The sequence below is a fragment of the Dactylosporangium sp. NPDC005555 genome (assembly GCF_040605635.1).
Taxonomy (GTDB): Bacteria; Actinomycetota; Actinomycetes; order Mycobacteriales; family Micromonosporaceae; genus Dactylosporangium.
This window is the reverse complement of record NZ_JBEXDG010000002.1, coordinates 172,408-275,785: the sequence shown is the minus strand read 5'-3', so window position 1 is coordinate 275,785 and position 103,378 is coordinate 172,408. Positions and strand designations below refer to the sequence as shown.

At 70.6% G+C, this 103,378-nt stretch carries 97 protein-coding genes, 3 tRNA genes and 4 pseudogenes (1 of these 104 cut by a window edge); 38 read left to right on the top strand and 66 right to left on the bottom strand.

Annotated features, from left to right (window positions below; translation table 11 throughout):
• Window positions 1-170: 170 nt before the first annotated feature.
• A complete protein-coding gene (locus ABZS58_RS03900) occupies window positions 171-1,241 on the top strand; it encodes an acyl-CoA dehydrogenase family protein (RefSeq protein WP_354777264.1) in 1,071 nt (356 codons plus the stop codon).
• Between the two features lie 3 nt (window positions 1,242-1,244).
• On the opposite strand, the gene ABZS58_RS03895 is transcribed toward ABZS58_RS03900, so the two are convergent.
• From ABZS58_RS03895 to ABZS58_RS03880, 4 genes and pseudogenes are all read right to left on the bottom strand, one after another.
• On the bottom strand, window positions 1,245-1,700 hold the full coding sequence (locus ABZS58_RS03895; RefSeq protein WP_354777262.1) for a MaoC family dehydratase: 456 nt from the start codon (window positions 1,698-1,700) through the stop codon (window positions 1,245-1,247).
• A 90-nt stretch (window positions 1,701-1,790) separates the two neighbouring features.
• Window positions 1,791-4,964, bottom strand: coding sequence for a S8 family serine peptidase (locus ABZS58_RS03890; RefSeq protein ID WP_354777260.1), 3,174 nt, complete (start codon window positions 4,962-4,964; stop codon window positions 1,791-1,793).
• A 955-nt stretch (window positions 4,965-5,919) separates the two neighbouring features.
• Window positions 5,920-6,570, bottom strand: a pseudogene (locus tag ABZS58_RS03885) (hypothetical protein); the annotation flags it as partial.
• 12 nt (window positions 6,571-6,582) lie between these two features.
• Window positions 6,583-6,756, bottom strand: coding sequence for a hypothetical protein (locus ABZS58_RS03880; RefSeq protein WP_354777258.1), 174 nt, complete (start codon window positions 6,754-6,756; stop codon window positions 6,583-6,585).
• Window positions 6,757-6,796: 40 nt separating this feature from the next.
• Between ABZS58_RS03880 and ABZS58_RS03875 the strand changes: the two genes are divergently transcribed.
• Window positions 6,797-7,489 (top strand): HAD family hydrolase, encoded by a 693-nt coding sequence (locus tag ABZS58_RS03875; RefSeq protein ID WP_354777256.1) that lies wholly within the window; start codon window positions 6,797-6,799, stop codon window positions 7,487-7,489.
• Here the strand turns inward: ABZS58_RS03875 and ABZS58_RS03870 are convergent.
• Window positions 7,486-8,757 (bottom strand): deoxyribodipyrimidine photo-lyase, encoded by a 1,272-nt coding sequence (locus tag ABZS58_RS03870; protein WP_354777254.1) that lies wholly within the window; start codon window positions 8,755-8,757, stop codon window positions 7,486-7,488. The two genes, ABZS58_RS03875 and ABZS58_RS03870, sit on opposite strands and share 4 nt — an antisense overlap.
• Window positions 8,758-8,897: 140 nt before the next feature.
• Window positions 8,898-9,797 (bottom strand): annotated as a pseudogene (locus ABZS58_RS03865) (phytoene/squalene synthase family protein); the annotation flags it as partial.
• A gap of 63 nt (window positions 9,798-9,860) precedes the next feature.
• On the opposite strand from ABZS58_RS03865, the gene crtI reads away from it, so the two are divergent.
• The 7 genes from crtI (at window position 9,861) to ABZS58_RS03830 (ending at window position 14,178) form a co-directional block, all read left to right on the top strand.
• On the top strand, window positions 9,861-11,357 hold the full coding sequence (crtI, locus tag ABZS58_RS03860) for a phytoene desaturase family protein (RefSeq protein WP_354777252.1): 1,497 nt from the start codon (window positions 9,861-9,863) through the stop codon (window positions 11,355-11,357).
• Window positions 11,354-11,884 (top strand): isopentenyl-diphosphate Delta-isomerase, encoded by a 531-nt coding sequence (gene idi / locus ABZS58_RS03855; protein ID WP_354777250.1) that lies wholly within the window; start codon window positions 11,354-11,356, stop codon window positions 11,882-11,884. The genes crtI and idi overlap by 4 nt, the downstream gene beginning before the upstream one ends.
• The gene (locus ABZS58_RS03850) at window positions 11,881-12,756 is read left to right on the top strand and encodes a MerR family transcriptional regulator (protein WP_354777248.1); all 876 of its coding nucleotides are present in this window, start codon (window positions 11,881-11,883) and stop codon (window positions 12,754-12,756) included. Before idi ends, ABZS58_RS03850 begins: the two co-directional genes overlap by 4 nt.
• 181 nt (window positions 12,757-12,937) lie before the next feature.
• Window positions 12,938-13,774 carry a polysaccharide deacetylase family protein gene (locus ABZS58_RS03845; RefSeq protein ID WP_354777246.1) on the top strand — a complete coding sequence of 279 codons (837 nt, stop codon included), beginning with the start codon at window positions 12,938-12,940 and terminating at the stop codon, window positions 13,772-13,774.
• A 132-nt stretch (window positions 13,775-13,906) separates the two neighbouring features.
• Window positions 13,907-13,979 (top strand) — tRNA-Glu (locus tag ABZS58_RS03840).
• A gap of 38 nt (window positions 13,980-14,017) precedes the next feature.
• Window positions 14,018-14,091: transfer RNA gene (locus ABZS58_RS03835), tRNA-Asp, on the top strand.
• Between the two features lie 13 nt (window positions 14,092-14,104).
• Window positions 14,105-14,178, top strand: a tRNA-Phe gene (locus tag ABZS58_RS03830).
• A 127-nt stretch (window positions 14,179-14,305) separates the two neighbouring features.
• Here ABZS58_RS03830 and ABZS58_RS03825 read toward each other — a convergent pair.
• Together ABZS58_RS03825 and ABZS58_RS03820 are read right to left on the bottom strand one after the other, a co-directional pair.
• Window positions 14,306-14,671: a hypothetical protein gene (locus ABZS58_RS03825; RefSeq protein WP_354777244.1), complete on the bottom strand. Its 366-nt coding sequence runs from the start codon at window positions 14,669-14,671 to the stop codon at window positions 14,306-14,308.
• A gap of 225 nt (window positions 14,672-14,896) precedes the next feature.
• Window positions 14,897-16,858: a cell wall-binding repeat-containing protein gene (locus ABZS58_RS03820; protein ID WP_354777242.1), complete on the bottom strand. Its 1,962-nt coding sequence runs from the start codon at window positions 16,856-16,858 to the stop codon at window positions 14,897-14,899.
• 325 nt (window positions 16,859-17,183) lie between these two features.
• Between ABZS58_RS03820 and ABZS58_RS03815 the strand changes: the two are divergent.
• The 4 genes and pseudogenes from ABZS58_RS03815 (at window position 17,184) to ABZS58_RS03800 (ending at window position 19,166) form a co-directional block, all read left to right on the top strand.
• Window positions 17,184-17,523, top strand: a pseudogene (locus ABZS58_RS03815) (type II toxin-antitoxin system RelE/ParE family toxin).
• Entirely contained in the window at window positions 17,520-17,837 is a 318-nt protein-coding gene (locus ABZS58_RS03810) for a helix-turn-helix transcriptional regulator (RefSeq protein ID WP_354777240.1), read from the top strand. Before ABZS58_RS03815 ends, ABZS58_RS03810 begins: the two are co-directional and overlap by 4 nt.
• 79 nt (window positions 17,838-17,916) lie before the next feature.
• Window positions 17,917-18,531, top strand: a complete 615-nt coding sequence (locus tag ABZS58_RS03805; RefSeq protein WP_354777238.1) for a hypothetical protein — start codon at window positions 17,917-17,919, stop codon at window positions 18,529-18,531.
• Window positions 18,532-19,028: 497 nt separating this feature from the next.
• Window positions 19,029-19,166 carry a hypothetical protein gene (locus ABZS58_RS03800; protein ID WP_354777236.1) on the top strand — a complete coding sequence of 46 codons (138 nt, stop codon included), beginning with the start codon at window positions 19,029-19,031 and terminating at the stop codon, window positions 19,164-19,166.
• 499 nt (window positions 19,167-19,665) lie between these two features.
• On the opposite strand, the gene ABZS58_RS03795 is transcribed toward ABZS58_RS03800, so the two are convergent.
• Together ABZS58_RS03795 and ABZS58_RS03790 are read right to left on the bottom strand one after the other, a co-directional pair.
• A complete protein-coding gene (locus tag ABZS58_RS03795) occupies window positions 19,666-20,058 on the bottom strand; it encodes a hypothetical protein (protein WP_354777234.1) in 393 nt (130 codons plus the stop codon).
• Window positions 20,059-20,106: 48 nt separating this feature from the next.
• Window positions 20,107-20,544, bottom strand: coding sequence for a hotdog fold thioesterase (locus ABZS58_RS03790; protein ID WP_354777232.1), 438 nt, complete (start codon window positions 20,542-20,544; stop codon window positions 20,107-20,109).
• A gap of 256 nt (window positions 20,545-20,800) precedes the next feature.
• On the opposite strand from ABZS58_RS03790, the gene ABZS58_RS03785 reads away from it, so the two are divergent.
• Both ABZS58_RS03785 and ABZS58_RS03780 read left to right on the top strand, forming a co-directional pair.
• Window positions 20,801-22,018 carry an ABC transporter substrate-binding protein gene (locus tag ABZS58_RS03785; RefSeq protein WP_354777230.1) on the top strand — a complete coding sequence of 406 codons (1,218 nt, stop codon included), beginning with the start codon at window positions 20,801-20,803 and terminating at the stop codon, window positions 22,016-22,018.
• Between the two features lie 32 nt (window positions 22,019-22,050).
• Window positions 22,051-22,299: a hypothetical protein gene (locus tag ABZS58_RS03780; RefSeq protein WP_033360579.1), complete on the top strand. Its 249-nt coding sequence runs from the start codon at window positions 22,051-22,053 to the stop codon at window positions 22,297-22,299.
• A 51-nt stretch (window positions 22,300-22,350) separates the two neighbouring features.
• Here ABZS58_RS03780 and ABZS58_RS03775 read toward each other — a convergent pair whose 3' ends face one another.
• From ABZS58_RS03775 to ABZS58_RS03765, 3 genes are all read right to left on the bottom strand, one after another.
• The gene (locus tag ABZS58_RS03775) at window positions 22,351-24,087 is read right to left on the bottom strand and encodes a hypothetical protein (RefSeq protein ID WP_354777228.1); all 1,737 of its coding nucleotides are present in this window, start codon (window positions 24,085-24,087) and stop codon (window positions 22,351-22,353) included.
• Window positions 24,088-24,695: 608 nt separating this feature from the next.
• Complete coding sequence (locus ABZS58_RS03770) at window positions 24,696-25,904, bottom strand: ABC transporter substrate-binding protein (protein WP_354777226.1); 1,209 nt, start codon at window positions 25,902-25,904, stop codon at window positions 24,696-24,698.
• 81 nt (window positions 25,905-25,985) lie between these two features.
• Entirely contained in the window at window positions 25,986-26,816 is an 831-nt protein-coding gene (locus ABZS58_RS03765; RefSeq protein WP_354777224.1) for an alpha/beta hydrolase, read from the bottom strand.
• A gap of 83 nt (window positions 26,817-26,899) precedes the next feature.
• Here ABZS58_RS03765 and ABZS58_RS03760 point away from each other — a divergent pair, with 83 nt between their 5' ends.
• Window positions 26,900-27,436: a bacterial proteasome activator family protein gene (locus tag ABZS58_RS03760; protein ID WP_354777222.1), complete on the top strand. Its 537-nt coding sequence runs from the start codon at window positions 26,900-26,902 to the stop codon at window positions 27,434-27,436.
• A gap of 170 nt (window positions 27,437-27,606) precedes the next feature.
• Here ABZS58_RS03760 and ABZS58_RS03755 read toward each other — a convergent pair whose 3' ends face one another.
• The 5 genes from ABZS58_RS03755 to ABZS58_RS03735 all read right to left on the bottom strand — a co-directional run bounded on the left by ABZS58_RS03755 (window position 27,607) and on the right by ABZS58_RS03735 (window position 31,131).
• Window positions 27,607-28,419 carry an HAD family hydrolase gene (locus ABZS58_RS03755; protein WP_354777220.1) on the bottom strand — a complete coding sequence of 271 codons (813 nt, stop codon included), beginning with the start codon at window positions 28,417-28,419 and terminating at the stop codon, window positions 27,607-27,609.
• Window positions 28,416-29,231: an HAD family hydrolase gene (locus ABZS58_RS03750; RefSeq protein WP_354777218.1), complete on the bottom strand. Its 816-nt coding sequence runs from the start codon at window positions 29,229-29,231 to the stop codon at window positions 28,416-28,418. Before ABZS58_RS03750 ends, ABZS58_RS03755 begins: the two co-directional genes overlap by 4 nt.
• A 108-nt stretch (window positions 29,232-29,339) precedes the next feature.
• Complete coding sequence (locus ABZS58_RS03745) at window positions 29,340-29,933, bottom strand: hypothetical protein (protein ID WP_354777216.1); 594 nt, start codon at window positions 29,931-29,933, stop codon at window positions 29,340-29,342.
• 15 nt (window positions 29,934-29,948) lie between these two features.
• A complete protein-coding gene (locus ABZS58_RS03740) occupies window positions 29,949-30,566 on the bottom strand; it encodes an NAD(P)-binding domain-containing protein (RefSeq protein WP_354777214.1) in 618 nt (205 codons plus the stop codon).
• The gene (locus ABZS58_RS03735) at window positions 30,559-31,131 is read right to left on the bottom strand and encodes a hypothetical protein (protein WP_354777212.1); all 573 of its coding nucleotides are present in this window, start codon (window positions 31,129-31,131) and stop codon (window positions 30,559-30,561) included. The genes ABZS58_RS03740 and ABZS58_RS03735 overlap by 8 nt, the downstream gene beginning before the upstream one ends.
• Between ABZS58_RS03735 and ABZS58_RS03730 the strand changes: the two genes are divergently transcribed.
• From ABZS58_RS03730 to ABZS58_RS03715, 4 genes are all read left to right on the top strand, one after another.
• Window positions 31,130-31,555: an OsmC family protein gene (locus tag ABZS58_RS03730; protein WP_354777210.1), complete on the top strand. Its 426-nt coding sequence runs from the start codon at window positions 31,130-31,132 to the stop codon at window positions 31,553-31,555. The two genes, ABZS58_RS03735 and ABZS58_RS03730, sit on opposite strands and share 2 nt — an antisense overlap.
• An 89-nt stretch (window positions 31,556-31,644) precedes the next feature.
• Window positions 31,645-31,992, top strand: coding sequence for a metallopeptidase family protein (locus ABZS58_RS03725; RefSeq protein WP_354777434.1), 348 nt, complete (start codon window positions 31,645-31,647; stop codon window positions 31,990-31,992).
• A gap of 11 nt (window positions 31,993-32,003) precedes the next feature.
• Window positions 32,004-32,735, top strand: coding sequence for an AIM24 family protein (locus ABZS58_RS03720; protein ID WP_354777208.1), 732 nt, complete (start codon window positions 32,004-32,006; stop codon window positions 32,733-32,735).
• Window positions 32,736-32,794: 59 nt separating this feature from the next.
• On the top strand, window positions 32,795-33,502 hold the full coding sequence (locus ABZS58_RS03715; RefSeq protein WP_354777206.1) for an AIM24 family protein: 708 nt from the start codon (window positions 32,795-32,797) through the stop codon (window positions 33,500-33,502).
• Between the two features lie 69 nt (window positions 33,503-33,571).
• Here the strand turns inward: ABZS58_RS03715 and pheA are convergent, their stop codons facing one another.
• From pheA to ABZS58_RS03690, 5 genes are all read right to left on the bottom strand, one after another.
• Entirely contained in the window at window positions 33,572-34,516 is a 945-nt protein-coding gene (gene pheA / locus ABZS58_RS03710) for a prephenate dehydratase (protein ID WP_354777204.1), read from the bottom strand.
• Between the two features lie 57 nt (window positions 34,517-34,573).
• Window positions 34,574-35,086 carry a hypothetical protein gene (locus ABZS58_RS03705; RefSeq protein ID WP_354777202.1) on the bottom strand — a complete coding sequence of 171 codons (513 nt, stop codon included), beginning with the start codon at window positions 35,084-35,086 and terminating at the stop codon, window positions 34,574-34,576.
• A gap of 33 nt (window positions 35,087-35,119) precedes the next feature.
• Entirely contained in the window at window positions 35,120-35,524 is a 405-nt protein-coding gene (locus ABZS58_RS03700) for an ACT domain-containing protein (protein ID WP_354777200.1), read from the bottom strand.
• 96 nt (window positions 35,525-35,620) lie between these two features.
• The gene (locus ABZS58_RS03695; protein WP_354777198.1) at window positions 35,621-36,076 is read right to left on the bottom strand and encodes a hypothetical protein; all 456 of its coding nucleotides are present in this window, start codon (window positions 36,074-36,076) and stop codon (window positions 35,621-35,623) included.
• Between the two features lie 133 nt (window positions 36,077-36,209).
• On the bottom strand, window positions 36,210-36,809 hold the full coding sequence (locus ABZS58_RS03690) for a nuclease-related domain-containing protein (protein WP_354777196.1): 600 nt from the start codon (window positions 36,807-36,809) through the stop codon (window positions 36,210-36,212).
• A 305-nt stretch (window positions 36,810-37,114) separates the two neighbouring features.
• On the opposite strand from ABZS58_RS03690, the gene ABZS58_RS03685 reads away from it, so the two are divergent.
• On the top strand, window positions 37,115-38,299 hold the full coding sequence (locus ABZS58_RS03685; protein WP_354777432.1) for an arginine deiminase: 1,185 nt from the start codon (window positions 37,115-37,117) through the stop codon (window positions 38,297-38,299).
• Between the two features lie 86 nt (window positions 38,300-38,385).
• Here ABZS58_RS03685 and ABZS58_RS03680 read toward each other — a convergent pair whose 3' ends face one another.
• From ABZS58_RS03680 to ABZS58_RS03570, 23 genes are all read right to left on the bottom strand, one after another.
• Complete coding sequence (locus ABZS58_RS03680) at window positions 38,386-39,276, bottom strand: DUF5926 family protein (RefSeq protein ID WP_354777194.1); 891 nt, start codon at window positions 39,274-39,276, stop codon at window positions 38,386-38,388.
• Window positions 39,277-39,605: 329 nt separating this feature from the next.
• The gene (locus ABZS58_RS03675; protein WP_354777192.1) at window positions 39,606-40,052 is read right to left on the bottom strand and encodes an ATP-binding protein; all 447 of its coding nucleotides are present in this window, start codon (window positions 40,050-40,052) and stop codon (window positions 39,606-39,608) included.
• On the bottom strand, window positions 40,033-41,523 hold the full coding sequence (locus tag ABZS58_RS03670) for an ATP-binding protein (protein ID WP_354777190.1): 1,491 nt from the start codon (window positions 41,521-41,523) through the stop codon (window positions 40,033-40,035). Before ABZS58_RS03670 ends, ABZS58_RS03675 begins: the two co-directional genes overlap by 20 nt.
• Before the next feature lie 127 nt (window positions 41,524-41,650).
• Complete coding sequence (locus ABZS58_RS03665) at window positions 41,651-42,460, bottom strand: glycerophosphodiester phosphodiesterase family protein (RefSeq protein ID WP_354777188.1); 810 nt, start codon at window positions 42,458-42,460, stop codon at window positions 41,651-41,653.
• A 10-nt stretch (window positions 42,461-42,470) separates the two neighbouring features.
• Window positions 42,471-42,809: a rhodanese-like domain-containing protein gene (locus ABZS58_RS03660; RefSeq protein ID WP_354777186.1), complete on the bottom strand. Its 339-nt coding sequence runs from the start codon at window positions 42,807-42,809 to the stop codon at window positions 42,471-42,473.
• Between the two features lie 20 nt (window positions 42,810-42,829).
• The gene (locus ABZS58_RS03655) at window positions 42,830-44,242 is read right to left on the bottom strand and encodes an LCP family protein (protein ID WP_354777185.1); all 1,413 of its coding nucleotides are present in this window, start codon (window positions 44,240-44,242) and stop codon (window positions 42,830-42,832) included.
• 243 nt (window positions 44,243-44,485) lie between these two features.
• On the bottom strand, window positions 44,486-45,745 hold the full coding sequence (locus ABZS58_RS03650) for an LCP family protein (protein WP_354777183.1): 1,260 nt from the start codon (window positions 45,743-45,745) through the stop codon (window positions 44,486-44,488).
• A gap of 71 nt (window positions 45,746-45,816) precedes the next feature.
• Window positions 45,817-46,788, bottom strand: coding sequence for an NAD-dependent epimerase/dehydratase family protein (locus tag ABZS58_RS03645; protein ID WP_354777181.1), 972 nt, complete (start codon window positions 46,786-46,788; stop codon window positions 45,817-45,819).
• A gap of 68 nt (window positions 46,789-46,856) precedes the next feature.
• Entirely contained in the window at window positions 46,857-48,620 is a 1,764-nt protein-coding gene (locus ABZS58_RS03640; RefSeq protein WP_354777179.1) for a cation acetate symporter, read from the bottom strand.
• Window positions 48,617-48,964, bottom strand: a complete 348-nt coding sequence (locus tag ABZS58_RS03635; protein WP_354777177.1) for a DUF485 domain-containing protein — start codon at window positions 48,962-48,964, stop codon at window positions 48,617-48,619. The genes ABZS58_RS03640 and ABZS58_RS03635 overlap by 4 nt, the downstream gene beginning before the upstream one ends.
• 152 nt (window positions 48,965-49,116) lie before the next feature.
• Complete coding sequence (locus ABZS58_RS03630; RefSeq protein WP_354777430.1) at window positions 49,117-49,635, bottom strand: flavin reductase family protein; 519 nt, start codon at window positions 49,633-49,635, stop codon at window positions 49,117-49,119.
• 38 nt (window positions 49,636-49,673) lie between these two features.
• Complete coding sequence (locus ABZS58_RS03625) at window positions 49,674-51,512, bottom strand: ABC transporter permease (protein WP_354777175.1); 1,839 nt, start codon at window positions 51,510-51,512, stop codon at window positions 49,674-49,676.
• Entirely contained in the window at window positions 51,503-52,267 is a 765-nt protein-coding gene (locus ABZS58_RS03620) for an ABC transporter ATP-binding protein (RefSeq protein WP_354777173.1), read from the bottom strand. The genes ABZS58_RS03625 and ABZS58_RS03620 overlap by 10 nt, the downstream gene beginning before the upstream one ends.
• A gap of 50 nt (window positions 52,268-52,317) precedes the next feature.
• Window positions 52,318-54,015: a cation acetate symporter gene (locus tag ABZS58_RS03615; RefSeq protein WP_354777172.1), complete on the bottom strand. Its 1,698-nt coding sequence runs from the start codon at window positions 54,013-54,015 to the stop codon at window positions 52,318-52,320.
• Window positions 54,016-54,091: 76 nt separating this feature from the next.
• A complete protein-coding gene (locus ABZS58_RS03610) occupies window positions 54,092-54,478 on the bottom strand; it encodes a hypothetical protein (RefSeq protein WP_354777170.1) in 387 nt (128 codons plus the stop codon).
• A gap of 86 nt (window positions 54,479-54,564) precedes the next feature.
• A complete protein-coding gene (locus tag ABZS58_RS03605) occupies window positions 54,565-56,442 on the bottom strand; it encodes a DUF4153 domain-containing protein (RefSeq protein ID WP_354777168.1) in 1,878 nt (625 codons plus the stop codon).
• Between the two features lie 120 nt (window positions 56,443-56,562).
• Complete coding sequence (locus tag ABZS58_RS03600) at window positions 56,563-57,582, bottom strand: HAMP domain-containing sensor histidine kinase (protein ID WP_354777166.1); 1,020 nt, start codon at window positions 57,580-57,582, stop codon at window positions 56,563-56,565.
• Entirely contained in the window at window positions 57,579-58,283 is a 705-nt protein-coding gene (locus ABZS58_RS03595) for a response regulator transcription factor (RefSeq protein ID WP_354777164.1), read from the bottom strand. The genes ABZS58_RS03600 and ABZS58_RS03595 overlap by 4 nt, the downstream gene beginning before the upstream one ends.
• A gap of 63 nt (window positions 58,284-58,346) precedes the next feature.
• Window positions 58,347-59,156: a LytTR family DNA-binding domain-containing protein gene (locus ABZS58_RS03590; protein WP_354777162.1), complete on the bottom strand. Its 810-nt coding sequence runs from the start codon at window positions 59,154-59,156 to the stop codon at window positions 58,347-58,349.
• Window positions 59,153-60,340 carry a histidine kinase gene (locus ABZS58_RS03585; RefSeq protein ID WP_354777160.1) on the bottom strand — a complete coding sequence of 396 codons (1,188 nt, stop codon included), beginning with the start codon at window positions 60,338-60,340 and terminating at the stop codon, window positions 59,153-59,155. Before ABZS58_RS03585 ends, ABZS58_RS03590 begins: the two co-directional genes overlap by 4 nt.
• A gap of 203 nt (window positions 60,341-60,543) precedes the next feature.
• Complete coding sequence (locus tag ABZS58_RS03580; RefSeq protein ID WP_354777158.1) at window positions 60,544-62,055, bottom strand: sugar transferase; 1,512 nt, start codon at window positions 62,053-62,055, stop codon at window positions 60,544-60,546.
• Window positions 62,056-62,253: 198 nt separating this feature from the next.
• A complete protein-coding gene (locus tag ABZS58_RS03575; RefSeq protein WP_354777156.1) occupies window positions 62,254-63,672 on the bottom strand; it encodes a DUF2142 domain-containing protein in 1,419 nt (472 codons plus the stop codon).
• Between the two features lie 4 nt (window positions 63,673-63,676).
• Window positions 63,677-64,537, bottom strand: coding sequence for a DNA-formamidopyrimidine glycosylase family protein (locus ABZS58_RS03570; RefSeq protein ID WP_354777154.1), 861 nt, complete (start codon window positions 64,535-64,537; stop codon window positions 63,677-63,679).
• 34 nt (window positions 64,538-64,571) lie between these two features.
• Between ABZS58_RS03570 and ABZS58_RS03565 the strand changes: the two genes are divergently transcribed.
• Together ABZS58_RS03565 and ABZS58_RS03560 are read left to right on the top strand one after the other, a co-directional pair.
• Window positions 64,572-65,723 carry a glycosyltransferase family 4 protein gene (locus tag ABZS58_RS03565; RefSeq protein ID WP_354777152.1) on the top strand — a complete coding sequence of 384 codons (1,152 nt, stop codon included), beginning with the start codon at window positions 64,572-64,574 and terminating at the stop codon, window positions 65,721-65,723.
• A gap of 4 nt (window positions 65,724-65,727) precedes the next feature.
• Complete coding sequence (locus ABZS58_RS03560) at window positions 65,728-67,065, top strand: hypothetical protein (RefSeq protein WP_354777150.1); 1,338 nt, start codon at window positions 65,728-65,730, stop codon at window positions 67,063-67,065.
• Between the two features lie 3 nt (window positions 67,066-67,068).
• On the opposite strand, the gene ABZS58_RS03555 is transcribed toward ABZS58_RS03560, so the two are convergent.
• Together ABZS58_RS03555 and ABZS58_RS03550 are read right to left on the bottom strand one after the other, a co-directional pair.
• A complete protein-coding gene (locus tag ABZS58_RS03555; RefSeq protein WP_354777148.1) occupies window positions 67,069-68,379 on the bottom strand; it encodes a hypothetical protein in 1,311 nt (436 codons plus the stop codon).
• Between the two features lie 116 nt (window positions 68,380-68,495).
• The gene (locus ABZS58_RS03550; protein WP_354777146.1) at window positions 68,496-69,932 is read right to left on the bottom strand and encodes a GuaB1 family IMP dehydrogenase-related protein; all 1,437 of its coding nucleotides are present in this window, start codon (window positions 69,930-69,932) and stop codon (window positions 68,496-68,498) included.
• Between the two features lie 172 nt (window positions 69,933-70,104).
• Between ABZS58_RS03550 and ABZS58_RS03545 the strand changes: the two genes are divergently transcribed.
• Window positions 70,105-70,491, top strand: coding sequence for a CBS domain-containing protein (locus tag ABZS58_RS03545; RefSeq protein WP_354777144.1), 387 nt, complete (start codon window positions 70,105-70,107; stop codon window positions 70,489-70,491).
• Window positions 70,492-70,978: 487 nt separating this feature from the next.
• On the opposite strand, the gene ABZS58_RS03540 is transcribed toward ABZS58_RS03545, so the two are convergent.
• Entirely contained in the window at window positions 70,979-71,500 is a 522-nt protein-coding gene (locus tag ABZS58_RS03540) for a Uma2 family endonuclease (RefSeq protein WP_354777142.1), read from the bottom strand.
• A gap of 99 nt (window positions 71,501-71,599) precedes the next feature.
• Between ABZS58_RS03540 and ABZS58_RS03535 the strand changes: the two genes are divergently transcribed.
• Entirely contained in the window at window positions 71,600-72,691 is a 1,092-nt protein-coding gene (locus tag ABZS58_RS03535; RefSeq protein WP_354777141.1) for a PLP-dependent aminotransferase family protein, read from the top strand.
• Between the two features lie 242 nt (window positions 72,692-72,933).
• On the top strand, window positions 72,934-74,076 hold the full coding sequence (locus ABZS58_RS03530; protein ID WP_354777139.1) for a magnesium and cobalt transport protein CorA: 1,143 nt from the start codon (window positions 72,934-72,936) through the stop codon (window positions 74,074-74,076).
• Between the two features lie 61 nt (window positions 74,077-74,137).
• Here ABZS58_RS03530 and ABZS58_RS03525 read toward each other — a convergent pair whose 3' ends face one another.
• Window positions 74,138-74,782 (bottom strand): hypothetical protein, encoded by a 645-nt coding sequence (locus ABZS58_RS03525; RefSeq protein WP_354777137.1) that lies wholly within the window; start codon window positions 74,780-74,782, stop codon window positions 74,138-74,140.
• Window positions 74,783-74,942: 160 nt separating this feature from the next.
• Between ABZS58_RS03525 and ABZS58_RS03520 the strand changes: the two genes are divergently transcribed.
• Together ABZS58_RS03520 and ABZS58_RS03515 are read left to right on the top strand one after the other, a co-directional pair.
• Window positions 74,943-75,482 (top strand): peptidylprolyl isomerase, encoded by a 540-nt coding sequence (locus tag ABZS58_RS03520; RefSeq protein ID WP_354777135.1) that lies wholly within the window; start codon window positions 74,943-74,945, stop codon window positions 75,480-75,482.
• A gap of 20 nt (window positions 75,483-75,502) precedes the next feature.
• A complete protein-coding gene (locus ABZS58_RS03515; protein WP_354777133.1) occupies window positions 75,503-76,462 on the top strand; it encodes a rhomboid family intramembrane serine protease in 960 nt (319 codons plus the stop codon).
• An 11-nt stretch (window positions 76,463-76,473) separates the two neighbouring features.
• Here the strand turns inward: ABZS58_RS03515 and ABZS58_RS03510 are convergent, their stop codons facing one another.
• Window positions 76,474-77,088, bottom strand: a complete 615-nt coding sequence (locus tag ABZS58_RS03510; RefSeq protein WP_354777131.1) for a TetR/AcrR family transcriptional regulator — start codon at window positions 77,086-77,088, stop codon at window positions 76,474-76,476.
• A gap of 80 nt (window positions 77,089-77,168) precedes the next feature.
• Here ABZS58_RS03510 and ABZS58_RS03505 point away from each other — a divergent pair, with 80 nt between their 5' ends.
• Genes ABZS58_RS03505 through ABZS58_RS03495 form a run of 3 tightly spaced genes read left to right on the top strand, consistent with a single transcriptional unit; the run spans window position 77,169 to window position 80,430 of the window.
• Window positions 77,169-77,624, top strand: a complete 456-nt coding sequence (locus ABZS58_RS03505) for an SCP2 sterol-binding domain-containing protein (protein WP_354777129.1) — start codon at window positions 77,169-77,171, stop codon at window positions 77,622-77,624.
• A 10-nt stretch (window positions 77,625-77,634) separates the two neighbouring features.
• The gene (locus ABZS58_RS03500) at window positions 77,635-78,849 is read left to right on the top strand and encodes an acyl-CoA dehydrogenase family protein (RefSeq protein ID WP_354777127.1); all 1,215 of its coding nucleotides are present in this window, start codon (window positions 77,635-77,637) and stop codon (window positions 78,847-78,849) included.
• Window positions 78,850-78,876: 27 nt separating this feature from the next.
• Entirely contained in the window at window positions 78,877-80,430 is a 1,554-nt protein-coding gene (locus tag ABZS58_RS03495; RefSeq protein ID WP_354777125.1) for an AMP-binding protein, read from the top strand.
• Between the two features lie 110 nt (window positions 80,431-80,540).
• Here ABZS58_RS03495 and purD read toward each other — a convergent pair whose 3' ends face one another.
• Both purD and ABZS58_RS03485 read right to left on the bottom strand, forming a co-directional pair.
• Window positions 80,541-81,788 (bottom strand): phosphoribosylamine--glycine ligase, encoded by a 1,248-nt coding sequence (gene purD, locus ABZS58_RS03490; protein WP_354777123.1) that lies wholly within the window; start codon window positions 81,786-81,788, stop codon window positions 80,541-80,543.
• A gap of 8 nt (window positions 81,789-81,796) precedes the next feature.
• Window positions 81,797-83,083 carry an adenylosuccinate synthase gene (locus ABZS58_RS03485; RefSeq protein WP_354777121.1) on the bottom strand — a complete coding sequence of 429 codons (1,287 nt, stop codon included), beginning with the start codon at window positions 83,081-83,083 and terminating at the stop codon, window positions 81,797-81,799.
• A 68-nt stretch (window positions 83,084-83,151) separates the two neighbouring features.
• Here ABZS58_RS03485 and ABZS58_RS03480 point away from each other — a divergent pair, with 68 nt between their 5' ends.
• On the top strand, window positions 83,152-84,108 hold the full coding sequence (locus ABZS58_RS03480) for a diacylglycerol kinase family protein (protein WP_354777119.1): 957 nt from the start codon (window positions 83,152-83,154) through the stop codon (window positions 84,106-84,108).
• A 706-nt stretch (window positions 84,109-84,814) separates the two neighbouring features.
• A pseudogene (locus ABZS58_RS03475) lies at window positions 84,815-85,849 on the top strand (ParA family protein); the annotation flags it as partial.
• Window positions 85,850-85,870: 21 nt separating this feature from the next.
• On the opposite strand, the gene ABZS58_RS03470 reads toward ABZS58_RS03475, so the two are convergent.
• Window positions 85,871-86,287 carry a DUF3151 domain-containing protein gene (locus ABZS58_RS03470; protein ID WP_354777117.1) on the bottom strand — a complete coding sequence of 139 codons (417 nt, stop codon included), beginning with the start codon at window positions 86,285-86,287 and terminating at the stop codon, window positions 85,871-85,873.
• A 179-nt stretch (window positions 86,288-86,466) separates the two neighbouring features.
• On the opposite strand from ABZS58_RS03470, the gene ABZS58_RS03465 reads away from it, so the two are divergent.
• Entirely contained in the window at window positions 86,467-87,687 is a 1,221-nt protein-coding gene (locus tag ABZS58_RS03465; RefSeq protein WP_354777115.1) for a hypothetical protein, read from the top strand.
• 45 nt (window positions 87,688-87,732) lie between these two features.
• On the opposite strand, the gene fbaA is transcribed toward ABZS58_RS03465, so the two are convergent.
• The gene (gene fbaA / locus ABZS58_RS03460; RefSeq protein ID WP_354777113.1) at window positions 87,733-88,758 is read right to left on the bottom strand and encodes a class II fructose-bisphosphate aldolase; all 1,026 of its coding nucleotides are present in this window, start codon (window positions 88,756-88,758) and stop codon (window positions 87,733-87,735) included.
• Window positions 88,759-88,963: 205 nt separating this feature from the next.
• On the opposite strand from fbaA, the gene ABZS58_RS03455 reads away from it, so the two are divergent.
• Window positions 88,964-89,182 (top strand): hypothetical protein, encoded by a 219-nt coding sequence (locus ABZS58_RS03455; protein ID WP_354777111.1) that lies wholly within the window; start codon window positions 88,964-88,966, stop codon window positions 89,180-89,182.
• On the opposite strand, the gene ABZS58_RS03450 is transcribed toward ABZS58_RS03455, so the two are convergent.
• From ABZS58_RS03450 to amrS, 5 genes are all read right to left on the bottom strand, one after another.
• The gene (locus ABZS58_RS03450; RefSeq protein ID WP_354777109.1) at window positions 89,179-90,216 is read right to left on the bottom strand and encodes an LCP family protein; all 1,038 of its coding nucleotides are present in this window, start codon (window positions 90,214-90,216) and stop codon (window positions 89,179-89,181) included. The two genes, ABZS58_RS03455 and ABZS58_RS03450, sit on opposite strands and share 4 nt — an antisense overlap.
• Window positions 90,213-90,710 (bottom strand): SigE family RNA polymerase sigma factor, encoded by a 498-nt coding sequence (locus ABZS58_RS03445; RefSeq protein WP_354777107.1) that lies wholly within the window; start codon window positions 90,708-90,710, stop codon window positions 90,213-90,215. The genes ABZS58_RS03450 and ABZS58_RS03445 overlap by 4 nt, the downstream gene beginning before the upstream one ends.
• 58 nt (window positions 90,711-90,768) lie before the next feature.
• Window positions 90,769-91,686: a phytanoyl-CoA dioxygenase family protein gene (locus tag ABZS58_RS03440; protein ID WP_354777105.1), complete on the bottom strand. Its 918-nt coding sequence runs from the start codon at window positions 91,684-91,686 to the stop codon at window positions 90,769-90,771.
• Window positions 91,687-91,837: 151 nt separating this feature from the next.
• A complete protein-coding gene (gene amrB / locus ABZS58_RS03435) occupies window positions 91,838-92,617 on the bottom strand; it encodes an AmmeMemoRadiSam system protein B (protein ID WP_354777103.1) in 780 nt (259 codons plus the stop codon).
• On the bottom strand, window positions 92,614-93,678 hold the full coding sequence (gene amrS, locus ABZS58_RS03430) for an AmmeMemoRadiSam system radical SAM enzyme (RefSeq protein ID WP_354777101.1): 1,065 nt from the start codon (window positions 93,676-93,678) through the stop codon (window positions 92,614-92,616). Before amrS ends, amrB begins: the two co-directional genes overlap by 4 nt.
• A gap of 65 nt (window positions 93,679-93,743) precedes the next feature.
• On the opposite strand from amrS, the gene ABZS58_RS03425 reads away from it, so the two are divergent.
• The 3 genes from ABZS58_RS03425 to ABZS58_RS03415 are packed head-to-tail and all read left to right on the top strand — an operon-like array spanning window position 93,744 to window position 98,366.
• Window positions 93,744-95,099, top strand: a complete 1,356-nt coding sequence (locus ABZS58_RS03425; RefSeq protein ID WP_354777099.1) for a 3' terminal RNA ribose 2'-O-methyltransferase Hen1 — start codon at window positions 93,744-93,746, stop codon at window positions 95,097-95,099.
• Window positions 95,096-97,591 (top strand): polynucleotide kinase-phosphatase, encoded by a 2,496-nt coding sequence (locus ABZS58_RS03420; protein ID WP_354777097.1) that lies wholly within the window; start codon window positions 95,096-95,098, stop codon window positions 97,589-97,591. The genes ABZS58_RS03425 and ABZS58_RS03420 overlap by 4 nt, the downstream gene beginning before the upstream one ends.
• A gap of 25 nt (window positions 97,592-97,616) precedes the next feature.
• Entirely contained in the window at window positions 97,617-98,366 is a 750-nt protein-coding gene (locus ABZS58_RS03415; protein ID WP_354777096.1) for a VTT domain-containing protein, read from the top strand.
• A 3-nt stretch (window positions 98,367-98,369) separates the two neighbouring features.
• Here ABZS58_RS03415 and ABZS58_RS03410 read toward each other — a convergent pair whose 3' ends face one another.
• From ABZS58_RS03410 to ABZS58_RS03385, 6 genes are all read right to left on the bottom strand, one after another.
• Window positions 98,370-99,995, bottom strand: a complete 1,626-nt coding sequence (locus tag ABZS58_RS03410; RefSeq protein WP_354777094.1) for a VWA domain-containing protein — start codon at window positions 99,993-99,995, stop codon at window positions 98,370-98,372.
• A gap of 111 nt (window positions 99,996-100,106) precedes the next feature.
• Complete coding sequence (locus ABZS58_RS03405) at window positions 100,107-100,745, bottom strand: class II aldolase/adducin family protein (protein ID WP_354777092.1); 639 nt, start codon at window positions 100,743-100,745, stop codon at window positions 100,107-100,109.
• Between the two features lie 15 nt (window positions 100,746-100,760).
• Window positions 100,761-101,141 (bottom strand): metalloregulator ArsR/SmtB family transcription factor, encoded by a 381-nt coding sequence (locus ABZS58_RS03400; protein WP_203848243.1) that lies wholly within the window; start codon window positions 101,139-101,141, stop codon window positions 100,761-100,763.
• A 63-nt stretch (window positions 101,142-101,204) separates the two neighbouring features.
• Window positions 101,205-101,744, bottom strand: a complete 540-nt coding sequence (gene pyrE / locus ABZS58_RS03395; RefSeq protein WP_354777090.1) for an orotate phosphoribosyltransferase — start codon at window positions 101,742-101,744, stop codon at window positions 101,205-101,207.
• Window positions 101,745-102,085: 341 nt separating this feature from the next.
• On the bottom strand, window positions 102,086-102,874 hold the full coding sequence (locus ABZS58_RS03390; protein WP_354777088.1) for an SDR family NAD(P)-dependent oxidoreductase: 789 nt from the start codon (window positions 102,872-102,874) through the stop codon (window positions 102,086-102,088).
• A gap of 157 nt (window positions 102,875-103,031) precedes the next feature.
• Window positions 103,032-103,378, bottom strand: partial view of a hypothetical protein gene (locus ABZS58_RS03385; protein ID WP_354777087.1) — the 3' portion only. It continues 319 nt past the right edge of the window; only the last 347 of its 666 coding nucleotides appear in the window; its start codon lies beyond the right edge, outside the window — the gene reads right to left on this strand; the stop codon is at window positions 103,032-103,034.

Genomic DNA, 103,378 nt, shown 5'->3' with positions numbered 1-103,378 from the left:
TAGAGGACGCATGACCGGCCAGCGAAGCGGCTCGGGCCGGTCATCAGCAGGACAGCCATGGGGCAGGCGCCCGGAACGAAGTGAGGACGCATGACCGGCCAGCGAAGCGGCTCGGGCCGGTCATCAGCAGGACAGCCATGGGGCAGGCGCCCGGAACGGAGTGAGGACGCATGACCGATCTGCTGTACAGCGAGGTCGAGGAGGAGCTGCGCGCCAGCGTGCGCTCCCTGCTGGCCGACCGCGCCGGGTTCGAGACGGTCCTCGCCAGGATCGAGACGGCCGAGCCCGTCGACCTGAAGCTGTGGCGGGCCCTCGCCGTGGACCTCGGGGTGGCCGGCCTGCCGGTGCCCGAGGCGGACGGCGGCGCGGGCGCGTCGTGGCGGGAGACGGCCGTGGTGATGGAGGAGCTGGGTCGCTCGGTCGCGCCGGTGCCGTTCCTCGGCCACTCCGTCCTCGCGGTGGCGGCCCTGTCCGGGACCGGCGACCCGCTGCTGGACGCGGTGGCGGCCGGCAGCCGGACGGTGACCCTCGCGGTGCCGCTGTCCTCACGCGGCGCTCAACCGTGGACCGTCACCGCCGACGGCGACCGGCTCGACGGCACGGTGACCAGCGTGGTGGACGCCGGGGTCGCCGAGGTGCTGCTGGTGCCGACGGCCGCCGGCCTGTACGCGGTGGACGCGACCCACGCCGGACGGGTGCCGGTCGTCAGCTTCGACCTGACCCGGCCGCTCACCGACGTCACGCTCCGCACCGTGCGAGGGCGGCTGGTCAGCGCGGACGCCACCGCCGCCGTGGATCGGGCGCTGCTGGCCGGGGCGGCGCTGCTCGCCTCCGAGCAGCTCGGCGTCGCCGAGTGGTGCCTGACGACGACGGTCGACTACGTGAAGACGCGGCGGCAGTTCGCCCGCCAGGTCGGCTCGTACCAGGCGATCAAGCACCGGCTCGCGGACCTGTGGGTGAGCGTCACCCAGGCCCGCGCGGTGGCCCGCTACGCGGCGGACTGCCTCGCGACCGGCGACGCCGACCTGCCGGTCGCGGCGGCCCTGGCCCAGGCGTTCTGCTCCCCCGTGGCGGTCAAGGCCGCGGAGGAGTGCGTGCAGCTGCACGGCGGGATCGGCTTCACCTGGGAGCACCCGGCGCACCTGTATCTCAAGCGCGCCCGCTCCAACGCGGCGAGCCTCGGATCGGCCTCGGCCCACCGCGCGGCCCTCGCTGAACTGGTGGCCCTCCCCGCGGGCTGAGCGTTACAGGAGGAGCCGGGTCAGCGACTCGGCGACGCAGACCGGCTTCTCCTGGCCCTCGCGCTCCACCGTCACCTTGTTCTTCAGCTGCAGCCAGCCCTCGCCGATGTCGTCGGCGGTGAGCAGCTGCACGGTGGCCCGCACCTTCGACCCGACGGGCAGCGGCGCGGGGAAGCGCACCTTGTCCAGGCCGTAGTTGATGCCCATCCGGGAGCCCTCGACGCGGTACACGCCGGAAACCAGCACCGGGAGCAGCGACAGGCTCATGAAGCCGTGCGCGATGGTGGTGCCGAACGGTCCGGCCGCGGCCCTTTCGGCGTCGACGTGGATCCACTGGTGGTCGCCGGTCGCCTCGGCGAACAGGTTGATCTGTTCCTGGGTGATCTCCCGCCACTCGCTGTGGCCAAGGACCTCACCGACTGCCGCCAGCAGCTCTCCGGCATTTGCAAACGTCCGCATACCCCCGATCTTGCACAAACAGTGCAACATCCGTCAACGACCGGCGGCCGGCCCCGTGGATCGGGACCGGCCGCCGTTCGCGCGTCGTGCTTACGTGCCGATGCGGTTGAACTTCAGCGTCACACCGATGTCGGTGGAGACGACGGTCGTGCCCGGGACGGCCGGGGTGACCACCGAGGTGGTGACCTTGCCCGAACCTGGGAGCAGACCCTTCACCGTGACGGTGTAGGACGTCGACGCACCCGGCACCGGGTCGGTGCTGGTGACGTAGAGGTCCGTGGTCGGCAGCGTGTTCAGCGGCAGACCCTGGCCACCGGTGCCCGCCTCGTTCTCGGCGCCGACGATGAGGTTCTGCCCGGCGGGCAGGCTCGCGACGGTGCCGAAGTCGTAGGAGAACGCGATGTCCTGCGGGCCACCCGAGCCGAGCCAGACCTGGAACCGCCGGGTGTTGTTGGTGCCGAAGTCCCGCACCCGCCACTCGACGACCGTCCAGGTGCCGACGCCGTCGGTGAGGACGTTGATCAGGAGACCCTGAGCGCCCGTGCCGTCGAGGTCGGTCCAGAACGGCGCGAGCACGTTGTTCGGCTTCGCGGGGTTCGGGATCGGGCTGATGTCACAGCAGTTGTTGTTCTCGTTGCTGTCGTCGCTGCCCGGGTACAGGTAGCCGTTCGAGTCCACGGTGAGCGAGCTGTACTCGACACCGTTGTACTTGAACGACGGCACGTTGAACGTCGTCAGGTCCTCGTCGCCGACCGGGGTCACCAAAGTGCCCCCGAACAGGTCGAGCGGGATGTACCCGGCGATGGTGCCCGGGGCGATCGACGGCGTGCCCGCGATGGCACCGGCCAGCGGCGCGTTCTTCTTCTCCGCCTTGAACAGGTTGACCACCGTGGCACCGCTCGCGCCGACGATCGGCAGGTTGAGCGTGGGCGTGGTGACGAAGTCCGCCGTGGTGTCGTTGAAGGTGCCGTTGGTGGCCGTGACGGTGCAGGTGCTGTTCTGCAGCAGCGTCAGCGACGCCGGGCTGCAGGACTGGGTCACCTTGACGTCGCCCTGCTGCGGGATGAACGCGACCGGCAGGTGCAGCGCCGGCACGCTCGAGCTGACGGGCTTCAACCGGACCTCACCGAAGTACTGCGCCTTGGGGGCGCTGGACTTGATGGTGATGTTGATGGTCGCGGTCGCGCCCGCCGCCACGGTGAAGATGGCCGGCGAGGCCGTGATGGAGGAGCCGGCCGGCGAGGTGGTCTCGACGCGGTAGGTCTGCGTCTTGCCCGAGACGTTCTTCGCCGTGCGCACCGCGGTGAGCTTGCCCGGCATGACCGGGGCGTTCACCGAGGGCAGGTTGATCTGCACCGCGTTGACCGGGTCGTTGCCCAGCGCGTACAACCGGTCGGCCGTCTCGTCGAACGTGAGGCCGGGGTTGGCGGCGAGGTTGACCTGGACGCGACCGGCGCCGAGATCGAACGGGTCGGCAGGCGTCGTCCCGTTCTCCTTCTTCACGTTGGTCGTCGCGGTGGTCATCAGCGAGGACTTGATCTGACCCGGGGTGAAGTCCGGGTGCGCCGCCTTCTCCAGGATGGCCGAGCCGGCGATGTGCGGCGAGGACATCGAGGTGCCCGCGATGGCCATGAAGTACTGGCCGGGCGGGCCACCGGCGGCGTCGTCCGGGGTCGGCGTCTGGCCGGCCAGGATCTGCGCACCGGGTGCGGTGATGTCGGGCTTGATGAACTGGCCGCCGGGGCCGCGCGACGAGAAGCTCGTCATCACGTCGCCGGTGCCGATGACCTTCTCGCCCTGGGTGAACTTCGCCGTGATGCCCGGGTGGGCCGAGACGTAGTTCAGGAACGCCGTGCCGTCGGCCAGGTGCACCGTCGGCAGCCAGTGGTTGTCGCTCAGCGCGTCAGCCGCCGGGTTGTTGTACAGGATCATGCCAGCGGCACCACCCTGCTTGACGTTGAAGCCCTTCATGATGCGGCCGGGGCTGCGCTGGCACGCCACGATCTTGCCGATGAAGATGCCGGGCGCGGCCGGGGCCGTGCACGTCGGGTTGTTGTACGGCGGAGCCGACGCCAGCACGACGTTGGTCGGGGTGCTGATGCCCTGGGTGATCGAGATGCCCTTCAGGACCGTCTGGGTGCCGTCGGTGGAGCTGACGGTCAGCGTGGACTCGAAGGAGCGCTTCTGGGTCGAGGCGCCCACCGTGGTGACCCAGCCCGACAGGTGGTCGGCCGTGGACGCGCCCGGACCGGAGTTGCCGGCGGAGGCGGCCACGAAGACGCCGGCCTTGTAGGCGTCGAAGAACGCCAGCTCCACGATGTCGGTGTACGGGCTCGCGCCACCCGAGATCGAGAAGTTGATGACCTTGACGCCGTCCTTGATCGCCTGGGCGACCGCGGCGGCCGAGTCGGTGCCGTAGCAGCCGGTGGCGCCACAGACCTTGTACACCGAGACCCAGGCACCGGGCGCGACGCCGTTGATCGGCCCCCGCTCGACGCCGAGGACGTTCGCCGACGCGACCGGGTTACCGGCGGCGGTCGACGCGGTGTGGGTGCCGTGGCCGTCGGAGTCGCGGGCGGTGTACCCGTACAGCTCCATCGGCTGCAGCGCGTTGTAGGTGTCAAGGAAGCCCTTGCCACCGATGAGCTTGTTCTGGCAGACGAACGGGTCGGCCGCCGGGGTGAGCGGGTTGTCGCCGAAGTCGCAGGACCGCGGGGTCCCGTCGGCCTTCGCGGGCGGGGCACCGAGGTTGCCGTTGTCGGCGAACGACGGGTGCTCCGGCCACGCGCCACTGTCGAGCGAGCCGAAGATGACGCCCTTGCCGGCGTTCGGCTTGCCGCCGAGCGACGGGTAGACCTGGTCCGCGCCGATGAAGCTGGTACTGGAGTCGGTCTGCGGGGCCCGGGCCGCGTCGGACTGGACCGCGACGACGTTGTCGAGCGTCAGGATCGCGCCGATCTTGTTGGCCGGCACCGAGAGTGCGATACCGCCGTAGACCGTCCGCAGCTTCTGGCCGACCTTGGCGTCGGGGACCTGCTTCTGCAGCTGAGCGACGAACTTGTCCTCAATTGCCTTGATGCGGCTTTCGTAACGCTGTTCCGCATTACCGCCGGAAAGCGCTTTGCCGGTGACTGACGGGCTCGTCGCCTCATATCCGGCGATGCCGCCGGAGTATGTCGCGGTCGAGTCGTAGTCGAGCTTCACCGCGATCGGCAGCCGGGTGCTGTCGGTGCGGTTGAGCAGGGACGGGTCGGTCTTTGCCATGCGACTCGTGGGCGACTTCGCGGCCGAGCTCTGCTTGGCCAGCGAGGCACCCGGCACCGATGTCAAACTGCCACTCGGCACCGGCGCTGCCTGACTCGGGCTTGCCGAGACGATCACGAGCAGTGGCGGAACGAGTGCGGACGCCATTGCGGCGCGCACCCATGTCCGTCGGCTCATCATGCCCCCTCTCATGGACGGGCTGTGTCCGAAGGGTTTGTGACTGCTTCCCCCGTGGTGCTGCTCCGGCGTGGCCCACCCTCGGCCTACGCGCACGCCGTCGCCGCATATCCCGAATGCTCGATATACGCCGTCACAACATGCCAGTTTTCGACGTGGCGGAACAGGGGCAATCACTCCGCAGAAACCCGCCGAACAGGGGATGTAGGGCTATGTCGAGGGTTATAGGGGGCAGTCATTGCCGCATATCAACAAATTGCAATGTCCTAGTCATCCGTACTGAGGGGAAATACGCGCGGGCGGCGTTTTGTATTGGTTCCGCCTGAAACGACAAAACCCGCCCTTTCGGGCGGGTCGTCGGAACTGGCGCTCAGCCGTCGTCGCGGGGCGGCGGGTTGATGACCTGGGTCTGGTCGGGGTCTTTCGCAGGGGCCTTCGGCGGCTGGGAGACCGGCCGCTGCGTGGGCACCTGAACCTGCCCGCTCGGCGGGGCGGTCGGCACGGTCGGCACCACCATCGTGGGTCCGTCGACCGGTCCCGTGGGCTCGATCCGGGTCTGGGCCAGCTCCGCCTGCCGCGCCGCTTCCGCGCGCCGCGCCTCCTCGGCCTGCTCGGCGGCCTGCCTTTCGGCGGCCCGGCGGGCCGCTTCCGCCGCTGCCTCCGCCTGCCTGGCCGCTTCCGCCTGGCGGGCCGTTTCGGCCTCCGCGGCCCGGCGCGCCTCCACTTCCTCGCGGCGGGTCTGGGCGGCGGCCTTCACCCGCTCCGACACGGCCGGCGCCTCCTGCTCGACGCGGGTCAGCCAGCCCTCCCACCGCTGCTGCATCGGGCGGACCAGGCCGCCGCCGACGCCGACGATGAGGATCCCGGCGATCGTGGCGAGGACCGCGATCAGCACCGGCATGGTCACCGACGTGGCGATGCCGATCTGGTTCAGCGCCGCGATGACGCCCAGGCCCAGGACGAAGCAGTAGCCGACGTTGGCGAGGAGGCGTCCGTACGGCAGGCCGCCCAGCGCTCCGGTGACGATGTCGCGCAGCCCGCTGGCGAGCGCCGCCGCCACGACCACGATCACGATCGCGACCGCCGCCTTCGGCAGCCAGGACACCACGGTGTCGATGAGGTCCGAGACCGGGTTGGGCCCCCACACACCGAACGCGATCTGCAGTGTGAAGAGCAGGATCGCGTAGTAGACGAGTTTGGCGATCAGGTCGCCGGCGTCGAAGCTCGTGCGCGACAACGCCCGGCCGACGCCGCCACGGTCGACCAGCCGGTCGAAGCCGGCCTTGGCCAGCAGCTTGCGCACACCCGCCCGGGCCAGGAACGCGAGGCCCCAGCCGACGAGCAGGATGACGATGAACAGCAACAGTGACGGCACGAAGCGGACGACGTCGCCGAGGGCATCACGGACCATGCCGTGACGGGTGCCCATCCATCGGCGAAGCTAATCGTCCATGCCTGCCAGCCCCTTCGGGCTCTCCGCCTCACGGGCGTGCTCCGGCCCGCCCGCCAGCTGGTCGGCGAGGGTGACGCTGCAGTGCTCCACGGCGAAGTCACCGAGGTCGTCGACGTCGAACCCGGGGAACGGCTCCAGGGCACGTACCTGCTGCTCGGTCATAACTCCAGTGAAACCCCCCGTTGGTGGGTAGAACGGTCTCATGACCAAACCAGTGACCGGTGTGCTCTTTGATGTCGACGGGACCCTCATCGACAGTGTCTATCTGCATACGACGGCCTGGTGGCAGGCATTTCGGCAGTTCGGGCACGATGTGCCCGCGGCGCGGATCCACCGGGCGATCGGGATGGGGTCGGACAAGATCCTGGACCATCTGCTGGGGGCCGGTCACGACACGAGCGACGACGACGCCATGCGGGCCGCGCACGCCAGCCTGTACGCCGCCAACTGGACGTCGCTGCGCCGGCTGCCGGGGGCGCAACGGTTGCTGCGGACCTGCGCCGACCGGGGGCTGCGCAACGTGCTCGCCACGTCGGCGGCGAAGCCGGAGCTGGGGGCGCTGCTGCGGTGCCTGGACGCCGACTCGGTCATCGACACGGTGACCAGCGCCGGCGACGCCGGGGAGAGCAAGCCGGCGCCGGACATCGTCGAGGTGGCCCTGCGGCGCTCGAACCTGGACGCCGGGGAGGTCGTGTTCGTCGGCGACTCGGTCTGGGACGTGCAGGCGGCCGGTCGGCTGTCGATCCCGTGCATCGGCCTGACCTGCGGCGGGCTGAGCGCGGCCGAGCTGCTCGACCACGGCGCCGCGGCCGTCTACGCCGACCCGCAGGGCCTCCTCGAGAACCTCGACGAGGCCCTGACCACGGCGTTCCGGGTGGCGCTGACCAATGCCTAGAGCTTGAGGGGTGCGGGATAGCCGCGCGGAGGGCCGGGCAGGTTCCACGGCTCGTGGACGGCCTTGCCCGGGATGTCCGCCAGCTCCGGCACGTAGCGGCGCACGTAGTCGCCGGCGGGGTCGAAGCGGTGCGCCTGCCGGATCGGGTTGAACCGCCGGTAGGGCTTCGTGTCGTTGCCCGTGCCGGCGACCCACTGCCAGTTGCCGTAGTTGTTGGCGACGTCGCCGTCGAGCAGGAGGTCGAAGAAGTGGTCGCCGCCGGCCCGCCAGTCGACGCCCAGGTGCTTGGTCAGGTAGGACGCGGTGATCAGGCGGGCCCGGTTGTGCATCCAGCCCTCGGCGAGCAGCTGCCGCATGCCGGCGTCGACGATCGGGACGCCGGTGTGCCCCTCCCGCCACGCCTGCAGGGCGTCGGACTCGTCGCGCCAGCGGTCCTCCGCCGACGCCCGGTAGGCCTTGCGGCGCAGGTCGGGAAACGCGAACAGCACCTGGTGGTAGAAGTCGCGCCAGCACAGTTGCCGCAGAAACGGCCCGGCGCCGGGGCGGTCGTGGACGCGGGCCGCCACGTCACGCGGCGACAGGCAGCCGAAGTGCAGGAACGGGCTGATCCGGGACGTCCGGTCGGCCGCCATGGCGTCGTGGTCGTCGTCGTACCCCGAAAGGTTCGGCAGCCATCGCGTGAGCCGCTTGCGGGCCGCGGACTCGCCGCCGTCCTTCGCGTCGGGCCGGTCGCGGAACCAGGAGGCGGGCAGGTCGTCGGGGAGCCGGAGCGTGCGGGGCGCGCCTTCGACGTCGCGCCACTGGTGCGCCTGCCACGCCCGCCAGAACGGGGTGAAGACCTTGTAGTGCCCGCCACCGCCCCCGGGCCGGACCGCTCCGGGCGGCACGATCGTGACACCGGCGAACGTCTTCAGCGCGATCCGCTCCGCCGCGCAGGCCTCTTCCAGGCGGCGCTCCCGGTCGCGGGCGTAGCCGCTCACGTCGGCGGCGACACCGATGCCTTCCGCGCCTACGGCCTTCGCCACGCGTACCGACTCCGCGACCGGATCTCCGCGGAGCTCGACGAGATCGGCGCCGCGCTGCCGCAACGACGCTTTCAGGTCGGTGAGGCATTCGTCGAGGAACCCGCGCCGGTTGGCGCCCGCGGACAGTGACGGGTCGTGCACGAACAGCGGGACGACCCGCTCGGCGGCGCGGGCGGCCGCCGCGAGCGCCGGGTTGTCGTGCACCCGCAGGTCGCGGGTGAACAGGACGACCGCGACCTTCATGCGGCGGTGCCCCGCAGGTCCAGCACCGCCGGGACGGGCAGCTCGGCCACCGGCTCGCGGGGCAGCGGCACGGCGACATCGCGCTGGCTGCCGACGGCGGCGTCGCCCTGCGGGATCTCGTCGAACACGGCCGACGGCGTGCCCGGGATCGGCACGGGCGTGCCCGGCCGGGTCATCAGGCAGCGCAGCGCGACGGCGATCCGGCGCAGCTTCGGCACGGTGGCGCGGCCGGCGAAGACGTCGTGACCCTGCGCCTCGACCGCGTCGAGGATGCCACCGTACAGCCGGAAGGCGGCCCGCATGCACGCCTGCGAGCTGGGCACCAGCATCTGGATGCCCGGCGCGGCCGCGATGTAGTGGGCGCGGGCGCGCTGCACCTCGTACGTGATGAGGCTCTTGATCTTCTCGCTGCCGCGCCCCTCGCGGGCGGCCCTCTCCAGGTCCTCGCGGGTGACCCCGAACCGGCGCAGGTCCTCGGCCGGCAGATAGATCCGGCCGCGCTCCAGGTCCTCGGCCACGTCCCGGATGAAGTTGGTGAGCTGGAACGCGAGGCCGAGCTGGCGGGCCGGCTCGTAGGCGGCGGCGCGGTCGCTGGACTCGAGGATCGGCAGCATCATCGTGCCGATGACGGCCGCCGAGCCCTCCATGTAGCCGAGCAGGTCGTCGTAGGTCTCGTAGTCGGTGACGGTCAGGTCCATCGCCATGCTGTCGAGGAACTTGCGGAAGTCCTCCAGGTCGATGTCGAACACCTGGATGGTGTGCAGCACCGCGGGCAGCAGCGGGTCACCGGTCGGCGCGCCGCCGAGGCCCTTCACGAACTCGTGGCTCCAGGCGGCGAGCTCCTTGGACCGCTCCTGCGGGGTCAGCGCCTCGGTGCGGTCGACGATCTCGTCGGCGTAGCGGGTGAACCCGTAGAGCGCGTGGACGTGCCGGCGCTTCCAGGCGGGCAGCAGGCGGGTGGCCAGGTAGTACGTGCGGCCGTGGTGGCGGTGCAGCGCGCGGCACCGCTCATAGGCGCCGGTCAGGGACGCTGACTCCATGCTGACCTCCGAGTAATCGACGCACCAATCGACGCAATTTCGAGCCTACGCTACGCTTCCGTCATGCGGGTAGTGAAAGGACCGACCGATCGGGTGGTCGTCGTCGGTGCGGGGCTGGGCGGACTCGCCGCGGCGATCCGGCTCGCCGCCGCGGGGCGCGAGGTCACCGTCCTGGAGCGCGAGGACTACCCAGGCGGCAGGGCGGGGAAACTGGGCATCGACGGTTACGAGTTCGACACGGGTCCGACCGTGCTGACGATGCCGTCGCTGCTGGAGGACCTGGTCGGCACCGTCGGCGAGGACCTCGCGGACTGGCTGCCGATGACGCGGCTCGACCCGGCCTACCGGGCGCACTTCCCCGACGGCTCGACGCTCGACGTCATCGCCGACACCGCGCGGATGGCCGGCGAGGTCGCCAGGGTCTGCGGGTCCCGCGAGGCCGACGGCTACCTGCGCTTCGTGGACGACGCGCGGGAGCTGTGGCGGCTGGAGCGCGACGACTTCATCGACCGCAACCTCGACCGCCCGCAGGACCTCGTCACCGCCAACCTGTGGCGGCTGGTCGCGCGCGGCGGCTTCGGCCGGCTCCAGTCGAAGGTCGACAGCTATTTCAAGGACCCGCGGACCAGGCGGATCTTCTCCTTCCAGGCGATGTATGCGGGGGTCGCGCCGCACCAGGCCCTGGCCCTGTATGCGGTGATCGCCTATCTCGACTCCGTCGCGGGGGTCTACTTCCCCAAGGGCGGCATCCACGCGGTCTCGCGCGCCCTCGCCGACGTCGCGACCAAACATGGCGTGACCATCCACTACGGCACCACTGTCGCGTCGGTCTCCGTCGTCGCCGGCCGGGCCACCGGCGTGGTGTGCGCCGACGGCCGCCGCTTCTCCGCCGACACCGTCGTGCTCAATCCCGACCTGCCGGTGGCCTACCGGGACCTGCTGCCGCCCACCCGATGGCGCAACCCGTTGCTGGGCAGGCTGCGGTATTCGCCGTCGTGCGTGGTGCTGCACGTGGGGTCGCGGCAGTCGTACGGGGCGATCGCCCACCACAACATCCACTTCGGCCGGGCGTGGCGGGAGACCTTCGACGAGGTCATCAACCAGGGGCGGCTGATGAGCGACCCGTCCATCCTGGTCACCAACCCCACGCACACCGACCCGTCGCTCGCCCCGGACGGCCGGCAGACCTACTACGTGCTCGCACCGACGCCCAACCTCACCGCACCGCTGCTGGACTGGCGGGGGTCGCTCGCAGGGACGTACCGCAGCGAAATCATCGACACGCTCGAACAGCGCGGCTATGTCGGCTTCGGCGACGGCATCGAGGTGTCCCGCTTCATCACCCCGGCCGACTGGGCGGATCAGGGGATGGCGGCGGGGACGCCGTTCGCGTCCGCGCACACCCTGCGGCAGACCGGGCCCTTCCGACCTGGCAACCTCCACCCCACACTGTCCAATGTGGTCTTCGTCGGATCGGGGACCCAGCCGGGTGTCGGCGTGCCGATGGTCCTGATCTCGGGTCGGCTGGCGGCGGAACGTATTACGGGAGTGGTGTCTTGATTCGTGAATCTCATCTTGTCGAACTGGTCGACGCGTCCGGAGACGCGGTCGGTGCGGCCACCGTGGACGAGGCGCACCGGGAGCCTGGCCTTTTGCACCGTGCCTTTTCCGTGCTGCTCGTGGATGGCGACGGACGACTGCTGTTGCAGCAGCGGGCGGCCGTGAAAACCCGGTTCGCGCTGCGCTGGGCCAACTCGTGCTGCGGCCACCCCGCCCCCGGCGAGGCCGTCACCGCCGCCGCGACCCGGCGGCTGGCGGAGGAGCTGGGCGTCGCCACCGTGCCGTTGCGGGAGGTCGGCGTGTATGTCTATCAGGCCTCCGACCCGGACAGCGGGCGGGTCGAGCACGAATACGACCACGTCCTTGTCGGGTCCTACTCGGGCGCCTTCTCGGCCGACCCCTCGGAGGTCGCCGCGGTCGAGTGGGTCACGCCCGACAGCCTCGCGGCGCAGATGGCGCGCTTTCCCGACCTGTACGCACCCTGGCTGTCCGGGGTCGTGTCGGCCTGGCGGGGCTCCACGGCATGACGGCCGCGGCGGCGTATTCGGCGGGCGCGGTGGCCCGGCGGCTCGGCGTCGCCGTGACCACGCTGCGAACGTGGCACCAGCGGTACGGGATGGGACCGTCGCTGCACGAGCCCGGGCATCATCGCCGGTACACCGAGCAGGACATCGAACGCCTCGAGGTGATGCAGCGGCTCATCGTCCAGGGGGTGGCTCCGCACGAGGCCGCGCGGTGGGCGTTGCGCGCTCCGGCTTCTTCGTCCGGCTCCCCGCCCTCTGGCTCTGGTGACTTCGCCGCTGCCGCGCGTGGCCTGCACCGGGCCGCCCTGCGGCTCGACGCGCCGGCCGTCCGGCAGCGGGTCGCCGCGGCCGTCCACGACCTCGGCGTCGTCGTCGCCTGGGACCAGGTGCTCCGGCCGGTGCTCGCGGCCATCGGCGAGCGGCACTCGGTCACCGGCGCCCTTGTCGAGGTCGAGCACCTGGTTTCCGGGTGCGTCTCGGCCGTCTTCGGCGCGGTGCCGCGCCCCGACCCGACCGTCCCGGCGCGGATCCTCCTCGCCTGCGCCGACGAGGAGCAGCACAGCCTTCCCCTTGAGGCGCTCGGCGCGGGCCTCGCCGCCTCCGGTGTGGCGACCCGCATGCTCGGCGCCCGGGTCCCGCCGACGGCCCTCGCGACCGCCATCCGCCGGACCGGCCCGGCGGCCGTGCTGATCTGGTCGCAGCTGCGCACGACCGGCGACCCCGCGCAGCTCTCGGTGGTGCTCACCGCGCCGTGGCGGCCGCTCGTCGTCGCCGTCGGCGGTCCCGGCTGGGACCTCACGGACCTCCCGGAAGGGGTCTCGGCGCCGTCCTCGCTGACCGAGGCATTGGTGCTGCTCACCTCCGCGGTGGGTTGACTTTCACCTTCGTTCATCTGTGTAAAAGTGTCTTGTCGAGGTACTCCCGGGTTCGTGCCATGGGCTGAACGCGGGAGGTTGCCGGGTGCGTCTTGTCATTAGCGTGTGCTCACGCCACCGTGCTGACCACCGACCCCCGGAGCTGATGATGACCCGCACCCGTGTCGCCCTAGGAGCGCTGATGAGCGCCGTCGTCCTGACCCTTGCCGGCTGCGGCACCACAGGCGCCTCCACGGCGTCGTGGCACGGGGCTGCTTCGTCTGCCGCCTCGCCTGCTGCTTCCTCCGACGGCGGCGGACAGGCCCGGCCCATCTCCGACTCGACCGCCCAGGCGGCCACCGGCAAGCCTTCCGCCTCCGCTTCGGCCTCGCCCTCCACGTCGGCGTCTGCTGCTGCTTCTGCCCCCGCTTCCTCTGACGGCATCATGCGGCAGACCGGCGGTCCCGGGGTCGCGCTGACCTTCGACGACGGCCCTTCGGCCGACACCCCTCGCCTGCTCGCCATGCTGCGGGAGCACAACATCAAGGCCACGTTCTGCGTCGTCGGCGTCGCCGTCCAGGAGTTCCCGCAGTACCTGAAGGAGATCGTCAAGGACGGGCACACCCTGTGCAACCACACCTGGAAGCACGACGAGAAGCTCGGCAAGAAGTCCGCCGACACCATCCGCGCCGACCTCCAGCGCACCAACGACGAGATCCTGAAGGTCGTCCCCGGCGCGCAGATCAAGTACTTCCGCCACCCGGCCGGCAACTTCACCCCCACGGCGGTGAAGGTCGCGTCCGAGCTGGGCATGGTCTCGCTGGGCTGGACCGTCGACCCCTCCGACTGGAACGTCAAGAAGTGGTCGGGCGCCCAGATGACCCAGCACATCATCACCACCGTGAGGAACAACACGAAGCCCGGCGCCGTCATCCTGTCCCACGACGGCGGCGGCGACCGCAGCGCCACACTCGCCGCCTACAAGACCCTCCTGCCGGAGCTCAAGCAGCAATACTCCCTGGTCGCGCTGCCTGTCTGACCACCCGGCCACGCCACGATGGATACCCATTTGGTTTTCGCTGACGGGGTCACGTATGCTCTGAAAGCCTCCGGCGGGGCCGGATGGGAGCAACACCGCACAAGTCGTAGAGTATGCGATGATTGCGGGGCCGCCCTCATCGTCTAGCGGCCCAGGACGCCGCCCTTTCAAGGCGGTAGCACGGGTTCGAATCCCGTTGGGGGTACGAGTTAGGCCGGGTTCGCCCGGAGCACTGAAGAGCAAGGTCCTGTGGAGCAGTTGGAGTGCTCGCCGCCCTGTCAAGGCGGAGGTCGCGGGTTCAAGTCCCGTCAGGACCGCAAGGCCCATCTTGGGCAGGTAGCTCAGTCGGTACGAGCGTCCGCCTGAAAAGCGGAAGGTCGGCGGTTCGACCCCGCCCCTGCCCACAAAGCTCTTCGCCGGGCTTTACAGACCCCGACCAGCGGAAACGCAGGTCGGGGTCTTTGTTGTCCGCTATCTGCTGCGAAGATCATTATTCAGCAACGACTGGCTTCGGGCAGCGGACGGTCGACGTCACCAGATCAGGACACCTCCGCCGGCCTGACGGGCGCGACCCGCCGCCCCGACGAAGTTCCCCAGATACGCCTGGATGCGGTCCTCGTCGAAGCCTGAGGCCGCCGACAAGACGGCGAGGTTGGCCGTCAGCACCGCACACTCCTGGGCGAACGCCTCGACGTCGTCCGGCTGGACCCGAAGATCGCGCTCCGCAAGCTGCGGCAAGAACGTCGCGCCGAGGCCATGAGCGGCTTCGGAACCCCACAGAATCGTCCGGGCGACCTCCGGCCCGGCAGCTTCCGACACATCGTCGGGCACATCGGGGATCCGATAACCACCGGGCTTGTCGCTGTCGTAGATCCATATGTGGACGGAAAGGCTCACATCGCCAGTTGACCATAGGCCTGGATCACCTGGGTGCCAGGAGTGTGCCTGTATCAGGTCTGCCTCGTGTAGCAGCGGCCGCGCACGACTCACACATCGGCGAGCCATTCCGGACCCAACCCTTGCCCACAAAGCTCTTCGCCGGGCTTTACAGACCCCGACCAGCGGGCTTGTGTCCCCTGCCAGGCCCGCCGTGCGTTTCCGCACGGCGGGCCTGGCAGATTCCTACTTGCCGGCGGTCGCCTTGACCGTCCGCAGGCCGGGCACCTGGGCGGTGCGGCCCTCGGAGCTGCCCTTCGGGACGACTGTCTGGGCGCGCAGCGGGTTCTTGCCGCCGCCCGCGGAGATGGTCGGGGTCAGCGACGTGTAGTCGTACTGGCCCTGCACGCTGATCGCGTTGCCGAACGGAGCGATGAGCGCGTCGGGCATGACATCGTTCCCGCCCAGGATGACGCAGCCGAAGATGCTGCCGGCGCCCTCCGACAGGTAGTCACGGACCGGGCCGTACAGCTGGTCAGGGTCGGTGAGCAGCAACGGACCGTTGGCCGCGCCGATCATCGCACCGCCGGTGAGGGCGTCCTGCCAGTCCCGGTTGGTCGAGGTCGCCACGTTCGTCGGCGCCGCGAAGAAGAATTTCGCCACGTCGAGTGCGGTGTCCATCTCGTTGTCGCCGACGAGCGGGAAGTAGAACCACTGGTCGCCCCAGCTGTCGATCTGGCCGTCGTAGTACGCGTTGATGAGGGCGTCGTCGCCGGGGGAGCCGGCGGTCACGATCGCCGTGCCACCGTTGGCGTAGTCCGGGTTGAGGCCGTTGAGGTACTCCGCGGAGCTGGCCGGCATGCCCTCGCCGTCGGTGAGGACGATGACGGTGCCCGGGTACGCGCCCGCGGCAGCACCCGCGGCGAGTGCGTCGTAGTAGTTCGCGCCGGTCGTCACGATCGCGACCCCGGGCTTCGCGCCGCCGGTGATCTCGTTGTCGATCGCCAGTGCGGTCTCGTAGTGGGTGTCCCCGGCGAGCCGGTTCACCGTGTAGCCCAGGCTCGCCAACTGGTTCTGCATGCCCTGCGGCATGACGTCGGTGCCGCCGAGCAGGTGGATCGTGCCGGAGGTGCCCAGCACCCGCTTGATCTCCGCGAGGACCCGCAGTTCGACCGTGTCGTCGGGCGCGGTGATCAGCAGCGGCGCCGACTCCTTGGTCGCCAGCGCGGAGCCGACGAGCGCGTCGAGGTACGTGTCGCTGCGGGACAGCACCACGGCGCCGGCCGGGACGCGACCCTGCCCGTCGCCGCTGCTGCCGTGGTCGACGTAGTTCCACTGCGACGCCGCGATGGCGGTCTCGGTGCCGTCGTCACCCGAGACGCGCTGGATGACGTTGCGGCGCACGGACTGCCACGACGGGTTGGACCCGTTGCTCTTGACTGTGGTGACGGCCTTGGTGGCCACGTTCACGGTCTTGATGGCGCCCGCGGACAGGTAGGTCACCTTGGTGCCGTCCGGCGAGAACGCCGGGTGGACGCCGCCGTCGGTGGTCAGCTGGACCTTGTTGACACCGCTGATGTCGGCCGTCCAGAGGTTGTTGTCCTCTGCGACGTAGACGAACCTGTCGCCACCCGGCGCGAAGTCCGGGAAGACGCCCCTGTCGACCAGCTCGACCGGCGCGGCGGGGCTTGCGGGGTTGTACTTGTAGATCGACGTGAACCCGGTCGCCGACGAATGCCGCTGGAAGATGACGTCATTACGGTCGGAGACCGTGGGGTGGTCGTCCTCGAACGCGTTCGCCGGGTTCTCGCCGAGCGGCACCTCGTAGAAGGTGCCGTCACTGGACGTCGACCAGAGCTGGCCGGCGCGGCTGAAGTACACCCGCTGGCCGTATGCGCTCCAGTCCGGGTTGTTGGCCGCGCCGTCCTCTTGCCTGGTGAGGTGCAGCGCGGCGCCGCCGTTCTGCCGGACGGTCCGGACGGTCCCGTCCAGTGCCGTGTACGCGTAACGGCTGCCGTCCGGCGACCAGGCGCCAGCAGTGGTGGTGTTCGCGCCCGAGGCGATCTGGGTGACGCCGGTGCCGTCCTCGTTGGCCGTGAAGGTCCCGGCGCCCGTGGTGTAGGTGATCTTTCCGACCGCGCCCTGGTGCGACGCGTCGGCCGCTGTGGCGGACCCGGCGACGAGCGCGAGGGTTACGCCCCCGAGCACGAGCCGACGTGCATGAACACGTGACAAAGTGATCCTCCCCGTAAAGGATGCAAATGGACCCGTCCGCAGCCAGGTGGCAGATGCCATTGCGGAGAACAGCTTCGGAGCAGCGTCCGGCCGGGAGTCTAGTGACCAGGGTCATTCCCCGCTGACCCGTTCCACCCGGCCCTGCCCGGACCGTCCACAAAGGACGATGCAACGTCGACGCAGCCGCCGTGCACCGCGATCAGGCGGTACAGGCGGCCGACAGCACCGGACCCTTCGCCAGGCCGGTATAGCTTTCGCTATACTGCCTCCGTGACCACACCCGGAGTGGGGCATCTACATCGTCAACGAGGTCCGCACCTGGATCTTCTCTCTGGATCCAGGTGCCAAAAGCGCGGGTTGTGCAGGCGATCGACGCGCTGGCCGAAAGCGGACCGGGCCTCGGTCGGCCTCTCGTCGACACGATCACCCACTCGTCGCTGACGAACCTCAAAGAGCTCCGACCTGGCACCATGCGCATCCTCTTCGTCTTCGATCCGTGGCGATCCAGCATCCTGCTCGTCGCAGGCGACAAGGCAGGGCAATGGGAAGCCTGGTATCGCGAGGCGATACCACTGGCGGAGCAGCGTTACGCGATCTACCTGAAAGAACGGGCGCAGGAAGAGGGGGACCAGCGATGAGCAGCTACGTGCGCTGGAGCGACATCCGAGGCGAACTCGTGGAGCAGGCAGGCGGCGAGGAAGCCGTCGCGGCCGGCAAACAGGAACTGCTGGCCGAGGTCACCGGCCACCGACTCGCCGAAGCACGCCGCAGTCGCGGCCTGACACAGCGGCAGGTCGCCGACCGCATGGGCGTCACCAAAGGCCGGGTCTCCCAGATCGAGCAAGGCAAGGTCTCGGGTCAAGAGGTCCTCGCCCGCTACGCCATTGCTCTGGGTGGCCGCCTCCACCAAGCCATCTACTTCGACGACGGCGACATCACCGCGATCGCCTGATCGCATCGTGTCGTCACTGCCCGTAATGAAGTGACGACGATGCCGGGGAAGTGTCAGACCCTGGTCGTAGCGTGCGGGGATGAGCGAATTCGACTGGGACTTCGACGACCACCCGACCCACGGCACCGATGTGCGGCGCCGCCTGATGCTCGACCATCGCAGCTATGACGTGACCGCCTTCGACGACGGCTCCGGTGTCGTCGGTCTGCGGCTGGTCGGGTGGGACTCCGGCTATGTGTTCACCGAGCTGGTCGCCGAGCTGCCGACCGGCGACGCGAGCGATGTCGGGCAGTTGCTCGCGTCGGCGCTCGCCGGGTTCCGCGGCGGCGGTTCGCCACCAGGCCCACGTCCGCCGGGCGTCGGACGTTCGGACGGATGGCCACCCTATGGCCGGCACCCTCGCGACCCGCGTCCCACAGCGCCGAAGTCCGGCCGGCCGTGGGAGCCCGCGGACCTCGACCTGCTGATCCGCCGCTTCCGCGAGGGCGCCACCATCAAGACCCTGACCGTTGAGCTGGGACGGACGGACGGCGCGATCCGCCAGCGCCTGCAGACCCTCGGCGAGGCCCGCCCCACTCCGCTGCCGGATAGTCCATCGCCCACCGGTCCCATGCGTCAGGCTGCGCCCTGGGAGCCGGACCACCCGCCGGCAGTGGGTCCGGCGAAACCACCGGGGGCGGCAATGACGGACTGACCGGCCCACCGGCTGGTTCACCACTTCCTTCCCTGGTGAACCAGCCGAACGCCGCCTTCAGCGACCACCTTCGCCCGCCTGCCCGCAGCGCCCGCCGAGCCGCCCTCGCCGGCAGCGCGCCACGGCTGCCATGCACCCCGAGGTGAGCTTCTGGACCAAGGTCTGCCCCCGGACCGAGCTCAGCCCGCCGACCGCCGTCGGCGTGCGATTTGAGGCCAGCACGCGGGCTGCAGTAAACATGCGGGCTGCGATCGGCATGCGGGCCGAGGTCGCGGCCGGAGCCTCCATCGGCACCCGAGCCGACATCGGCATGCAGGCTGCCGTCGACATGCGAGCCAACATCGGCGCGGGAGCTGAGGTTGGCGCGAGGGCTGAGGTCGGCCCGGGAGCTGAGGTCGGCCCGGGAGCTGAGGCCGGCGCGGGGGCCGAGGTCGGCGCCGGAGGCGTGGAGGGTGAGGCCTGGCAGGCGTTGGGGCAGGCGGGCGTACGCGCGGAGGGTGCCCTCGGCGGCGCGCCGGAAGGCGCAGGGCATCGGCTGGTCGCAGGTGGCGCAGCGGGCGCTGGTGGCCGACTCGACGTGGACGGCGACAGTGCGGTTCGCGGCGGTGATCCTGTCCGCGGCGATCTGCGAGTAGTGCAGGGCGCTCACGTGAGGTGACCTCCCCACACGGCGTGTCCGGCGGTGAGCGCGCGGGCGTACCGCACCTCTTGGCACGGCCAGGCGGTGCCGCAGACGAGGCAGTGCGTGCGGGGCACATGCACCAGCAGAAGTCGGTCGTCACGGGCGGGGGCGAGACCACTCGACGACACGCCCAGATACGGCACGCCCAGGCCCGGCCACAGCCGCACGCCGGTGGCCGGACATGTGCTGTCGGGGCTGGGATCAGGGCGGGTGGTGGCGTCCGGAGACAGAGCATCACGTGGCATAAGGCGCGGCCCCTCGAGGAGATCGAGAAAGGGGGCGGGCGCCCGGGGTCGCCAAGGCCAGTTGGCTAGGCGAGCGCCCGCCCGTTCACCCGACCGCGCGGACCCCTCAGTCGACGCACGGTCAGGGGTTCGGGCGCTGCGACGCTCGGTAACGACGTATGCACAACTATGCTGCACTCACTGCGATTCTGCAAGTGCGAAATTGCACTAGGCAGCGCCGCGGCGGCGGAGCGTAGCGACGGCGGAGCCGGCGAGGGTCATCAGGCAGTCCGGCAGCTTGCCGTCGACGAGCGCGACCGTGAAGAGCGCCGTGCCACTGGGGATGTCCTCGTTGGCGTAGGCGCTGACGAAGCGGGCGACCCAGCGCTTGTCATAGTTGGCGTCGTCGATGTCTGGGAACTCCAGGCGCCATGGGCCGCGGGCGAGGTTCTCGCCGACCATTTCGGCGGCGAGGCGCCATGCGACGTCGTAGGCGGCGCTCATTCCGCGCCGGTCGACGACCGCGTCGAAGGTGTGGACCACACCTTCGCCGTCGCCCGCCAAGGCGGACTCCAGGACCATGGCGGCGTCCTGGTAGGTCTCGTCTCCGGCCTCATCCACGCCGACACCGTATGCGGCACAGTCAAGCCGTGGGCGCGGAACCGCCGACTACGACCCGCCTGACGAGCGGCGGAGTGCGCAGGTCAGCCGGGCGGTGCAGACGCGGTCGCCGGATTCGTCGGTGATGACGATCTCGTACGAGGCGATCATCCCGCCCAGGCGGAGGGGTGTGGCGACGCCGGTGATGACGCCGGCGCGGACGCCCTTGTGGTGGGTGGCGTTGACCTCGACGCCGACCGCGATGCCGTTGAACAGGCGTGCGGCGTGCAGCGCCGCGCCGATCGAGCCGAGGGTCTCGGCGAGGACCACCGAGGCGCCGCCGTGCAGGAGACCATAGGGCTGGGTGTTGCCGGCGACGGGCATGGTGGCGACGACCCGCTCCGGGGCGGCCTCCAGCAGGTTGATGCCCATCCGGTAGGCCAGAGCGCCCTGCATCGACATGCCGTCGGGCAGGACATCACTCTCGGTGACGCCAGTGTCCTCCATGCCGATAGAGATTACCGGGTGGTACGCCCGCGGCTGCCACCTCCCCACTTAAGTCCTCGGCCAGACCGCGCTATGGTGCGCACGGCACCTTTGGGGAGGAGAAACACTCATGCGCGCACGGTCGGCCAAAGCCATCGTGGGAGCAATCACCGCGATTGGTCTGTTGCTCACCGCGTCAGGCTGCGGTTCCACAGCGCAGAGTGACGGCGGCAGTAAGACAAAGAGTGAGCTTCGTTTCTATGGATCCGACGGCAACATGGCCAATTCGTTCGGCGAGGCGCTCAAGGATTCACCGGCGGTGCTCGCCGGAATGAAGGGCACGACCCCGCTGACGCCGCTGAGTGAGGACTTCAAGCGGCGGGTCAGGACCATCGACCCCAATCTCACGGACTTCAACTACGCGGGCGAGTCGTATGACGCCGTCGTCGTTGCCGCGCTGGCGGCGGAGGCCGGCAAGTCGGTCGAGTCCGCGTCGATCGCCAAGCACCTGATCAGCGTGACGACCGGTGAGAATACGTGCGACTCGATCTCCGCATGCCTGCTGGCCGCCAGGTCGGGCAAGGATTTCAAGTACCGCGGAATCTCACTGCGACGCAGCGGCTTCACCGACGTGGGCGAGCCTTCGTCCGCGACCTATGGCGTGCTCAACTTCGGGCGCAACAACACCATCGACGACGCGAAGACCGAGTTCGTCGGCGCCGGTGACGAGAAGACCGAGAACAAGGCCGCCGCACCATCCGCGAGCGCCGGCAACAAGGGCGGCGGGAAGGGGCCGGCGCTGAAGTTCGGCCTGCTGCTGCCGAAGACCGGCGCGCTGGCCTTCCAGGGGCCGCCGATGTTCGCCGCGGCCAAGCTGGCCATCAAGGAGATCAACGAGGCCGGTGGCGTGCTCGGCCAGCAGGTCGTGGTCGAGGAGGGCGACGACGGCACCAACCCCGACGTCGCCAAGGCGACCGCCGCGCGGTTCATCACCGGCGGCGCCCACGTGATCATCGGTGCGGGCGCGTCGGGTGTGAGCAAGGCCGTCATCCCGCAGGTCGTGCAGGCCGGCAGGGTCATGATCTCGCCGTCGGCGACGTCTGACGAGCTGACGAAGTTCGAGGACAAAGGCCTGTTCTTCCGCACGTCGCCGCCCGACGTGCTGCAGGCCAAGGCCATCGCCGACATCATCATGCGGGACGGGCACACCAAGATCGCGATCATCGCCCGCGACGACACCTATGGCAGCGGCCTGTCGACCGGGGTCCGCACCGACCTCATGGCCGCCGGGGTCAAGGAGTCCAACCTGCTGATCGCCAAGTACGAGGCGAAGGACAACTACGACCCGAAGGCCGACGCGGCGAAGCTCTTCACGCCGATCGCGAGCCAGATCAAGAGTTTCGAGCCGACCGCGATCCTGCTGGTGGGCTTCGACGAGTCGGCGCTGGTGATTAAAGCACTGGTCGCCGCGGGCATAAAGGCACCAGCGGCCTAGCTGATTCCGACCGACCGAGAGGATCCCCCAGCATGAGCGAGAACGAGATTGTCGAGACGCGTGGCGATCAGCGCATCGAGCTCCTCGTCGGCGACACGAACAACGACGGCAAGCCCGACCTCTGGGCGATCGACACCGACGGTGACGGCAAGGCCGACGTGTTCCAGTTCGACACCAACGGCGACGGCAAGGTCGACATCACGATGAGCGACATCGACGAGGACGGCACGCCCGAGCAGGTCGTCGACGGCGACGGCGGCCTCCCGCCGGCGACCGTCTGACTCCGCCTCAATAAGCAGGACCAAAGCGACAGCGCGGCGGAGGGGAAACCCTCAGCCGCGCTGTTGTGCTACGTAGTCCCGCCACTGCTGCTCGAGCTGGGCCACGCCGATGCCCAGCACCTCACGCGCCGCCGACTCGACCTCGGCCACGTTCTGGAACGCCTCGTAGAACTTGATCAGCTTGTCCTGCCCGAACTTCTCCGCGATCATCCGGTTCGCCAGCCAGCTGGCGATGTAGTTGCGCGGCTCGGAGTAGAACTGCTCGTCGGTTGGCAAGGTCGAGATGACGAGGTCGCCGAGCGCCTGCCGGATGCCGGCCGCGGGCACCCTGTCCTTCTTGTACGCGACGTACTCCGCGAACCCCTCCACGACCCACCGCGGCGTCCGCGCGGTCGTCACAGGACCCATGGCGGCGTGCGCGAACTCGTGCGTGAGGTCGTGCGCGAGCTCCTCGGTCTGCGCGGTCAGTTGCGTCGGGTTGAACACGACGCGCGTCGAGCTGTACGCCCGGGCCGAGTCCCAGTCGCCGACCTGGTTGTAATACGGCACCGCGATCGCCGCGACCTGCGCGATCCGCTCCTGCGACTCGGCGAAGTACGTGTCGAAGATCCGCTTGTCCTGCACGGCGGTGAAGAGGACCTTGCCGTCCCAGCCGGCCGGGCGCACCTCGATGACCTGCTTGAGGCTCGTCTCGGCCATCTGCAGCAGGTTGCGGCCCCGCTGGGCGTCGTCGGCGGAGACCACGGCGATGATGCGGTCGTTGCGCAGCACCGCGACCGGCCCGGTCGAGTCCCACGGCTGGCCGTTGACGCCGATCGGCAGGTCCTTGCCGGCCGCGTCGCCGACGATGAGCCACTTGCCGCCGGTCCACGCGACCACGGGCATCCACGGCGTGGCGACGGTCTTGCTGTCCACGCCCTCGACCCTGTGCCGGATGGTGACCGCCTCGACGTGCACGGCGGCGTGATACCGGTCGAACAGCTGCGTCGGCAGGAACTTCGCCAGCTGCCGGGCGGACAGCTTGGTCCGGTCGAAGCTGATGTCGGCGAACGGCATCTTGACCAGATTCTCGAACAGCTGCTTCTGCCGCTTCACGAACGCCGCGTCGCTCTGCTCGACGTCCGCCATCCAGGCGTCGAGATCCTTCTTCTTGACCGCCTGCGTGTGCCGCTCCAGGATCTCCTCGATCGCCTTCACACCGACGCCGGTGCGCATGTCGACCCACGTGGAGGAGACCAGGTCGGTCTCGCCGCCGCCGCCGCCCCCGCGCAGCGCCCAGGCGGCCGCAGCGGCCCCGCCGAGGGCGAGGACCATGCTCACCACCAGCAGCGTGGTGAGGACCGGCCAGAGGAAGCTGCGACGCGGTTGCGGCGGCAGCTGCGGCGCCCAACCATAGGCACCGGCTGGATACGTTTGCGGCAGCGGCTGATGTACCGGCGGCGCCTGGAACGGTCCAAAAAACCCCTGCTCCACCCGGCCTTGTGCCGGCACGTACTGCGGCGGGCCATATTGCTGCGGCGCGAACAGCTGCGTGCCCTCGGCCGGCATCCGCTGCTGCGGCACGAAATGCCCCGGCAGGCCCGGATTCGGCACGTACTGCTGCGGCACCCCACCCGCCGCCCCGGCTCCAGGCGCGGCAACCGGCGCAGCACCAGCGGTCGGCACGACACCGGACGGCGCCGTGACAGCGACCGGCGCGGCAGGACCGGGCTGCACGGCAACAGGCGGCGCGGCAGAGGCAGACGGCGCGGGGCCGACGACCGGCGCGGCGGCGGCAACCGGCGGCATGCCCGGAGCGGGCGGCGCGGCAAGGGCAGACTGCGCGAGGCCCGCGACCGGCGCGGTGGCAGGCGGCACGGCAACCGGCGGTGTGCCCGGAGCAGGCGGCGCGGCAGGGACAGGGACAGGGACAGACTGCGCGACAACAGGCGGCATGGCCAGCGCTGGCGGCGCGGCAGGAGCGAGCTGCGCGGCGGCAGGTGGCGTGGCCGGAGCGGGCGGCGCAGGAGGAGCGAGCTGCGCGGCGGCAGGCGGCGTGGCCGGAGCGAGCGGCGGGGCGGCGACCGGCGGCGCGGGGACGGCGGCCGGCGCGGGAACCGGGGGGGCGGTGGCTGCCGGAGGCGGGGCGGTGGTCGGTGCATCAGCGGCGGCCGCAACCGGAGCGGGCTGGTCGTGCAGGGTCTCGGCGCTGGGTGGGCCGGGCTGGGCCGGGACTGTCGGCGGGACGGTCACCACCGCTGCTTTCGAAGCAGCATCAGTCGAAGGGGCGGCGGGGGGCGCCGATGCGGCCGATTCGGGGTTGGTCACATTGCCTGCCGACGTCGAGGAACGGAATCACATCCTCCGCCAGGCCGGCGGTCCTTGTCGACCCCGGCCTGGTTGCGGCGTGGGAGCACCTAGCCCAGCGTCGTCAGCTCCGCCGTCAGGACGTTGGACAGGAGGGCACCGTCGAGGCGGACCTGGCGCAGATACCACCGCTGCAGCGGGGTCCTGTTCTGGCTGAACTGCCAGCCGCCGCGCGGGCTGTCGATCTGTCCCAGCTTGCCGATCGCGGCGTTGAGGGAGAACGAGTCCAGCGACGGCCGGCTCGCGTCGCCGATCGCCTTGTCGAGCACGGCGGCGGCGTCGTAGGAGGCCATCGCGTAGGTCGACGGGATCGAGCCGTAGGCCTTCTGGTAGTCGGCGATGAAGCGGCGGTTGGCCGCGTTGTCGAGGTCGGGCGAGTAGTTCATCGCGGTGTAGATGCCCTGCGCGTCGTTGCCCTGCTGCTTGAGGACATAGCCCTCGGTGAGGCTGCCGGGCGCGATGAGCTTGAAGCCGGCGGGGAACTTCGCGGCCTTGAACTGCTTGACGAAGTCGACCGCGGACGTGCCCGCGTAGAAGGCGAACATCGCCGTCGCGCCGGACTGCTTGACCTGCTGGAGGACCTGGGAGTAGTCCTTCTGCTGGAACTGCGTGAAGCGGATGCCGTTGCCGTTGACGTCGCCCTGGGCCGACTTGAAGGCCTCGAGGAACGCGTTGACCTCGTCGTCGTCGCCCGGGTAGTCGGCGGCGACGATGGCGAGCGAGCCGCCCGCGTTGTCGGCGGCCCACTTGCCCAGCGCCTGGCCGGGCTCATTGGCGACGAAGGACGTGCGCCAGATGTACTTGGCGCTCTGCAGCGCGACCGGCGACGCGTTGGACCCGACCAGCGGCACGGCTGCGGCCTCGATGGTGTCCTTGATCGCCAGCATCGTCGCGGCGGACGCCACGCCGGTCAGCGCGAGGACGCGGTCCTCCTTGGTCAGCTTCTCCGCGGCGGCCTTGCCGATGTCGGGCGTCTCGCCCTCGTCGACCTTGAGCAGCTGGACCTCGCGGTTGCCGAGCTTGTTGTCGTGCGTCTTGAGATACAGCTGGAAGCCGTTGTCCATCTCGTTGCCGAGGTCCTTGCGGCTCCCGGTCAGCGGCACGATCATGCCGATCTTGACCGGCGGCCCGGTCGGCAGCGAGACGTTGGTGTTGGAGCTGCTGCCACTGCTGCATGCGGAGAGTAACGGTGCGGCCGTGCCTGCAACGCCCGCGGCCGCGAAGAGTCGGAGCGCCTGGCGGCGGTTCAGGTGGGACACGTACTTTTCCTCCCCAGCACCCTGCGGCGGCGAGAAAACCTCGACACCCACGCTGCGTTCTACCGCCAACGCGGCAGACAGTCAATCGTCGGTGTCGGCCTCAGCCTGCGACTCACCGAGAGTCACCGTGCCGAACGCGGCGAGGACGGCGGGCCAGGCGGCCGACAGCGGATCGATCACAGCGAAGTGTTCCACACCTTCCAACTCCACCAGCGTGGTGTCGTCCCCGGCCCGGCGGGCCATGCGGCAGAACGCCCTGGACAGCTCGACGGGCACGATCGGGTCGTCGCTGCCGTGCACCACGACGGTGCGGACCTTCGACGGAAGGTTGCGCATCGGATCCGCCGCCGTGTACGCCTCGGGCACCTGGTCGGGCGGGCCGCCGAGCAGGTCGGCGACGGCACCGTCGTCGAGGTCGAGCTCGTGTGCGCGGGCCAGGTCGGCGACCGGGGCGAGGGCGACGACCCCGCCGACGGCGTCGGGGGCGACCGCGGCGTACCAGAGGGCGAGATGCCCACCGGCGGAGTGCCCGGCGAGGATCGGCCGGTCGATCGCGACGGGCCGCAGCCCGCGGTGCGCGATCTCCTTGGCGAGCAGGTCGGGCACCGCGACGGCGGCGGACGCCACGTCGGAGAACGTGCCGGGCCAGCCGCCGCCGGGCTGGCCGGTGCGGCGGAACTCGACCGTCGCGACGGCATAGCCCCGCTCGGCGAGGTCCGCGGCGAGCGGGGCGGTGTGCGCGCGGTCCCACTCGCTGCGCCAGAACCCACCGTGGATGAAGAGCACCAGTGGCGCGTCGGGCACGGCCGCGAGCCGGACGTCGGCCAGCTGGTCGGGGTGCTCGCCATACCGCAGCGTGAAGTCCGCGGGTCGGGCGGGTCGGCTGAGCACCTCGCGGGGATCACTCGTCACGGGGCGACGTTAGCGCGTCACGAAGCGTGGCAACAGGGCCCCTTTGTGGTAGGCCGGACGACGGGTAGGCAAGACTAGGAACCATGGCAGATGAGGCGCAGGACGAGTCGCGCACCGTGCTGGTGGTCGGACCCGACGGACGTCCGCTCGGCACCATGTCCAGTGACGAGGAGGGTGCGGAGGACCCGAGCAAGCTGATCGAGCAACCCGCCAAGGTCATGCGCATCGGCAGCATGATCAAGCAGCTGCTCGAGGAGGTTCGCGCCGCCCCGCTCGACGAGGCGGGGCGCAGCCGGCTCAAGGAGATCCACCGCCGCTCGATCCTGGAGCTGGAGGACGGTCTCGCCCCCGAGCTGCGCGACGAGCTGGAGCGGCTGTCCCTGCCGTTCGACGACGGCTCGACGCCGAGCGAGGCCGAGCTGCGCATCGCCCAGGCACAGCTGGTCGGGTGGCTCGAGGGCCTGTTCCACGGCATCCAGGCGGCGCTGGTCGCCCAGCAGATGGCCGCCCGCGTCCAGCTCGAGCAGATGCGCGGTCGCCCGGCGCTGACCGGCGGTCCCGGCGGCGCTCCCGGCCAGGGCCCCCAGCCGACGCCCACGGGCACCGGTCAATACCTGTAGCGCGGCGAAACAGGCGGCCACCCCGTCGTCCCGGCCTGTGCATCAAGGGCCGGGACGACGGGGTGGCCGCCCGTCGTCATGACGCGACGGAACAAAGGCACAACGGAACAAAGGCGCAACGGAACAAAGGCGCAACGGAGCAAGGACGCGATAGAACAAGGGCGCGACGGTCAGTGGCGGTAGAGGGTCTCCAGGTAGGCGGCGACCCCGTCGTCCTCGTTGGTCGCCGGGGTGACGTCGTGCGCGGCGGCCAGGACCGCCGGGTGGCCGTTCGCCATGGCGACACCGCGTCCCGCCCAGGTGAGCATGGCCAGGTCGTTGGGCATGTCACCGAACGCGACCACCTCCGGCGCGGTGACGGCGTGCTCGCGGGCGACCCTGGCGAGCGCCGTCGCCTTGGTGACGCCGACGGCGGAGACCTCCACCATGCCGCTGGAGGAGGAGTTCGTCGCCTCGGCCAGTCCGTCGAGGCACTTGCCGACCACGGCGGTGAACTCGTCGGACTGCTGGACCCCGGCCCTGACCAGGAGCTTCGCGGCGGGGCGGGTCAGCAGTTCCGCATACGACACGGGACCGACGGACCCGTGGTTGACCTCCCACGGCCCGACGGGGAACGCCTCCTCGTGCCGCATCTGCCGGCCACCGTCGCGTTCGACCGCGAAGACCACGCCGGGCACCGCGGCGCGGAGGCGCTCGCAGGCCTCGGCGAGCGCGGCCGGCTCGATCGGGGTGCTGTGGACGATCGTGTCGGTCCGCGGGTCGTAGGTCGCCGCCCCGTTCGCGCAGATGGCGATCGGTCGGACGGTCAGCTGCTCGTACACCGGATGCAGCCAGCGGATCGGCCGGCCGGTGACCAGCACGATCACGACCCCCGCGGCGTCGAGGCGCCGGAGCACCTCGACCGTGCGGGAGCTGACCGCGCGGTCCCGGCCGACGAGCGTGCCGTCGAGGTCCGTGGCCACCAGTCGCGGGGTCTGCGTCACAGCTTCAACATAGCTTCGAGGTAGGTCGCGACCCCGTCCTCGTCGTTGGTGAGCGTCGTCTCGTCGGCGAGGGCCTTCAGCGCGGGGTGGGCGTTGGCGACGGCGACCCTGCCGAAGCCGGCCCAGCGGAACATCGGCACGTCGTTGGGCATGTCGCCGAAGACGAGGACGTCACCGGGGTCGACGCCGAGCGCCGTGGCGACGAAGCGCAGGCCGGTGGCCTTGTCGACGCCGGGCGGGCAGATCTCGATGTAACCGAGGCCGGCCTGGGTGATCGTGGCCATGCTCGCCGGGATGACCCGCTCCGCGACGGCGAGGACCTCGTCGACGTCGCAGGTGGGGTGCCGGGCGAAGCCCTTGAGGACGGGGCCGGTGAGGCACTCGGCGCGCACCCGTGCCTCGACGACGTCGGGGTAGCGCCAGTGCGGATCGGCGTCGCCCCACAGCGGCGCCTCGTGGTGGTCGCCCGCCTCGATCAGCACCGAAAGGGTGCCGAGCTCCTGCTCGAGGCGGGCGAGGACGTCGGCGAGGGCGTCGCCGGCGAGGCGCTCGTCGCGCAGCAGGACGGGATGGTCGGTGTCCCGGATGTCGAGGACCCGGCTGCCGCCGCCCATGACGAGGAAGTCGGCGGCGGGGATGTCGTATCGGATGAGCTCGGTCAGCCGCGGGCCGCGGCCGGTGGCGCCCACGACGTGGATGCCGGCGGCCTTGACCCGCTCGAGGACGTCACGGGTGTAGGCGCTCACGGTGTCGTCACTGCGCACGAGCGTGCCGTCGAGGTCGGTCGCGATGAGTTTGGGCAAACTCCGCATTCGGTGCTCCTTCCGCGTCAGCGGGGGAGCAACCGTACCTCCGCCGCCCACCGAGGTCACACCATGCGAGTAAATCTCAACCGAACGTACGACGTCCTGATGAGGACTTCACTGCAGCGGGGTGACGGTGAGCTCCAGCGGCTCGGTGCCGTCGTGGGGCTCGTCCTTCGCCGCCCGCCGGGCGGGCAGCAGCAGCCCGCGCCCGCCGACGATCGCGCCGGCCGCCAGCATCGCGGTCGCCGCCACGGCGAGCGGATAGCCGGCACCGATGCGCACGGCCTCCTCCGCCAGCGTGTACGCGCCGTACGGACCACCCCCGAGGTGCTCGAGCACCCGCTGGAAGCCGATCAGGACCAGGGCGTTGCCGGCGAGCAGCGCCACGGCGGCGGCGCTCGCGGCCCGGCGGACCGCGCCCTGGGTCACCACGAGCACGCCGATGCCGACCAGGGCGAGCGCGAGCGTGCTGAGGTAGACCACGACGTGGCCGTTGTTGAGGCTGGCCAGATCGATGTCGACGCTGGAGGGCAGGCCACGGCTCTCGCCGGAGAGCTGATTGCTTTCCGCGGCGGCCGCCACGTCGATGGAGGCCCACGGCAGATACTGCGCGGCCGCGGCGAGCCCGAACCCGATGACGAACAGGGCGACCGCCACCGGGCCGGGACCACGCTCCTGCGCCACAGGAGCATCAACAGGCTCAGTCATGTTGCGCAGGGTAGCTCAGGAAACGATCCGCAGGTTGAACCGCAGATCGCCCTTGGCGCCCCACACCGCGAGCCACAGCGGCAGGTACTGCTCCATCGCGTGCGCCTTGTCGATCCCGCCGAGGTCCAGCAGGTCGCCCTCGGGCCAGCCGAACTTCGCCAGCACCCCCTTGACCAGTGCTTTCGCGTCCGCGTCGTCGCCGGCGACGAACATGGTGTGCGGCTGGGACAGCAGGTCGGGGCGGACCATGACGTCGGCGTTGACGGTATTGAGGGTCTTGACGACCTTCAGCGCCGGGAACGCCGCCTGGAGCCCGGCGGCGACCGGTCGCGCGGCGGCGGACGTCAGGTCGTTGGAGATGTCGGCGAGGACCTTGCCGGTGAGGTCACCGGCGGCGCGCAGCACGTCGAGCGACGCGTTGCCCGGCGTGGCGTTGAAGAGCAGTGAGCCGTGCGCGGCCGCGTCGGCGAAGGTGCCGGCCCGGCCGCCGGTCCGCTCGGCCCAGGCGACGGCCTTCGGGTTGGCGGCGTCCCGGGAGCCCATGACGACGTCGTACCCCACCTCGACCAGCCTGGTCGCGATCGCGTCGCCGACCATGCCGGTGCCGAGGACCCCCACATTGAGATCAGTCATGCTCGGCGGCAACACCCGCGGGGGCGGAAACATGCCTCGCCGCGCCGGCTTTTGCACGGCCGATCGCGATCAGGCCGCACGCGAAGCCGAGCAGCGGCATCGCCACCAGGGCCAGCCAGCTGCCCGCCGAAGTGCCGACCTCCGTGATCCGGCCGGGCCCGGCGAGCCGGCCGTCGAACGTAGTGATAAGACTCACTGCGACCGATGCGGTCACCAGCGACAGGATCGGGCCGGCGAGGCCCGCGAACTTGCGTCCCTGGTCGGCGCCCAGCACCGCCGCGCCGAGCACCGCGATCAGGATGAGCAGCAGGATCACGTACCAGAGCCCCATCTTGATGTTGAGGACGGTGATGCTGTCGAGGCGCTGCTGGGCTCTGCGCCCGGACCCGGTCACCACCAGCTGCTGCACCCACGGCACGAAGATCGAGGCAATGCCGGTGAGCAGGCCGATCACGGCCAGCAGGCCGCCGATCCGCACCAGTTTGCGTTGCATCAACGTGATCCCTCCCAAGAACTGCCGAGCTCGTCCCTGTGAGCACACGCAATGGGCTAGCGTCTGGTTCATGCCTACTCGCACTTCATCCGCCCGCTGGGAGGGCGACCTCAAGTCCGGCAGCGGCACCGTCTCGACCGGCTCGGGTTCCTTCCAGGGTTCCTACTCCTTCCCTTCGCGCTTCGAGAGCGGCGAGGGGACCAACCCCGAGGAGCTGGTGGCTGCGGCGCACGCGGCCTGCTACTCGATGGCGTTCTCCAACGGCCTGGCCAAGGCCGGCTTCACGCCCACGTCGGTGGAGACCTCCGCCGCCGTGCAGTTCGGCCCGGTCGACGGCGGCTTCGCCATCACCCGGATCGACCTGACCACCCGTGGCGACGTCCCCGGCATCGAAGCGGCCGAGTTCGACAAGATCGCCGCCGAGGCCAAGGCCGGCTGCCCGATCTCCAAGGCGCTCGCCGCCGTCGAGATCACACTCGACGCGAAGCTCGTCTGAGTCTCGTTTCGCCGCGCCGTTCCGACGCGCCGTCGATCTCAATCTCTTGAGAGGGTCCCCCGTTCTGGGGGACCCTCTTTGGCATGCCGGTGACAATGAGCAAGGAGCGCTTCGAGGAGCTCGTGGGCGACGCCCTCGACGAGGTCCCGGAGGAGCTGCTCGACCTCATGGACAACGTGGTGATCCTGGTCGTCGACGACCCGCCGCCCGGCGAGGCCGACCTGCTCGGGCTGTATGAGGGGTTCTCGCTGACGGAGCGCGGCTGGGACTACTCCGGCGTGCTGCCGGACCGGATCTCGATTTACCGCAACCCGATCCTCGCGATCTGTGACGATGAGGACGACGTCGTCGACGAGGTCGCGATCACCGTCGTGCATGAGATCGCCCACCACTTCGGGATCGACGACCAGCGCCTGCACGCGCTCGGCTGGGGCTAGGGGGTTTCCTGATGCGTAGTGCGCTGTTCGCCCAGGAGAACATGGAGAAGGAGTCGCAGCAGCCCGGTCTGCGGCTGCAGAACTCGAAGATGCTCAAGGCCGAGCTCAACGGCGAGATCATGGCCCGGACCGGCACGATGGTCGCCTACCAAGGACAGGTGGTGTTCCAGGCGCTCGGCTCCGGCGGGGTCGGCAAGTGGCTCAAGTCGAAGCTGACCGGCGAGGGTGTCCCGCTGATGAAGGTCTCCGGCCGGGGCGACGTGTTCTTCGCCGACCGCTCCTCCGACGTGCACCTCATCGATCTGGAGCAGGGCGACGCGATCTCCATCAACGGCGCGAACGTGCTCGCGTTCGACTCGTCGCTGCAGTACGACGTGAAAATGGTCCAAGGGGTCGGCGTGATGTCGTCGGCGGGCCTCTTCAACTGCGTGTTCACGGGTCAGGGCCGGCTCGCGATCACGACGAAGGGCACCCCCGTGGTGCTGACCGTCGACGCCCCGACGTATGTGGACCCGCAGGCGGCGATCTGCTGGTCGGCGGGCCTGCAGACCGGCTACCACCGCGCCGACCAGCTCGGCATCGGCACGCTGCTGGGCCGCGGCACCGGTGAGGCTTTCACGATGAGCTTCGCCGGGCAGGGCTTCGTGGTCGTCCAGCCGTCGGAGGAGCCGCCGCAGGGTCTCGCCGGTGGCCAGGGACAACAGCAGCAGGGCGGGGTCCTGGGCAACCTTCTGGGCGGTTGAGTCGCGCTTTGATAACGGGTCCTCCGTGCGACCTTGGAGGACCCGTTACGCTGCGCAGCGTGCGCGGTGACATCTTCAAGGCCGAGAACATGGCCCAGCCCCCAACCCAGGCAGGCATGAGCCTGCAGCACTCCAAGTGCGTCAAGTACGCCGTGAACGGTGAGATGATGGCCCGCCAGGGCGCCATGATCGCCTTCCGCGGCAACGTCCAGTTCGAGGTGAAGAGCCAGGGCGTCGGAAACTTCCTCAAGCGCGCGGTGACCGGTGAGGGCCTGTCCCTCATGGCCGTGCGCGGTCAGGGCGAGGTGTGGTTCGCCGACGCCGCATCCGACTGCCACATCCTGGAGATCGAGCCGAACGACGCGTTGTCGATCAACGGCAAGAACGTCCTCTGCTTCGACCCCTCGTTGCGGTACGACATCCAGATGGTGAAGGGCGCCGGCATGTTCGGCGGCGGCCTCTTCAACAGCGTCTTCACGGGTCAGGGCAGGCTCGCGATCATCACCGAGGGCGCCCCGATCATCATCCCGGTGTCCCCGCAGGCGCCGGTCCTGGTCGACACCGACGCGGTCGTCGGGTGGTCGAGCAGCCTGCAGACCAGCATCCAGAAGAACCAGAGCCTCAAGTCGATGCTGCGCGGCGGCTCGGGTGAGCTCTTCCAGCTGGTGCTGCAGGGGCAGGGTTTCGTCATCATCCAGCCCAGCGAGGGCAAGCCCGCCGCGGCGCAGTCCAGCAGCGGCGGCCTCCTCGGCAGCCTCGGCGGCTGACCGCCATCCACGGTCGGAGGGTGGGCCCCGCCCATCCTCCGACCTCAAGCCCGCTCAACTTGAGCAGGCTCAGGATCCGGCGCCGTTTCGCAGACTGGCCAGCCATCCCGCGGCATCGGTGAAGTCCTGATCCGAGAGGCCGGGGGCCCGCCGCGGCGGCGGGTCGGTGTGTGAGGCCCGCGGATAGGACCCGAGGAACCGCACGTCGGCGCAGATGCGGCGCAGCCCCTGCAACGCCTCCCCCATCGGCGGCTCGGCGACGTGACCAGCGCAGTCCAGGAAGAACACGTAACGGCCGAGGCGCTCGCCGGTCGGCCGGGACTCGATCCTGGTCAGGTTGATCCCGCGGACCGACAGCTCGGTCAGCACGGCCAGCAGCGCGCCGACCCGGTCGTGGGAGATGTAGACCGCGAGCGTGGTGAGGTCGTCGCCGGTCGGCGGCGGCGGCGGGCCGGGCCGCGACACCAGCGCGAAGCGGGTCATCGCCTCGGCGTTGTCGGCGATGTCCTTCGCCAGGACGTGCAGCTTGTAGCGGGTCGCGCCGATCGCGGCGCAGATCGCGGCGTCGAACTCGCCGGCGCCGGCGCCGATCGCGGCGGTCGCGTTGGACAGCACGTCGACGACGGTCGCCTGCGGCACATGGTCGCGCAGCCACTTGCGGCACTGCGCGCCGGCCTGCGGGTGGGCGGCGACCGACCGGACCGAGTCCAGCGGCCGGTCCCGCGCGGCGGCGAGGACGAACTGGACCGGCAGCACCACCTCGCGGGTGATGATCAGCGGCTCGCCGTTGGCCAGCTCGTCGAGCGTGACGCCGACCTGCCCGCCGATCGAGTTCTCCAGCGGGACGAGCGCGGCGTCGGCGTCACCGGCGCGCAGCGCGTCGAGGGCCTCCGGGACGCTGCGGGCCGGGGTCAGCACCCCGCGGTCGGCGGCCGGGACGGTCTTGAGCGCCTGCTCCGAGAACGTGCCCTCCGGCCCCAGGTAGACAAACCGCGTCGGCGGCACACCAGGCATGTGCCAAGCCTAGACGCCCGGCCCGGTGACCCCAGGCCCGGTGGCCGCAGCAGCCACTCAGCAGTCGGCGGTCCTGAGCAGCGCCAGCGGCGCGGTCGCCTTGACCTCGACGCTGCACGGGTCGGTGCCGGCGGTGACGATCGTCAGCGAGGCCGGTGCGCCCTTCGACATGATCTGCAGAGGCTCACTGTTGGTCACGGTGAGGATGGTGTACTGCCAGACCCCCGCACACAGCGGCCCGGTCTTCACGGTGAGGCCGGAGCCGGTGGGCAGGCCGGGTCGGGCCTTCCGGACCGCCGCGATGACCTGCTCGCCGGTCGGGCGGCCGTTGCACTGCGACACGTACGCGTCGGAGAACGGCAGCGTGCTCGGGCTCCGGCTGGCGCTCGGCGCGGCGGTGGTGCGGGCCGGCGGCACGTTGGGCGTGCCGACCGGCGTCGGGCTCAGGGTCCGCGCCGGCAGGGGCGACACCGTCGGCAGCAGCGGCCCTTCGTCGTCGTGCGAGCGGGTGCAGCCGGACAGCAGGCATCCAAGGCTGACGATCGCGAGCACAGCGGCCGCAGTGCGCATGCAGGACATCGTAGGACGCCAGTCCCCGAAGGTTCATACGGTGTCGGAGGCGGTGACCCGATGTCCGGCGGCGTTGAGGGCGGCCAGGGCCTCACCGAGCCGGACGGCCGGCACGAGGACGTAGTCGGTGTCGAAGGTGGAGAACGCGAAGATGTTGACCCGGGCGTCGGCGAGCGGGGTCACGATCGAGGCGAGGATGCCGGTGAGGGCGAGCTGGACCGGCCCGGCGACACGCAGGCAGCGCCACGGCGTCTCGACCGCGGCGCCGGCGGGCACCCGGTCGGCGGGGCACAGGATGGAGACCTCTTCGGGCGTCCACGTCACCGAGATGACGTCGGGGCCCGTCGCGGCGGCCTCGATGAGGCTCGCCGGGAGGGGCGATCCGGCCGGGAGCCGACCGATCGCATAGTCACCTGGCAACACCTCGAGGTCCAACATGACAACGAGCGTACGGTGCGAACGCGTTGCGTGGCGGGAGCCGTGAGCCAAGCCACGTGCGTCCCCCCGGTCGGGTGCCCCGCCGCACCGCCGCTTTCAGACCGTGCTGAAGAACGTCAATGAGCCGACGACCTGCCCGTCCTGCAGCAGCGGGGTCGCGATCGCGTCGAACGTGCGCGCCCCGGTCGCGCAGCGCACCCGCACCAGGCCGCGGGCGAGCCGCCCGGAGGACAGCGCGAGCAGCGGCGGCGTCTTGTTGATCTCGCTGGCGTCCAGCGCGCCACCGTCGCCGAAGTCGAGCAGCTGCAGGACGCCGTCGACCAGGGGACGGTCGATCGCGGACTCGGTGAGCCCGAGCAGGTCCTCGAACGACGCGGACACCGCGACGATGACCGCCTTGTCGTCGATCACCAGGCTCGGCTCCGCCGCGTCGGCGACCGTCGCCGCCCAGCGGTCGAGCGACGACTCCGTCGGCTCGGGCGGGAGGGCGAGATCCGGATCTGGCGAACGGGCAAGGTGTGGATCGGAGATGGACAGCTCGACATGCGCCACAGCGCCTCCTCAGGCACCGGTGCGACGGACGCGTCCGCGCAGCGAACTCATCATGGCATCATTGCGCGGGTTATCGGTGCACAGCGATTGCTCAATCCGGCGCTTCGTGTCGAGCGGCTCCACGCCGCAGAGGCTACTCCGCGTCACCCCGCTTGTCAGTGCCCACATGCTCCCCGTCCTTGTACCAGCGGTAGCTGTCCGCGAACGCGGCATAGGACTGCGAGGCCCACGTGGCCGGGTGCAGCGCGAGCGAGAACACCTTGTCGACGGTGTCCGCGGCGAGCCGCATCCCGCGGGCGTTCAGGACCCGGGGCAGCTCGTGATACGCGGTGACGAGGCAGCCCTTCGGCACCCCGTAGAAGCTGATCTTGCCGGTGCCGGCGAACGCCAGGATCGGCATGACCGGGATCGACACCCCGGCACTTCGGGACAGCGCCTCAGCGGCGGCCTTGGCCTCCGAGCGCGTCTCCTCGACATACTTCGGGCGCTTGCCGTCGATCTGGACGATGTCGCCGGCGAAGGAGACACGGCTGCGACCGTGGTTCTTGACCGTCACTGCGAACACGCCACCCGGGCCGACCGCGAGGAACGACCGGCGCTCGGCCAGCTCGCGCAGGTCCAGGACGTGCCACTCCTCGCCGAGGCGACCGATGAGGTTGCCCATCCTGCGATACAGACGGTTGTGCCCTGCCTCTTCCCTGCGGACTCCGCGCTCGGCGCGTCGCTCGCGCATCCAGTCAATGGGGGAAGGCCGGCCGGCATCAACAATGATGCGATCGTCAAACCCTTCGGGCTGCGAACCCGTCCCGCCGCGGTGCAGCAGTTCGGTCATCTCGCACACCTCCAAGTCGCCGCTCGGTTGCGTGTGTGTTCAAACACCGTACGTGTTCAGACGCCGAACCAGCATACTTGGACAGATGAAAGACTCGGAATGACTGGGATGAATGCCACATTCACGACGTGTCATGAATTTGCAGATAGCGCCCAACCGGTGGATAACGGGTCAGCCGTTAGGCTGAGCGGGTGCGCCGTCATCACGTGAACAGCGAGGTCGGACGGCTCGGCACGGTGCTGCTGCACCGCCCGGGCGCGGAACTGGCCCGGCTGACCCCGCGAAACAACGATTCACTGCTGTTCGACGGGATTCCGTGGGTCGGACGCGCTCAAGAAGAGCATGACACGTTCGCGCACGCCCTGAGGAGCCACGGCGTCGAGGTCCTCTACGTGTCGGAGCTGCTGGCCGAGACCCTCGCCGTGCCGGCGGCCCGCCACGAGCTCACGCAGGCCGTCCTCGACGACGTCCGGCTCGGCGACACGCTGCGCCGGCACGTCGCGGCCCACCTCGGCGACCTCGACCCGGCGACGCTCGCGGCCACGCTCGTCGCCGGCCTGTCCCGGGCCGAGCTGCGGGCCGGGGACGGTCTCGTGCACGCGCTGATGGACCACGCGGACTTCGTGATCGACCCGCTGCCGAATCTCCTCTTCACGCGCGATTCATCCGTCTGGATCGGCGGGCAGGTGGCGGTGACGAGCCTGGCGATGCACGCCCGCCGCCGGGAGACCGCACTCACGCACGCGATCTATCGGCACCATCCTCGATTTTCCGGGGTGCCGCTGGTGTACGAGCCGGGCCTGGAGCACCTGGAGGGCGGCGACGTCCTGCTGCTGGCGCCGGGCGTGATCGCGGTCGGCGTCGGGGAGCGCACCCGGCCGGCGGGCGCGGAGCGGCTCGCCAGGCGCTGTTTCGAGCGCGGCCTGGCCCACACGGTCCTGGTCGTGCCGATCGCGCAGGAGCGGGCCACGATGCACCTGGACACCGTCTGCACGATGGTCGACGTCGACGCGGTCGTGATGTACCCGAACGTCGCCAGCAGCCTGCAGGCGTGGACCGTAACGGGCAACTCGGGCGCCTTGGACGAGCTCGTCGTCACCGGGCCGGAGCCGTTCATCGTCGCGGCCGCGAAGGCGATGCGGATCGACACCCTGCGGATCATCGACACGGGCCTCGACCCGGTCACCGCCGAGCGCGAGCAGTGGGACGACGGCAACAACACCCTGGCGATCGCGCCGCGGCTCTGCGTGGCGTACGAGCGCAACGTGGAGACCAACGCCCAGCTGGAGCGGCACGGCATCGAGGTGATCCGGATCCCCGGCTCCGAGCTGGGCTCGGGCCGGGGCGGTCCGCGATGCATGTCCGCACCCGTCACGCGGGCGGCCGATTAGCCGGTGCACGCCCCGCGCCGGTCGCGGGGCGCGCTTCCGGCCGTCGGTGCGCGCCCGCGCCTGTCTCGACGTGGGCGGCCGGCGGCTCAGCGCAGGGGCTGGAGGCGGCCCAGGAGGCCCTGCTTGCTGCGGCGTTCGGCGGCGGTCAGCGGCTCCTCGACCGCCAGGGCCTCCGAGTAGCGCTTCATGAACTCGGCGACCGGCGCCTCCCACTCCTCGGCGGCCACGTCGAGCGGGAGATCCCACACCGGGGCCAGGAGGCCGTGCGCGCGGAACATGCCGGCGAACTTCGTGTGCTCGCCCAGCAGCAGCCCGCCACCGGCCGACAGCCGCGACAGCGCGTCGAGCGCCCGGTCCTCGTTGTCGCCGAGGACGAGCCGGACGTGGGACCGGTCGGTGACGCGGCACCAGTACGTCGCGGGCGCCGCCGACAGCCGGACCGTCGGGAAGATGCTCGCATTGGCCCGCTCCAGCGACGCCCGCACGTTGGGGTCGTCGGTGGCGTTGTCCTCGAGCCAGAACTCGAACCCGGTGTGGACCGTGACGTCCAGCGGCGCGTTGACGATCACGTCCTGCAGCCGCGGCCCGACACCCGGCAGCGCCGGGATGTTGACCGTCTGCCCGGTCGGCGTGTCCAGCGCGCACTGCAGGGCCACCGCAAGATCCCGGGACACGTCCCCGGACTGCACGTGCCGCTGCAGCCCGATGAACACACGGCCGTCGGGCTTGGTCATCGCGGGCCAGGCCATCGGCAGGACCGTCGCGAGGATCACCGGACGGTCGCCGTACTTCTCGGCCAGGTCCGGTGCCAGCTTCAGTGGTGCCGAGGCGGCCGGCACCAGCTCGCGCAGTGCGATCCACTCCGGCTCGTCGGCCAGCCCTTCGAACGGGCGCCCCACGTAAACGTCACGGATCTTCTGGCGCTTCTCACCCTCGGCGGCGGAACGGCCACGGGGGGTTTTCGCTCGCTTGCTCACGGCGACCCAGCCTAGGCGGTCCCGTTACGGTGCGGGCGAACACCCACCTCCTTGGGCGCGTCACTCACCCGCCTGCGCCGCACGTTTCCGACAAATCCGAAATGTCGCCCGCCCCTCGTATCCCATACAGGCACGGCGCTTGATATGCGGATAGAGGGTTGTGCGGCTCGCGGAAAACACGGTGCCGACAACGGGATGGATCGCCGGGGTCAGGGCACCACCGGGTGGTCAGGGTCGGGAGTCCCGTGGCGGCCACGCCGGCCGGCAACCGGCGGCAGATCTGGCCGGCATACCGCCGCACGCGCCGTGGCAGCGCCGCGAATGGGGAACTACAGCGTCGCCCAGACGCACTGGCCGAGGCCGTCACGTTCGACGCCCCAGCCGGTTGCCAGGGCGGCGACGATGGTCAGGCCGCGGCCGTCGACCGCGTCGGGGGCGGCGACGCGCAGCTCCGGGCCGGCCGACGCGCCGTCGGCGATGGACGCCGCCGAGCCGCCGTCGGTGACCCTGATCTCCAGGGTGTCGTCGGGCAGCAGGCGCCAGGCGACCCGGATGACGTCGCCGGGCAGGGGTGCGGCGTGGCGGACCGCGTTGCCGACCAGTTCGGCGGCGATGGCGATGGCGTCGTCGAGACGCTCCTCGGCGACCAGGGTGTCGAGCTCATGGGCCAGACGGTGGCGGGCGACGTGTGCACCGCGAGCGTGATGCGGGACAACGACGCACCAGGCGCGTTCCGCGACGGTTGTGGACACCCTCTCAAGCCTCCCCGTGGGCATCTGCGTCGGCGCGGGGCAGTCGCACCTCGGCGACGGTCCCGCCCCCTTGGCGTGGACGCAACGATACCCATCCATGTTGACGCTCAACGATCCTACGCACCAGATACAGTCCCAGTCCGACGCCGCCGCGGGTGCGCTGGTCGCCGGTCTCCAGTTGCCAGAAGCGCTCGAACGCCCGCTCGACGTGCTCTGGGCGGATGCCGATGCCCCGGTCGGCGACCTTGAACCAGACCGTTTGCGCGTCTGCCCCCGCGGTCAAGTCCGCTTCTACCCAATTCAGGGAGTATTTACCCGCATTCGTTACAAATTCCGCAAGGATGGTAGCGAGGGTGGCGCGTTCTCCCAGGGCTTTCGGCAGGGTTTGTGGCAACGAAACACTCAAGGTGCGGCGCTGCTCGGGGCTCAGGTCGACGACGGCCGCCGTGAGGGTGTCGACCAGGTCGAACGGCAGGAGCGCGGACGCGTCGCCCGGGGCGGCCTCGTCGCCGACGGCATTCAAGAGGCGGTCGACGAGGCGGCTGAGCTCGCGGGCGCGCTGGCCGACGACGTAGATCGCCTCGCGCCGGGAGCCCTCGTCGAGGGATTCCCAGTGCTCGACGAGGGTGTCTGCGTACCCCCTGATGACGGTGATCGGCGTGCGCAGCTCGTGCCCGGTGAGCGCGATGAACAGGTCGCGGCCGTCGGCGGACTGGTCGCCGCGGGCGCGGAACGACACGCCGACGTCGGTGGTGGCGGGCATCGCGGCGGCCCGGATCTGGATCCATGTGCCGCAGGCCATCTGGTGCTCGACGGTTTCCGCACCGGCCGGCAGCGGAAACGGCCACGGCGCGCCGATCGCCGACTCGGGTGAGCGCGCGGTGAGCAGCGCCGCGGCGGGGTTCCAGGTGCGCACGACATGGTCGGCGTCGAGCACGGCGAACGGCACCGCGACGGGGTCGAACACGGGTCCGCCGGCGTGGATCGGCAGTCCGCGGCCAAGGGTGTACTGCAGGCCGATGAGCCCGGCGAGGAAGCCGAGGGCGGCCCGCTCGTCGGCGCCCGCGGTGCCGTCGGCATCGTGGTAGCCGCCGACGAGCACGCCGACCGCGGTCTTGCCGGCGTTGACCTCGGCGGCGACGAAGCGGGTGAGGCCACGGCCGCGCAGGTGCTCCCCGCCGACGGTGCCGAGCAGGCCGACCGGGAATTCGCGGACCCTGGTGCCGTACTGCAGCAGCCCCCGCAGCGTCGGGTGGATGAGGTCGACCGGGCGGCCGAGGGACCAGTCGAGGGCGGCGGCGGCCGCGACGACCCGGCCGCTGTCCTGACCGTATTCGATGAAGGCGGCGCCGGCCGCGGCGGTCGCCTCGACGGTGACGTCGACGGTGCGCTGCAGTGCGGGAAGGCCGCCGGCGCCGGTCGCGAGCTGCTCGGCGATCTCGGCCAGGCCGCCGAACACGGCGGTGGCGTCGACCGGACCCCGGGCATCGACCATGCTGCGAGTCTGCCTCCCCACGCACCGCTTTAAAAGGGCATTGACGAAAGTTCTCCACGTGGGATTCCACCGGGGCGCGTGGGTGGGACGACGGAATCCGCAGGAGCGACGGATCGCAGGATGTCGGTCAGTCGCGCAGGCCGAGCTCCCGGAGTCGGTCGATCACGAATGCGGGCCGGTCCGAAATGATGCCGTCGACTTTCAGTTTCACGACGAGGTCGATGTCGTCGGGTTCGTTGACGGTCCACACGTACACGGGGAATCCGCGGCGGTGGAGGCGCTCGACGAGTTCGGGGGACGCTCGGAGGAGTGCGACGCCGGGTCCGCCGATGCTGCTGCCGGGCGGGAGCCAGCCGATGCGGCTGGGGACCGACCAGACGTCGATGAGCATCACGGTGGGCAGTGCGGGGGCGAGCTGACGGACGCGGCGCACGGCGTTGGCGGAGAACGACATCATCGTGACGTGGACGGGTCGGTTGTCGTCGGGACGGTCCAGTCCGTGCCGGCGCAGCAGTGTCAGGAGTGCGGCTTCCACGGCGGCGCCGTAGCGGGTGGGGTGTTTGGTCTCGATGAGCAGCCGCATGGGCCGGCCGGCGTCGACGGCGAGGCCGAGGAGCCGGTCGAGGGTGAGGACCCGGCCGCGCCAGTGGTCGTCGGCGAGTTTGCGGCTGGTGATGAGCTCGTCGGCGGTCTGGGGCAGGTCGGTGCGCCAGGAGCCGAAGTCGAAGCGGTCGAGGTCGGCGAGGGTCTGCACGCTGACCCGGCCGCGACCGTCACTGGTGCGGTCGATGCGGGAGTCGTGGAGGCAGACGAGGTGGCCGTCGCGGGTCAGCCGGACGTCGCATTCAAGGCCGTCGGCGCCTTCCTCGATGGCGAGGAGGTAGGCGTCGAGGGTGTGCTCGGCGTGTCGATACGACGAGCCCCTGTGCGCGAACACCCAGGGCCGCTCAGGCGACTCTCGGAGCACCGCCGTCCTCGCTCACCATGGGCCGGCCGGCGACCGCCCAGTCCGACATGCCACCGTCGAGATTGATGGTGCGGGTGAGGCCCTGCTGCTGCAGGTATGCGACGACCTGCGCAGACCGGCCGCCGACGCGACAGACGACGATGACGTCGCGGTCGGTGGGGATCTCGTCGATCCTCGACGGGATCTGCATCATCGGCACATGGTTGGCTTCAGGTGCGTGACCTGCCGCCCATTCGTCGTCCTCGCGGACGTCGAGCAGGTAGGCGTCGGCAGCGACCTCGTCGACCGTGACGGTCGGCACAGCGGATCCCCTGAACACCCGCCAAGCCTATAAGAGCCTCAGATGGGGTTGACCCAGGTGGGGTTCTCCACGGCCCACGCGTCGAGCGAGTCGTTGAGCATCGCGGCGTACAGCGCTTTTGCTTCCTCCAGGGCCACGACGTAGGAGATGCCGCTGATGTCCTGTGTCTCGGACGGCACGGTCAGCCCGACGAGGCCGCTGGGGCGCACGTTGCGCAGGCCGAACATCAGCTCTTCGAGCGCGACGCCATTGGTGTCGACGGTGAGGGCGCCGCCGAGGGCCCGGATGAGCTTGTCGAGCGCGATCGGGTTGGTGGTGAGGTTCTGCTGCTGCGCCTTGGTGAGGATGGCGCGGATGAACTTCTGCTGGTTCTTCTGCCGGTCGAAGTCGCCGTTGGCGAGGCTCTTGCGCTGCCGGACGAGGTCGAGGGCCTGCCAGGACTCGAGGTGGTGGCAGCCGGGCTCGTACACGGCGGGGCGGCCGCCGTGTTCGGGTGACAGGTAGTTGCCGTTGGCGTCGTAGCCGAGGTGGATCGACGTGACCTTCTGGTCGATGCACATGTCGACGCCGCCGAGGATGTCGACGGCGGCTTTGAAGCCGTCGAAGTTGACGATCGCGGCGCCGTCGAAGTGGATGCCGAGCAGTTCGGTGAGGGTCTCGGCGAGGAGTTGGACGCCGCCGGCACCGCCACCGCCGTGCTGGAACGCGCCGTTGATCTTCTCGTGGCTGCTGCCACGGAAGCCGGTGGGCTCGAACGCGGGGATCCTCACCCGCAGGTCACGGGGGATCGACAGGAGATAGGCCCGGTCGAGGCTGACCGGGATGTGCACGATGATGATCGAGTCGGAGCGCTGTCCGTCCTCGGGGTCCTTGGCCCGCAGGTCGGAGCCGAGGAGCAGGAAGTTGAGCGGGCCGGTGACGCTGCTGCGGCGCTCTTCCTTCTTGTCGTCGTTGCCGACGCGGGCGTTGGAGCCGAGCAGGTTTTCCTGGTTCACGCTCTTGCTGTATCGGTTGGCGAGGACCTGTGAGCCGGTGACCGCGGTGGCGGAGACCAGGACGAGGACCGCGCCGACGACGACGAGGAGTTTGGCCCAGACGGGGTCGCGGCCTGGCAGGGCGGCCTTGCGGGCCTTGCGCTTCTGCCGCCGGGTGAGCGGTCCCGCACTCCCGGCAGCGGCTGCGGCGTCGGCGTCGGGGGCGGCGGGCTCAGCGGGCTCCTCGGCAGCGGCAGTGGCGGCGGCGGCCGGTGCTTCGGAGGTGGCGGCGGCGGATTCTGCGGAAGTGGCGGCGGCCGGGCCTTCCGAGGGCGAAGATGGGGCTGAAGACTCGGCAGCGGGGTCGTCGGACGAGTCCGAAATATCCGACGTGCTGGAGTCGGTGCCGGTCGACGCTCCCACCGCATCGGCCGGAGCGGGCGGCGTCTCTTCAGGGCTCTCCGCCGAGCGACTCACCGGCGGATCCTGGTCCTGCTGCATGTCGCCCCCGACTACGTGCCCGCACTGCGGCGGGGATCTATCCGAGTCTACGTTCGCGGCGGGGATCGTGCCGACCAGCGTCACTGCACAAGATCCGAAGAGTTGCCACCGATCAGGCGTTTTCTACTCGGTCAAGAGCGACTTCTGCAATGAGATCTATATGACAGCCCGGGCATGCAACCCCTCAGGTGGGGAGACATGCCCGGAATGCCGGAATAATCACTTCTTGGTGGATGACTTCGTCGAGGGTTGCGACGACCCGCTCGCGGCCGGCTTCGGCGCGTTCGTCGCCGCCCAGTCCGCCATCTTGTCGGTGCGCATCGCGGTGTACAGCGCGTCGGCCTTGGCCTCGTTCGGCACGACGACGTCCTCACCGTTGATCTTCTTGCTGCCGTCGTGCGGGCTGACGAGGAACGTCAGGTCGTCGCTGCGCAGGTTGCGGAACTGCAGCGCCATGTCGGCGAGCGAGAAGTCCTTGTCGACGGTCATCGCCTTGGTGATCGCCTTGAGGAACGCGTTGAGCTTCGTCGGGCTGCTCACCGTGCCGGAGCTGACGGCCTTGTCGAGGATCGCCTTCATCATCTGCTGCTGGTGGCGCATCCGGGCGAAGTCGCCGTCGGGGAACTGGTAGCGCTGCCGGGCGTAGTCGAGGGCCTCGTCACCGTTGAGGTGGTTCATACCCTTCTTGAACTTGCGCTTCGGCGGGTGGATGGAGGTGATGTCCTGCTCGATGTTCATGTCGATGCCGCCGAGGGCGTCGATGACCTGCTTGAAGCCGCCGAAGTCGATGAGCAGCACGTGGTCCATCCGGACGTTGCTGTACTTCTCGATCGTCTGCACGGTCAGCGGTGTGCCACCCCAGGAGAACGACGCGTTGAGCTTGGCCTTGGTGTCGCCGTAGGGCGTCGTCTTGCTCTTGGGGATGTAGACGTAGAGGTCGCGGGGCATGGAGACCAGGTACGCCTTGTCGTGGCTGGACGGGATGTGCAGCATGATCATGGTGTCGGTGCGCCACTCGCCGGGCTTGCCCTTGTTGTCGGGGTCGCGGGAGTCGCTGCCGAGCAGCAGCATGTTGAGCGCGCCGTCGGCGACCTTCGCCGGCCGGCCGCCGGTGATCTCGCCGAACGGGTCGTCGCGCTGCAGGCCCGCGTCGACGTAGCGGTAGTAGCTGTAGGCACCGACGCCGGCGAGAAGCGCCAGGACGACGATCGCGGCCCCGGCGACGAGGGCGATGCGCCCCCAGCGGGGACGGATCTTGCGGCGGCCGGGGTATTCGTTGCCGCCGGGCCGGCGGGGCGGCACGACGCCGCCGCCACCACCTGAGCCGGACGCGGCGGGCTTCCCGTAGACGCCTGGCGTCGCCGGGCTGGTCGGTGCGGAGGTGCCGGAGACGCGCGCACGAGCTCCCGCGCTGGGCGGGAGGGCGTTGGGCACCGAGGCGCGACCCGACGAGCCGTTGGAGGCAGGCGTGGTGGACATGAAACCCACGATACGAACCCGGCGCCGCTACGCCACGCAACTCGGGCGGGCGCGGCACGAAGCCGGGAGTGTCACCTTGAGCGGAAATAGTCCAGAGTGCGGCGCAGGCCTTCGTCGGGGCCGACGGTCGGCTCGTATCCCAGCAGCTCACGGGCCTTGGTCAGGTCGGGGCGGCGGCGCTCGGGGTCGTCGGCGGTGCGGGGCAGCAGCGACACGGTCGACGCGCTGTCGGATAGCCGCACGATCGTGTCGGCGAGCTCGAGCATGGTCATCTCGTGTTCGGTGCCGCAGTTGATCGGGCCGGTCTCACCGGAGTCGAGCAGGAGCAGGATGCCGCGGACGAGGTCGGACACGTGGCAGATGGACCGGGTCTGGGTGCCGGAGCCGTGGACGGTGATCGGCTCGCCGCGCAGCGCCTGGGAGATGAAGGTGGGGATGGCGCGGCCGTCGTCGGGGCGCATGCGCTCGCCGTAGGTGTTGAAGATCCGCACGATGCCGACGTCGGCGCCACGGCCACGGCGGTAGCCCATGGTGGCCGCCTCGGAGAAGCGTTTCGCTTCGTCATACACACTGCGGATGCCGATCGGGTTGACGTTGCCCCAATACGTTTCCGGCTGCGGGTGGACGAGCGGGTCGCCATAGGCCTCGGAGGTGGACGCCATCACGAAGCGGGCGCCGTCGGCGACGGCGCGTTCGAGCAGCTGGAGCGTGGCGAGCGAGCCGACCCGGAGGATCTCGACGGGCAGCAGCTCGAAGTCGGTGGGGCTGGCCGGCGACGCGAAGTGCAGGATCGCGTCGAACCTGGCGGTGAGGGCTTCGACGGTCGGCAGCGGCTCGCTGACGTCGGCCTCGACCAACGTGAATCGAGGGTGGTCGACCAGGTGCGCGACGTTGTCCTTACTGCCCGTGACGAAGTTGTCGATGACGACAACCTGCGCGCCGCGGGCGATCAGGGCATCGGCGAGGTGAGACCCGACGAACCCGGCACCACCGGTCAGCAGGATCCGGTGTCCTTCGCCGTAACGCTGCGCAACTTCGACCATGGGACCAGCCTAGCGGCAGTGCGCCGGGGCCGGGGATCGGCGGTGCCCGGACCCCGGCGCACTACATCTCAGACGGCTCCGGCACCCGTGAGGGAGCGGGCCTCCAGTTCGGCGAACTTGTCCGGGTTGCGCTCCTTGCTGGTCAGCGCCCCGAGCGCGGCGAAGATGAAGCCGATCGGAATCGAGATCAGGCCAGGGTTCTCCAGCGGGATCGGCGCCGCCGTGGTGCAGCTGAACAGCGCTGTCGGGTTGGAGACCGCCTTCGACTTCTGCTCCACGCCGCAGGTCTTCGCCTGTGCCGCGTTGAGGGTCGCCGGGGTGCGGGCGTCGCTGACGCCGCCCCAGGCGATCGGGCTCATGAGCACGATGCCGACGGCGGAGATCAGACCGGCGTAGATGCCCCAGGTCGCGCCGCGGGTGTTGAACTTCTTCCAGAAGAGGGAGAAGAGGATCGCCGGCAGGTTCGCCGACGCGGCGATCGCGAAGGCGAGCGCCACCAGGAACGCGACGTTGAGGTTGCGGGCGAAGATGCCGAGCACGATCGAGACCGCGCCGATGACGAACGCGGAGTACCGGGCGACGACGACCTCCTGCCGCTCGGTGGTCTGGCCGCGCTTGATGACGTTGGCGTACAGGTCGTGCGCCAGTGAGGAGGACGACGCCAGGGTGAGTCCGGCGACGACCGCGAGGATGGTGGCGAACGCGACGGCCGCGATGATGGCGAGCAGCAGTGAGCCGCCGAAGTCACCGCCGAGGTAGCGCTTGCCGAGGGCCTCGGCGAGCTGTGGGGCCGCCGTGTTGCCACCCGGGTCCTGGGCGAGGATGGCCTGCCGTCCGACGAGCGCCGCGGCACCGAAACCCAGCGCGAGGGTCATCAGGTAGAACACGCCGATGATGCCGATCGCCCAGACGACGCTTTTGCGGGCCGCCTTGGCGTTGGGCACCGTGTAGAAGCGGATCAGGATGTGCGGCAGGCCGGCGGTGCCGAGGACGAGGGCGAGGCCGAGCGAGATCAGGTCGAGCTTGCTGGCGAGGGTCGCGGCGGCGTTGCCGGCGATGTCGCGGCCGTAGCGCAGGCCGGGCTGCAGGAACGACTCCGGTGGGGTCCGGCCGGACTTGGCGGCGGCCTCGCCGAGCAGCGACGACAGGTTGAACTTGAACGCGGCGAACACCATCAGGGTCAGCACCAGGGCGCCGAGCATGAGCATGAACGCCTTGACGATCTGGACGTAGGTGGTGCCCTTCATACCGCCGACGGTCACGTAGACGATCATCAGCACGCCGATGAGGGCGATGGTGACGATCTTCGCGGCTTCCGCGCTCATGCCCAGGAACGTGTCGCCGGGCTTGATGCCGAGCAGCAGCGCGACGAGGGCGCCGGCGCCGACCATCTGCGCCAGGAGGTAGAAGATCGACACGATGATCGTGGAGATCGACCCGGCGGTGCGGACCGGCGCCTGCCGCATCCGGAACGCGAGGACGTCGGCCATCGTGTAGCGGCCCGAGTTGCGCATGAGCTCGGCGACGAGCAGCAGCGCGACGAGCCAGGCGACGAGGAAGCCGATCGAGTAGAGGAAGCCGTCGTAGCCGTTGAGGGCGATGATGCCGGCGATGCCGAGGAAGCTCGCCGCCGACATGTAGTCGCCGCCGATGGCCATGCCGTTCTGGAAGCCGGTGAAGGACCGGCCGCCGGCGTAGAAGTCGGCGGCGCTCTTGGTCTGCCGGCTGGCCCAGATGGTGATGGCGAGGGTGGCCGCGACGAGGACGACGAACAGCGTGAGCGTCAGCGTCCGGGTGGTGGTCGCCCCCACCGCGAGGGTGATCCCGTTCATTCGGGGCTCCCTTCGATCTTGGCGCGCAGGTCGTCGGCGAGGGGGTCGACGCGACGGTCGGCGTAGCGGGTGTACAGCCAGGCGATGAGGAACGTCGACACGAACTGCAGCAGCCCGAAGATCAACGCGATATTGACGTGGCCGACGACCTTGGTGCTCATGAAGTCGCGGGCGTAGGCGGAGAGCAGCACGTACAGCGCGTACCAGATGAGGAACGCGGCGGAGACCGGGAACACGAAGCGGCGCAGGGAGCGGCGCAGCTCGGCGAACTCCGGGGTGTTGGCGACGGTGACGTAGCGGTTGACGTCGTCCGTGCCGGTCGGCACCGGCGTTTCGGTGCTCATGGGGGATCACCACCTGCCGTTTGGGTGTGGGTACGGCGCACGGTAGAACCCGCCGGGTGGGCGTGAAGATCCCTGGACGGGCCCGGCGGACCCCTGCGCTGAACGGCAGGTTCGGTGCGCCGAGTGACAGCGGTCACACCGTTTACCGACGTTTATATCGAGGTGTACCGACCCCTGTGGTGGAGCAGGGGCTTCGCCGCCGTGTCCGTCAGGGAGACCCCGGCGATAGTCGCCGTCACGAGCAACGACCAGCCGAACTGGTCGGCGCCGGACAGGGTGCAGGCGACCCACGGGTAGCCGCGCGGCACCGGCCCGAACCCGGTGTCCTCCCAGTCGCCGGTCGCGAACAGGCCGCCGGGCGCGGGCATCAGCCCCGCGAACCGTTCGGCGAGCTGGTTGTCGCCCTCGGCGAGCGGCACGACGGCGAACCGGCCGGTCGCCTCGACCGCGGTCCACAGGTCGCTCTCGTCGTCGACCAGCCCGGCGACCCGCCCTGGGTCGCCGTCGGCGACCATCATCGAGGAGACCGTGAGCCCGGCCGGGCCGGCTGCGGTCCACAGGGTCACCGGGGCCGGCAGGCGCCCGCGCAGGCGGCGCAGCGGCGAGCGCTGGTCATCCGGTGTGGCGAACGGATCCGACGGGTGGATACTCACCCGCTCATTGTCGGGTATGACCGGAGGGTGCGACCCCGAAGAGCCCTACGTGTGGCCTACCCCAGCTTCGGGGTGACCGCGACGAGGACCTCCGGGGCGCGGCGCTCGAGGAGGTTGCCGGCGAGGCGGGTGCCGACCCAGGCCAGCGCGAAGCCCCACACCAGACCGACCGGCAGCAACGTCCAGGTCAGCCCGCCGGGGAGCAGGAAGAACGCGACGATCAGCGGCGCCGTCAGCACCCACGTGACGATCATGCTGACGAAGGAGAGCATGCTCTTCGCGCTGCCCTGGCCGGTGTTCATGGCGAACGGGTTGGTGGTGTCCGGCATCGGGTACGGCGCGAGCACCGACGTGATGCCGGCCGCGCCGACCGAGATGCCGTAGCTGCACAGCCCGATGCCCAGCGCGGGGGCGAGCTGGTCGGTGTGGCCGCTGAGCACCGACACGGCGACGGTGCCGGCGGCCAGCAGCGGGAAGGTGAGGATGCCGACGCCGATCGCGCGGGCGGCGAGCTCGATCTGGCCGGGCACGTTGGTGAGCATGTGCAGCGCGTACGCGGTGCCGTCGTTGCCGAACTGGTTGACCAGGACCAGGCCGACGAACGCGCCGGCGAACATCAGCGACAGGATGAGGGCGCCGTCGCTCATGCCGATGCTCTGCCGCGCCGCCTCCTGCTCCTGCGCGCTGGAGCCGGTGCCGAAGCCGAACGTGAACGCGAACGGGATGACCACCGACGCGGCGAGCAGCGAGATGAGGCTCGCCCGGCGGCGCGGGTCGCGGCCCCAGTAGCGGACCTCCCGGCCGACGAGCCCGGTGAACCGGCCGACTGGCAGCGACCGTATGACGGCGGGCAGGAACGCCCGGACGGGCTTGCCGTCCACGGCCTTCGCCTTCTTCGCCGCGGCGGTGGACGCGGTGCCGAGCATCGCGGACTCGATCGTCCGCAGCCACCACCACAGCAGCGTCGCGACGCCGGCGACGCCGATCGCGAGGCGGGCCGCGGCGAGGTGCCAGTTGCCGTCGATCGCGTCGACGTAGGCGACGAACGGTGCGGCGAGCGGCGTCCACGACAGGATTCCGCCGATCGTCGTGGCCTGCTTCGACTCGCCGTTCTCGACGAGGGCGAACACCAGCTGGAAGATCGGGTTGCAGGAGATGCCGGCCAGGGCGATGAGCAGCGCCGCCAGGTCGCGGACCTTCCGGGAGCGCAGCATCCCGGCAAAGGCGCTGGTGACGGCGCGGCTCGCGGCGACGCACACGGCGAGCCCGACGGCGGCGCCGAGGACCGCGACGAGGCCGGCGCCGATGCCGCCGTCGATGACGGCGCCGATGGTCGAGCCGAGCGCGGCGAGCAGCGTGACGACCGGCGGGATGCCGACGACGGCGGCGGCGAGCATGCCGAGGACCAGCGTGCGGCGCGGCACCGGCAGCAGCGCGAACCTGGCCGGGTCGAGGGTCTCGTCGACGCCGAAGAACAACAGCGGCACCAGGACCCAGGCGAGGACGAGGGCGGTGCCGGCGAACGCGGCGAGCGTGGGGCGCAGGCCTTCGTCGGCGACGCTGCTGCCGGCGAACACGGCGAGGCCGACGACCGCCGCCCACAGGCCGAAGAAGATGCCGAGGATGAACAGCCAGATCCGCGACTTCTTGCCGCGCATCGTGTTGCCGAGGATGCGCAGCTTCAACCGGACGAAGTGGCGGGCCTTCGGCTCGCCACCACGGATCGGCTCCGGCCGCGGCGCGAACACGCCGCCGGCGTCGGCGGGCGCTGACCGCTGCGCGGGAACCTGCTGCCCGGCAGCGGGCTGCGCCGAGCCTGACGGAGCAGGGACCTGCTGGGCGGGAATGCGCGGCTCGGCGGGTGGCTCGGCGGGTGGCTCGGGGGTCACAGCCACGACAGCTCCGCGCCCGTCGCGACCCGGCCGCCGACCACGTCGACGAACACGTCCTCGAGCTCCCGGCCGCCCTTCACCTGCTCGGTCGTGCCGACGACCTTGATCTGGCCGTCGGCGAGGATCGCGATGTGGGTGCAGAGCCGCTCCACGACCTCCATCACGTGGCTGGAGAAGATCACGGTGCCGCCGTTGCGCACGTACCGCACGAGGATGTCGCGGATCAGGGCGCCCGAAACGGGGTCGACGGCCTCGAACGGCTCGTCGAGGACCAGCAGCCGCGGCGCGTGCAGCAGCGCGCAGGCCAGGCCGATCTTCTTCTTCATGCCGGCGGAGTAGTCCACTACGAGAGTGCGGCCGGCGTCGGCGAGGCCCAGGACGTCGAGCAGCTCGGCGGCGCGGGCGTCGATCACGTCCTGCGGCAGGCCGCGCAGCAGGCCGGTGTAGGCGAGCAGCTCGCCGCCGGTGAGCCGGTCGAACATGCGGGCCGAGTCGGTGAGCGCGCCGAGACGGCGCTTCGCCTCGACGGGGTCGGACCAGACGTCGTGGCCGAGGACATAGGCGTGGCCGGCGTCGGGGCGCAGCAGCCCGACAGCCATCGACAGCGACGTCGTCTTGCCTGCGCCGTTGGGGCCGAGGAGCCCGAAGAACGAGCCGGTCGGCACGTCGAGGTCGACGCCGGCGACGGCGACCTTCTGGTCAAAACGCTTGGACAGCCCCCGCAGCGCGAGAGCCGAGGCAGGCTCACGATCCGTCACTTCTCGACCGTAGGTCACGCCCGCATCCCCCGCATCCCCCGCACCCACCCTTACATGCGCAGCGCGTCCGGCGCGTGCAGGCGAAGCATGATCGCTCCGAGGTCCTTGGGCAAGCGTTGCCGGGTGAGCAATGACACCGTGATCATGACCAGGAACGCCAGGGGCACGCTCCAGGCGGCCGGTTGGGTGGTCAGCACGCCCGCCCAGCCGGTCAGCGGCCCGCCGAGGACCGTGAGCAGCACCGCGGCGACCGCGGCGCCACCGCCGGCGACGATCCCGGCCGCCGCGCCGACCGCGGTCAGGCCCCGCCACCAGATGCCGAGGACGAGCAGCGGGCAGAAGCTGGACGCGGCGACGGCGAACGCCAGGCCGACGACCTGCGACACGTCGAGGCTCGCGACGAACAGGGCGAGCAGCAGCGGCACCACGCCCGCCACCAGCGCGGAGCGGCGGAAGTCGCGGACGGACCCGTGCCCGAGCACGTCGGTGGACAGGACCCCGGCGACGCTGGTCAGCAGGCCCGAGGACGCGGACAGGAAGGCGGCGAACGCGCCGGCGGCGACGAGCGCGCTGAGCAGTTGACCGGTGAGCCCGCCGCCGAGCGCCGCCGACGGCAGCAGCAGCACGACCGCGTCGGTGTTCCCGGTCATCAGCAGTTGCGGTGTGTACACGCGGCCGAGCACGCCGTACAGGGTCGGGGTCAGGTAGAAGACGCCGACCAGTCCGAGGACGACGAGCGTGGTGCGGCGGGCGGCGGCCCCGTCCGCGTTCGTGTAGAAGCGGACCAGGACGTGTGGCAGTCCCATCGTGCCGAGAAACGTGGCGAGGATCAGCGAATACGTCGCGAACAGCCCCTGGGAGCCGTCCCCGGGCAGGAGCCACTCGGTCGGGGACTCCGCCGAGACGGCGGCGACCTTCGGTACCGACGCGGCCGCAGCGAAATCGAGAGCGGTCCCGGGGTCGACGTCGTGCTCGCCGACGGTGAGCAGCACGCCGCCGTCCACTGCCGTCCCGTCGAGCCGGCCATGGGCGGTGACCTGCGTCTGGACCGACACCATCAGCCGCGTCGGGTGGTCGATGGTGACCGTCGTCGCGACCGGGAACGTCGGGCCGTCCGGCGCGGTCAGGGCCGGACGGCCGTCGGACTGCCACTGCATGAGCAGGAAGACGAACGGCACTGCCAGGGCGGTCAGTTTCAGCCAGTACTGGAACGCCTGCACGAACGTGATCGACCGCATCCCACCGAGCGCCACGTTGAGCGTGACGACGACGCCGACGAGCAGTGCGCCGAGCGCGTACGGGGCGCCGGTCACCGTCTGCAGGGTCAGGCCGGCGCCCTGCAGCTGCGGCACGAGATACAGCCAGCCGATGAACATGACGAACGCGGTCGCGAGCTTGCGCAGCCGCTTCGAGCGGAGCCTGACCTCGCAGAAGTCCGGGAGGGTGAACGCCCCGGAACGGCGCAGCGGGGCGGCGACGAACAGCAGCAGCGCCAGATAGCCGGCGGCGAACCCGACCGGGTACCAGAGGACGTCGACGCCGTACTTGAGGATCAGGCCGGCGACGCCGAGGAAGCTCGCGGCCGACAGGTATTCGCCGCTGATCGCCGCCGCGTTCCAGGTCGGGCTGACCATGCGGGACGCGACCAGGAAGTCCGACGTCGTGCGGGCGAAACGCAGCCCGTACAGGCCGATGGCCACGGTGACCAGAGTGACCGCGATAACGGCTGGAAGGGCGTAGGAACTCATGTCGCCGCCTCGCTTCGCTCACCGGCGCCACGAGGCTCAGAAACACACTGCGACATGATCCGCTCGCCAAGCTCGCTCATGACTGCTGCTGTGACCTGTCCTCGACCAGGGCGACGAACTCGGCCTCGTTGCGTTCGGCGAGCCGCACGTACGCGTAGCCGACGGCGAACAGGAACGGGTAGGCGGCGACGCCGAGCAGCAGCCACGGCACCGAGATCCCGAACAGGTGCGCGCTGCCGACGGCGGGAGCGGCGGCGAACAGCAGCGGCAGCCCGCCGAGCGCGACCGCGACGACCGCGGCGAGGCGCACCGCGACGGCCAGCTGGGCGCGCACGAGCCCGCGGGCGAGAGCGGCGCCGACCGGGCTCTGCTCCTCGAGCTCGGCGCGGGTGCGGGCGGGGTCGATCGGGGCGCGGGCGACGTCACCGAGCACCACGCGGACCCGCGGGGTGGGTGGCTCCATGGACGGCAGTCTTGCAATGAGCGTGAAACAAGTGCAAGGGGCCGACGTCCCCCGTTTGAACGTCGGCCCCTGGTCTGTGTCTTGTGTCAGTACCGCCGGTAGCAGGGATAGTTCGAGACGGAGACGGGCTCGGGCACGATCCGGCGGGCCTCGGCGCGGCCGATGTTCCAGCCGCGCCAGTCGTCGGCCTCGTGGACGTCGCGGGAGATCTCCGACAGTGCGCACTCGCGGGCCCCGGCGGGCAGCTTGTCCAGCGCGGGCGCGGCGTCCGCGGACAGCGTCGACAGATACCAGACGTCGGTGTTGTTGTTGGCGAACCTGGCGACGTTCTGCTCGGCGATGAACCGGTCCGGGTTCAGCACCGCGAGGCCCAGCAGCGTGACGACCCACAGGGCGACCGCCGCCCGCGGCAGCCACCGGGTCACCGGCACGACCCCGGCCACCATGATCAGGACGATGACGCCGCCGAGCCACAGCTCGAACGCGCTGACCAGGACGCGGAGCCGGCTGAAGCCGTACGCCTGCTCGTAGACGTCCATGCGCCACAGCGCGGAGACCACGACGACGAGCGCGCCCAGCGACAGCAGACCGAGCAGCACGCGCAGCAGCACCCGGTCGCGGGCCGTCTCCCGGGACGCCTTGCGCACCGCCACCGCGATCACGACGAGCGTGAGCAGCGTGACGACGAGCAGCTGCCAGAAGCCCTTGCGGGCGTAGTCGGCGAACGTGAGCCCGGCGGTGCGCATCACGTAGTCGCGGTCGCCGAAGAGGACCGCGACCTGCACGCCGACGAAGATCCCGAAGACGGCGAGGACGGCGCCGACGGGGACGACCCACTCGTACCAGCGGACCGTCCGGACATCGCGTGGCCTGCCGTCACCGATCGTGGACGGGCTGTGCAGCAGATACGCCCCGCCGAACGTGAGCCAGGCGGCGACCGCGCCCACGAACACCCAGCGGAACGGTGTGGCGAGCGACAGGTCGGGCAGGATCGCCCGCACGATGCGGTCGAACGCGGCGTCGGCACTGGCGAACAGCGCCCCGAACACGACGAGCAGCAGCAGGCCGAGGCCGATCGAGGCGAGCACCCGCGACGCGCCGGACGTGCCCTCCTTCGCCCGCGCCCTGGCCATGCCCCAGCGGACCCACGGCAGCGCCCGGAAGCCGGCGACCGGCAGGTTGAGCAGCGCCATGAACACCGCCGGGACCCGTCGCCCGGCGCCGACGGCGAGCGCGACGCTGCCGAACGCGCCGAGGACGCACAGCGCGAACAGCCAGCCCGCGGCCCGGAACACCCCCACGGACAGCAGCGCGACGGTCGCGACGCTCCAGCAGGTCGCTTCGACCGCGCTGGTGCCGCGCCGCTCCGGATCCATGCGCAGCAGCACGACGAGCAGGGCGGAGACGAGCGCGAGCCCCGCGATCGGCCAGCCGATGCCGGGACGGTCCAGCGGCAGGGCGGCGGCCGCGACCACCGCGACGACGAGGCCGCCGATCAGGACCTCGGGCCCGGCGGCGACGCTGCGGGCCGGCCAGCGCAGCTGGAACGGGGTCGGGTTCGGCGGGCCCAGCCTGACCGGGCTGAGCAGCGCCGGATTCGGCACCGGCCGCTGCTGCGGCTGCGGCTGCACCGACGGCGGCGCGAGCGTCGCAACGGCCCCCTGCTGCGGCCCCTGCTGCCCAGGATGCGCGGGCTGCGGCGGGCGTGGCGGCTGCGGCGGCGGTTTCCGCAGGCCGGGTGGTGTCGCACCAATCGGCATCGCCGGCGTCTGCGTCGTCGCATTCGGCTGGTGTACGACCGGCGCCGGCTGCCCGGTCGGCGCGGGACCCGCGGGCTGGACGGACTGTGCGGGCCGCTCATCCGGGGCCGACCGCGCGGGCTGCTCGGCCTGGGCCGGCTGGGTGGGCAGGTCCGCCCGGGCCGACTCCGTGGGCTGCTCGGCCGGGGTCGGCTGGGCGGGCACCGGGGGTCGTGGCGGACCGTCGGGCGGTTCAAAGGTCGAGGGCGACATGTCGGACTCCGGAGGGTATGAGGATCCGCGCGTCCGGTGAAGGCCGGACACGTACTTGAAAGAACGTGTTGATCAGACGGGCAGGGTGACCCGGATGCGACATCCGGCCACGCCGTCCGGCTGCTCGATGACCGCGATCGTGCCGTTGTGCAACTGGATGAACCACTGGGCGATCGCCAGCCCGAGCCCGGTGCCGCCGCCGGACGCGCGGGCGCCGCGGGTGAAACGCTCGAACACCCGCTCGCGCTCCGCGCGCGGGATGCCGGGGCCTTCGTCGGCGACCTCGATCATCACCTGGTCGCCGTCGCGGCGGCCGATGATGGTGACGGTCCCGCCGTCGGGGCTGTGCCGGGTGGCGTTGTCGACCAGGTTGGTCAGGACGTGATGCAGCCGCGCCCGGTCGGCACTGACCAGGGCGTTCTCCGGGAAGGCGCAGGACAGGTATTCGACCTTGTAGCCGGCGGCGGTCGCCTTGACCTCGGCCTCGGCGACCACCTCGATCAGCAGGTCCTCGACGCGGAAGTGCTCCCTGTCCAGCGGGATCACGCCGGCGTCGAGACGGGAGAGGTCGAGCAGTTCGGTGACGAGCCGGCCGAGCCGTTCGGTCTGGGTGAGCGCCGTGCGCAGCGTCGCCTGGTCGGGTTGGACGACGCCGTCGACGACGTTTTCCAGCACGGCCTGAACGGCTGAGATCGGGGTGCGCAGCTCGTGCGAGACGTTGGCGATGAGCTCGCGCCGCTGCTGGTCGGCCGCGGCGAGCTCGGCGGCCATCTGGTTGAACGCCACGGCGAGCTGGCCGACCTCGTCCTTGGAGGTGGCGCGGACCCGCACCGAATAGTCACCGCGGGACATCGCCTGCGCGGCGGCGGTCATGTCCCGCAGCGGCGACGTCACGCCACGGGCGAGGATCTGGGAGGTGAGCAGCCCGACGGTCAGCGCGATCTCCGTCGTCGTCGGCGGGATCCAGCCGATGCCGATCCAGAAGACGCCGAGGCCGGCGCCGGCGGACGCGACGAGCAGCACCGCGAGCTTGAGCTTGATCGAGCGCAGCGGGTCGAGCGGGCGGGGCAGCAGGTCCAGGAAGTCCTTCATGTGGTCTCCAGGGCGTAGCCGACCCCGTGGACGGTCCTGATCAGGTCGGATCCGAGTTTGCGGCGCAGCGCCTTGATGTGGCTGTCGACGGTGCGGGTGCCGGACGCGTCCGCCCATCCCCACACCTCGGCCAGGAGCCGCTCCCGCGGCAGCACCGTCCGGGGCCGGGTCGCGAGGTTGACCAGCAGGTCGAACTCGGTCGGCGTCAGATGTGCCTCGACGCCGCCGCGGCTCACCCGCCGCTGCGCCCGGTTGATCTCGAGGTCGCCGAGGACGATCGGCGCCGCGTCCGGCTCGGGCTGCGCCGCCGCCAGCCGCTCCAGGCGGCGCAGCAGCACGTGGACCCGGGCAGCGAGCTCCCGCATCGAGAACGGCTTGGTGATGTAGTCGTCGGCGCCGACCGCCAGTCCGACGAGCATGTCGGTCTCGTCGTCACGGGCGGTGAGCATGAGGACCGCGACGGGTCGCTCCGCCTGGATGCGCCGGCAGACCTCGAGGCCGTCGAACCCGGGCAGCATCACGTCAAGTACGACCAGATCCGGACGCAGCAGCTTGGCGGCAGCGACCGCCGACGGGCCGTCGTGTGCCTGGTCGACCGCGAACCCCTCGGCGCGCAGCCGGGCCGCGATCGACTCGGCGATCATCCGCTCGTCGTCGACGACGAGGACCTTCCGCCGCTCACCGGTGCCGACTGTGCTCATGCGAGCAGCGTATTGGGTAGATGCGAGGGGCAACGGTGCGTGATGTGGAGGAGTCGTGAAGACCTATGACCATGATTTGGCGGCGCGCACCAGACGGTCCTTCAGCTCCCGGGTGTGCCGGCGGCTGACCGGCAGCTCGTGGTCGTCGATCACCACCACATAGCCGGTGTTCGTCATGCGCAGCTCGGTGATGAGTTTCAGCTGCACCAGGAACGAGCGGTGCACCCGCACGAACCCGGCGTCCGCCCAGCGCTCGGCGAGCGTGGCCAGGGAGACGCGGACCAGGTGGGAGGCGTCGGCGGTGTGCAGCCGGGCGTAGTCGCCCTGCGCCTCGACCCACCGGACCGACGAGCGTGGCAGCATCCTGGTCGTCCCGGCCAGCTCCACCGGGATCGTCGGGTCGTCCTGGCGGTCGCGGCGCCCGGCGACCGACGGGTGCGTCGGCACGAGCCGCGCGGCGAGGACCCGGCGCAGCGACTCGGCGATCCGGTCGGCACGGACCGGTTTGCGCACGTAGTCGGCGACCCCGAGGTCGAACGCCTCGGCGGCGCGGTCGTCGTACGCGGTCACGAACACCACGGCGGGCGGCTTGGCGAACCTGCCGAGGACCCTGGCCAGCTCCATGCCGTCGAGGCCGGGCATGCGGATGTCGAGGAACACGGCGTCGACGTCGATGTCGCGCAGGACGCGCAGCGCCTCGGTCGCGTCGCCGGCGGTGTGCAGGCGGCCGACGCGGGGGTCGGCGCGCAGCAGGTAGGCGAGCTCGTCGAGGGCGGGGACCTCGTCGTCGACGGCGAGGACGCGCAGGAACCCGGTCTGCTGGTGCTCCGGTGTCGCCTGACCGACGACCTGCCCGCTGACACTTCGGTTCATTGGCTGCTCCGCACTCCGGGGTGGAACTTGGGGACCCGCATGCTGACCTTCGTGCCCGCGTCGAGGGCCGTCTCGACCACGACGCCGAACCCGTCGCCAAAGACCGACCGTAGACGCTCATCGACGTTGCGCAACCCGACGTGCTGCCCGGCGTCGATGGTGTCGTCGGCGCTCAGCAGGACAGCGGGGTCCATCCCGACCCCGTCGTCCTCCACGGTGATGTGACACTCCGCGCCGGCGTCCCTGGCCACGATGCTGATCGTGCCCATTCCCGGCTTCCGCGACAACCCGTGCCGGACCGCGTTCTCGACCAGCGGTTGCAGGCACAGGAACGGCAACGTCACCGGCAGGACCTCGGGCGCGATCTGCAGCCGTACCTGCAGCCGCTCCCCGAACCGGGCCCGTTCGATCGTCAGATAGCGGTCGATGGACCGCAGCTCCTCGGCGAGCGTGGTGAACTCCCCGTGCGCCCGGAACGAGTACCGCGTGAACTCGGCGAACTCGAGGATGAGCTCCCTGGCGAGCTCGGGATTGGTCCGGACAAAGCTCGCAATAGCCGTCAACGCGTTGTAGATGAAGTGCGGGCTGATCTGCGCCCGCAACGCCCTGACCTCGGCCCGGGCCAGTCTCGCCTTCGACGTGTCGAGCTCGGCGAGCGCCAGCTGCGTCCCGACCCATCGCGCGGTCTCGGCGGTGGCCTGCACCAGCCCGGGCGCCGGTGGCCCGTCGGACAGCGCGACCAGGGCCCCTTCCCGCTGCGCGAGCGGCACGACGACCGCCCCGCGGACGGGACAGTCGACGAGGTCACAGGGCAGCTCGTCACTGCCGAGCACGGTGGACCGCCCGGCGGTGACGGCCTTCGCGGCGGCGGCCGCGACCTGCTCGCGGTGATGCTCCCCCGCCCCGTCGAACGCCAGCACCTTGACCGCGTCGGTGACCGCGATCCCGGCCGCCCCGGTCAGCGTCCGCAGGTGCCTGACCGCCTTGCCCGCCCCGACCTCGGTCAACCCGTTGCGCAGCGGCTCGGCGGCCAGCGCCGCGATATGGAGCACGTCGTAGGTGGCCCGCTGCGCCGCGGTGGCGATCGCCCGCCGGGACCGCAGCCTGACAACGGCCCACACCGCCCCGGCAAGCGCCACCGCCAGCCCCACGACCGCGATCCCAGCGGCAAGGTTCCCACCCACGCGCCCATCCTGAAGGCTGTGCCGTCCGCCACGCCAGAGCGCTACCACGCGCCCCGCCACAACCCGGTGGAACGCTGGGGTCAGGGCACCAGTGATCCACCAGGTTGTGGGGCGCCCTTCCCCCGCGCAGGCAGTGCGCCACGCAGTGGCGCGTGGGGGTGCGGGTGGGAACCCCCGCCCCGGCGACCCGTCGCCGGGGAATTTCAGTAGGCGCCCTTGCGGAAGACGACGACGCCGATGGTGCGCCAGAGGGTGTGGAGGTCGAGGACCAGGGACCAGTTGTCCACGTAGTAGAGGTCCAGGCGGACCGCGTCGTCCCAGGAGAGGTCGCTGCGGCCGCTGACCTGCCACAGGCCGGTGATGCCGGGGCGGACGAGGAGGCGGCGGCGGACGTCGCCGAGGAAGTCGCCGTCGTCGGCGGGCAGGGGGCGGGGGCCGACGAGGGACATGTCGCCGGCGAGGACGTTGAGGATCTGGGGGAGCTCGTCGATCGAGGTGGCGCGCAGCCACTTGCCGACCTTGAAGATGCGCGGGTCGTTCTTCATCTTGAAGAGCAGGCCGTCGCTCTCGTTGTGCTCGTCGAGGGTGGCCTGGCGTTCTTCGGCGTCGACATACATGGTGCGGAGCTTCCAGACCTTGAACATCTTGCCTTCGCGGCCGATGCGGGGCTGGCGGAAGAAGATCGGGCCGGGGTCGGAGAGCTTGATGGCGAGGGCCACGATCGGGAAGAACGGCAGGACGACCAGCAGGGCGATGAGGGCCAGGACCCGGTCGATCACGTTCTTGAAGAGCCAGCCGAGGCCGGAGAGCTTGGGCTCTTCGACATACAGCAGCGGGATGCCCTCGATCGGGCGGATGTGCACGCGCGGCCCGGCGATGTCGGTGAGCTGCGGGGCGACGGCGAGGTCGATGCCCGTGCCTTCGAGCTGCCAGGCGAGGCGGCGCAGCTCGACGGGCTCGGCGCTGGCGGAGCCGCAGACGGCGATCGTGTCGGCGTTGAGCTCGCGGACCAGGGAGAGGATGTCGCGGCCCGCGTGGACGGGCACGGGGGTCACGGTGCTCGGCCGTGGCGCGTAGCCCTCGGTGAGGTGGATGCCGACGGGGACGAGGCCGGAGGCCGGGTCGCGGGCGATGGCCTGGTGGACCTCGAGCGCCTCCTGCAGGGTGCCGATGAGCAGCATCCGGTGGGTCGCGAGGTTGAAGCGGGTCCTGACGAACTGCAGGCCGCGTCTGGCCAGATATCGCAGGATCAGCACGAACAGCAGGCCGCCGAGCAGCGCGACGCCGACCGCGGTCCGGGAGACCTGGATGCCGGCGGCGAAGGCGGTGAACGCGACGATCGCCATGACCGTCCACGACGCGCGCACGACCCGCTTGAACTCGTCGGTGCCGTTGCCGAGATACCGCCGGTCATAGCTCCCGTGGCCCCACAGCGACAACAGCCAGACGGTCGGCAGGAGCAGGAACGCCGACAGGTTGAGCAGGCCGGGGTTCTGCTCGAACCCGAACTCGGCCTTGTCGGTGAGGAACGTCTTGGCGACGAGACTCGCCATGAGCGCCGCGCCGATGTCGAGCATGAGCAGGATCGCGGCATAGGGGCGGTGCCACCGGGAGGCGCGCTTGGTGCGCTGCCAGCCGGAGCGGGGGACGCCGTTGGGACCGAGGGGGGTGAGCGCGTGCTCGGGAAGGATCTCGAAGCTGTCAAGCTCACCCAAGGTCGATCTCCGGATCGGCGGGGTGGCCGGACGTTGGAGACTAGCGGTCACCTGAGTGTGTCCTCTCGCACCACGATCCGCAGATCAGGCGCTCAACTGCTCGACCGGGTGGGTTGTGGTCGCCGACGACAAGGACACCCGATCGCACGCGAGAAGTGTCCCATGTTGGCTCGGGCAACTGACGACGACCGGCCGAGACTAGTTGCTCAACGTGTTGGCTGTCGAGTGCACTGGCGTGGGCCGGACAGAACTCCGCGTGACAATCACCGCGAGTAGCGCGCCTCCCACCAAACAGGCTAGAAGGGGCAGGACGCTGCCGAGCGGTGGCTGCCATGTTCCCCCGATCGGGTTCAGCCCTTCGTTGATTCCGCGCTGGAAGCGGGTCATGACGCGGGCGAGGGCGTAAATGTGCAGCGGCACGGTCACAAGGATCAACCCGAGGAGCCAGCGCCGGGCGGTCAGCCACGCTGCGTAACGGTCCGTGAACCCGGCCAGGAGGACCACGCCGACACCGAGCGGCATGACGTAACGGCCGTGAGCGAAGTGGCCGACCTTCGGCGCGAAGTAGAGCTCCAGGGCGACCAGGAGAACCACAGAGCCGAGAGCGGCGGCCAGGATGCCGATGCGCAGAGCAGCGGGTCCGAACCACAGCGCGGGCACGACCAGCAGGGCGACCAGCAGATACCAGAGCCCGATCATGCCGATGGACACCGTGGTCTCGCCGTAGCCGAACTGGCCGACGATCTGCCGGACCCAGAACTCGGCGCGGTTGTCGGCGATGTCGCGCAGGATCGCGCCGCTGGTGGTGGCGGCGATGTCCCGGCCGGGGTCGACGGCGTCGGTCCGGGACGCGACGAGGGTCCAGAACGCCGCGAACGCGAGACCGCCCGCGGCAGGCAGCCAGAGTGCCCGGGACCTGGGCCACGAGCGGGTCACGAGCAGCGCCACGGCCAGTACCGCGGCCGCGAAAAACGGACCGAGATCTCTGGTGGTGATGAGCAACGCCGCGGCGACTCCGGCCGCGGGCCAGTGTTTGCGCAGGACGGCGACATACAGCAGGACGGCGGCGCTGATCTCCAGGCCGTTGGGGTTGATCGCGCCGGCGAGGTCGAGCAGCATCGGTGTCGCGGCGAGCACCACCGCGGCCCGCAGCAGCCCGGTCCCGGCCAGCGCGAACGCCGAAGCGAGCAGCAGCGCCGACAGCGCGGCCGACAGCAGCCGGGACCAGATCAGTCCGGAGTTGGTGGGGGAGATCCGCAGCGGCAGCCCGACCAGGGCGTAGTAGACGGGGCTGTACCGGGCGGCCGCGCTCGGCACCAGGACGGACGAGCGGTCGTCGGTGAACGTCAGGCAGGACGCCGGCTTGTATGCGGGCTTGTCGATCCAGGTGCAGTCGGCGTCGGCCGGCAGCAGGCTGCGCGGGCCGGTGAACGCGTTCGTGTCGTTGCCGCTGGCGTCCAGCGCGCGGTCGTGCGGCAGCCACTGGCCGGTCCACACCGCCCACGCCCGGACGAGGTGCTGCTTCTCGTCGTAGGTGCCGTTGGCGGGCAGGGCGAGCGCCCACGCCGCGCCGAGCAGGAAGAAGCCGACGAACGCGATCAGGAAGGCACGGCGCACCGGGTCAGCGTACGAGCTTCGACAACCGGCGGTCGGCCAAGGGTTTCCCGCCGGTCTGGCAGGTGGGGCAGTACTGCAGCGACGTGTCGGCGAAGGAGACCTCGCGGACGGTGTCGCCGCAGACGGGACAGGGCAGCCCGGTGCGCGCGTGCACGGCGAGGCCGGAGCGCTTCTCGGACTTCAGCGTCGCGGCCTTCTGCCCGACCGAGCGGGTGACCGCGTCGGTCAGCACGGCCCGCGTCGCGGCGTGCAGGGTCGCCATCGTCTCGTCGGTGATGCGGTTGGTCAGCGCGAACGGGGACATCTTGGCGGCGTGCAGGATCTCGTCCGAATACGCGTTGCCGACGCCGGCGATCACCGTCTGGTCGGTGAGGACCCCCTTGATCTGGCCTTTGCGGCTGCGGACCGCGGCCGCGAACTCGTCGGTGCTGACCGCGAGGACGTCCGGGCCGAGCCGGGCGATGCCGGGGACGAGCCTGACATCGGACACGAAGTAGGCGGCGAGGCTCTTCTTCGTGCCGGCCTCGGTGAGGTCGAAGCCGGACTCGTCGTCCAGCCGCACCCGCACCGCGATCGGGCCGGAGCCCGGCTTGAGCGGGGTCTTGGCGTTGAACGACTCGCGGTAGTGCAGCCAGCCGGCGCGGGCGAGGTGGGTGACGAGGTGCAGGTCGGCGCCGACGTGGATGTCGAGGAACTTGCCGTGCCGGGACGCGCCGGTCAGCGGCAGGCCGGTCGCGGCGGTGATCGGCGGGTCGAAGGTCTTCAACGCGCTCAGCGACGGGACCTCGATGCGGTCGATGGTGTGGCCGACGGCGCGGTCGCGGAGGAACGCTGCGAGCGCTTCGACCTCGGGAAGCTCGGGCACCTGTCCAGTCTGCCTCAAGTAGTCTTTTCCCGTCATGAAGGTCGTTGTCGCGCACAATCGCTACGCGTCCGGCGCACCGTCCGGTGAGAACGTCATCGTCGACGCCGAGATCGCGCAACTGTCCACGGCCGGGGTGTCGGTGCTGCCGTTCCTGCGCAGCTCCGACGAGATCGGCACGTTCTCCAAGGCGCAGAAGGTGCTGCTGCCGCTGTCGCCGATCCGCAACGGCGACTCGCAGCGCGCGCTGGAGAAGCTGATAAAAGCGGAAAAGCCGGATGTGTTGCATCTGCACAATCCGTATCCACTCTTGTCGCCATGGGTGGTCCGGACGGCGCATGCGGCGGGTGTACCGGTCGTGCACACGGTCCACAACTACCGGCAGGTGTGCGCGCCCGGGCTGTACTTCCGCGACGGGCACATCTGCACCGAGTGCCGGGGCAAGGCGTTCCCGCTACCGGCGATCAGGCACGCGTGCTACCGGGACTCGAGGGCGCAGTCGGCGGTGATGGCGGCGACCCTGGCCGTGCATCGCGGCACGTGGCGGGGCGTGGACCGGTTCATCGCGCTCACCGACCGGATCGCCGATCATCTCCGCGACTTCGGCATCCCTTCCGAGCGGATCACGGTGAAGCCCAACGGCATCCCGGACACCGGCGCGGCCACCGGTCCCGGCAAGGGCTTCCTGTACGCGGCGCGGCTGTCCCCCGAGAAGGGCCTCGAGCTGGTGCTGGACGCGTGGCAGCGGCACGAGGACGGCGCGCTCGGGCCGCTGCGCATCATCGGCGACGGGCCGCTGCGGCCACTCGCCGAGGCCGCCGCCGCGAACAGGTCGGATATTTCGTATCTGGGTGTTCTGCCGAACACCGAGGTGCGGGCGCAGATGGGTGCGGCGGCGTGCCTGATCGCCGCCTCCACCTGGCATGACACGTTGCCGACGACCGTGCTGGAGTCTCTGTGCGCGGGACGGCCGGCGCTGGTCACCGACCGGGGCGGGCTGCCGTTCCTCGTCGGCGACGCCGGCTGGGTCGTCGACCCGGATCCCGCCGCGCTCGCCGAGGGTCTGGAAAAGGCGCACGGAGGGGCCTCGGGGCTCACCGAAGCGGCGCGGCGGCGCTATGAGGAGCACTTCTCCCCCGACGTGCTCACCCAGCGGCTGATCGACGTCTACCGCAGCGTCCTGCGGTGACGCTGTGAGGACCCGGCGGGCCGGCTGGGTCGCGGCCGGGGTGCTGGCCGTCGGCCTGATCGCCGGCGCCGTCGAGCTGGTCGTCGACGACAGTTACCGCGACGCCGCCCTGGCCCTGGTCGCCGGGCTGCTCGCGGGCGCCGTCGGGACGCTCGCCGGGTCACTGGTCCGGGCCGCCGACCCCCGAGGGCTCGTCCTCGGTGCGGTGTTCGCGCTGCAAGGGGTGCTGAGCTGGACGTACACCAACACCGGCGCCGTCGTGTGGAGCCTGCTGCTGCTGTCCGGCCTGCTGCTGCTCTTCTGGTTCCGGCCGGCCTCGCCGGTCGCGTTGCGGTCGGGGACGGCGTGGCTCGGCGTGTCCTACCTGCTCATCGGGGCGCTCGGGGCATTGCTCGTGATGAAGCCCGAGATCGCGCTGCAGCGCACCCTGTACGCCGGATATTTCGGACTTGTCGTGCTCGCCGTGTTCGCTTTTCGCGGGGTCTTCGCGCGGCTCACGCTCGGGATCGCTGTCGCGTTCCTCGGCACCGTCGCCGCGCTGCTCCTGGCGGGCTCGGGCAACGTGTTCACCTCCCCGCACGTCGTGCCCGACACGCCATGGGGACGAGGGTTCGAATACCGCTTCTGGGGCGCGTCGTGGCTGCTGGACCACCCCAACGCGATGGCCTGCATCGCCGTGCTCGCCGCGATCCGCATCGGCGCCGATCTCGGTCTGCCGGCCTGGCAGCGGGTGGGATCGGTCGCGACCGCCGCGCTGGTCCTGTGCACCAGCGATTCGCGCACCGGGTTCCTGCTCATGCTGATCTCGACGCTGGTGTTCATCGTGTACGGCCGGCGCCAGGCGCTCGTCCCGGCGGCCGCCCTCGCCTTGGTACTGGTGTTCAACGGCCCGTCGTTCCTGGTCAAGGAGCGGTACGGCGACGACGCCGGAGTCAGCAGCGGCCGGGTCGAGACCTGGCGGCAGGTCGAGTCCGACTGGCGGCGCGACGGCCTCACCGAGAAGCTGCTCGGCAACACCCGCGACGCCAGGGCCACCGTCTACCGGGCCAGCAGCGGCGCCGACATCAAGCTGACCGTGGACAACGCCCCGCTCGCCGCGCTGCGCAAGGCCGGGGTGGTGGGCGTCGCCGCCTTCCTCGCCGGCCTCGGCCTGCTGCTGTGGAACGTCTGGCGCCGCCGCCGGGACGCCGACCCGTGGCTCGTCGTCCTGCTGCCCGGCGCCCTGTTCACGATGATCACGAACGAGTGGCTGATCGGCGGGACCGGCGGCACGCTGTGGCTGCTCCTGCTCGCCGGCGAGGCGGCCCTGCTGCTGCGCCGGCCCGGCTCGCTCGAGCCGTAGTCGTCAGGCGCTCTGCGTCGCGTCCAGTTTCGGCGTCGGTGCGGGTGCCTGCGGGCCTACGGACTTGAGTGCATAGCCGTACAGCAGCACCATGCAGACGAGTCCGGTGGCCGAACCGGTGAGCAGCCCCCACGCCGCCCCCTGCAGGCCCTGGCTGGCGCCGACCGACAGGCCGGTCAGGGAGACCGTCGCGAAGACCACGTATTGCACGAACAGCATCCTGGCCCGGTGCATCCCGCGCATCGCGGCCGTGAACGGCACCTGGAGCAGATACACGGCACCCTGCAGCGCGATCGGCAGTGCGAGCGGCGCGGCCTCGGCGAACTTGCCGGTCGACTCCAGGACCCACGACACCAGCGGCCACACGATGACGACCATCAGCGTGCCCAGCACCGCGAAGGCGATCGCGAGCTGCCGGGTCTGGCGGCGCAGCGTGGCGGCGGCCTCGTCCCCCTCGGCGCCGGGCTTCGCCGCGTCGGCGGCCGCCCGGGACGCCCGGGGCACGAGCAGTCCTTGGATCGCCGCCACCAGGTTCTGAACGGGCTGCAGCTGCACGGTCTGCACGAACCGCAGGTTACCGAGGTCGACCTTCGACAGCTTGCCGGCGACGAGGAAGCTGATCGACAGGACCTGCACCTGGGCGACGATCGCGGTGGCGGTGAACCAGCCGGACAGGTGCCTGGTCTCGGCGAGCCACGCCTTGGGGTTGCCCCGCCACGGCACCCGGCGCTCGCGCAGCAGGTACACGGTGGCGCCGGCGGTCGCGCCGATGCCCCACGCGGCGAGCAGCCCGCCCGCGCTCTCATTGCCGGTGAGGATCAGGCCGATGATCACGACGCCCTGGGTGCCTGCCCAGACGAGATCGATGCCGAGCGCCTTGTCGGGCCTGCGGTCGGCGAGATAGTCGCAACGGGCCGTGTCGTGCAGCATCAGCGGCACCATGAACGGCACCAGCCAGATCAGCTCGTCGAGGTCGATGTTGCTGTGGTGCGGCCACGTGAGCCACAGCACGACGAACACGACCATCGTGGTCACACCGGAGCAGAACGCGGTCGTCAACCCGTTGCGGATCAACCGGCCGCGGTGCTCGCCCTCGAACCGTGAGGCGAGAGCGAGCAGCACGTCACCGACGAACGCCCGGTTGAGGTACATCGAGAAATACCCGACGCTCAGCGCGAGGGCGAGCGCGCCGAACTTGTCCTTGGGCAGCAGGATGCCGCCGAGCAGCGTGTTCGCCGCGTTGGCGGTCGCGATGACGACCTGGTCGAGCAGGCCGGCACCGACGAAACGGGACGCGACACGAAACGCCTGCATACGGCGGCGGCGTGATGGCGGCTGATCGGTCACCCTCGACGGCCACGGTCGCGAACGAACTTCACGACGAGCACCATACGTGACCTGCGGGTGACGAGACTATCCCGTCGGCCCCATCACCAACTGACATCCAGTGGTTTTCCTTCCGCGTATCCGGCTGCGCTCTGAATTCCCACCGTGGAACGCTCCGCGAACTCCTCCAGGTTGCTCGCACCCGCGTATGTGCAGGCGCTGCGCACCCCCGCGACGATCGCATCGAGAATGTCCTCCACCCCGGGCCGGCGCGGGTCCAGATACATCCGCGAGGACGAGATCCCCTCCTCGAACAGCGCCTTGCGGGCGCGCTCGTAGACGCTGTCGTCGGCGGTGCGCCGGCTCACCGCCCGTGCCGACGCCATGCCGAAGTTCTCCTTGTAGAGCTTCCCGCTCGGATCGCGGCGCGGGTCGCCCGGCGACTCGTGGGTGCCGGCGAGCCACGAGCCGATCATCACGTTGGACGCCCCGGCGGCGAGCGCCAGCGCCACGTCGCGCGGATGACGCACACCACCGTCGGCCCACACGTGCCGGTTTTGCCGCCTCGCTTCGGCGGCGCACTCCAGCACCGCGGAGAACTGCGGCCGGCCGACGCCGGTCATCATCCGGGTGGTGCACATCGCCCCCGGGCCGACGCCCACCTTGACGATGTCGGCGCCGGCCTCGATCAGGTCCGCGACCCCCTCGCGGGTGACGACGTTTCCGGCGACGACGGGCACACCCGGGTTGAGCGCCTTGACGGCCCGCAGCGTGGACAGCATCCGCTCCTGGTGCCCGTGCGCCGTGTCGACGACCAGGACGTCCACCCCTGCCGCGAGCAGCTTGTCGGCCCGCCCGGAAGCGTCACCGGTGATGCCGATCGCCGCGCCGATGCGCAGCTGCTGGTTGCTGTCGACGGCCGGCTGGTACAGCGTGGCGCGCAGCGCGGCGTTCCTGGTCAGGATGCCGACCAGCTGGCCCTTCCCGTCGACGACCGGGGCGAGCTTGTGATGTCCCGCGGTCAGCAGATCGAACGCCGCCTCCGGGCTGACGTCCTCCGGCAGCGTCTGCAGGTTGCGCGACATGACGCTCTGCAGCTGGCTGAAGCGGTCGACGTCCGTGCAGTCGCTCTCGGTCACGACCCCCACCGGCCGGCCGTCCTGCACAACGATCACCGCGCCGTGCGCCCGCTTCGGCAGCAGGTCCAGCGCCAGCGACACCGTCTCCGTCGGCCCCAGCGTGATCGGGGTGTCGTGCACCAGGTGCCGCTGCTTCACCCACGACACCGCCTCCGCGACCACGTCGATCGGGATGTCCTGCGGAATGATCGCCAGACTCCCCCGCCGGGCGACCGTCTCCGCCATCCGCCGCCCCGCGACCGCGGTCATGTTGGACACGACGATCGGGATCGTCGTGCCGCTCCCGTCGCGGGTGTTCAGATCGACGGCCATGCGTGACTCGACGGCACTGCGCCCCGGCACCATGAACACGTCGTCGTACGTCAGGTCATAGCCCGGCTGCTGATCATTGAGGAAGCGCACGTCTTCGAACTCTAACGCGCGTTCCGGCGCGGTATCGGCGCTTCTCGCGCTCCTTCTGGCTTCCGGCTCCGCTTCTCATCCGCACGCGAGGGTGAGCGGGCCTTGAGAGTCGGCTGCTGAGCGGGGAAAATTTGCGTAAGGTGCCTTGGCCTTCGGCGAGGAGTGATGCCTGATGCAGGTCCACGAAGCAATGTCCACCGCCGTCGTCCAGCTCGGCCCGGACCACACGCTCCGCCAGGCCGCCCAGCTGATGTCCCGCCACCGCGTCGGCTCCGCCATCGTCCTCGACCCCGACGGCTCGGGCGTCGGCATCATCACCGAACGTGACATCCTGAAGGCCCTCGGCGCCGACCTCGACCCGGACGTCGAGCGCACCGCCGAGCACATCACCTGGGAAGTCGTCTACGCCAGCCCCACCTGGACCATCGAAGAAGCCGCCTCCGCCATGGTCCGCGGCGGCTTCCGCCACCTCGTGGTCCTCGACAACGACGACGTCCTCGGCGTCATCTCGGTCCGCGACATCCTCCGCGTCTGGGTCCACCAGACCGCCCTGGCTTAGCCCTTCCACGGCGTTCTCGATGATCCGGAAGAGTTTGTGCTGCTATGACGACACAAGGTCTTCCGGATCATGAGAAAAAGGTCAGTGTCGATGGCTAGACCGGGGAGTACCAGGGTTCGGGCGGTGATCTTCGGGCCGGCGCGTTCGACCACATGAAGAATTCGGGGCGTGGTGTGAGGGTGGAGACGGCGCCATTTGCACACCACCGACGTGGACACGACTCCGGGCCCAGCTGGTGCAGCTGAAGCGCGGCGGCCCTGGCCGGAGCGGCTCCGGCTGAGGCAGGTCGCCGCAACCGGCCCGGCTCCGGGTGAGGTGAGCACCCAGAACCGGGTCGGCAGCGAACGCGCCAACTCACCGGAGTGAACCGAGCCAGCCGGACCGAGCCAGCCGCGAGCGGACCCGGACAGCCGGACCCGGACAGCCGCGCCGGACCCGGACAGCCGCGAAGGGTCCCGCGCGGGCGGGCCGGCTCCGGCTGGAGTGGCTAGCGGATCTGGGACGGGTCGATGGTCATGGCGAACGGGACCTCCGTGGCGAAGGGACCGGTGGCGGTGGCGACCGTGGTGGTCAGGTAGCCGTCGGCCTGGGGGCCGGTGATCGGGTCGGTGTGGACGGTGAGGGTCTGGCTGCGGGCGTCCAGGATCCACAGCTGGGGGATGCCGGCCGCGCCGTAGTCGTGGCGGCGCAGGAGCAGGCCGGGAAGAGGGTTGCTCAGGGACATGACCTCGACGGCGATGAGGACATCGGCGGCAGGGACGGTGTCGCCCTCGCCCTCGATGGCTGTCGTGGGGGTGACCAGCAGGTCAGGGACATAGGTGCGACCATCGCCACAGTCGACGCCGAGGCCGACGGCCAGGACGGTGAACTCCGGTGGGCAGGCCTTGCGCAGCATCGTCTCGAGGCGGTGGGTCGCGCGGCGGTGGGAGACCGCCGGAGGGGGCGTGAGCAGGGCCCCGTCGTTTGCCCAGTCCTGGATCCGGTGCGCCGTGAAGGCAGCCATCGTCATGCCCCGCATCGTCCCACCGAGGTACGACATTTTTTTCCAACTGGTGGAGCGGGCGGAACTCGGCTGAGGGGTGGGAGGGGGAACTCGTAGGCTGGCGCCATGCAGCTCATCTCTTTCGCCCGCGGCGCACCCAGTCTCGACATCATCGACGTCGACGGGCTGAAGGCCGCTGCGGTGCGGGCCTTCGAGGCCGACCCGGCAGGCATCACCGCCTACGGCACGTCTGTCGGCTATCTTCCGCTGCGGTCGTGGATCGCGGCCAGGCACGGCGTCGACGCAGACCAGGTCATCGTGACCAACGGCTCGCTGCAGGCCGACGCGCTGCTGTTCGAGCACCTGGTGAAGCCGGGTGACGCGGTGATCGTGGAGAAGCCCACGTATGACCGGACGCTGCTCAACCTGCGCAACCTGGGTGCCACGGTGCACCAGGTGACGGTCGACGCCGACGGGATCGACACGGACGAGCTGCGGGCGCTGCTGGAATCGGGACTGCGGCCGACGCTGGCGCACATCATCCCGAACTTCCAGAACCCCGCCGGGGTGACCCTGAGCACAGAACGACGAGAAAAGCTCGTAGCGCTCGCGCAGGAGTTCGGGTTCACGATCTTCGAGGACGACCCGTACGCCGACATCCGCTGGCGGGGCGAGAGGCTGCCGACGATGCTGGCGCAGGACACGGCCGGGGTGGTCGTGCACGCGAGCTCGTTCACCAAGACGATCGCGCCCGGGCTCCGGGTCGGTTACCTGGTTGGGCCGAAGGCGACGATCGCCGCGATCGCGAAGCGGGCGACCAACCTGTACATCTCGCCGAGCATGGTCGCGGAGGCCATCACGCACCAGTTCTGCGTGAGCGGTGACATCGAGCGGTCGATCGCGACGGTGTCCGCGACGCTGGGTGAGCGGGCCCGGCTGCTCGCGGAGGGGCTGCGCAAGCACGTGCCCGACGCCACGTTCGTGGAGCCCGACGGCGGCTACTTCCTGTGGGTCGAGCTGCCCGACGACATCGACACGACGGAGCTCGAAGCGGTGGCCGCGCGGGACTTCGGCGTCGCCGTGGTCAAGGGCAGCGACTTCCTCCTGGAGGGCGGCAGGCACTCCGTGCGGCTGGCGTTCTCGGCGGTGCTGACCGACCAGATCGACGAGGGTGTGTCCCGCCTGGCCGCGGCGATCGAGGCCGTCCGCAAGGGTTAAAAAGCGGCTGACAAAAAAGCGACACCAAACCGTGATGGCGGGGTGGGTTCCCCAGTCGGCTCCGGATGGCCCAAAATCCAGCCCGGCGCGCTTTGCTGAATCGCGCTGCAGACATCACCCCCCGCCCCCCAACGGCACCGGGTGGGTCGACCGCGCCCCCACCCCCCACCTGCGGTCGACCCATCCGGTGCCTACTTTCATGCCCGAGCAGCGGCTCAGGCAACGACATGGCGGAGGTCGCAATGACCGACGAGCAACTGACGGGCTCGCTGTCCAGGGCGCTGGCCCGTCCGGTACGAGCGATGTCGCGCATCCTGAGTCCCGCCGCACCGGCCACGGCGGCGAGCGAGCCGCCCTCCACGGTCAGTTCGATCGTCGACTGTGCGCTGTACGTCGATGGCGTCCGGCAGCCGGGCAGCTGGCATTACGCGGAGGCGCTCGCCGCGGCGCGCAGACATCGGCACGGCTTCGTCTGGGTCGGGCTGAAGGAGCCGGGCGCGGGCGAGATGGCCGCGATCGCCGAGACGTTCCAGCTGCACGAGCTGGCGGTCGAGGACGCCGTCAACTCCTCGCAGCGGCCGAAGGTCGAGCGGTACAGCGACATGACCTTCATGACGATGCGGACCGCGCGGTACGTCGAGCACGACGAGCTCACCGAGAGCAGCGAGGTCGTGGAGACCGGCGACGTGCTGATGTTCATCGGCGAGCACTTCATCATCACCGTCCGCCACGGTGACGCGTGCCGGTTGACGCCTGTGCGCACGGACCTGGAGCGGCGGCGGGAGGTGCTGGCGCGGGGGCCGTGGGCGGTCGCCTATGCCGTGACCGACACGGTGGTCGACGTCATGGTCGAGGTCGTCGCGGCGATCGAGGAAGACGTCGCGATCATCGAGGACCAGGTGTTCAGTCCGCTGAAGGGCGGCAAGGCCAAGGGCAAGGGCACGGATCGGATTCAGCGGGTGTACCAGCTGAAGCGCGAGCTGATGGAGTTCAAGCGCGCGGTCCTGCCGCTCCAGCGCCCCCTGGCGGGCGTGGTGAGCGGGCAGCTCGCCGAGGTGCCCGAGGAGATCCGGCGGTACTTCCGGGACGTCAACGACCACCTCGTGCGCACCGTCGAGCAGGTCCTGTATCTCGACGACGTGATCAACTCGGTGCTGCAGGCGCGGCTCGCGCAGGTGAGCGTCGACCAGAACAACGACATGCGCAAGATCGCCGCCTGGGCCGGTATCGCCGCCGTGTGGACGTCGGTCGCCGGCGTGTACGGCATGAACTTCGACTTCATGCCGGAGACGAAATGGGTCTTCGGCTACCCGGGTGTCATGACGCTGATGGTCGTCGCATCGGCGCTGCTCTACCGGGCGTTCCGCAAATCAGGCTGGTTGTAGAGCGACAGAACGCGGACGGGTCGTCCCCCGTGGCTGGGGAGGGCCCGTCCGCGCGCTCAAGTCAGGAGCGGCTGTTCTTCGACGCCGCCTGCGGCATCGGGTGCTTGTCGTATTCGCCGCTGCCCGCCGGACCGGTGTTGGTGCTGGTGTTCTTGTTGCCGATCAGGTCCGAGGCGCGGTCCTTGGCCGCCTCGCCCATGGTCTTGGCCTTGTCGATCCCGGCGTCCATCGTGGACTTCGCCGAGTCGAGCATCGAGCCGGTGTCGCTGGTGGTGCGGGTCGAGCCGTATTCGTCCCAGGTCTGGTTGGCCCGGCGACGCCGCATGAGGGCGGTGGCCGCGCCGACCGCTGCGCCCGCCATGAGCAGCCCACCGATCGCCATCGGCCAGCGACGGCTGTTACGGCTTTCGTTCTTCATCATCTTCGCTTTCCCCTTGCGCCCCATCTTCTCGGCCTGCCTGCCCGCCTGGCGCGAGCGGTCGCGGGCGATGACGAGGATCGTCCCCGCGGCATCGCTGGCCTTCGAAATGCCGGGCTTAACCGCTTTACGGGCGTTCTCAACACGTGGCACCAACGCTCCCGAGGCGCCATCGGCCGCGTGCGCCGCGGCCATCCGCAGGTGGCCCAGGCTTTCGCCGAGCTCCTCCTGCATCAGCCGGCGGTGCGTCTTCACCTCACGACGTCCAAACACTTGCTCCACCTCCATGGCCGCGAAACCTCGTCCTCCCGGGTTACCCAGGGAAAACATTCCGAACCGGTCCGCTGCTGGTCATCCTGCCGCGTGCAGGCGCCCCGTACACCCGGATCCGCCAAACGGAGCGTCGGCTACCGTGATGACGGAATGTCACCAAAGAAAGGGAGAACTGGTGGCCGAGCAACTGTTCGCGACGCTGCACACCAACGTCGGCGCCATCCGGCTGGAGCTGTTCCCCAACCACGCCCCGAAGACGGTTCGCAACTTCGTGGAGCTCGCCGAGGGCAGCAAGGAATACACCGACCCGCGCACGGGCGAGCCGGGCAAGGGCCCGTACTACAACGGCGTCATCTTCCACCGCGTGATCGACGGCTTCATGATCCAGGGTGGTGACCCGACGGGCACCGGCACCGGCGGACCGGGCTTCAACTTCAACGACGAGATCCACCCGGAGCTGCACTTCAACCGGCCGTTCCTGCTGGCCATGGCCAACGCGGGCATCCGCTTCGGCCAGGGCACCAACGGCTCGCAGTTCTTCGTCACACTCGGCCCGACGCCGCATCTCAACGGCAAGCACACCATCTTCGGTGAGGTCGCCGACGACGACTCGCGGAAGGTCGTGCAGCAGATCGGCAGCACGCAGACGGGTCAGATGGACCGTCCCCGCCAGGACATCGTCATCGAGCGGGTGGACATCGAGCGAGTGTCATAGGGCTGGCTAATCTTGTCAGCATGACTCAGCCGCCGGCGAACGTGGTCCCCGTCTGCTACCGGCACCCTGACCGTGAGACGTATGTCCGGTGCACCCGCTGCGACCGGCCGATCTGCCCCAATTGCATGAATGAGGCGTCGGTCGGCTTCCAGTGTCCGGAATGCGTGCGCGAGGGTGCCAGGACACAGCGCCCGGTCCGGACCGCGTTCGGCGGCGGCCAAGAGGGCGCACTGGGCGTGGTGACGATCACACTCATCGTCATCAACGTGCTGGTGTTCCTCGCCTCCGTGATCAGCTCCGGGAGTGCCTCCTCCGTGGCCGGCGGCGGCCTGGGCGGGCTGCTCGGGGGCAGCACGCCGCTGCACGAGTGGGGCGCGCTGATCACCTATGGCTATGAGCGGGTCGACGCCGAGCACATCGTGTTCGACAACGGCGGGATGGCGGGCGGCGAGTACTACCGCCTCTTCACCTCGATGTTCCTGCACTACGGCGTGTTCCACCTGCTGATGAACATGTGGGCGCTGTGGGTGCTCGGCCGGCCGCTGGAGGCGGCGCTGGGCAGGGCCCGGTTCCTCGGCCTGTACATGGTGGCCGGGCTGGGCGGCAGTGTCGCGACCTTCCTGCTGGCCTCGCCGGAGAGCCTCACCGCGGGTGCCTCGGGCGCGATCTATGGCCTGTTCGGGGCGCTGATCGTGGTCCTGCGCAAGATGCGCCGCAGCATCGCCGGCGTCGTGCCGGTCCTGGTGATCAACCTGGTGCTCACGTTCAGCGTGCCGGGCATCTCGATCACCGGGCACCTCGGCGGTCTGGTGACCGGCGCCCTGGTGGCGGCCGGACTGGCCTACGCACCGCAGAAGCGCCGCACGCTGATCCAGGTGGCCGCGATGGTCGCGGTCGTGGTGCTGCTCGGCGTGGTGACGATGGTGCACGGCGCGAGCCTGCCGACGCTCCAGGAATACCTGAGCACCCGCCCGGGCTGAGCGCGAAAGTCTCAGGCGCGCCAGACCCGGCCCTGCAGCAGCGAGTCGGCCCCGACCCAGACGAAGTTCATCATCCGCGTCGCGGTCTGGTCGGGGTCCTCGTCCTCGTGGTCGGCGAGCCAGTCCGCGAGGGACTCCGCGGCGCCGACGTAGGCATACGCCATCGCGGTGAAGTCGCTCGGCCGGCCGGGCACCTCCGCGGCCGTGGCGGCGCTCTCCAGCAGCCCGGCGACCACCTCGACGATCCGGGCCCGCATCCCGGCCAGCTCCCCGGCGAAGTGCGGCTCGCTGCGGGCCTGCCGGTAGAGCACCCGCCAGCCGTCGCGATGCGCGCCGACGAACGTGAAGAACGCCCGCAGGCCGTGCCACAGCTGCTCGTCGGGCTTCGCGGTGGGCATCACACCCGCCGCCACCGTCTCCATGAGACGGGTCGCCTCCCGGTGCAGGCACGCGACGAACAGCTCGTCCTTGGTGCCGAGATACGCGTAGACCATCGGCTTGGAGATGCCCGCGACTTCCGCGATCTCGTCCATCGACGCGGCGTGGAAGCCACGATCGGAGAAGACGTGCACCGCGGCGTCCAGCATCTGCTGCTCGCGCACCACCCGCGGAAGTCGTTTCAACATCTTGTCACCATACTTACTCGTGCGTAATGTTACGCGTCAGTAGCTTAACCCCGTGAAGTGAAGACGAAGGGCACAACGACATGGCCGACCTCGACGCCCTGGGCGACTTCAACAACGTCGACCCTAAGCAGTTCGCCCAGATCGTGAAGGGCGCCTCCGACGCACAGCTCGGCGAGCTCATGGCCGGGCCGCAGCGCAAGGCGATCCTCGACACGATCTTCACCCGCTTCCCGGAGCTGTTCCGCCCCGACCGCGCCGGCTCCACCAACGCGATCATCCATTGGACCATCACCGGCGCGCCCGACGGCGCCGCCGACACCTATGAGCTGGTCATCGCCGACGGCGCCTGCACGCTCTCGCCGAGCCCCGACCAGGAGCCGAAGCTCGCGATCACCGTCGGCCCCGTCGACTTCCTCAAGGTCGTCTCCGGCGCCGGCAACCCCATGATGATGTTCATGACCGGCAAGCTCAAGGCCAAGGGTGACCTGGGCCTGGCCGCGAACATCGCCAACCTGTTCGACATCCCGAAGGCCTAAGGACAGCAGCATGCCCGAGTTCTCGCTCGACCTGAACGAGGAGCAGCGGGACCTCCGCGACTGGGTGCACGGCTTCGCCGCCGACGTCGTGCGCCCGGCCGCCGCGGAGTGGGACGCCCGCGAGGAGACCCCCTGGCCGGTGATCCAGGAGGCGGCGAAGATCGGCCTCTACGGCTTCGAGTTCCTCGCCAACACCTGGGCCGACCCGACGGGCCTGTCGCTGTGCCTGTCCAACGAGGAGCTCTTCTGGGGCGACGCCGGCATCGGCATGGCGATCTTCGGCACCAGTCTCGCGGTCGCCGCGATCTACGCCTCCGGCCAACCCGACCAGATGCTCGAGTGGGTGCCGCAGTGCTTCGGCGACGCCGCCGACCCGAAGGTCGCGGCGTTCTGCACCACCGAGCCCGAGGCCGGCTCGGACGTCGGCTCGATGAAGACCCGCGCGCGCTACGACGAAGCAAAAGACGAGTGGGTGATCAGCGGGCAGAAGGCGTATGCGACCAACGGCGGTATCGCCGAGATCCACGTGGTGACCGCGAGCGTCGAGCCGGAGCTGGGATCGCGTGGGCAGGCGGCGTTCGTCGTGCCGCCCGGTACACCTGGACTCAACGGCAGCAGGAAGCTCAAGAAGCTCGGGCTGCGCGCCTCGCACACCGCCGACGTGTTCCTCGACGACGTGCGGGTGCCCGGCCGGTGCCTGCTCGGCGGCAAGGAAGCCCTCGACGCCCGGCTCGCCCGCGCCCGCGAGGGCCGCAAGGCGCAGGGGCAGGCCGCGATGCGCACGTTCGAGCTGTCCCGGCCCGCGGTCGGCGCGCAGGCGCTCGGCGTGGCCCGCGCGGCATACGAGTACGCGCTGGACTACGCCAAGAACAGGGTCCAGTTCGGTCGGCCGATCATCGAGAACCAGGCGATCGCGTTCGCTCTCGCGGACATGCGCATGGAGATCGACGCCGCGCGCCTGCTGGTGTGGCGGGCCGCCTGGATGGGGCGCAACAACCGCCCGTTCGAGGCCGGCGAGGGCTCGATGAGCAAGCTCAAGGCCGGCGAGGTCGCCGTCGCCGCGACGGAGAAGGCCGTGCAGATCCTGGGCGGGGCCGGCTTCCTGCGGGAGCACCCGGTCGAGCGCTGGTATCGCGACGCCAAGATCTACACGATCTTCGAGGGCACCAGCGAGATCCAGCGCCTGGTCATCGCCCGCGCGATTTCGGGCACGTACATCCGGTAACGCCCCTTCAAGAGCGCCGGAGGATCCATGGACACCCCCTTCATCCTCCGCACGATGGCCGGCCGGAAGCTGCTCAACCCCGGCCGGCCCATGCGGATCGCCAGACAGCTCAACGCCCTGCGTCGGTGGGGTTTCGGCCTGTACGGCGAGATGCGCTCGACGGCGGCGCGCGACCCCGACCGGGTCGCGGTCGTCGACGAGGACCGCCAGATCACCTATGCGGAGCTCGACCTGCGGGTCCGCCGCCTCGCCAACGCCCTGCGCGCCGAGCACGGGGTCCGCGCCGGCGACCGCATCGGTCTGCTGTGCAACAACTCGGCCGGCATGGTCGAGGCGATGCTCGCGCTGATCGCCCTCGGCGCGCAGGCCGTCCTGGTCAACACCGGGCTCGGCAACACCTCCCTGGAAGCCGTGGCGCACGACCAGTCGCTCACCCTCCTGATGCACGACGACGACCTGTTGGGCATGCTCGCGGCGGTACCGCCGAACCTGCCGCGACTGGCGATGTCGAAGACCGCGGGTCTCATCCACCGGGCGCCGTCCGCCGAGCTCGAACCGCCGGCGTCCGCCGGGTCCGTGGTCGTGCTGACGTCCGGCACGACCGGCACGCCCAAGGGCGCCCGGCGGCGCAACCCGTCGGGCCTCGGGCCGCTCGCCTCGGTCGTGTCCCGGATCCCGCTCTTCGCCGGGGAGCGGATGTTCGTCGCCGCGCCGCTGTTCCACACCTGGGGGCTGGCCGCGCTGCAGCTGTGCCTGGCGTTGCGGGGCACGATCGTGGTCGCCCGGCGCTTCACCCCGCGGTCCTCCGTGGCCGCCGTGACGGCGATGGAGTGCACGTCGCTGTTCGCGGTGCCGGTGATGCTGCAGCGCCTGCTGGAGGCGCCCCTGCCCATGCCGACGCTGCGGGTCGTGGCGACGTCGGGCTCCGCGCTCACCGGCCCTCTCGCCTCGCGGTTCATGGAGGTGTACGGGCCGGTGCTGTACAACCTGTACGGCTCCACCGAAGCCTCCTGGGCGTCGATCGCCACGCCGGACGAGCTGCTGGCGTCCCCGGGCACCGCGGGCCGCCCGCCGCACGGCACCCGGGTCGCGATCCTGTCCGACAGCGGCACCGAGCTGCCGACCGGCGTCATCGGCCGGATCTTCGTCGGCAACGACATGCTCTTCGAGGGCTACACCAACGGCACCGGCCGCGAGTCGCACGGCGACCTGCTGGGCACCGGCGACCTCGGGCACATCTCCGTCGACGGCCTGCTCTTCGTCGACGGCCGCGAGGATGACATGGTCATCTCCGGCGGCGAGAACGTCTACCCCGCGGCCGTCGAGGACGTGATCGCCGAGCTGCCGCAGGTCCGGGAGGTCGCCGTCGCCGGTGTGCCGGACGAGGAGTGGGGCCAGCGCCTGGCGGCGTGGATCGCCCTGCACGACGGCGAGTACGTCGACCCGGAGGCGGTGCGCGAATACGTCCGGCACCGCCTCGCCAGGTTCTCCGTCCCGCGCGACGTCTACTTCGTCGCCGCCCTCCCCCGCAACGCCACCGGCAAGGTCGTCCGCCGCCGGCTCTACACAGATCAGGGGTAGAGCGTCAGCCCCGGCGTCATGACGATCTCGATGACCTGCTCGACGGTGATCGAGATCGTGGGCCCGCACGGCGAGAACGGTGCCGTCCGGCCGGACCGGCACCACGTCGCCTACGGGATCGTGATCCGGTTCTCGAGAGCGGCGAGCGCGATGTCGGTGCGGTGCTGGGCGCCGTCGAAGCTGACCGCGTCGACCAGGCGGTAGGCGGCGGCGCGGGCGTCGGCCAGGGTGTCGCCGGTCGCGGTGCAGGTGAGGACCCGTCCACCGGCGGTGACCAGGGCGCCGTCCTCGCGGCGGGCCGTGCCGGCGTGGATGACGCCCGCGACGCCGTCGGCGCCGGTGATGACGTCGCCCTTGCGGGCGGACTCCGGGTAGCCGGCGCTGGCCATGACCACGCACACGGCCGGGCCCGAGCGCCAGGCCAGCGGCGGGTCCTCGGACAGTTGCCCGACGGCGGCGGCGTGCAGCACCCCGGCGAGGGGCGTTTCGAGGCGGGCCAGGACGACCTGGGTCTCCGGGTCGCCGAAGCGGCAGTTGTACTCGATGACCTTCGGGCCCTGGGCGGTCAGCGCCAGCCCCACGTACAGCACCCCCGAGAAGGGCGTGCCGCGCTTGCGCATCTCGGCGAGCGTCGGCTGTACCACCGCCGCCATCACCTCGTCGACCAGCCCTGCGGGCGCCCAGGCCAGCGGTGAATACGCACCCATCCCGCCGGTGTTCGGGCCGGCGTCGCCGTCGCCGATGCGCTTGAAGTCCTGAGCGGGCTGCAGCGGCACGGCGGCGGTGCCGTCCGTGACGACGAACAGCGAGACCTCGGGGCCGGCGAGGTACTCCTCGACGACGACCCGCTCGCAGGCCGCGCCGTGCGCGAGGGCCTCGTCGCGGTCGTCGGTGACCACGACGCCCTTGCCGGCGGCGAGGCCGTCGTCCTTCACGACATAGGGCGCGCCGAACGTGTCGAGCGCCGTCGCCAGCTCCTCGGGTGTGGTGCAGACGAACGAGCGGGCGGTGGGCACGCCCGCCGCCCGCATCACGTCCTTCGCGAACGCCTTCGAGCCCTCCAGCCGCGCGGCCGCCTTCGACGGGCCGAAGCAGGCGATGCCCTTCGCGCGGACCGCGTCGGCGGCCCCCGCCACGAGCGGCGCCTCGGGGCCGACCACGACCAGGTCCGCGCCGAGGTCCACGGCGAGGGCTGCCACCGCGGCCGGGTCGAGCGCGTCGACCTCGGCATTCGTCGCGATGGCAGCCGTGCCCGGGTTGCCCGGGGCGCAGATCAGGTCGGTCACGGCCGGGTCGGCAGCCAGGGCGGCGGCGATGGCGTGTTCACGACCACCGGAGCCGAGCAGGAGTACGCGCACGCGACAGATTAAAGCAGGCTGTGCCGCACGACGTTCTCGTCACGGCCCGGACCCACCCCGACGATCGACACGCGCGTGCCGGCGAGCTCCTCGATCCGCTCGATGTAGCGCTGCGCGTTGGCCGGCAGGTCGCTGAACTCGCGCGCCTTCGAGATGTCCTCCCACCAGCCGGGGAGCTCCTCGTAGACCGGGGTCGCGTGGTGGAACTCGGTCTGCGTCATCGGCATCTCGTCGGTGCGCTTGCCGTCGATCTCGTAGGCGACGCAGAGCGGCACCGTCTCCAGGCCGGACAGCACGTCGAGCTTGGTGACGACCAGGTCGGTGATGCCGTTGAGCCTGGTGGCGTACCTGGCGACGACCGCGTCGTACCAGCCGGTGCGCCGCTCGCGGCCGGTGGTCGTGCCGTACTCCCGGCCGACCTTGCGCAGGTGCACGCCGTGCTCGTCGAACAGCTCGGTGGGGAACGGCCCGGAGCCGACCCGGGTCGTGTACGCCTTGGTCACGCCGATCACCTGGGTGATGGCGGTCGGCGGCACGCCCGCGCCGACGCAGGCGCCGCCGGCGGTCGGGTTGGACGACGTCACGAACGGATAGGTGCCGTGGTCCATGTCGAGCATCGTCGCCTGGGCGCCCTCGAGCAGGACCGTCCGGCCCTCCTCCAGGCCCTTCCACAGCACCTGACGCGTGTCGGTGATGTAGGGGCGCAGCCGCTCCGCGTAGGTCAGGTATTCCTCGACCGTCGCGTCGACGTCGAGCTCCTTGCGGTTGTACACCTTGAAGAGGACCTGGTTGCGCTCGCGCAGCACGATCTCGAGCTTCTTGCGCAGGATGCCCGGGTCGAGCAGGTCCTGGACCCGGATGCCCATGCGGGCGACCTTGTCACCGTAGGCAGGGCCGATGCCGCGGCCGGTCGTGCCGATCCGCGACGAGCCGAGGTAGCGCTCCACGACGCGGTCCAGGGCCCGGTGGTGCGGCATGATGAGGTGTGCGTCACCCGATATCATCAGGCGGGACACATCGACGCCGCGCTCCGCCAAGCCGTCGATCTCGATCAGCAGGATCTTCGGGTCGATCACGACCCCGTTGCCGATGACGATCGCCGCGTTGGGCCACAGCGCCCCCGACGGCATGAGGTGCAGGGCGAATTTCTGCCCGTCCGGCGTCACCACGGTGTGACCCGCGTTGTTGCCGCCGGAGTAGCGCACGACGTAGTCGACGTCGCCGCCAATCATGTCGGTAACCTTGCCCTTGCCCTCGTCGCCCCACTGAGCGCCGATGAGCACGATCGCTGGCATCGTCTGTTGCCCTCTCCAAAGGGTCGGGCGCCCCAGCGGGTCGCCCGGGGTGCCAGGCTAACAACCGCGTGAAAGGCAGGTTGACAACGGTGGTCGACGTGGTGGTGCTCGCGCTCGGCGAAGGCACGGACTGCGCTTGCGATGGAGGGTGCTCCGCTGCGCCACCAAGTCAGGTGCCGCCTGCCCAGTCATCCGCCCGCGCGTGCGGCACGCGTACCCCCATTCTTGCCTGCCGCGACGCGCTGCGCATGGCAAGCGCTCAGGTCGAGACGGTGGTCGCACACACCGACGCGGAGATCGACGCCGCCCTGAAGGCCCTGCCCGACGTGCGGCTCATCGTGGCGACCGCCGCCGACGGGCAGCTCCGCGCGGTCATGCGGCGGTTGGTCCGCATGTACGCACCTGCGCCGAGCAAACGGTCCCAGGCCGCGGACGCGATCCCCGACGACCGCACCCTGCCGGACCTGCCGCCGATCGGGATCCTGCCGCTCGGCCCGGACTCCACGGACCTCGTGACCCGGCTCGGCCTGCCCCGCGGGCCCGCCGACGTGGCCGCCGCCGTGCTCGGGGGCAAGATCCGCCGCCTCGACCTGCTCCGCAACGACGGCGGCGGGGTCACCCTCGACGGCGTCCTGGTCGGCGGGGTCGACGCGAGCGGCTCGGCCAGCACGTTCCTGGCCAGGGTCGAGGTCGACGACGCCGTCCTCGCCGACGGCACCGAGCCCGTGCTCATGTCGGTGGTGGCGAACGCGTCGCGGTACGCGACCGTCGACGGCCTGCCGCTGGTCCTCTCGCCCTCCATGGAGGACGGCGTCCTGGACGTGGCGGTGGCGGTGCCGCGGGCTTCCCGGTCGCTCTTCCGCCGCCCGCGCGTCGAGATCGAGGTCCGCCGGGCGAGCGGCCGCGCGGTCGCGATCACCCCGCGCGCCGACGTCCCCTTCGTCGACGACGGTGCCGAGACGACCCTCTCCCGCAAGCGATCCTGGTGGATGGAGCGGGCCGCCTGGGCCGTTTACGTGCCCTGATGGCGCCTTCGCATACGGTGCCGTCTCGCATACGGTGGGGGAGCGCGGGAGGGGAACAGCTGTGAACGACGCACTCTGGCCGCCCGACGAGGACATCTCGGGCCGGCGCACCGAACGGCCTGCCGAGCCGTCGCAGGACGACGACCCGGCGGGCGAGGTGTTGGAGCACGTCGGGTCGCCCTGGTCCCAGCCGCCGGCGCGGCGGCCGGAGCCCGCGAGGGCCGGACAGCACGAAGGCGACTCGGGGGACCCGGGGCCCTGGCTCGATATGCCGTCCGCGTATGGCGGGCAGGTCGGCGGCGGGATCCAGCACGGCCAACCGGTCCCTCACGTGCCGGTTTCGGGTGCTCCGGTCAGGTCCGCGTCGGTCGGGCCGGGCGCGGTGCCCGTCGCCGGCGCCACAGCGATCCCGGTCTCAGGGGCCGGCCCGATCCCTGTCTCGGGTGCGGGTGCGGTCTCCATGCCTGGTAGCAGTGCGCTGCCGGTCAATGGTGTGCCGGTGCCCCGGCCTCCGGTGACGCATCCCCCGCAGCCGGTGCAACCGCCGCTGCCGCCGCCTCCGGCCCCGCCCGCCCACCGGCCTCCACCGGCGCCGCCCACGCACGCCGCGCCGCCGACGATCGACCAGGCGCCACCGGCGTTGCCCACCTATGCCGGACCGCCCACCGATCAGGCGCCGCCGGTACATGAGCCGCCATCCATGGCATCGGCGCAGGTCGTGCCGCCCTTGCCACCGATGCCATCGGCGCCGACCGTGGCCCATCGGCCGCCGAGTGAGCCGCCGCCGGTGTCGAGCTGGTCGGACGGGAGCACGCCGACCGCGGAGGAGTTCTCGCGGCGCAGGCAGGCCAGGCCGGTCGACCCGGTCGCCGCCCGCGGGGTCCGTGGCGCGGTGGCGAAGGGCACGCTCGGCATGGTGTCGCTCGCACCCGGGCGGCGGGAGCTGGAGTTCCGGCACGACGTCGACCTCGTGCGGCGCAACTTCGGCGGGTTGCGGCAGGTGACCGTCGTCAACCCGAAGGGCGGCGCCGGCAAGACCGTCGCGGTGCTGCTCCTGGCGATGACGTTCGGGCAGAAGCGCGGCGGATACGTGCTGGCCTGGGACAACAACGAGACCCAGGGCACGCTCGGCATGCGGGCGCAGCAGGACTTCCACACCCGCACGGTCCGTGACCTGCTGCGCGACCTGGACCACTTCCAGGGCGCGCAGGGCCGGGTCGGCGACCTGTCGCAGTACGTCAGGGCGCAGGGCGAGGGCATGTTCGACATCCTCGCCAGCGACGAGTCCGCGACGGCCGGCGAGATGCTCACGGCGCAGTCGTTCGGGGAGATCCGCGACGTGGTCAGCCGCTTCTACAAGCTGATCGTGGTCGACACCGGCAACAACGTGCGCGCGGAGAACTGGCAGGCCGCGATCGACGCCACCGACCAGCTGGTGGTCACGATGTCCGCCCGCAACGACTCGGCCGAGACGGCGTCGAGGATGCTCGACCACCTGGAGCAGCACGGCCGCCGGCGCCTGGTCCGGCAGGCGGTGACGGTCGTGTCGATGCCGCCGAGCCGCCGGTACATCGACGTGCCCGCGATCACCAGGCACTTCGCCGCCCGCACGCGGACGGTGCTGCTGGCCCCCTACGAACGCTTCATCGACTCGGGGGAGCCGATCCGCTACGGCGGCCTCACCTCGGCGAGCCGCGACGCCTGGTTGAAGGTCGCCGCGGCCATCTCCGAAGGTTTGTGACCAGCTCCCGGGCCTGAAGCCCTATCGCAGCGCGGCGGTGGCGGCCGGGTCGCTGTCGTTGAGGAACTGGGCGCAGCGGTCGGCCTCCTCCTGCTCGCCGATCGACTCGGCGGCCAGGCCGAGCGCGCTCAGCGCCCGCAGGAAGCCCCGGTTGGGCTCGTGCGACCACGGCACGGGCCCGGCGCCGCGCCAGCCGCTGCGGCGCAGCTGGTCGAGGCCGCGGTGGTAGCCGGTGCGGGCATAGGCATAGGCGGTCACCGGCTCGCCGTCGGCGAGGGCGAGCTCGGCGAGCTCGGCCCAGGCGGCGCTGAACGCGGGGTGGGCCGCGGCGACATCCTTGACGTCCTTCTCGACACCGGCGGCGGCGGTGAGTTTCGCGGTGGCCTCGGGCTCGACGGGAAGCAACGTCGGTGATGGCTGTGGCAGCAGGTTCTGCATCCAGCCATTCAACCAGGTCGGCTGAACGGTGGAGGGAACGTCCCGCGACCGGGGGGTGTGCCCCGTTCGCGCGAGTACTAGAAAGGGAAGTCCGGAGCCTCCCCAGGACCCGGTTACGCGATGGCCCGATCTTCACGGTCGGGTCATCGCCCTTTACCGGGCCTGGCAAGATGACGTTCGTGCCCACTCCGCCCCCGCCAGACGTGGTAGCGCTGCACGACCACTCGCCGGACGAGATCGAGTCGCCGGAGGAGCTCCGGTTCCACCTGAGCACCGGCTCCCTCGCCACGAAGATCGTGCAGGGTCTCGATCTTGCCGCCGTGGACCTGACGAGCGTCGACGTGCAGGACACGCTCTTCATCGGCTGCCACTTCGCGGCCACCGACGCCGTCGTCGACCTGCTGCGGCGGCGGGCGGTGGTGGTCCCCGAGTTCGCCGGGGTGCCCTACCCGACGCATCCCTCGCAGCTGTACGTGCCGGACAACCTGGCCGCCGGGTTCGACTCCGACGGGTTCGCCGGCATGTTCGACACACTGGTCTACGAGCACTTCCGGACCACTGGCGGGGCCACCCCGGAGATCCGTGAGGCGATCGCGCAACGGATGCACGACTCCGGGATCGACGACGCCCTGGCCAACGTGACCGCCGGCTGGATCGGGGCGCGCGGTCCGGCCGCCGCGATCGGCATCATGGGCGGCCACGCCGTGCAGCGCGGCGCGCCCGACTACCGCAACGCGGCGGAGCTGGCCTGGCGGCTCTCCGGCGCGGACCGCCTCGTGGTGACCGGCGGCGGCCCCGGCGTGATGGAGGCCGCCAACCTCGGCGCGTTCCTCGCCGACCAGCCGCTGACCACGCTGACCGAGGCGATCGACCGGCTGTCGGTGGCCCCCGACTTCCACGACCACGACCCGTTCACCAGGGCGGCACTGGACGTGCGGGCCGCCTTCGCCCAGCCGGTCCCGCCGACGCCGGACTCGGTCGAGCCCGCCGACCAGGTGGCCGTCGACCCGGTGACCTGGGCCCGCCGCGGCGGCCTGGCCATCCCGACCTGGCTGTACGGCCATGAGCCCGCGAACCTGTTCGCCGCGAAGATCGCGAAGTACTTCTCCAACGCGATCCGCGAGGACACCATCCTGCGGCTGTCCCGTGGCGGCATCGTCTTCGCGCCCGGCATGGCCGGCACCGTCCAGGAGGTCTTCCAGGCCGCGACGAAGACGTTCTACGCGACCGACGGCGGCAGCGGCCCGTTCGTCTTCCTCGACGTCAAGCACTGGACCGAGCGCCTGCCGATCCGCGGCCTGCTGGAGCCGCTGCTGGCCGCGTCCCCGGTCGGCGACCTGCGCCACCTGCTGCACGTCACGGACGACGTCGCCGAGGCCGCCGAGCTGCTGACGCAATGAGCAAAGGGCCCGGCAGGTCGCCGGGCCCTTTCGAACGAGCAGGAACTACTTGGACAACGTGGTGCCGGTCGAGCGGAGGTGCTCGCAGGCCTCGACGACGCGCTGCGCCAGGCCGGCCTCGCCCGCCTTGCCCCAGGCGCGCGGGTCGTAGGCCTTCTTGTTGCCGACCTCGCCGTCGACCTTCAGCACGCCGTCGTAGTTGCTGAACATGTGCGCCGCGACGGGGCGGGTGAAGGCGTACTGCGTGTCGGTGTCGATGTTCATCTTCACCACGCCGTAGTCGAGCGCCTCGCGGATCTCCTCGAGCAGCGAGCCGGAGCCGCCGTGGAAGACGAGCGAGAGCGGCTTGTCCTTGCCGTACTTGGCGCCGACCGCGTCCTGGATGGTCTTGAGGATCTCGGGCTTGAGCTTGACGTTGCCCGGCTTGTAGACGCCGTGGACGTTGCCGAAGGTCAGGGCGGCCATGTAGCGGCCCTTCTCGCCGAGGCCGAGCGCGTCGACCATGGCCAGGCCGTCCTCGACGGTGGTGTAGAGCTTCTCGTCGATCGCGCCGACGACGCCGTCCTCTTCGCCGCCGACGACGCCGACCTCGATCTCCAGCACGATCTTGGCCGCGGCGGTGAGCGCCAGCAGCTCCTCGGCGATCTGCAGGTTCTCACCCAGGGGCACCGCCGAGCCGTCCCACATGTGGGACTGGAACAGCGGCTCCTCGCCCTTGGCGACCCGCTCGGCCGAGATGGCGAGCAGCGGCCGGACGAACTTCTCGAGGTTGTTCTTCGGGCAGTGGTCGGTGTGCAGCGCGACGTTGATCGAGTACTTCTTCGCGACCTCACGGGCGAACGCGGCGAAGGCGACCGAGCCGGTGACCATGTCCTTGACGGTCGGGCCGGAGAGGTATTCGGCGCCACCGGTGGAGACCTGGATGATGCCGTCGCTCTCCGCATCGGCGAAGCCGCGCAGCGCCGCGTTCAGCGTCTGCGACGACGACACGTTGATCGCCGGGTAGGCGAACGCGCCGGCCTTGGCGCGATCGAGCATCTCGGCGTAGACATCGGGAGAGGCGATGGGCATGACGGCGCTCCTTGGCTGTTTGGATCGTGCGGTGTTGGAGCCGGGCGTGCGCGGCTCGTCGAGGACCGCGCTGTCCTGCAACGGAGTATCTCGCAGCGCTCGGAACCCATGTAAGGCGGGAGGGTGGGCACAGGGTGAATTGACCGGCTCGGCAGCGTTACGACCGATTCGGTCGTACGGTTGGAGGGACCCGAGGGAGGACCGCATGACCCAGCCCGACGAGGACCTGCTGACGTTTGACGACCGGCTCGACCCTGACGTGCGCGACCCCGAGGCATCGCCGGCCGACGCCGCCGAGCAGTCGCTCCCGGCGAACCCGACCGACCGCGCGGCGGTGATCAGCCGCGCGCACCCTTGGGACGCCAACGAATACGACGCTGTCGAGCAGGACCGCGACGCCGGCCAGGACGACGAATACCGCTAGCCCACGACGTACTTGGGATGCGCGGTGACCCACTCGGGCACGGCGCCGTCGCGCATGGCGGCGAACAGGCCGTCGCCGCCGGGCAGGACCGCACGGTCCGGCCCGAGCGGCAGCCTCAGGCCCGGCACGCGCGCGGCGTCGAGGCCGCCGAGCACGCCGGCCAGCGCCGCCAGTGACGTGTCGCCGAGGTGCAGGTCGAGGGCGGACCCCGCGACCGGCAGCACCTTGGAGACCTTCACCGGGTCGTCGAGCCGGCGGGCCAGCGCGGCGAGGAACTGCCGCACGTGCGTGTCGCGGTCGTCCCCGCCGTTCGCGAGCGACTGATGCTGCCGGATGTAGTCGAGGGCCTCCCAGCCGGCGAAGTGGCGGCAGCCCGGCTCGTACACGACCGGCTGCATGCCGGACCGGAGCGGCACGACGCGACCGGAGGGCTTCTCATAACCCAGGTGCATGGAGACGGTCTGCTGATCCACGCAGAGGTCGACGCCACCCATGGCGTCCGTGACCCGTTGCATGCCGGCGAAGTCGATGACGGCCCCACCGTCGATCCGGACGCCGAGCAGGTTGCCCACGACGCGGGAGGTCAGCTCGTACCCACCGAAGACGAACGCGGTGCCGGCCTGCTGACGGCCGAAGTTGGGCACGTCGACGGCCACGTCGCGAGGGATCGACAGCTGATAGACCGTGCGGCTGTCCGCGTCGACGTGCAGGATCAGGATCGCGTCGGCGCGCACGGTCTCGCCGGCCGACTCGGGGCGCCGGTCGGTGCCGAGGATCAGGAAGTTGCGCACGTCGGGGACGCCCGCGTCGAGCAGCGACTCGGTGTGGATCGGCGCCGGGTCGGGCAGGGCGAGGGGCACCGATGCCACCAGTGCGATCGCCGCCACCAGCCCCAGCGCACCGGAGAGGCGGCGGCGGGCCCGGCGCCGGCGGGCCCCGGCGGCGATCGCCGGCCGCAGCGCCATGGCGTCGGGCACGTCCTGCTCGTGCTGCTTGAACGCCGCGGCCAGCGCCGAGGTGACGGCGTCGTTCATCGGGCGTCGCCGCCGATCAGCTCGGGGACGACCTCGGTGCGCAGCGTCGCGAGGGCCCTGGAGATCAGCGAGCGGACGGTGCCGATCGCGCAGTTGAGCACCTCGGCGATCTCGACGTCGCTGAGGCTCTCGTAGTAGCGCAGCACCAGGGCGGCCCGCTGCCGCCGGGGCAGCCGGGCGAGCCAGATCCACATCTGGTCGCGGTCGGCGTTGTCCTGGGCGTGGTCGAACACGACGGGCGCTTCCGGCAGCTCCGAGCGCAGCACCACCCGGCGCAGCCACGAGGCGCGGTGCAGGTCGATGTACGCGTTCGTGAGCATGCGCTTGACGTAGTGCTCGGGCACGCTGGCGGCGGCGATCCGGCGCCACTTGAGTTGCGCCCGGATCATCGTCTCCTGCACGAGGTCCTGCGCGGTGTGCGGATCGCCGGTGAGCATGACGGCATAGCGCAGCAGCGCCTGCAACCGCGCCTCGACGAACTCCTCGAACGTCACCCCAGACCCCCTCCCCTGACCCTAATGACGGGTCAAGGGAGGGATCTGTTGCGGTCGCTCAGGGAATCAACGGCGGGTGACCGGGATCCAACAGTCCGCGGTCGCGCAGTGCCTCGTACAGCGGCGTCGTCTGCGGATAGTGGCCCCAGTGGTGGTCGCCGTCGGTGCCGTTGTCGTGACCGTGGCCGCCGCCGATGTTCCCGACGCCGCCGAGCAGCTGCTGCTGGACCGGGTTCAGGCCCGACCACCAGGGGCGCTGCGGCAGGCCGGCGACATCGTCGCGGATGGCGATCCAGCGGTACGTGTAGCCGAGGAACACGCACCTGCGCGTGATCTCCGAGAGGTTGTCCGACCGTGCGTGCCAGATCCGCCGGTCGAAGAACACGACGTCGCCGGCGTCGACGGTGACCTGCCGCGCGCCGTCGGGCGTCGGCCACGGCACGTCGCGGGTCGGCGGGCCGGGCAGCCAGTTGGTCTGGTGGCTGCCGGGGACCAGGGTCAGGTTGCCCCGGCCGGTCTCCGAGACGTCGGAGAGCCAGTAGGCGAGCTTCACCGACAGCCGCGGCCGCGGGTCGGTCTCCAGCTCACGGTTCTGCCGGCCGCCGTCCTGGTGCCAGTGCCACCAGTCGGGCTTCGGCGCGGCGAGCGGCGGGTGCACGTCCAGGTGCGAGTGGTAGATGTGGACGTTCCACCCGAGGATCGACCAGACCAGCGGAAACGTCGCCGGGTGGTCGATCAGGTCGACCAGGTCCGGGTAGTTCGTGACCGGGCTGAGCAGGTGCAGGGAGCCGTCCGCGGCGCGGGGGTGCTGCCGGTGCGCGGTTTCGAGGACCGAGGCATAGTGGCGCACCTCGTCCGGGCCGAGCACGCCCTTGATCACCAGGTATCCGTCGGCGTCGAACTGCTCGCGCTGCTCGCGGGTCATCGGCGCCCAGGTCGCGGTGCCGTTGTCGGGCGCTGCCGCAATCGCTGACATCCCCGTCTCCAGTTCCGGCGCCGTCCACAGGCGCCCTCACCGCACCAGACGTGAGTGGCCTTCACTGTCGTGGTCGGCTGTTCGTCCGGCAATTTCTGGACATTCCGCGTGCAACGGTCGAACCCATCTTCGACGTCTTGGTAGAAAGGCGTCAGGCAGTGACGCGGAATGCCGGGTAGCCGACCACCCTGTCGCTCGGGCCGCCGGTGTCAGCGGACGTGGCGAGGGCCAGACACTCGGCGCGCAACCCTCGAAGCCGTGCCCAGGCGAGCAGGCCGCGCAGCGCGTGCCGGCCGCAGGCGTCGCCGGTGCCGATCCGCTCCGGGGCGAGGTCGGCGATGGCCGCCGCGGTGAGGGCGTCACGGCGGTGGGCGGCGGCCTCCGGCAGGTAGTGCGACAGGTCGGTGCTGCAGAGGATCACCGTGCCGGGTGCGGCGACCGCGTCGAGCAGCGCGGCGGTCGCGTCCGGATCGCCCTGCCCCACCACCACCGGCAGCAGTTTCCGCAGGTGTACCCGCAGCAGAAACGGCACCTGCACCTCGATCGAGTGCTCAGGGGCGTGCGGCCGGTCGTCGGCGACGGCGAGCCCACGGTCGACGAGCAGCTGGACGCCTGCCGTGTCGATCGCGATCTCCCCGAGCGGGCTCGCCCAGGCGGTGGCGGTGGACACGGCGGCGCCCCGCAGCGGCACCTGATGGGCGGGGCCGATGACGACGGCCCGCTCGAAGGGCTCGGCGCGGTCGCGCAGCTCACGGTAGGCGTGCGCGGCGGTTGGCCCGGAGAACCGGTGCCCCGCGTGCGGCACGACATACGCCACCGCGTCCGGCGGCGCGGCCCCAGCGGCCCCGAGCATCGCGTCCACCGATCCCGCCAGCCTCGCGGGATCGGCCGGGTAGAACGTGCCCGCGACCGCGGGCGGCCGGGTCGTCAAGCGACCGCGACCGGCAGGCGCCGGCGGCCCCACGCACCGGCCGGGCCGTCGAACACACCCGGCAGCTGGTGTCCACAGTGGACGCACTTGCCGTCGCCGGTCAGCTGGTATGCGCGCAGGTCGTACCAGTCGCGGACGATGACCGGTCTGTCGCAGCCGGGGCAGCGAGTGGTCCCGCCGTCGGGGTCGTGGACGTTGCCGGTGTAGACGAACCGCAGGCCGGCGTCCAGCGCGATCCTCCGGGCCCGCCGCAGGGTCTCCGGCGGCGTCCGCGGGATGTCAAGCATCTTGAAGTCCGGATGGAACGCGGAGAAGTGCAGCGGGACGTCGGTGCCCAGGTGCTCCAGCAGCCAGTCGCACTGGCGGCGCAGGTCGTCGTCGGCGTCGTTCTGCCCCGGGATGAGCAGCGTCGTGATCTCCAGCCACACGTCGGTGCCGCGCAGATAGTCCAATGTGGACAGCACCGCGTCGAGGCGGGCGAAGGTCACCTTCTCGTAGAACTTCTCGCTGAACGCCTTCAGGTCGATGTTGGCGGCGTCGATGTGCCGGTAGAACTCCTCGCGCGGCGCCGGGTTCATGTACCCGGCCGACACCGCCACCGTCCTGATCCCGGCCTCGCGGCAGGCGTCGGCGACGTCCATCGCGTATTCCATGAAGATCACGGGATCGTTGTAGGTGAACGCGATCGACCGGCACCCCAGCCGCACGGCGGTCGCGGCGAGCTGGGCAGGGTCGGCCTCGGCGGCGAGGGTGTCGACCTCACGGCTCTTGGAGATGTCCCAGTTCTGGCAGAAGCGGCAGCCGAGGTTGCAGCCGGCGGTGCCGAACGACAGCACCGGCGAGCCCGGCAGGAAATGGTTGAGCGGCTTTTTCTCGATCGGGTCGACGCAGAAGCCGGACGAGCGACCGTAGGTCGTGAGCACGATCTCGTCGCCCTGGCGCTCCCGGACGAAACAGAACCCGCGCTGGCCCTCGTGCAGCCGACACGCCCTTGGGCAGACGTCGCACTGCACCCGGCCGTCCGCCAACCGGTGCCAGTGCACGGTCGGCACCGTCGCCATAATCCCGACTCTACGCCTCGCAAAACCGGCAGACCCAGCGATAATCCTGGCGCGACGATGACGGGGTGCTGCTGACCATCACCACCACCCACCGTCCCGCGACGGACCTCGGCTATCTGCTCGTGAAGCATCTCGACAGGTTGCAGTCCTTCGAGGTCAGCGGCGGCACGGCGCACGTCTTCTATCCCGAGGCGACGCAGGAGCGGTGCACGGCGGCGCTGCTGCTGGAGGCCGATCCGGCGGCGGCGCGCCCGGCGAAGGGCCCGGACACGTTCACGCTGCGGCAGTATGTCAGCGACCGGCCGTATGCCGCGTCGAGCCTGCTGTCCGCGGCGCTGGGCCGGGTGCTGCGCACCGCGCTGCGCGGCGACTCCCGCGACCGGCCCGAGCTCGCCGCCGGGCCGATCCCGCTCGAGCTGCGGATCCCGGCGCTGCGCTGCAAGGGCGACGCGGAGACGTTCTTCGGGCCGCTCGGCTGGACCGTCGAGGCGACCCCGATCCCGCTGGACACCGCGCACCCCGAGTGGGGTGCCAGCCGGTACATCGACCTCACCCTGCGCGGCACGCTGCGGCTCGCCGACGCGCTCAACCACGTGTACGTGCTGCTGCCCGTCCTCGACGACGCGAAGCACTACTGGGTGTCCTCCGACGAGGTCGAGAAGCTGCTGCGGGCGGGGACCGGGTGGCTGGCGGAGCACCCGGCGAAGGCGGCCATCGCCCACCGCTACCTCGCGCACCGCAAGGCGCTGACCAACGAGGCGCTGTCCCGGCTGTCCGACGACCTCGACACCGACTCTGTGATCGCAACCGCTCCCCGGCCCGAGTCGCTCGCCGCGCTGCGCCGCGCCGCGGTCGTCCGGCAGCTCACCGAGGCCGGCGCCCACCGCGTCCTGGACCTCGGCTGCGGGCCGGGCGCTCTGCTCGGCGAGCTCATCCGCGACCGGCGCTTCACCGAGATCGTCGGCGCCGACGTCTCCACCGTCTCGCTGGACATGGCCGCCCGCCGGCTGCGGCTGGACCGGCTCCCCGACCGGCAGCGCGAGCGGATCCGGCTGCTGCAGACCGCGCTGACCTACCGCGACGACCGGCTCCGCGGCTACGACGCGGCGGTGCTCATGGAGGTCATCGAGCACGTCGACCCGCCTCGGCTGCCCGCGCTCGCGGCGAGCGTCTTCGGCCACGCCGCCCCGGCGACGGTCGTCGTCACCACCCCCAACGTCGAGTACAACGTCCGGTATCCGGGCCTGGACCACGGCCGTATGCGTCATCACGACCACCGCTTCGAGTGGGACCGGGCGCAGTTCGGCGCGTGGTGCGACGAGGTCGCCGCGCGCTACGGGTACACCGTGACGCGCAACGGCATCGGCGAGGAAGACCCGGAAGCCGGCACGTCCACCCAGATGGCGGTGTTCAGGAAGTGACCACGGTAAGCATCCCCGAGCTGTGCCTGGTGGCGCTGGTCGGCATCTCCGGCTCCGGCAAGTCCACCTTCGCGCGGCGGCACTTCGCCCCGACGCAGGTGCTGTCCTCCGACGCGTTCCGGGCGCTGGTCGCCGACGACGAGAACGACCAGTCCGCGTCGGCGGAGGCGTTCGACGCGCTGCACTACATCGCCGGCAAGCGGCTGCGGGCCGGCCGGCTCACCGTCGTCGACGCCACCAACGTGCAGGCGCACGCGCGCAAGGCCCTCGTCGAGCTGGCCCGGGCGCACGACGTCCTTCCCGTCGCGATCGTTCTGGATGTACCGGAAAGCGAATGCTGGACGCGCACCGAGCAGCGCCCCGACCGGACCTTCGGCCGGCCCGTCCTGTCCCGGCAGCACCGCGACCTGCGCCGCTCGCTCAAGTCCCTCGGCCGGGAGGGCTTCCGCCAGGTGCACGTCCTGCGTGACGTGGCCGAGGTCGAGGCGGCGGTCGTGGAGCACCAGAAGCTCTACAACGACAAGAAGGAGCTGACCGGGCCGTTCGACGTCATCGGCGACGTGCACGGCTGCCGGGAGGAGCTGGAGCTGCTGCTCGACCGGCTCGGCTACGTCACGGCCCGCGACGCTTCCGGACGCGCCATCGACGCGCGCCACCCGGACGGGCGCACCGCCGTGTTCGTCGGCGACCTGGTCGACCGCGGCCCCGACTCGCCCGGCGTGCTGCGCCTGGTGATGGGCATGGTCGCGGCCGGGCACGCGCTGTGCGTCTCGGGCAACCACGAGGCGAAGCTGCTGCGCGCGCTGCGCGGTGCCAACGTGCAGCGGACGCATGGGCTGCAGGAGACCCTCGACCAGCTCGGAAACGACGATCTCGGCACCGGGCTGCCGGCCTTCCTGGACGGGCTCATCAGCCACTACGTGCTGGACGGCGGGCGGCTGGTGGTCGCGCACGCCGGGCTCAAGGAGGCCTACCACGGGCGGGCGTCCGGCCGGGTGCGGTCCTTCGCGCTGTACGGCGACACCACCGGCGAGACCGACGAATACGGGCTGCCGGTGCGCTACCCATGGGCGGAGGAGTACAAGGGCGCGGCCATGGTCGTCTACGGCCACACGCCGGTCCCGGTGGCCGAGTGGGTCAACAACACCATCTGCGTCGACACGGGCTGCGTGTTCGGTGGCGCGCTGACCGCGCTGCGGTATCCGTCCCGGGAGCTCGTCTCGGTGCCGGCCGTCCGGGCCCACTACGAGCCGGTGCGGCCGCTGGTCGTACCGGCGCCGCAGGAACGCGGACTGGACATCGCCGACGTCACCGGCCGGCGCACGCTGGAGACCCCCGCGGGCCGGGTGACGGTCGCGGCCGAGAACGCGGCGGCGGCCCTGGAGATCATGAGCCGCTTCGCGGTCGACCCGCGCTGGCTGGTGTGGCTGCCGCCGACGATGGCGCCCGCGTCGACGTCGGCGGTCGAGGGCTATCTGGAGCACCCCGTGGAGGCCCTCGCCGACTACGCCAGGGCGGGCGTGCCGCGGGTCGTGTGCGAGGAGAAGCACATGGGCTCGCGGGCGGTCCTCGTGGTCTGCCGTTCCGACGAGGTGGGTGAGCGGCGGTTCGGCATCCGGTCGGGCGGGACGATCTACACCAGGACGGGACGGCCGTTCTTCGATCCTGTGACGGAGACAGCGGTCCTGGACAGGGTGCGTGCCGCCGCCGAAGGGCTCTTCGACGAGCTGCGCACCGACTGGCTGCTGCTGGACGCCGAGGTGTTGCCATGGTCGGCGAAGGCCGGGCCGCTGATCCGGGAGCAGTACGCGAGCGTCGCCGCGGCCGCCGGTGCCGCACTGCCGGCCGCCGTGGCCGCGCTGGCCGCCGCCTCGGCCCGGGGCATCGACGTGGCCCCGCTGTCGGAGCGGTTCACCGGCCGGGTGACCTCGATGGCGGCGTTCACCGACGTGTACCGGCGGTACTGCTGGCCGACCGACGGCCTGGACGGGCTGCGGCTGGCGCCGTTCCACGTGCTGGCCGGGGAGGGCAACGCGTATCTGCGCCGGGACCACGAATGGCACCTGGCGCTCGTGGACCGGCTGGCCTCGAAGGACCCGGCGCTGTTCGCCACGACCCGGCGGCTGGTGGTCGACCCGGCGTCACCCGCGGACGTCGAGGCGGCGACGCGGTGGTGGCTGGAGCTGACGGAGGTCGGCGGGGAGGGCATGGTGCTCAAGCCGGCCGCCGACGCCGGACCGCGGGTCCAGCCGGCGGTGAAGTGCCGCGGCCGGGACTACCTGCGGATCATCTACGGCCCGGACTACCTCCTTCGGTTGGCCCAGCTCCGGAGCAGGAGCCTCCAGCGCAAGCGCAGCCTCGCGCTGCGCGAGCAGGGCCTGGGCCTCGCCGCCCTGGACCTGCTGGCGTCCGGAGGCGCCAAGGCGACCGTGCATCAGATGGTGTTCGCGCTGCTCGCATGTGAAAGCGAGCCGGTCGATCCCCGTTTGTAGCCGGGCTCACGTACCCTAGGTCGCCATGGAAGAAAAGACTCGCGCCATCAGCGAGCTGCTCGCTTTCAACCCGCTGGACGCGAAGGGCCTGCTGAACACGTTCGGTGTGATCGGCGTCTGGATCATCATGTTCGTGGAGACGGGCCTGCTCGTGGGCTTCTTCTTCCCCGGAGACTCCCTGCTGTTCCTGGCCGGTGTCGGAGCGTCGTCGGTCGCGGAGGAGCTGCTCGGCACGAAGCTGAGCCTGACCCAGTTGCTCATCGGCGCGCCACTGTGTGCGATCGCCGGTGCGCAGCTGGGCCACTACCTGGGCGCCAGGTATGGCCGCAGGATGTTCGACCGGCCCAACTCGAAGCTCTTCAAGAAGGAATACGTCGAGAAGGCCGAGTATTACTTCGTGAAGTTCGGCCCGGCGAAGGCCGTGGTGCTCGCCCGGTTCATCCCGATCGTGCGGACGTTCCTCAACCCCGTCGCCGGGACCATCGGCATGTCGGCCAAGCAGTTCTTCCTGTGGAACGTGATCGGCGGCATCCTCTGGACCGACGGCATCCTGCTCGCCGGCTGGGCACTCGCGAAGCAGATCAGCGACCTGATCCCGCCCGAGAAGATCGACACGTACCTCCTGCCGGCGGTCCTGCTGATCGTCCTGATCTCGGCGATGCCGATCTTCATCGAGATCTTCCGCGGGTGGCGCGAGCGGCGCCGCAACAAAGGCATGCCGGCCGTCGCCCCCGTGGAGGACGGCCGAGCCGGGGCGCACCGCGCGGCGGAGTAACGGCTAGCTCGTCCTGATCAGCGCCTGCAGGAAGATGTTGCCGATCTGCTCGGGGTCGGTGACGACGAAGGACCGGCCGCCCGTCGCGGCGGCGATCTCCGCCAGCTCCTGTTGTTTGACGTCGGGCCCGACCCCCAGCAGTACCACGCGTACTGGGCGGGTCGGGTCCGTCGCCCGTTCCAGCTCCAGTTTCAGCGTCTCCAGGCTCATCCCGGGCTTCGAGTTGGAGCCGTCGGTGAAGACCACGACGGTGTTGGAGCGCCCCTCCTTGTAGCCCTCCTTCAGCGCCTTGTAGGCCGACAGCACCGTCTCGTACAGGCCGCAGACGTCGCTCGGGCCGGCCTTGGCGGCGGCGACGGCCGTGGTCAGCCTGGCCCGCTGCCCCTGGTTGAGCGGGTTGAGCGGGACGACCTCCTGGTAGCCGGAGCCGTAGGCCCACAGGCCCAGCTCACTGTCGTCGGTGAAGAGGCCGAGCCCGTCGGTGGCGGTCTTGCGCAGCACCTGCAGCCGCGACGGGGAGCCGCTGCCGCCCATCGGCCGGTTCACCGACGACGTGATGTCGACCAGGGTGAGGACCCGCGACGGGGCGGTCGTGGCGTTCCAGTAGCCGAGGATGTCGTTGATCTTCTGCGCCTCGGCCAGCGGCTTGACCGTCACCGGGGCGGTGGCCGCGCCGCGGCCGGCGGGGAAGCCGGCGCTGGTGGAGCCGTCGGCGGCGCGGAAGCCGAGCTTGGCGAAGACGTCCCGGTTGCCCTCGGCGGTCAGGGCGGTGCGGAAGAGCCCCGCCGCCTCGATGTTGGCCCTCGGTTTGCCGCTGATGGTGGCGTACGGGTAGTCGAGGGTCACGGGCGGCTCCACGGACAACGCGGCGAGCGGTACGGCCGGTCCGCCCGCGTTGTGGGCGATGACGGCCTGCTCGCTCATCGGCGCGACCTGGGCCGGGCCGGCGCTCTTGACCAGCGCCGCCTGGTCGGCGGTGACGGCGATCGACCGGTAGGCCTTGACCACGTCGACGAGCTTCTTGGGCTCGGTGACGATCGAGTCGTAGAGCAGCCCCGCCCCGGCGAGGCCGGCGGTGCTGCGGCGGGGGTCGACCGAGGCGAGCTGGACCTGCTTGCCGGCGACCTTGCTGAGCAGCGCCGCGACCTGCGGCGCGCCGGCCGTGCCGCCGCCGGCGTCGAGGGTGCTCAGGAGCGGCTCGGGCACGGCGAGGGTGACCGGACTGGCGGCGACGGAGGTGGCGTCGGGCTCGAACGCCGCGCGGCTGACCGCCTGCATCCGCACGAGCCAGGCGGTCGAGTCGGGGATCCACACGGTCGGCACGTCGGCGTCGGCGGGCGAGGGGAGCGCGGTGGCGGCGACGTTGATCGCGCCGCCGGCCCGGGCGGAGAGCTGGTTGGCGACGTCGGCCGGCTCGGCGGCGCGCACCTGCACCTGGACGCAGTCGCCGCTGACCCGGGGCTTGGTGGCGCTCCAGCGGGCCGCGGCGTCGCGGACGGCGGGCGCGATGTCGGGGTCGGCCGCGACGACGAGCCTGACGCCGCTGTCGCAGTTGCCGTCACCACCGGCCACGGCGCGGACGCCGACGACGGTGATGCCGATCAGCCCGAGGATTCCGACGACCGCCAACGATGCCCGTAGCTTCACCGCTCGCCCTGCCCTTCGCCACTGCTACCGCTTTGTCCCCGCACCCTCGTCGGAGCTCCGCGCTCCGTGCGATCGGACGAGTGTAGGCGCAGGTCAAGCGGTGGCTGAGGGAAGGTTCAGCCAGTCGGTCGGCACCGGCCGCAGCGGGCGACCCAGGGTCAGCGCCCGGTAGGTCAGTTGCGCCGCCTCTTCCAGATAGAAGGCGCGCTTGTGGGCCAGCTCGACCGAGTCGGCGATCACCGAGCAGCCGTGGTGGGAGAGGATCACGCAGTTGACGCCGTCCGCGCACGCGGCGGCGGCCAGCTCACCGACCCGGGGATCGCCGGGCGGGCTGAAAGGCGTGGTCACGACCTGCCGCAGATAGAAGGCATGGTCGGTGGTGACGATCCTGATCGGCTCGTCGATGGCGTCGAGCAGGAGCACCGTCTGTGGGTGCAGGTGCACGATCGCGTTCGCGTCGGGCCGGACGCGGTAGGTCGCCAGGTGGAGTCCGAGCTCAGAAGATGGCGCGGCGGTGTTGTCAAGCACCGCGCCATCGCTGATTCGGACCCGAACAAACGAATCTTGGGACAGTCCGTCGAGCCAGGTGCCGGCGGCCGTCACCCAGCACTCGTCGGAGCCTGGTGCCCGGGCGGACAGGTTGCCGCCCGAGCCCACGACGAGCCCCGCCTGCACGACCGCCTGCCCGAGCAGGGCAAGCTGGTCGCGCAGATCGTCGGGCCCTTGGATCAAGATTGAATCAAGGCCCTACCGAGGAGCCTTCTTGGTCGCCCGCTTGCGCGGCGGCGTCAGAAGGTCGGCGATGGTGCCGATGGCGGCGGGCACCAGGCGGTAGAACGCCCAGACACCCCGCTTCTCGCGCTCCAGCAGCCCAGCCTCGGTCAGGATTCGCAGGTGGTGGCTCACCGTGGGCTGCGAGAGCCCGAGCGGGGCCGTCAGGTCACACACACACGCCTCGCCGTCCGGCGCCGACTGGATCAGGCTCAGGAGCCGGAGTCGGGCAGGGTCGGCAAGTGCCTTCAGGACGCCGGCAAGACGCTCGGCATCGGCGCGGTCAATCGGCTCGCCAGCAAGTGGCGAGATCTGGGGCAGGGTCATCTCAGCCAGCGCAGTTCCCACGTATTCCATCCTTCCACCAACACCATCGACCCGCCTGCATATTCGCAGGTCCGAATCGACAATTTTTCAGCCCTATTGGCCGAGGTCGGCCAACGAAAATGCTGAGCGATAGCTCAGCCCTGCGGCGCGGACCGCCTTTTCCGCCCCACGGTCGACGATAACCACGACACCGACAACTTCCGCGCCGGCCTCGCGCAACGCCTCCACTGCAGTGAGAACGCTTCCCCCTGTCGTGGAGGTGTCTTCTACCGCAAGCACCCGCCGGCCCTTCACGTCGGGTCCTTCGACCCGGCGCTGCAGACCGTGAGCCTTGTCACTCTTCCGGACGACGAACGCGTCGAGCTTGCGTCCCGTCCCCCGCGCGGCTGCTGCGTGCAGCATCGCGGTGGCCACCGGATCGGCGCCGAGGGTCAGCCCTCCCACAGCGTCGAAATCCCAGTCGGCGACCAGATCGAGCAGCACCCGGCCGACAAGCGGCGCACCGGCATGGTGCAGCGTCAAGCGACGTAGGTCCACGTACCAGTCGGCTACTTGTCCTGACGACAGCGTCACGCGACCTCGGACCACAGCTAGGTCGAGTACGAGTTTCAGCAGGTCGTCACGGTCGGTCATGACCGAAGCGTACGCGCTAAATCTGCCGAGCGAATCGATGACCCGCACTCTCGCAGAAATATAGGGCCGTCAAGTGGACAAGGAGGAATACGAAGGTGATCGCAGCGATCACCACGAGTGACACGAGGGGTGACGGTGACAAGGGTCAACGAAGCGCGCGTGAGGGAGGTTCGCGCTGGTTTCAACACTTCCGCGTGCCCGTCACGGGCCCGTCACATAGGCCCTGACCTGCATGAACACCCGCTCTCAGGTGCCCCAGGTCCAGGGAGTCAGCCCTTCGCCGTCCAAATCCGACCGTTCGGCGGCACGGTGACCACAATCATGCTCGATGTTCGCCCCACTCAATGATCATCTCGGCCGATACGGGAGCGGGTGCCGCTCGAGACGCGCCGGACCAGGCCCTGCGGCGCGTGCCGGATGCCGAAGACGGCCATCTTGTATTTCCAGCTCGGCACGCTGACGAGCTTGCCCTTCCGCAGATCGCGCAGCCCGTCGCGGACCACACGGCTGGCGTCGAGCCACAGCCACGCCGGCATCTTGGCCGTGCTGATGCCGGCCCGCTCGTGAAACTCGGTGCGGGTGTAGCCGGGACACAGCGCCATCACGCGGACCCCATTGGCGCGCACCAGCTGCCCGGTGGACTCGCTGAAGTTGGTGACCCACGCCTTGCTCGCCGGATACGTGGAGCCGGGCATCATCGCGGCGAACCCTGACACCGACGAGACGTTGACGATGTCGCCCCGGCCGCGGGCGGTCATGCCCGGCAGCGCCGCGAGCGTGAGCCGCATGACCGCGTGGACGTTGAGCCGCAGCAGCAGCTCCTCCCGCTCCACGGTCGATCGCGGCAACGGCGTATTGAGGCTCATCCCGGCGTTGTTGACCAGCAGGTCCACGGGACGCTCCGGCGCGGCGATCCGGGCCGCGACCAGGTCGCAGCCCTCCGGGGTCGACAGATCCGCGGGCAGCACCTCGGCGCCGCCTTCACGGCCGAGCTCGGCCGCCATCGCATCGAGGCGGGCCTTGTCGCGGGCCACCAGCACCAGGTCGTGGCTGCGGGCGAGCTCGCGCGCGAACGCGGCGCCGATGCCCGCGGTGGCGCCGGTGATCAGTGCGACTGGTCGCTCGGTCATGCGTCCTCACTCCGTTCCGGGCGCCTGCCCAAAAGCTGTCCTGCTGATGACCGGCCCGAGACGCTTCGCTGGCCGGTCACGCGGGCCAATCTAGCCCCAGGCACGCCGAAGGCCCCGGGTCTCCCCAGGGCCTTCGCTTGCCTTGTCGCAGGGTTGTCTACGGTGCCGGCGGCGGCTGGTGCGGCGGGCCGTCGACGGGCGGCGGCGGGTAGCCGGGGTCACCGGAAGCGCCGGGCACCGGCGGCTCCCACTGCTGTTCGACCTTGCGGAAGTACGGGTGCGACGGCGGCAGCGCGAGCAGCACGATGGCACCCAGGATCGCCACGATCAGCAACACCCCGAGCAGCGTGGTCACCGGCTGATACCAGCCAGGGACCTCGGAGTAGATCAGCTTGTTGTACTCGTCATAGGTCGGCAGCGTCGGGTCGTCCTTGCGGAGCTGGTTCCATCCGGCCTCACCGACGAAGGACAGGCCGAAGATGCCGACCGTGCAGCAGAGCGCGA

Coding starts and splice junctions, on each gene's coding strand:
- ABZS58_RS03880 (WP_354777258.1), bottom strand. CDS start 6,756: ATGACCGAGCAGCAGGTACGTGCCCTGGAGCCGTTCCCCGGGTTCGAC.
- ABZS58_RS03555 (WP_354777148.1), bottom strand. CDS start 68,379: ATGCAGGCGTTTCGTGTCGCGTCCCGTTTCGTCGGTGCCGGCCTGCTC.
- ABZS58_RS03875 (WP_354777256.1), top strand. CDS start 6,797: ATGACCAAACCAGTGACCGGTGTGCTCTTTGATGTCGACGGGACCCTC.
- ABZS58_RS03900 (WP_354777264.1), top strand. CDS start 171: ATGACCGATCTGCTGTACAGCGAGGTCGAGGAGGAGCTGCGCGCCAGC.
- ABZS58_RS03890 (WP_354777260.1), bottom strand. CDS start 4,964: ATGGCAAAGACCGACCCGTCCCTGCTCAACCGCACCGACAGCACCCGG.
- ABZS58_RS03390 (WP_354777088.1), bottom strand. CDS start 102,874: ATGACCGAGCGACCAGTCGCACTGATCACCGGCGCCACCGCGGGCATC.
- ABZS58_RS03540 (WP_354777142.1), bottom strand. CDS start 71,500: ATGACGATGGCTGCCTTCACGGCGCACCGGATCCAGGACTGGGCAAAC.
- ABZS58_RS03505 (WP_354777129.1), top strand. CDS start 77,169: ATGGCCGACCTCGACGCCCTGGGCGACTTCAACAACGTCGACCCTAAG.
- ABZS58_RS03590 (WP_354777162.1), bottom strand. CDS start 59,156: ATGAACCGAAGTGTCAGCGGGCAGGTCGTCGGTCAGGCGACACCGGAG.
- ABZS58_RS03600 (WP_354777166.1), bottom strand. CDS start 57,582: ATGAAGGACTTCCTGGACCTGCTGCCCCGCCCGCTCGACCCGCTGCGC.
- ABZS58_RS03595 (WP_354777164.1), bottom strand. CDS start 58,283: ATGAGCACAGTCGGCACCGGTGAGCGGCGGAAGGTCCTCGTCGTCGAC.
- ABZS58_RS03440 (WP_354777105.1), bottom strand. CDS start 91,686: ATGTCAGCGATTGCGGCAGCGCCCGACAACGGCACCGCGACCTGGGCG.
- ABZS58_RS03780 (WP_033360579.1), top strand. CDS start 22,051: ATGAGCGAGAACGAGATTGTCGAGACGCGTGGCGATCAGCGCATCGAG.
- ABZS58_RS03720 (WP_354777208.1), top strand. CDS start 32,004: ATGCGTAGTGCGCTGTTCGCCCAGGAGAACATGGAGAAGGAGTCGCAG.
- ABZS58_RS03775 (WP_354777228.1), bottom strand. CDS start 24,087: ATGCCGCCGGTTGCCGCCGCCGCGCCGGTCGTCGGCCCCGCGCCGTCT.
- ABZS58_RS03455 (WP_354777111.1), top strand. CDS start 88,964: ATGACCCAGCCCGACGAGGACCTGCTGACGTTTGACGACCGGCTCGAC.
- ABZS58_RS03790 (WP_354777232.1), bottom strand. CDS start 20,544: ATGGAGGACACTGGCGTCACCGAGAGTGATGTCCTGCCCGACGGCATG.
- ABZS58_RS03845 (WP_354777246.1), top strand. CDS start 12,938: ATGAGCGCCGTCGTCCTGACCCTTGCCGGCTGCGGCACCACAGGCGCC.
- ABZS58_RS03415 (WP_354777096.1), top strand. CDS start 97,617: ATGGAAGAAAAGACTCGCGCCATCAGCGAGCTGCTCGCTTTCAACCCG.
- ABZS58_RS03470 (WP_354777117.1), bottom strand. CDS start 86,287: ATGCAGAACCTGCTGCCACAGCCATCACCGACGTTGCTTCCCGTCGAG.
- ABZS58_RS03635 (WP_354777177.1), bottom strand. CDS start 48,964: ATGAGCACCGAAACGCCGGTGCCGACCGGCACGGACGACGTCAACCGC.
- ABZS58_RS03895 (WP_354777262.1), bottom strand. CDS start 1,700: ATGCGGACGTTTGCAAATGCCGGAGAGCTGCTGGCGGCAGTCGGTGAG.
- pyrE (WP_354777090.1), bottom strand. CDS start 101,744: ATGACCGACCGTGACGACCTGCTGAAACTCGTACTCGACCTAGCTGTG.
- ABZS58_RS03495 (WP_354777125.1), top strand. CDS start 78,877: ATGGACACCCCCTTCATCCTCCGCACGATGGCCGGCCGGAAGCTGCTC.
- ABZS58_RS03735 (WP_354777212.1), bottom strand. CDS start 31,131: ATGAACCAGACGCTAGCCCATTGCGTGTGCTCACAGGGACGAGCTCGG.
- ABZS58_RS03700 (WP_354777200.1), bottom strand. CDS start 35,524: ATGTTGGACCTCGAGGTGTTGCCAGGTGACTATGCGATCGGTCGGCTC.
- ABZS58_RS03705 (WP_354777202.1), bottom strand. CDS start 35,086: ATGCGCACTGCGGCCGCTGTGCTCGCGATCGTCAGCCTTGGATGCCTG.
- ABZS58_RS03530 (WP_354777139.1), top strand. CDS start 72,934: ATGACCGACGAGCAACTGACGGGCTCGCTGTCCAGGGCGCTGGCCCGT.
- ABZS58_RS03740 (WP_354777214.1), bottom strand. CDS start 30,566: ATGACTGATCTCAATGTGGGGGTCCTCGGCACCGGCATGGTCGGCGAC.
- ABZS58_RS03615 (WP_354777172.1), bottom strand. CDS start 54,015: ATGAGTTCCTACGCCCTTCCAGCCGTTATCGCGGTCACTCTGGTCACC.
- ABZS58_RS03675 (WP_354777192.1), bottom strand. CDS start 40,052: ATGCCCACGGGGAGGCTTGAGAGGGTGTCCACAACCGTCGCGGAACGC.
- ABZS58_RS03650 (WP_354777183.1), bottom strand. CDS start 45,745: ATGTCCACCACGCCTGCCTCCAACGGCTCGTCGGGTCGCGCCTCGGTG.
- ABZS58_RS03745 (WP_354777216.1), bottom strand. CDS start 29,933: ATGACTGAGCCTGTTGATGCTCCTGTGGCGCAGGAGCGTGGTCCCGGC.
- ABZS58_RS03690 (WP_354777196.1), bottom strand. CDS start 36,809: ATGCGCGAGCGACGCGCCGAGCGCGGAGTCCGCAGGGAAGAGGCAGGG.
- ABZS58_RS03785 (WP_354777230.1), top strand. CDS start 20,801: ATGGCCAATTCGTTCGGCGAGGCGCTCAAGGATTCACCGGCGGTGCTC.
- ABZS58_RS03870 (WP_354777254.1), bottom strand. CDS start 8,757: ATGAAGGTCGCGGTCGTCCTGTTCACCCGCGACCTGCGGGTGCACGAC.
- amrS (WP_354777101.1), bottom strand. CDS start 93,678: ATGGCGACGGTGCCGACCGTGCACTGGCACCGGTTGGCGGACGGCCGG.
- ABZS58_RS03450 (WP_354777109.1), bottom strand. CDS start 90,216: ATGAACGACGCCGTCACCTCGGCGCTGGCCGCGGCGTTCAAGCAGCAC.
- ABZS58_RS03535 (WP_354777141.1), top strand. CDS start 71,600: ATGCAGCTCATCTCTTTCGCCCGCGGCGCACCCAGTCTCGACATCATC.
- ABZS58_RS03805 (WP_354777238.1), top strand. CDS start 17,917: ATGAGCGAATTCGACTGGGACTTCGACGACCACCCGACCCACGGCACC.
- ABZS58_RS03565 (WP_354777152.1), top strand. CDS start 64,572: ATGAAGGTCGTTGTCGCGCACAATCGCTACGCGTCCGGCGCACCGTCC.
- ABZS58_RS03500 (WP_354777127.1), top strand. CDS start 77,635: ATGCCCGAGTTCTCGCTCGACCTGAACGAGGAGCAGCGGGACCTCCGC.
- ABZS58_RS03545 (WP_354777144.1), top strand. CDS start 70,105: ATGCAGGTCCACGAAGCAATGTCCACCGCCGTCGTCCAGCTCGGCCCG.
- ABZS58_RS03485 (WP_354777121.1), bottom strand. CDS start 83,083: ATGCCAGCGATCGTGCTCATCGGCGCTCAGTGGGGCGACGAGGGCAAG.
- ABZS58_RS03810 (WP_354777240.1), top strand. CDS start 17,520: ATGAGCAGCTACGTGCGCTGGAGCGACATCCGAGGCGAACTCGTGGAG.
- ABZS58_RS03730 (WP_354777210.1), top strand. CDS start 31,130: ATGCCTACTCGCACTTCATCCGCCCGCTGGGAGGGCGACCTCAAGTCC.
- ABZS58_RS03515 (WP_354777133.1), top strand. CDS start 75,503: ATGACTCAGCCGCCGGCGAACGTGGTCCCCGTCTGCTACCGGCACCCT.
- ABZS58_RS03760 (WP_354777222.1), top strand. CDS start 26,900: ATGGCAGATGAGGCGCAGGACGAGTCGCGCACCGTGCTGGTGGTCGGA.
- ABZS58_RS03610 (WP_354777170.1), bottom strand. CDS start 54,478: ATGGAGCCACCCACCCCGCGGGTCCGCGTGGTGCTCGGTGACGTCGCC.
- ABZS58_RS03850 (WP_354777248.1), top strand. CDS start 11,881: ATGACGGCCGCGGCGGCGTATTCGGCGGGCGCGGTGGCCCGGCGGCTC.
- ABZS58_RS03525 (WP_354777137.1), bottom strand. CDS start 74,782: ATGGAGGTGGAGCAAGTGTTTGGACGTCGTGAGGTGAAGACGCACCGC.
- ABZS58_RS03645 (WP_354777181.1), bottom strand. CDS start 46,788: ATGGTCGAAGTTGCGCAGCGTTACGGCGAAGGACACCGGATCCTGCTG.
- ABZS58_RS03400 (WP_203848243.1), bottom strand. CDS start 101,141: ATGGAATACGTGGGAACTGCGCTGGCTGAGATGACCCTGCCCCAGATC.
- ABZS58_RS03510 (WP_354777131.1), bottom strand. CDS start 77,088: ATGTTGAAACGACTTCCGCGGGTGGTGCGCGAGCAGCAGATGCTGGAC.
- ABZS58_RS03750 (WP_354777218.1), bottom strand. CDS start 29,231: ATGCGGAGTTTGCCCAAACTCATCGCGACCGACCTCGACGGCACGCTC.
- pheA (WP_354777204.1), bottom strand. CDS start 34,516: ATGCCTGGTGTGCCGCCGACGCGGTTTGTCTACCTGGGGCCGGAGGGC.
- ABZS58_RS03640 (WP_354777179.1), bottom strand. CDS start 48,620: ATGAACGGGATCACCCTCGCGGTGGGGGCGACCACCACCCGGACGCTG.
- crtI (WP_354777252.1), top strand. CDS start 9,861: ATGCGGGTAGTGAAAGGACCGACCGATCGGGTGGTCGTCGTCGGTGCG.
- ABZS58_RS03670 (WP_354777190.1), bottom strand. CDS start 41,523: ATGGTCGATGCCCGGGGTCCGGTCGACGCCACCGCCGTGTTCGGCGGC.
- fbaA (WP_354777113.1), bottom strand. CDS start 88,758: ATGCCCATCGCCTCTCCCGATGTCTACGCCGAGATGCTCGATCGCGCC.